This window comes from Parasutterella secunda, assembly GCF_016901835.1.
In the GTDB taxonomy this organism is placed as follows: Bacteria; Pseudomonadota; Gammaproteobacteria; order Burkholderiales; family Burkholderiaceae_F; genus Aphodousia; species Aphodousia faecavium.
In genome coordinates, this window is the sequence record NZ_JACJKX010000001.1 from 1 (window position 1) to 115,343 (window position 115,343).

The following is a 115,343-nucleotide window of genomic DNA, read 5'->3' on the forward strand; positions in this document are numbered from 1 at the left end:
CACCGAACTTGGCGGCCAATACCGTCGTAATTGCAGCCGTCAACGTCGTCTTACCATGGTCGACGTGACCGATCGTGCCCACGTTCACGTGGGGCTTGGTGCGTTCAAACTTGCCTTTTGCCATGGCGAACTCCTGAACTTTTTATGAATGTTAAGATCTCGCACAATTCGAGACGATTAAGAAAACTGGTGCCCATGACGCGGATCGAACGCGTGACCTCTCCCTTACCAAGGGAGTGCTCTACCACTGAGCCACATGGGCTGAACTTTGGGACTGTCCACGATACGTGGAGCGGGTGAAGGGAATCGAACCCTCGTCGTAAGCTTGGAAGGCTTCTGCTCTACCATTGAGCTACACCCGCCTGCGTCGAGAGAGTATTACCTCCCGCTAGCAATCCTGGTTTCGCTACAGTATAAGCGAGCGATCGCTTGGTGGAGGGGGATGGATTCGAACCATCGTAGGCGTAAGCCAACAGATTTACAGTCTGCCCCCTTTAGCCACTCGGGCACCCCTCCGTAGCGAGAGTGGCATTATGTAGTGTTTTGAAATAAATGTCAAGCAGTTTTAAAAAAAATCTTCACTTTTTTCATTTTCCGACGATTAACAACGCCACCAACCCACCCAACATCATGTATGTTCCCAAATCGGATAACCATCCCAATAGCGGTTTTTCATTTTCTAACTCATCCTGAATTTTTTCCATCTTTTCTCGAAATTCTTCGAATCCACCGGCAAACCGATCCCAATCAAACATTTCTTTAGGCGTTCTGAAGTAAGCAACCACAAGCTTAAGTGATGCGCCGAGCAAAGCTAAAGCACCGCCCACCGATCCGTTTAAAAGCATTGCCATCCCGATGCCTGCCATGGGCGCCGAAATCACGATCAGCAACATTTCAAAAGTTGTTCTTTTCATAGATTTTTACCGTCTTCACGCGCTACACTTCGTTTGGTTCTTGGTGTTGTTATGTTTTTGTCTTTTTCTGAACCCGTCACTCTAATCGGTTTAGGCGCTGTTATTTTACAGGTCAGCCTGACCATTGGCGTTGTTCTTCGCGTCATGCTGACTCGGCACCCTCCGGGTAGCTCCTTTGCGTGGATTTTACTCACAGCCGTACTTCCCTACGCAGGTTTTGTACTTTATTTACTGTTCGGAGAAAGAACACTTGGCCGTTGGCACGCCCGCAAACTCAGAAAAGAGATGCGCAAACGTCGTCAGATCTTTCGACACATCATGCACACCGAAGCCATGGCTCCTGATAATTATCGGGATATTTCAAAACTTGCCACACGACTCGGCAAATATCCGCTCACTAAACGCTCCTCACTGCGCCTTCTTGATGACTCCGACGAAACTCTCACGCTATTAGTGCGTGATATTGACAACGCAAAAGAGCTGATTGCAATGGAGTTCTACATCTGGGATGTCGGCGGAAAGGCAGATGATGTTTCCGCCGCACTGATCCGTGCCGCACGACGAGGAGTCGAGTGTTATGTATTAGTCGATGCGATCGGTTCCTCCAAATTTCTCTCTAGCGATTGGGCTCGACTTTTCCGGTATGAAAAATGCATTCACCTGGAAAGCGCCCTTCCCGTCTCACTATTCAGTGCTTTGCTATCACGCGCCGACATTCGCCTTCACAGGAAAATCGCTGTCATTGATTATCGCATTGCATATAGCGGCAGTCTCAACATGGTTGACCCCCATTACTTCAAAAAAAATAGCAACGTCGGGCAATGGGTAGATGCCATGGTCAGGGCCAAAGGTGAGATTGTTGCCAGCCTCTTTCACCTCATCAATTTTGATTGGAAGGTACTTACCGAAAGCGAAACAACTTTTCCAGAATTCAAAGATCACTTCATCGGTGAATTCGACAGCCCCGATCAGGCAACGGTCATGATTGTTCCATCCGGCCCGGGCACAACCAACGACGCCAATCAACGACTGATTCTTGAGGCCATACACCGGGCCAAAAAAGAAATTGAAATTGTCACTCCGTATTTCATTCCGGGTGAAGCTCTGGCCCTTGCATTACAAAATGCGGCGATAAAAGGAGTGAAAGTTACCCTGCTTTTGTCAGAAAAAAGTGATGCGCCGATGGTCAATTACGCGTCACATCGTTACTTTGATGACTTACTGAAGTCCGGCGTGCGGATTCTCTTATACAAAAAAGGTATTCTGCACACGAAAAGTATTACCGTTGACGGGGAGCTGTCCCTTTTCGGTACGGTCAATATGGATATGCGAAGCATGCATTTAAACTACGAACTCATGCTTTTGGTTTTTGACGAGGAATTCAGCCGAAAAGTCTCCGCCCTCAATTCGACTTATGCTGCGTTTTGCTCCGAAATCAATCTTTTTTACTGGTACAAACGTTCAATATTCGAACGCATGAAAGAAGGGGCGAGTTATCTGCTCTCGCCCCTGCTGTGATGTTTAATCGGAATCTTTTTTTCGTTCCTCAACAATAACGGCATCTTCGATGTCCTGCGAGCGGGAACGAAATCTCGATCTGACTCTTGTTCTTTTTTCCGATGCTTCACGAACAGGCTCGGTATCAGGACGAGAGTCCGGATTAACACGCATGCCGCCCTGTCGCTGATACAACGCATCGAGGGGATTTCCATAAATCCAACGGTAGATGACACCCCCTATCACTAAAAAGGCAATAATCCCCAGGATTACCAAGGCGATCACACCGATCACCGGCAACAATAAAACCCCCAGACCGATGATCGCGGCCAAAATCCCCACGCTCACCAATAAACGTAGAAAAGGATTTTGCGGCTGAGGGTTAGGAGAGCCTCCCCTGTAGATGTAGATAGGCATTACTTTTTATCCTTAAGCATAAATGTTTTTGTTATTCTCACAATTTAACGGTATTAGAAAAAGTTTGCGAACCAAAAGGTGTCTATTTTTTGCACCCGCACCATCCGATACGACTCGAAATCCTTAAAAAACCTTACCATTTCGATCATTAAGAACTGATTACTTTCGTATTAGTAAAAACACTTAGTCACAATTTTCACGCAGCATTTTTCTTTTTTTTCAATTTTCCTTTGAAAACGTTCGCAAAATTTCCCGTTTTTAGCGAAAATTACGCCAATCATGAATACGAATACTCTATCTAACAACAACTTGCCCGACGTTCAGTCCAGCGCCGACCCAAGAAACATCGCCATCGAGTATGTCGGTGTGAGGGGGGTGGAGCTGCCGATTACGGTTGCAAGTGAGAGCGGCATTCAACCGACGGTCGCTCAAATCGGCATGTATGTTGCTCTGCCTGCAGAGCACAAAGGCACTCATATGTCGCGTTTTCTCGGGTTGCTCAAGGAACACAATCGTGCTCTGTGTAGGGAAACGCTTGTCGAACTGATGCAGGATATGCTTGAGGCTTTAGAATCCAATGCCGGCTGCATCGATTTTGACTTTCCGTTTTTCGTTAAAAAACATGCGCCCGTCTCCAAGCTCGAATGTTTGATGAATTACCGAGTGCACTATCGGGTAGAACACAAAAACGGAAAAACGTTCGTCACTCAGACGGTGACTGTGCCAGTAACAAGCTTGTGCCCATGCAGTAAAGAGATTTCTCTTTACGGTGCACATAACCAACGATCACACGTGACCATTGCCGCCCGACTCAAGGGAGATCTGTCGCTTGAGCGTCAAATCCGATACGCAGAAGAAAGTGCTTCTTGCGAACTGTGGAGCCGATTAAAGCGTGTCGACGAAAAATATGTCACTGAAAAAGCGTATGAAAATCCGAAATTTGTTGAGGATTTAGTGCGTGATGTTGCCGTTGCGTTAAATAGCGACAAGAATATTGAAGCCTACCGTGTGCAGGCAGAAAATTTTGAATCCATCCATAACCATTCGGCTTACGCTCAAATTACCAATGGTTTGGAATAGTGTTGACTTTTTCTTTCCCTCTTTTCTGTAGGGATGGGAAGGTTTGCTCTGAATAATTTAGCTGACAATCCATTATGTTAAACGATCAAAAAACCGCGATTGCCTCACTTTTCAATGATGCACTTCGTTCCATGGGTGTTGAGGAAGCAACCGTTTTACTGGAACGTCCCAAAGTGGCTGCTCACGGTGACCTCGCCTGTAATGTCGCCATGCAATTGGCCAGACAATTGAAGAAAAATCCGCGAGCCATTGCCACGGATATCATCGAACACATTGAGGCTCTGCCGCAAGCAAAAGCCCTGATAGAAAAGTTTGAAATCGCCGGTCCCGGCTTCATCAATATGCGTTTGAGCCAGGACGCTAAGACCTTTGCTGTCCGCGAAGTTTTACGACTGGGCAGTGAATTCGGTAAAAATAAGGATCATGACGGAGAGAGCATTTTAATCGAGTACGTCTCTGCCAACCCTACCGGTCCGTTGCACTTAGGCCACGCCCGCCAGGGAGCTTTAGGTGATGTGCTTTCCAACCTGATGAAGACTCAGGGTTGGAATGTTTGCCGCGAGTTCTACTACAACGATGCCGGTGTTCAGATTCAAACGCTTACTGAATCAGTCCGTCTGAGAATCAAGGAACTTCAGGGTGAAACCATCACTTTCCCTGAAAACGGTTATCAAGGGCTTTATATCAAAGATATTGCGCGTGATTTTCTCGATAAAAAAACGATTCGCACGCGTGATGGTCAGGAAATCACAGCCAGCGGCGATGTAGAAGATGTGGCCAATATTCGCGCCTTCTCCGTGGGTTATCTGAAAAACGAGCAAGACAGCGACCTCAATGCTTTGGGGGTCTCGTTTGATAATTTCTATCTTGAGAGTTCCCTTTATTCCCGTGGTCTCGTGGAGCGCGCCGTTAATGCGTTGATTGCCTCAGGTCACACGTACGAACAAGACGGAGCCCTTTGGCTTCGCACGACAGATTTCGAAGAGTTCGGCGATGATAAAGACCGTGTTATGCGCAAAAAAGACGGTACTTTCACGTACTTTGTCCCTGATGTCGCCTATCACTTAAGCAAATTTGAACGTGGCTTTATCAAAGCCGTCGACATTCAAGGATCTGATCACCACGGAACCACCGCACGAGTACGCATCGGTGTGCAGGTTGCCGGTAAACAGCTCGGCCTTGATATCCCGAAGGTCTTCCCGGTGTACGTGCTGCACAAGATGCTCAAAGTGATCAAGGACGGACAGGAAGTCAAGATGAGCAAACGCTCCGGCACTTATGTCACCTTAAGAGATCTGGTCAATTGGGTGGGACGCGATGCTGCGCGCTTTTTCTTGGTAAGCCGCAAAGCTGACAGCGAATTTGTGTTTGACATCGATCTCGCTCTGTCTCAATCCGACGAAAACCCTGTGTATTACCTACAGTATGCACATGCCCGCATCTGCTCGGTTTTTGCACAAGCCAAGGATAAAGGGTTCGAGTTACCGAGCCCGGCTGATATTGAGCAAATGGATCTTAGCGCATTGTCTGATCAATATGCCCAAGCCCTCATTGCCCGCATCAGTGAATTCCCCGAAACACTCACGGTTGCTGCCAAAGAATGTGCCCCGCACACGCTCTGTTTTTACCTGAAAGATTTGGCAGGAGACTTTCACGCCTTCTACAACGCCGAACGGGTTCTCGTTGATGACGAAAAGATCCGCAATGCCCGACTGGCACTGTTGATGGCAGCACGCCAGGTTTTGCGAAACGGTTTGGATCTTCTGGGCGTGAGCGCTCCCGAAAAGATGTAAGGATTACATATGCCAGGAACTCAAAAAAAAGGTTCATTCTTTCTCGGCACCATGGTCGGTATTCTGATCGGATGCGTAGCCTGCGCTGCCGTTGCCCTCTTTATCACCAATGCGCCGATTCCGTTTGTTGAGAAAGTGCAGAAACAATCCACTCCTGTGGATGCTGCAGCTCTGGACGGTAAGGATCCCAACTCTGCGCTTTACGATGCCGGCACCCGGGGCACACCGGCGGATGATGCACTGTCGGCCATCAAGACTGTTCAGGCACCTACTGCTCATGAGCGAGCTGAGGAGCCCACCAATGCTGCCGATCAGGCAACGGGAGAAAGCTACAGCATCCAGGCCGGTGCTTTCCGCAACGCCAAGGATGCTGAAAAAATTCGCACGGAATTGGCTTTTATTGCATTGGAAGCGGATGTGGTTAAATCCACCGATGCAGGCGTTACGCTCTATCGAGTGTTTTTGGGACCTTTTGATACGGCTCGTGAAGCCAATGAATTGCAACAACGCCTGACCTCTAACGGCTTTGATGCCATGGTCATTAAAAACAAATGAAATTCTTCGCTAAAGCAGCACTTGTCTGCGCGCTGAGCTTTATCGGTTTACAGGCAAGTGCATTCGAAGCAACAGAAGGGAAAGATTACCGGATAGTCAGTCCTACGGTTGATTCGCCTCGCGACACTATCGAGGTCGTGGACTTTTTTGCCTACACGTGTGCTCATTGCCAGCGATTGGCCCCTATGTTGCAAGACTGGGCCAAAACTTTGCCTCCTGACGTAACCATAAAGCGCGTCCCGGTGGCTTGGGAACCAGCCACTCAGTTTTTGTCTCAGATTTACTATACATTTGAGGCTCTCGACCGCTTAGATGATTTACACCCTGCATTCTGGCAAGATATCCTCGACGGCCAAATTACCAGTCAGGCCGATCTGCAGAATTGGCTTGAAAAACACAAGGTGGATTTAACCCAGTGGAACAATGCCTACAACTCCTTTGCAGTCACCATGCACACGCAGCAAGCGTTGCAGACGTGGCAAAATTATCGTCTTGATGCTACCCCTTATGTGGCTGTTGCCGGTAAATACCTGACGGCTCCGCATATGGCAGGATCCAGACAAAAAACCATTGAAGTCCTCAATTGGCTCATTGAACAAGAACGTCAACAACGTCAAAAACATTGATTAGGCAAACAATTATGCAAATCGATTCTTCCATTTTTAAAGCTTACGATATTCGCGGTGTCGTTGATAAAACGTTAACCGTTGAAGCCACTCGAGCAATCGGACAGGCTCTCGGAGCTCTTGCCAAACAAAATAATGTCGACACTCTATGTGTCGGACGTGATGGTCGTCTGTCCGGTCCGAAATTGTCACAAGCCTTGATGGATGGCATTACCGACATGGGGATCAACGTCAAATCGATCGGCATGACCCCTACTCCTGTTCTTTATTTCGCCACCTTTTTGACCGGCACGGGTTCAGGTATTGCGGTGACCGGCAGTCATAATCCGCCCGAATACAACGGATTAAAAATGATGATGGCTAAAGACACGCTCTACGGCGAAGGGATTCAAGCCTTACGTACCCAAATTGGAAAAGGGCTTGAAGCGAGCCCCGTCAAGGGAAAAATTGAAGAAATCGATGTCATCACTCCCTATCTCGATAAGATTACCAGTGATGTCAAATTGGCCCGTCGGATCAAGGTCGCCATTGACTGTGGCAATGGTGTGACCGGCCCCATAGCCATGGAACTTTTCAAACGCTTGGGTTGCGACATTACTCCTTTGTTTACAGAGATTGACGGTCATTTCCCTAACCACCATCCCGATCCCTCCAAACCGGCTAATTTAGCTACTTTAATTGAAACGGTGAAGTCCACCGATGTGGAATTGGGTTTGGCATTTGACGGTGACGGCGACCGTCTGGGTGTGGTTACCAAATCCGGTCAAATCATTTACCCGGATCGTCAGATCATGCTCTTTGCCGCCGATATTCTTCAACACAACCCTGGTGCCCCCATCATTTATGACGTCAAATGCACACGTCGCCTCGTTCCTTGGATTAAAGAGCACGGCGGTGTTCCTACCATTTGCCGAACCGGTCACTCATTGGTCAAGGCAAAATTGAAAGAAACTCAAGCACCCTTTGCGGGAGAAATGAGCGGTCACTTGTTCTTTAACGATCAACGTTGGCCGGGATTTGATGATGGGTTGTACGCCGGAGCCAGAATTTTGGAAATTCTCTCCCGCACGGATAATCCCTCGGCCGTTTTGGAAGCCTTGCCCACTGCGGTCAACACTCCTGAGCTTCACATTGAAATGGCCGAAGGCGAAAACAAGCGCTTCGTTGAAAAACTGCAAAAAGAACTTCGTTTCGATGATGCCACGGACGTGATTACCATCGACGGTATTCGTGTGGAATGGGAAGACGGTTTTGCTTTGGCTCGTTCATCCAATACGACCCCGGTTGTCGTTCTTCGTCTGGAAGGCGATACCGAAGAAGCTCTTGAACGCATCAAAAAGCGTTTCGGTGATGCGATCAAAGCAGTCGATCCGTCCGTCGTCTTGCCCTTTTAAGGCTTGAGTCATGTCAATGAATGTTTTTATTACCGGTGCTTCAAGCGGTATCGGCGCAGCCTTGGCCCGCGAGTTTGCCTCCCGAGGAGCAACTCTGGGCTTGATGGCACGCCGTCAAGAACCGCTCGATGATTTGATTAAATCTCTGCCTAACAGCAACCTTCACCACAGTTATGCCTGTGATGTTACGGACCGTTTAAAACTTATCAAAATGGCCCGTGAGTTTGACACGGCTGTCGGTGGAGCCGATATCGTCATTGCCAATGCCGGCATCAGCGTAGGGGTCAAAACCCAATATTTTGAAGATTTGGAAGTGATGGAAAAAGTCTACGCCACCAACGTCTTTGCAATGGCGAGCACCTTCCACGCCTTTATCGAACCCATGATGCAAAGAAAGCACGGCACTCTCGTCGGTATCGGAAGTGTCGGCGGCATTCGAGGTATGCCCGGTACCGAAGCTTATTGTTCCAGTAAGTCGGCTGTCATCACGTATTGTGAAAGCTTGCGTGTAGAGATGAAAAAGCACGGCATTCAAGTGACCACCATCAGTCCCGGTTTTGTCAAAACTCCGCTCACTGACGTCAATCCCTACCCGATGCCCTTTATTCTCACACCGGATGAGTTTGCTAAACGCGCTGCTAATGCCATTTTGGCCGGCAGAAGCTACGCAACCATTCCTTGGCAAATGGGGGTTGTGGCTAAACTTTTGCGGATTCTTCCGAATCCCCTTTTTGATAAGATTTTCGGCAATCGAAAACAAAAGCCGAGAAATTCGGAAATTCACCGTGCATAGCACTGTCGCCCGGCTTAGGTCGGGCGATTTTCTATGCAGATTCTTTCAAGTGTTCCTGTTGATACCATTGACCGACTATTTCACAAACGGCCTCGCCGTAGCGCTCGATTCGTTTTTCACCAATTCCACTGATGCCGGCCAATTGCAGAGGTTTTCTGGGTTTTCGTTTAACAATCTGAATCAGTGTTGAATCCGGAAAAACGTTATAAGCAGCCAAAGCATTCTGATTGGAATATTCCCTTCTCCACTGTCTCAGTTGACTGAAAAGACGCTGTTCGGCATCGTCCAGATCATCGTGATCGATAACCTTTCGGCTGGAAAGTTGCTTAGCACCCTCTACTCTGACAAGAAAGTGTTCCTGCCCCTGCAACAAATTTTTAGCCCTTGCGTTCACTGTCAGAACGTTATAAACACGGTAATTGACATTAACATAGTGTTTGGCAATCAACTGTCTGAGAATTCTCCGCCAATATTTCATCGTATGGTCACGACCGATACCGAATGTACTGAGTTCATCGTGACGCTTTTCAAAAATTTTGTCACTTACCTCACCTCGCAATACTTTAATCACATGCGAAGCACCGAAACCTATGCCATTGGTTTTTGAACACCGATAAATACACGACAATAGCTTCTGAGCATCTTGGGTCGCATCACGGGCAACCGGGGGATTCTCACAATTATCACAATTACCGCAAGGTTCGCTGAGTTTTTCACCGAAGTAAGCCAATAGCTGTATGCGTCTGCAGCTCACCGACTCAGCCAAGCCGAGCATACTGTCTAATTTGTGCAGTGACACTTGTTTGTAAATCTCATCTCCATCGCTTTGATCGATAAAAAACCGCTGCTGCATCAAATCTTCCAAACCATAGTACAAAACTGACTCAGCAGGTTTTCCATCGCGGCCGGCTCGTCCGGTTTCCTGAAAGAAATTTTCAATCGACTTGGGCATGTCGACATGAATAATGAAACGTACATCCGGTTTATCGATCCCCATACCGAACGCAATGGTTGCCACCATTACGCATGGTCGGTCAAAAAAAGCGACTTGGTTGGCCTCCCGCTCTTCATTGTCCATCCCTGCATGATAAATCAGCGCATCAATACCGTTTTTTTTCAGATAAGCAGCTACAGACTCGGCCTTATTGCGCGTCGCACAATACACAATCCCCGATTCATTGAAGTGTTCCCCAACGATAAACTGCACGATGCTATCCATATAACCCTTGCCTTTTTCATACATGCGATAGCGAATATTGGGACGATCAAAACTGGCAATAAATGAACGAGGATTGTTTAAAAGACGAGCAACAATTTCCTCTCGAGTTTGTTCATCGGCGGTCGCTGTCAAAGCCATTCTGGGAACATGAGGAAAGAGTTCCTTTAAACAATCCAAAGCCTGGTATTCAGGTCTGAAGTCATGTCCCCAAACAGATATGCAGTGCGCTTCGTCCACCGCAAAAAGGCTGACCGGAATACTCTGAAGCAGTTCCAAGGTATTGGGTTTGACCAACCGCTCAGGGGCAACATACAAAAGTTTCAGCTGGCCGTTATGCAGATCTCGATAAACATCGCGTATCTCTTCGACTGAAAGTGTGGAATTAAGAGCCGCCGCAGCGATACCGATATCCCGCAACATATCCACCTGATCTTTCATCAATGCAATAAGAGGAGACACAACAACAGCAACCCCTTCTTTCATTAAGGAGGGAATCTGATAGCAGAGACTCTTGCCGCCTCCAGTCGGCATCAACACCAAAGCATCCTGTCCTTGCATCACGGTGTCAATGACCTCTTTTTGAAAGCCGCGAAAAGCGTCGTAGCCAAAATATCGTTTGAGTATTTCCTCTGCCGTCATATCATTCTCTATTGGTTCAGGCGACAGTATACAGGCGAAGTATGGTTCTGAATTGATATACTGACGCTAACGGGCGCGCAGTTTTTTCGCATCCGGTGGGTGCGGTTGCGTGCAGATTTCTTGAAAGGAACGTAAGTATGTTTACGATTATCAAAAACGCCAATGTCTACACACCGGCTCCTGTCGGCAAAAAAGATATTTTGATTTGCGGTGAAATGATTGCCGCCATTGAAGATAGCTTGGACGGCATCCGTTTGCCGGGCGAAGTCAAAGTCATTGATGTTGAAGGCGCCACTGTTACCCCGGGCTTTTTTGATCAACATGTCCACTTAACCGGCGGTGGTGGCGAAGGCGGTTTTGCTACCCGCGTTCCTCCCGTTATGCCGTCCCAGTTGTTGCACGGCGGTGTTACAACCGTTTGCGGTGTCATGGGGACCGAAGGCACAACGAAATTCCCTGAGGAGCTGTATGCCAAAGTCATGGGGCTGCGCCAAGAGGGCTTGACTGCTTACATGCATACCGGTTCTTATCAATTCCCCTCTCCCACGATTACCGGTAACCCCAGAAAAGACATCATCTGCATTGAACCGGTTTTGGGTGTGAAGTTAGCCTTGGCTGACCATCGTTGCTCTTTCCCCAACGATGATGAAATGCTTAAGCTTGTGGCCGATGTTCGCATGGGCGGCATGTTGTCCGGTAAGAAAGGCATTTTGCATGTTCACTTAGGTGATTTCGGCGGAGCTTACGAACAATTCGAACGAATCATTGCTCGCGGATTGCCGCGCCACCATTTCTCGCCGACTCATACCGGCCGTGAACCGAAGCTTTTCGAACAAGCCATTGAATTTGCCAAGAAGGGCGGTGTGATTGATATCACCTCCGGCGGCGGCAACTATTACCCGTTCGTTGAATGTGTCGAGCGCGTTTTAAAGGCCGGCGTTGATCGCTCGCGCATCACGATGAGCTCAGACGGCAACGGCTCCATGCCCAAATTTGAAAATGGCATCATGGTGGCCATCGTGGCAGCTCCCGTTAACGCCAACCATCAAATGCTCAAAGAAATGGTTCAAGCTGGCATTGATTTCGAAACCGCGTTGATGATGACGACTTCCAATGTCGCTGACTCTCTAGGTGTGAAAGAAGCTCGTCTGGCTGTCGGCATGAAAGCAAATATCTGCGTACTCACCAATACACTGGATATCGACACGGTGATCGCCCGCGGTGTAACCTGGATTGAAGGCGGCAAGAGCGTGAAGTTGGCAAACTTCGAAGCTTAATTTCCGTTTGGCCCTATCAATGAGAGGATGATCATTTTCCGACCATCCCCTCATTTTTTAGGTTTATTTTCTACCAAAACGATCATTAATTTCCTGAGCCCTGCGCTCATGCTCGAGCTCTATTCTCTCGGCTCTCAAACACGCAGCAGCCGTAAAGAGCACATCAGAAGAAGAGTTAAGTGCAGTTTCTGCAGAATCCTGCAAAACCCCGATGATAAAACCTACTGCCACCACCTGCATGGCCATGGAATTATCAATCCCAAATAATCCGCACGCCAACGGAATCAACATGAGTGAACCGCCCGGCACGCCTGAGGCACCGCAGGCACAAACCGATGCCACAACACTTAATAAGATTGCGGTTGCAAAGTCGGTTTGAATGTTCAGACTATTGGCCGCCGCTAAAGTCAGAACAGTAATGGTAATCGCCGCACCGGCCATATTGATGGTCGCTCCCAATGGGATCGTGATCGAGTACGTGCCGCTATCGAGATTGAGGCGTTTACACATCCCCAGATTCACAGGAATATTGGCTGCAGAAGAACGGGTAAAAAACGCTGTCACGCCACTTTCTTTCAAAGTAGCAATGGTTAACGGATAGGGGTTGCGGCGAATGTAGAGCCAGACAAGAAAAGGATTAAAAACCAACGCCACAAAAAGCATACTGCCGATCAAAACCAAAAGAACCTGCACGTAACCGGCCAGGGTCGCAATACCGGTAGAGGCCACAGTGTTGGCAACCAAACCGAAAATACCCAACGGGGCAAACCGAATCACAACCCGTACCACCAGCTCCACGCCATGGGACAAGTCCGCCATAAATTCGCGTGAAGATTCGGAGGCGTGACGCATTGCTGTTCCCAACCCGGCAGCCCAAGCCAGAATCGCCATATAGTTGCCGGTACTTAAGGCGTGTACAGGATTGTCCACCACACTGAGCAGTAAATTGTGCAGTACATCCACAATGCCGCCTGGCGTTGCCGCTTGAGCTTGAGTCCCGGTCAGATGAATGCTTGTCGGGAAGAGAAAACTTGCCGTGACGGCAACCAAAGCTGCTCCAAATGTTCCTAAAAGATAAAGCGTTAGAACGGGTTTAATATGTGCCCGTGTTTCAATGTCCTGATTGGCAATGGCCGCCATGACCAGTACAAATACAAGCAAAGGAGCCACGGCCTTTAAGGCGGAAATAAAAAGCGAGCCCAAAAAAGCGCAGGTTTTGGCAACCTCCGGAGCGATGTAGGCCAAAGCGATACCTAAAATCAAACCAATCAAAATCTGCTTAACCAGCGACGCTTGCAAAAAAGGCAATGCAACACGTCTGAATGCATGACGAGCCATTCGAAAATTGCCTCAATATCTACGAAAACATTCTCACCATAACATTTTTTCGCTCTCTCTTCGATTGACTTTTTCTATTTTCCCCGAATGATTAGGCCCTTTTACCTATACCGCCTCGATCATTGGATGTATTTAATCGGAGTTCAGTGCAAAGATATTTAAAATTTCTTTGAAATTCAGACTCACTATTTTCTGTACACTTTCAACTGTGTTGCCTATCTGTTTAGCGGTGAAAATCATGCGTTTTTTTTCTCGTCTGACCATTTGTCTCTTACCGGCTCTTTTAACAGCCTGTGCGACATTTCAGGAGCCGTCAGTTAATCCCCCAGAAAATTCCAAGCTCGCCCTTCGACTTGATGCCTCGGGCGAACAGGTGTTTCGCTGCATCCATGACATGAAAGGGTGGTTCTGGCACTTTGAAACCCCGAACGCCTACCTTTTTAATCCTGAAACCGGTCAGGCCGTCGCCAAACACGGTTACCGCTTCTCATTTGTTCATAACGACGGCTCTAAAATCGCTTCCTCACGTATTACGGGTATCGCTCAAGGGGATGGGAAAAATCTACCCAATGCACTTTTTTCCGTCACCTCGCCTGCGAGCCACGGAACTTTTTTAGGCGTTCGCTATATCCAACGCCTCAACGCCAAGGGCGGCATACCTCAAACCAAATGCACGCCTGCCCGTCAAGGTCAGCTCAACAAAATTCCCTTTGAAGCTCAGTTCATTTTCTGGCGTTGATGCAAGTGTTGAAAATACAAAGAAAAATTCCTTATAAACTGGAGGAAAGATAAAAATCCGTGTAAAATTACTCTTTCGTTTTTCCCAGGTTTTTAGGGGATTTTTTCATGTCAACTGTTGGTGATTACCTGCAAAGCCTGCCGCCGGATCGTCGTGTGGCGATGGCCAAGATCTGCAGCCTCATTCGTCGTTCGGCTCGCGGAGTGCGCGAAAGCATGCGTCATGCTTTAGCTTTTTATGAGCTGCAAGGACCGCTTTTTGCGTTGGAATCCGGTGAAAAATCCATGACTTTATACGTTGCAGAAGAATCCGTCCTTGAAGCATTCAAAGATAAGCTCCAAGTCAATATGCAGCGTCGCAGCATCCTTTTCAGCGATTTAAATCGCATCCCGTTGGACAACATTGAAAGGATTGTGCGAGACTCTGTGACGGCCCGCCGCTCCCGCGTCGCCAAGGGTGAAGTTCCCACACAAGCTCAAATGCTTGAGATTTGGGGAGTAACCGAAGAAGACGCCAAAGCGCCGCCGCCCGTTGTTCGTATCTCCATGAAAAGCCGAGACGAAGAAATGATCGAGCTTATTGATGACACGAAAAAAACAACCAAAAAATAAGTTTTGATTTATTTTCAGGCACTAATCCAAGCGAGTCGAATTTGCGGCTCGCTTTTCTTTTTTTATGACTGCGATAGTTTTTATTCATTTTGATCTATCTAATTTTCATTTCAGTCAGTATCCTTACGTTTGATCATGTCAGATTCAAAAAAGACCCCTTCAAACAACGATCGTCAATTGACCGTCAGAGTTGTAATAACCCTGGCGTGCAAAATTGCAGTTATCGCCTGTTTAGGATTTCTGTTTTTCGGATCCGACACGCGGGTGGAGACGAACGCACAAACAGTTGGCCAGGCACTGTTGGCCGATACAACTTCGAACTCCATGACAGCGCCTAATCCCTAAGGTTGCTGCACCGTACTCAATCTCTTCGAAAGGTTTCTTATGATCTCGACCGAATTAGTTGATCTCTCTCGATGGCAGTTTGCGCTGACATCTATGTATCACTTCATCTTCGTGCCGTTGACATTGGGGCTTTCATTCATGCTTGTCGTGATGGAAGCCTGTTATGTCGTGACCGGAAAAGAAGTCTATAAAGACATGACCAAATTCTGGGGCAAACTCTTTGGCGTCAATTTTGCCTTAGGTGTGGCCACCGGTATTACCATGGAATTTCAGTTCGGAACGAACTGGGCCTACTACTCACACTATGTAGGCGATATTTTCGGAGCCCCTCTGGCCATTGAAGGATTGATGGCCTTCTTCCTGGAATCCACTTTCATCGGATTGTTCTTTTTCGGTTGGAAGCGCCTAAAGAAGTCCACTCACCTGATTGTGACGATCTTTATGGCTTTGGGCTCAAATCTTTCTGCTTTGTGGATTTTGATTGCCAACGCATGGATGCAGTACCCGATCGGTTCTGAATTCAATTTCGAAACCATGCGTATGGAAATGACTAATTTCTTCGATGTCATTCTGAGTCCGTGGGCTCAGGCGAAGTTCGGCCACACTATCTCTGCCGGTTACATGACGGGAGCTTTATTTGTCTTGGCAATCTCTGCCTGGTACATGCTCAAGGGGCGTGACCTTGAATTTGCCAAACGCTCCTTCCGCGTTGCGGCAGCATTCGGCTTGGTTGTTTCCGTTTTCACCATTCACCTCGGTGATGAATCGGGCTACCTGGTTGCCAAAGATCAACCGGCCAAGATGGCTGCAATGGAAGCAGCTTGGGAAACGGCTCCGGCGCCCGCTCCGATGACTGTTTTCGGTTTCCCTGATGAAGAAAATCAAATCACTCGAGCCAACGTCGAAATTCCTTGGTTATTCGGCATCATTGCCACCCGATCACTGGATACGCCGATTCCCGGTATCAAGGATCTGATTGAGCAAAACACTAAGAGAATTGAAAACGGGATCGTAGCCATGCAGACGCTCAGCAGTCTCAGAAAAGATCCGACCAACACCGAATTACGAAATCGATTCGAACAGGTAAAGGACGACCTCGGCTACGGCATGCTCCTTCGTAAATACACGGACGATCCCTCCCGTGCCACGCCTGAAATGATCAGCCAGGCTGCGCAAGACACTATTCCGGGTGTCAATATCATGTTCTGGAGTTTCCGGGCCATGGTCGGTTGCGGCATCGCCCTTTTACTGATTTTTGCGTTCAGTCTTTACTACTCGGCCAAAGATCTTATTGTTTCTCGCCGTTGGCTACTCAAGGCCAGTTTCTTTGCTCTGCCCTTACCTTGGATTGCCTGCGAGCTCGGATGGATGGTCGCCGAATACGGCCGCCAACCCTGGAGTATCTATGAAATCTTGCCGGTTCACCTCTCCACTTCCACCCTCTCGGTGGCCAGTGTGACGGGTTCTTTAATCGGCTTTGTGCTCCTATACTCCGCGCTTTTGGTGGTGGAAATGTGGCTCATGGTCAAACTCGTAAAAACCGGCCCGAGTTTTTTAGGCACCGGCCGTTATTTCTTTGAACAAAACCGCATGAGCGATAAGGAGTAATGCATCATGATCGATTATGAAATCCTGAAACTCATCTGGTGGCTTTTTGTCGGCGTCCTTCTTGTAGGCTTCGCTGTTATGGACGGTCAAGACATGGGCGTAGGTTCGCTTTTACCCTTCCTGGGGAAAAACGATACGGAACGCCGCGTCATGATCAACACGGTTGCCCCGCACTGGGACGGTAACCAAGTGTGGCTTTTAACAGGAGGCGGAGCAATCTTTGCGGCGTGGCCTCTTGTTTATGCCACTGCTTTCTCCGGTCTTTATTGGGCCTTGTTCATTGTGCTGGCTGCTTTGATTCTCAGACCCGTGGCCTTTGACTACAGAAGCCGCGTACCGGTTCAAAAGTGGCGCTCCTCCTGGGACTGGGCCTTATTTATCGGAAGTGCCGTACCGCCCATTATCTTTGGTGTTGCTTTCGGCAATATGCTCCAAGGGGTACCGTTCCATTTTGACGAAACACTTCGCTCGACCTACACGGGTTCGTTCTGGGCACTGCTGAATCCTTTCGCTTTGCTCTGCGGCCTCGTTTCCATTGCGATGACTGTCTTTCATGGAGCCAACTACCTCTTGCTTCGCACAACAGGACTTTTGCAGGCACGAGCCCGCCAGGTCGGTTTAGTTGCCGGTGCTGTCACAGCCCTGCTCTTTATTGTGGGCGGGATTTGGGTTTACTTCGGTATCCAAGGTTATGTGGCCACTGACATTGATCCGGCCGGTGTTGCCAATCCGCTCTTAAAGAACGTTCAAGTCAGTGAGGGTGCATGGTTTACCAATTTCTTTGCCTATCCTGTGCTTTTCGCGGTGCCGCTCTTAGCTATAGTAGCAGCCGTTGTGGGTGTTCTCTGTGAATATGTCTGGAGACCGCTTTCGGCTGTTCTCGCCAGCGCTGTCAGCATCCTTTGCATCGTGCTCACTCCCTTGATTGCCATGTTCCCCTTCGTGCTGCCGTCTTCGAGCCACCCGGTCTCTTCTCTGACAATGTGGGATTGCACGAGCTCTCAACTGACGTTACAGGTGATGTTTATCGTCACATTGATTTTCCTGCCCATCGTTCTTGTCTATACCGGTTGGGCATATAAGGTCATGAGCGGGAAACTCACGGCACAATACATCAAAGAAAACGATAAATCGCTGTACTAAGGAGCTACTCACTATGTTTTATATTTACTGGGCTGTCGGGTTACTACTGGCGATCGTTTTTGCAGTGCTGATGGCTGCTATGTATGAAATCAAAAGTGCCGAAGCTGCTAAAGATAACTGATGTCTAAGGCTGTTTCGCTCTTTTCGCGTTGTCTATCCATCGTGGCGGCCCTGGCCGTCACGGTGGTGGTTGTTTGCTTTCCACGATTAGTAGCAATCGATATGCATGCCGTGCCTCACGGATGGTTGGTTTGCCTCCTATTGGGAATGAGCTTTTGCTACGTGCATGGTTTCGGATTTATTCCTGAAAACAAAACCCTTCGGATTGTTTTCTCTCCTTTGGTCGCATGGCCCCTTTTAGCGCTTGGGGTCGTCATGATTTTCGTTTAATCTCTGCGCAAAAGCCAATGCAATTGCACTTGAGCTGTATTGACACTATCGGATAACCATACCACCCCATCCTGAACCGTTACGGTCAAGTGCATGGTACGAGACATTAGCGGAATCATTTGAGCCACTTCATTGTCTTTAAGCATGGCAACTGAAAGTTTTTCAACCTTTCTCATGTCCGAGCCATTCTGTTTCCACCACGGCTCGATTCTATCCTCTCCGTAAGCGATCACAATTTCTTCATTACTACGGCCGGCTGCTTTTCTGATCTGTTTGATATCGGGCACCCCGACATCTATCCACCTGGCAATAGCCCCTGTATCGTCGATTTCCCAAAGAGCGGGTTCCCCTTCGGTTGAAAGGCCTCGGCCAAACTCCAGCCTCATGTCCGTTTCCCCGACATAAAGACAAAAGGCCAACATACGAATCGCAAGGCGCTCTTCCGTTTCTGACGGGTGTCGGGCAAGCGTACACAAATGCGATCCGTAGTACCCACGGTCTACATCAGAAATATCAATGCTTGCCTTATAAATCGTCGCACCCAATGCCATATTCGTCACCTTTTCAATCAATCGCGGCTTATGTTATTACGCCACCAAAGGAAAAGCCAGCCCTCAGCAAGTGAGAAGCCGGCTTTCTAGGTGTTTTGCTCTAAATCAGATTAGAAGCGATATTGCATTTGGACGCCAAGTAAATAGGCATCCAAGGTGTCGTATTCACCAACCTTTTCACCGCCAACGCGATCATAAAGATCCTTGTCACCCACCCCCATCAGATAGGTTGCACCCATATCGAATTGCAGATCCTTCGTGGCATACCAGGAGGCACCCAAGGACAACCAGAGGCGATCAGTATCCGGAATCACAGCCATACGGGTGTCTTGTTTGTCAATCGGGCTCGTTTCATAAGCGATACCGCCACGAACCGTAAAGTCGCTGTTGATCTTATAGTCTGCGCCAATGGAGAAGAGCCAGGTATCCTGCCAAGCATTTTCAATCTTGGTTTCAGATAATTGTCCTAACTTATCGATAGCATTTGGATCACGAATGAAGCCTTGCGGCAACTTTCCAACCAAACTCCCCATATCAACAGGACTGCTATTGTGAATCTTTAAAGTATCGAAGTTCGACCAATTTGCCCAACGAATCAAACCGGACAAACGCAATTGATCCGTAGCTTCCCAAGTACCTGTCAACATAACCGTATCCGGTGTTTTCAAGCTTGCTGAAGAATTAACCGTCAAAGAATTCATAGGCATACCAACACCAGTCGTGATAGTCTCTAACAGTTGACTATTCGTTAAATTGGTATGACCGTCGGCATCATGAGTAATGGCTGAACGGTAAGCCAAACCAAAACGTAATTTGTCTGTCGGACTGATCATAACACCTAAATTGAAACCCCAATCCCAACTATCGGCTTCCAATTTAGCGTGACCAATACTTAAATCTCTTGTATTTTTGCCGTCAGGGGAAACAGTCAAACTACCCATGCCCATACCGAGTTTAGCTTTTGCATATTGGACAGAAACACCGGCACCCAAGCTAATAAAGTCACTCACCTTATAAGCAATGTTCGGATTCATATCGAAGGTATAAATCTTAGAGGACGTACCACGTTGGTTTTGAGACCAATTGCGATCGTATTCCGTACCCATGCCGAAAGGAACGGTCATGGCAAAACCCAACCAGATCTTATCGTTAACTTGGTGAGTCACGTAACCGGCAGGAATCATTTGTCCTTTCAAACGGCCGTTTTCAGAGTCACCATCAATGCCATCGTAATCAGCATTGATACTAATCCAGGTCGTACCGGCTTGGAATCGCGTGCCTTCCAACAAAGTCATACCGGCGGGGTTGTAGTGAACAGCAGACAAATCGTCACCGACGATACCGGCACCGGCGTAAGCGCGGCCCAGGCCCAAAGAGGATTGTTCCGTTAATTGGAAACCGGCGGCAAAAGCCGTAGACACTGCTACAGAAACGCCAGTCAACACTAACGCAGCAGCACTCTTTTTCATGAAAGACATTGTTTTCTCCGAATGGGAAAAGTTACAAAACAAAAACGCAAAGGTTTTGGAACAAGCAAGAATTCAGAACCTTTGCGCTTTCCGAAACGGAGAAATTTTGCGGATTTTTTGTAGCGATTTTTTACGCTTTTTATTAGTACAAACCCTAATATTACCCTAAACGGTTTAATCTGCTGATTAAGTTTCTCAATTAGAAAATATGGGACGATATTGACGCAGGCGTAACCAACCGACAATGATCCGATAAGCCACCCAGATTCCTAAAATCACAAAACCGGTCAACCAAATAAAAGGACCGATCACCAAAGGCGTCAACACAATCCCCACGATCGCGACCAAAATAGTCCAAACCATGCCGTACCAAAATGTTCGGATTTGCCAAGAAAAATGCGACTGCAGGAAAGTTCCTCTGGCATCGGGCGCCATAATGTAATTTAAAATCACCGCCGCAATAGAAGGCCAACCGAATAAAAACGCTGAAATAATGGTCGCCCCGGTCATTAAGCCGATGACAATGCTTAATCCATGCAGGATATAAACCAACTGTGTCACAAATAAGAGACTCTTTTTCGGGCCCCCATCGTTGTAATTGGTCAAGTCCGACATTTTTATATTTCCTTCAATTTATAATTTCCCATGCACAAAACTTAGCACACTTGCACTAAAGCCTGCGTAAGTTTTTAGTCTTTCATACATTTTTTCACTGAAACCAACATCTGAAGCAAGGAGAAAGCCGTGAGACTGTTATTGGTAGAAGACGACCCGATGATCGGTGAAAGCGTCGTTGACGGTCTTACCGACGAAGGGTATGCAGTTGATTGGGTTCAGGACGGTCATTCGGCTCTGCTGGCACTCAGAACCACTGAATTCTCACTGGTTATTTTGGATTTAGGGTTGCCCGGCAAGGACGGCATTAAGGTACTCGAAGAAATGCGAGCCGAGAGAAATCTGACACCGGTTTTAGTGACTACCGCTCGGGACACGGTGGAAGACCGTATTAAAGGATTGGATGCCGGGGCAGATGATTACCTTATCAAACCTTTCGATTTGGATGAGCTTTTTGCCCGTATCCGTGCCCTGCTTCGCCGCTCGGCCGGTCGAGCAGAACCTATGATTGAACGCGGGCGCCTTCAAATTAAACCCGCAACCCATGAAGTCATCTATAACGGTGAATCCATTCTCCTCTCAAGTAAAGAGTTTGCTTTGCTTTTAGCCTTGGCCGAGCGACCGGGACTGGTACTGTCTCGACCTCAGTTGGAAGAAAAACTCTACAACTGGGACTCTTCCATCGGCAGTAACGCCATTGAGGTTCACATTCATCACCTGAGAAAAAAACTCAGTGAAGATGCCATTAAAACCGTTCGTGGTGTGGGCTATATCCTTGAGACCTAATCAGTATGTATTCCATTCGTGATCGGCTCTTATGGACTTTCTGCATCGCCTTGCTGGTTGCAGGCGTAGCGGCGACCTACATGACCTTTATTTCGGCTCGTGGTGAAGTCGACCGTTTTCTGGATACCGAACTGCAACAAATCGCTTTATCGCTCAGTGCCCACACTGACGGAGACCTGCCGGAGATGAAATCCACGGGCACGGACGAACAGCATATTGTTATCCAGTTAAGAGACACGGTCACCGGACGAACACACCTGTCAAGCAAGCTCTCAACTCCTTTTCCAGAGCCTACCATCAAAGGCTTTACCAACATTCGACACGAAGGACAAACCTGGCGCATCTTTTCACTCACCGATCGCAATCTGTCCATCATTACTGCTCAACCGGTTGATGTTCGTGTGCGTTTAGCTTTTTCTTCAGCCCTACACATTCTTCAGCCCCTTGTTTTGTTGCTGCCTTTCCTTGTAGTAGCCGTCTGGCTTTTGGTAGGCCAAGGGCTGGCAAGCTTAAACCGTACAGCCAAAATCGTATCCACCCGCTCATCGACCTCTCTTGAACCCCTACCGGTCAACAGTCTGCCTGTTGAAGTCAAGCAGCTTGTTTTGGCCTTAAATGACCTTTTAGCCAAACTCGAACAGAGTCTTGAAACCCAAAAGCGTTTTGCTTCCGACGCGGCTCATGAATTACGTACTCCTCTCACTGCTTTAAAGCTTCAGGTGCAATTGGCCGAACGGGCAAAAACCGACGAGAGCCGTCAAAAAGCCTTCTCCCGTTTACACGCCGGCATCGATCGTGCCACAGGCTTAGTCCAGCAACTGCTGGTCATCGCTCGGTTGGATCCCGATGCTCATAAAAAACCCTTTGTGACCGTCAACCTTGAAGAAGTTCTCAAAAGCGTTGTCGATGAACTCACCGTCTTAGCTCAACAGAAAAATATTGCCCTTGAGAGTATCTCAAGCCCCCTTTGTGTTGACGGAATGGAAAATGCTCTGAAGCTTCTGATCACCAACCTCACGGATAACGCCATTCGCTACACCCAAGAGGGCGGCCGTATTCGGCTGACGGTTCGTTCAGAAGATGAATGGGCAGTTATTGAAGTCTGTGATAACGGGCCCGGCATTGCACCGCAGGAGCGAGAACGAGTATTTGACCGTTTTTACCGGGCATTGGGAACCAAAGCACAGGGGCATGGCTTGGGTCTTGCCATCGTCAAGCGTATTGTGGAAATTCATCACGGATCAATCGCAGTTGACGACGGTTTAGACAACACGGGCACGACTATGCGCATTAAATTACCCATGCATACGCCGTCTCGCTAGCCTTTGTTACAAATAAGGCCTGATCGAAACAACCCGACAAACACAACAAAGCGGTTTTTTATTATCGTTTCACTATTCGGCAAGTATGAGATCGTCTGTTGCCTAAAGAATTTATTGGGAGAAAAATTCATGATTCAACGTAATACATTAAAAGTGGCCGCGCTGACGGTTGCGTTAGCGGCTGCATTTTCCTTTATGCCCGCAGCCCAAGCGGAAGGTTCGTTTTTCTCTTCGGACAGTAGTGCCACTCAAGCGGCTTTGCCGGACTTTACGAAATTAGTGGAAGAAAATGGTAAAGGTGTTGTCAATATCTCAACCATTCGCAATGCCCGCACGCAAACCGTTCAATCTCCGTTCCCCGGGCTTGACGACCGCACTGCTGAACTTTTCCGCCGTTTTGGTTTTCCGATTGTGCCCTTCGGACCGCAAGAGCAACGGGTACCGGAGCAACGCGGCACAGGTTCCGGTTTCATCATCTCCTCTGACGGCGTCATTCTTACCAATGCTCACGTGGTTGAAGGAGCCGATGAAATTCGTGTCCGTCTGACGGATAACCGTGAATTCTCAGGTAAAGTTTTAGGACTGGACAAAAAGACCGATATTGCTGTCATTAAGATTGACGCCAAAAATCTGCCCGTTCTTAAGATCGGCTCTTCAGAGCAACTTAAGGTCGGCGAATGGGTTGCCGCTATCGGCTCTCCGTTCGGCTTAGATAATACGGTTACGGCAGGCATTGTCTCGGCTAAAAGTCGTGCCCTTCCTTCCGAAGAATACGTCCCGTTTATCCAAACCGACGTAGCCGTTAACCCCGGGAACTCCGGCGGTCCGCTCTTTAATATGAAGGGAGAAGTCGTTGGGATTAACTCTCAAATTTTCTCTACTTCCGGCGGCTTCATGGGACTGTCTTTCTCCATCCCGATTGATCTAGCCATTCAGATTAAGGATCAACTCATTGAAAACGGTCGGGTCATTCGGGGACGAATCGGCGTCGGTATCCAAGCGGTCACGCAGGATTTGGCTGAAGCGTTCGGTATGAAGACACCACGCGGAGCTGTGATTACCCAACTTGAAAAAGATCAGCCCGGTGAAAAGGCTGGCTTAAAAGTCGGTGATATTGTTGTGGCTTTGAACGGACAGGCAATCAACAGTGCCAATGACCTTCCGGTGAAGATCTCTGCGATGAAACCGGGAACCAAGGCTAAGCTCACCGTTTTACGCAATGGCAAAGAACAAGACATTACAGTAACCGTAGCAGAGAACCCCGAAGACAGTGTCAGTCCGAACGAATCCAAGCAAACTCAAGGCAAGCTTGGTGTTTCCGTTCGTGCCTTAAGTGAGCAGGAATTGAAAGACCTGGATCTGACTAACGGACTGTTGGTGACTGAAGTTCGGGCTGCTGCCGCACGGGCCGGCCTGATGCCTCGGGATATTATCTTAAGTGCCAATGGTAAGAGCGTGAAAACTGTCGGTGATTTACGCCGTGCCGTATCGGGCGCTGAGAAAGTGGCCCTTTTGGTGCAACGTCAAAATTCCCGCATTTTCATTGCGGTTGATCTGAAGTAACGTAGAGAAAAAAGCCGGAGTCTTTTTACGGATTCCGGCTTTATCTTTAACCCTTAAGCGATTGCAGTTCTCTGATTTGTTGCTTGAGCTTTTCTCTGGGCGTGTAAATTCGATCCGCCACTTGCTCACACACCGCATCAAAATCAAGACTGGGGTTACGCAGGAATCTCAGTCCTAATCCTTCAATCGTAGCCATTCCCAACTCGACCCTTATCCAATCCATCGGATCTTCGCTATCGGGGTAGCAAATATCCTTTAGGTGGGTACGGGCCTTGACGTCAGCCACTTGCAAAACTTTCTCAAGCTCGGGATCGTGACTGGCTTCGGCCAGCAATTCAAGAGATAAAATGATTCTTTCTTTTTTGAGCGCTTGTCCCAAGATTCGCTTCACTTGGTCTAACGTTTCCTGATAACTGCCCTGACTTTCCTGAAGCGCACAGGAATTTTTATAAAAATCCTCCATGCCTCTGGAAATAACTTCCTCAATGATGGCTGTCTTACTCGGGAAATAGTTATAAATATGCCCCGCACTCATCCCGAATTCCCGAGCGATGTCGGCCATACCCGTAGCATGAAAGCCCTTCGTCACAAAACACTTGTGCGCCGCGTTGATAATTTCCTCGCGGCGCTGTTGTGCCAGATTTTTTGCCATACGTTAAGCCTCGCTTTTCGTCTCAACTGTGGCGGGGGCTTGTTCGGTCTTTTGTTCGATATCCACGGCTCCGCCACCCAAGGTCTTGTAGAGCGTCACCAAACTCATGGCTCGGGCCTGTTGGGCCACTGCCAATTGCGTTTGAGCACTGACATATTGACGTTGAGAATCCAAAACGGTGAGGAAGCTTTCCGATCCGTGACGATAACGAGCCTGAGCTAATTCGTAAGCCTGTTTGGTCGCATCGGCATACTCTTGCGTAGCCTTAAGTTCGCGCTCAATCGTACCTTCGGTGGCTAAAGCATCCGCTACCTCACGGAAGGCTGTTTGAATGGCCTTTTCATAATCGGCCACAGCGATATCGCGCTCGGTTTCAGACACACGCAACGTTGCCCAGTTGGCTCCGCCCGTGAAAATCGGTAACGAAATGGAGGGAGTAAAACTCCATATACGCGTACCGCCCGAGAAAAGATCGTTGAGTTCCGTAGCCCCTGTACCACCTGAGGCCACTAAGGTAATTCTCGGGAAGAAATTGGCCCGTGCCGCACCGATGTCAGCATTGGCTGCCATCAACGTGTACTCGGCCTGAGCAATATCCGGACGATTTAAGAGCACCTCAGAAGGAACACCCTTCGGAAGCATACCGGCGAGCGTCACCACCTCAACCTTAGTGGGCAGTAATTCCTCAGGAACATCCGTTCCCACCAACAGCGCCAAAGCATTTAAGTCTTGAGCCACCGCGCGTTGAGAGGAGGCATAAGAGGCTTGTGCACTTGCGTACATTTGCTTGGCCTGATTGAGTTCGAGCAAATTAATGGCGCCCGCCTTGTAGCTTGCCTCAGAGAGCTTATAGGACTGTTCCTGACTGTCGAGTGTTTCCTTGGCAAAAGCCAACAGCGAGCGATCAGCGCCCAATTGCAGCCACAGGTTCGCTGTTTCAGCAATCAACGTTACTCGAGAGCTCTTTCTGGCCTCTTCAGTAGCAAAATATTGGTTAAGAGCCTCATCACTCAAACTGCGAATACGTCCGAAGAGATCAAGCTCGTAAGAAGCCATGGCAAGATTGGCCGAATAGACATGATTGACCGTATCCTGCCCTGTTGCACTCAACGTTCTGGGGGTTCCGGTGTGATCACCGGAACCGGTTGCTGAAATGCTAGGTAAAAATTCTGAACGCTGAATGTTATAAGCGTAACGCATCCTTTGAACATTTAACATCGCCACTCGATAGTCACGATTGTTATCCAGTGTCATTTGGATGACTTTGCGTAAACGCTCATCGGTAAAGAATTCCCGCCAGTCAGGAAGCGCCTGTTGGTTAAGTTTGGCGTCCGCATAGGCTTCCCCCGACGGCCAAGCCGTCAGAATCGGAGCTTGAGGACGCTCATAGCTGGGAGCCATAGACATGCAACCTGTCAAGGCCAAAGCGGCCACCAGCGGCATGAATTTAAAAGTCTTACGCATGTTTATTCTCCCTTCTTTGTACTGGCACCAGACTCTTGTTGATCTTGTGTCTCATTTTGTGCAGATATCGATGCATCCGTCTTTTGCTTGTTCTCATCATCGTAGAAGGTCAGTTCACCTTCTTTGAGAGCCTTGGCTTCAAAAGCGGTTTCTCGAGCTACAGCTTGCAAATCAACGTGACGTTCATTGGCACTGCCGGAAATACGCATAATCATGACGTAGAAAAGCGGCACAAAGAGCACACACAACAGCGTACCGGTAATCATACCGCCCAACACGCCCCATCCAATAGCGTTCTGAGCACCAGAGCCGGCACCGTTGGCTAAGGCCAAAGGCAAAACACCCAGACCGAAAGCCAAAGACGTCATCACAATCGGGCGCAAGCGCAAACGAACCGCATCAATAGCCGCGTGCACAATATCCTCGCCGCTATCGTGCAAATCTTTTGCAAATTCCACAATCAAAATAGCGTTCTTACTGACCAAACCAATCGTCGTAATCAAACCGACCTGGAAGTAAATATCGTTATTGAGACCGCGCAAACCGGTCAAACCTAAAGCACCGATCACCCCCATCGGAATCACAAGGATCACGGCAATAGGAATCGACCAACTTTCATACAAAGCTGCCAAGCACAGGAACACCACCAAAATTGATAAAGCGTACAGCGGAGCAGCCTGACCACCGGCTTCACGTTCCTGATAGGACACACCCGTGTAAGCCACGCTGTAGCCCACCGGAAGCTTTTGAGCAATTTCTTCGACAGCGGCCAAAGCATCACCGGAGCTGAAGCCCGTACGAGGATTACCCTGAATGTTCACAGCTGACAAGCCGTTGAATCGTTCCAGACGAGGCGAACCGTACTTCCAAGAAGTGGTGGAGAAGGCAGAAAACGGCACCATCTCACCGGCACTGTTTTTCACGTACCACTTACCGAGATCTTCCGGCTCTTGTCTGAATTGGCTGTCGCCTTGAACATAGACCTTCTTGACACGACCGCGATCCAGGAAGTCATTGACATAAGTACTACCCCAAGCCGTCGCCAAGGTGGAATTGATGGAATTGATGGACACACCCAATGCGCGAGCCTTTTCCACATCAATATCCAAGTGCAACTGAGGCGTATCTTCCATACCGTTCGGACGCACAGCCGTCAAATGAGGATGGGCATTACCCAAGCCGAGGAATTGATTACGAACAGCCATCAATTCGTCATGAGTTTGTCCGGCGCTCGCCTGTAAGTACACATCGAAACCGTCAGCAATACCCAATTCAGGCACGGCAGGCGGCGGGAAAGCGTACGCGTTGGCGTCTTTATATTGAGAAAACTCAACCATAGCGCGACCCACGATGGAGTTGACATCCTGACCGTCGCCTTCACGTTCGCCCCAATCTTTCAAACGAACGAACATCAAGCCGGTATTTTGTCCCGTACCACCAAAAGAGAAGCCGGAGACAGAGAAGACCGACTCAACGTTTTCTGTTTCTTTTTCCTGGAAGTACTTGCTCATACGAGCGAGCACTTCTTCGGTTCTCTGTTGAGACGTTCCCGCAGGCGTAATGACCTGAGCCAAAATAACACCTTGGTCTTCACCGGGCATAAAGCTTGACGGCAGTTTCATAAAGCCGAAAACCACACCACCCAAGATGATGGCATAAACCAACAAAGTACGAAGGGTATGAGGAATCGCTTGTCCCACCACGGTTCGGATCCAAAGTGAAAACTTTTCGAATCCGCGGTTAAAACGACCGAAAAAGCCCTGTTTGCTTTCGTGATGATCTTTATCGATGGGCTTGAGCAGTGATGCACAAAGCACCGGCGTTAAAATCAATGCCACCAAAACAGACAAGATCATGGCCGAAACAATCGTCACGGAGAATTGACGGTAAATAATACCGGTCGAACCTCCGAAGAAAGCCATCGGAACGAACACTGCGGCCAACACCATTGCAATACCGACCAAGGCACCTTGGATTTGTCCCATGGATTTTTCTGTAGCCTCTCGAGGTGACAGACCTTCGGTTCTCATCACACGTTCAACGTTTTCCACTACCACAATAGCGTCGTCAACCAACAGACCGATGGCGAGCACCATGGCAAACATGGTCAACACGTTTATGGAGTATCCCATTGCCTGCAACACGCCGAAAGTACCCAACAGCACCACCGGCACGGCAATCGTCGGAATCAACGTGGCACGCCAGTTCTGCAGGAAGAGGAACATCACGCAGACCACGAGCACAATGGCTTCAAACAATGTACGGACCACTTCCTGAATAGAGATACGGACAAACGGCGTCGTATCAAACGGCACCACCCATTCCATACCGTCAGGGAAGTTCACCTGCATTTCGTTTAAACGTGCCTTAACGCGGTCACTGGTGGCCATGGCGTTGGCACCGGAAGCCAAGCTGATAGCCATACCGGTTGACTGTCTGCCATTGTAAAGAGCAATCACGTTGTAGCTTTCTTCACCCATTTCCACTCGTGCCACGTCTTTCATCAGCACGCGGGAACCATCCATGGAAGTCTTCACCATGATATTTTCGAAGTCCGCCACGGTTTCCAGCAACGACATGGAATTGATCGTCGCATTCAACTCATAGCGAGTCTTGGAGGGTAAGTTACCGATTGCACCGGAAGAAACCTGCACGTTTTGCTCTTCAATAGCAGCGACAATTTCATCGGTCGAGAGTGAGTACTTGTGAAGTTTTTCAGGATCGAGCCAAATACGCATCGAGTAGGAGCTACCGAACACTTCGACTTCACCCACACCCGTAATACGAGAGAGCGGTTCCTGAACGTTGTTGACAAGGTAGTCAGACAAGTCTGCACTGGTCATCTTGCCGTACTTGTCCACAAAACCCACCACCATCAAGAAGTTGGCGGCCGATTTATCTACGTTCACACCGAGCTGCTGAACAACCTGCGGCAAACTGTTTTCCACCGTCTTCAAACGGTTTTGAACCTGCACCTGAGCGATATCCGGATCGGTTCCCGCTTCAAATGTAATATCAATCGAAACACGACCGGACGAATCGGAGTTGGAAGCCATATACAGATAGCCGTCCAAACCGGTCATTGCCTGTTCAATCTGTTGAGTAATCGTGTTTTCAATAGTTTCAGCCGAAGCACCCGGATACGTTGCTGTAATCGTTACCTGTGGGGGCGCAATTTGCGGATACTGAGACACCGGCAACCTAGTAATAGACAGGATGCCGGCGAGCATGATCACGATAGCGATCACCCATGCGAAAATCGGCCGTCCTAGAAAAAATCGAGACATAAATTATTTCCTTTGCCTAGTCTAATTACTTCGCAGAAGCCTGTTCGGCAGCATCGGGTTGAGCAATCTTTACGGCCGCACCGGCACGAACCTTACCGATACCGTCAAGCACGACCCGTTCACCGGCTTTTAAGCCTGATTCAATCAACCAATTTGTACCCACGACACGATCGGCTACGACGTTACGTTGCTCAATGGTATTTTCCGGAGTGACAACCCAAACATAAGCTTGTCCCTTCGGATCACGCATCACACAACGTTGAGAAAGCACAATGGAATTCGGTCGGGCACCTTCTTCAAGGCGAGTACGAACAAACATACCGGGCAATAAATCACCGTTAGGATTGGGGACTACGGCACGCAGATTCACCATGCCGGTTCCTTCATCAACCTCTTCCCCCGTAAAGGTCAACGTCCCTTTGAGGGGATAAACCGAGCCGTCTTCCATCAGCACCGTCACTTCGACAGCACCGTCTTTAGCCTTGATTTTGCCCGAGGCAATTTCGTGCTTAAGACGCAACATATCCGAACTTGTCTGGCGAACGTCCACATAAATGGGATCGAGCTGCTGCACGGTTGTCATAAACGTTTGATATGCAGTAGCTAACGCACCGGGGGTCACTTCAGAACGACCGACGCGCCCTGAAATCGGGCTTTGCACCTTGGTGTAATCCAAGTTCGTTTTAGCTGTTTTCATAGCTGCTCGAGCCGTTTTCATCTGAGCCTGAGCCGCATCGTTATCTTGTTTACTGACGGCATTGACTTTAACCAATTGAGCCGAACGGCGAGCATTAGCTCGAGCCAATTCGTAATTGGCTACCGCCTCTTCATAAGCGGCTTCATATAAAGCAGGATCGATTTGATAGAGTTGGTCACCCTCTTTAACCATTTGGCCTTCAACAAAGGTGCGCTTTTGGATGATGCCGTTAATTTGCGGGCGAACTTCAGCGACTTGGTAAGCACTGGTTCGACCGGACAATTCTGTAGTCATCACCGGCGAAGATTCTGTCACCGTTACCACGGTTACCTCTTGCGGACCTCTTTGAGCAGGGGCACTCTGCTGCTTGCAGCCGACCATAGACATAGCCGCAATCACTGACAAAGCCACCGCTGCATACTTAGGGGCAAACTTTGAAAACATGTTTTACCTTTCTCCAAACATCGTTGCCGGTTCTAGCCGACTAATAGAAACCATAGTGACTGAACGTTCATTCAGTCAAAAACTGAAAGCTCGTTCATTGTCTCAAAAATTCATAAATAAGTGCATTTATTTACAAAAACTTTCTGGTAAATTTTATTTCAAAATGTAACTGTTCTTAGGGTTTACACCTAATGACGTTTTTTAAACATTGAGGAAAAATTGCTGAAATTTTTTCAATAAGCAACGATCATGTCTTTTGAGATTTTCCACTTCCAATACTTTCTGGCCGGGCTGGTCAGTCTGTTGGTTATTACCAATCCGCCTTCCAAAATTCCCCTTTTCATCAGTCTGACTCAGGGAATGGATGAGCACGCTCGAAAGTCACAAGCAAAATGGGCTGCTATCTATGCTGCCATTATTATGTTTATCAGCTTATTGGCAGGTAATCTTCTTTTAGCTTTTTTCGGGATTTCTTATGGAGCACTTCGTATTGCGGGCGGTTTCATGGTCGCAGTGATCGGCTATCAAATGCTCTTTGGTCAACAAACTCCCTCTCCCAACAAGGCGCCGTTAGTCAGACGAGATCGTGAAGATTACGCCTTCTTTCCCATCGCTATGCCGATGATTGCCGGCCCCGGCACGATGGCTGTCATTATCGGTTTTTCAACCGAAATTGCCGAATACCCGCACTGGCAGGATCAGGTAGCCACCTTTTTTATGATGACTTTGGCCATTGTTTTTTGCTCTGTGGTTTGTTGGGCTGTTATGCGTTCTGCTGACTTCTGCGGTCGAAAACTCGGCCCCTCCGGCACCATTATCATCAGTAAGTTAATGGGCTTTTTGCTGGTATGTATCGGTGTTCAGTTCATTGGTTCGGGTATTCGCGCCTTTGCAATCGGCGGTTAATCACAACGCTTTCTAAAGTAAGCCCCCGAAAGATTGTCTCTACGGGGGCTTTTTCATGAACCGATCGGTGCCAACTTATTCTGTCGTCACGCTCTTCGCTAAGTTTCTCGGTTTATCCACATCATTGCCACGAATAAAGGCCGTGTGATAAGCCAATAGCTGCAAGGGCACCACGTGAAGAATCGGCGACAGCGGTCCGTAGTTTTCCGGCATACGGATCACATGGATATGTTCCGTGGACTCCAGCCCCGTATCCGCATCCGCAAATACATAGAGCTCTCCCTTTCGGGCTTCCACTTCTTTCATATTGCTCTTGAGTTTTTCGAGCAATTCATCATTAGGCGCCACCGTCACCACCGGAATGGATTCATCCACCAAGGCTAACGGTCCGTGCTTGAGTTCGCCGGCCGGATAGGCTTCTGCGTGTATATAGGAAATTTCCTTTAATTTCAGTGCCCCTTCCAAGGCAATCGGATAGTGAATGCCGCGACCTAAGAAAAGTGCATCCTCTTTGCTGGCAAAGCGTTCGGCCCATGCCATCACCTGAGGTTCCAGCGCCAAGACGGCACTCACCGCCTTCGGAACATGGCGCAGCAGTCGCATATACTCGGCCTCATCCTTGGGATCCAAACGACCCTTCACCTTTGCCAGACAAAGCGTCAGCAAAAAGAGCGCCGTCAACTGCGTCGTAAAGGCTTTGGTCGAAGCCACACCGATTTCAACCCCTGCACGCGTGATGTAGCGCAACAGACTTTCGCGCACCATGGCACTTGTGGCCACATTGCAGATCGTAAGAGTCTTTGTCATCCCTAAATCTCTGGCATGCTTTAATGCTGCCAACGTATCGGCCGTTTCACCGGACTGTGAAATGGTCACCACCAACGTTTTGGGATTCGGCACGCTCTTGCGATAGCGGTATTCGCTGGCGATTTCCACATCACACGGAATACCGGCAATCCCTTCCAACCAATACTTGGAAGTGAGAGCTGCGTAGTAACTCGTACCGCACGCAATCATGAGAATACGATCCACATCATTGAAGACTTCGGCGGCCTTTTCACCGAAAAGACCCGGTGTCACGTCGCCCACGGCTTCGAGCGTATCGGCAATAGCACGCGGTTGCTCGAAAATTTCCTTTTGCATGTAATGGCGGTACGGTCCAAGCTCCACGGCGTTACTGAAGGCCTCAACCTTGCAAACTTCACGCGTAACCGGCACAAACTCACGCCCCTGATGGGAATACACTTGATAAGAGTCTGTTGTCAGATCAGCCACATCACCATCTTCCATGTAGATGAAACGATCGGTTTCACCGGCTAACGCCATGGTGTCGGACGCTGCGAACATTTCTCCGTCGCCCAACCCCAAGACCAAGGGGGAGCCTTGGCGCGCCACAATCACGCGGTGCGGATCTTCTTTGCAGAAAACCGCAATGGCGTAGGCGCCTCTCACACGATTGAGCGCCGCCTCAACAGCCTTGAGCAAATCACCTTCGTAGTAATCTCTGACCAAATGGGCCAACACTTCGGAGTCGGTCTGACTGGCAAACTGCACACCTTTGGCCCTGAGCTCTTCTCGAATTTCTTCGTAGTTTTCGATAATGCCGTTGTGAATCAAGGCAATTTGATCACCGGCAAAGTGCGGGTGGGCATTACAAACCAAGGGAGCACCGTGCGTGGCCCAACGGGTGTGGGCAATCCCTAAATAACCCTCGATATGGTCTTTTTCAATTTGCTCGGACAGTTCAGAGACACGCGAAACGCTTCTGACACGCTTTAAGCCCTCATTCCAAACCGCCACACCGCAACTGTCATAGCCGCGATATTCCAAACGCTTGAGGCCCTGCACCAAAAGCGGCACAACATTTCTACGGGTAGACGTGGCTGCTACAATTCCGCACATAATCTCATCCTTATTGAATTATTGTTTCTTAGTCGGACGCTTCCAACCTTTGATAGTCGTTTGACGAGCTCTGGCCAAAGTCAGCTCTCCGTCCGGTGCATCCTTTGTTAACGTGGTTCCGGCGCCAAGCGTAGCCCCTTTACCGACCGTCACCGGAGCAACCAGTTGTGTATCGGAACCGATAAAGGCATCATCCATAATCGTTGTACGGAACTTATTGACTCCATCGTAGTTACAGGTAATAGTTCCCGCTCCGATATTCACCCGAGCCCCCATATCCGTATCACCGATATAGGACAGGTGATTGACTTTACTGCCTAAGCCGACAACTGACTTTTTGATCTCCACAAAGTTTCCGATGTGTGTCTGATCGGCCAATGACGTTCCCGGGCGCAAACGACTGTAAGGTCCCAATCGGGCATCTTGACCGACTTGTGCACCGTCGAAATGACAAAACGGCAACACTTGCGTTCCCGCTCCGATCTCAACATCTTTGAGCACACAATAGGCACCGATTTTGACGCCATCGCCCAAAACAACTCGGCCGCTAAAAACACATCCGACATCAATAGTGACATCTTTGCCGCAAACCAATTCCCCGCGAATATCAATTCTGGCCGGGTCAATCACGGTCACTCCATCATTCATCAGTCTGAGCGCATTTTCTTTTTGAAAAGCTCTTTCCAGCGCTGCTAACTGAACTTTGTTGTTAACGCCTTCCACTTCGGTGGCACTGGTTGATCTGGCTGTTTTCACGGGCACACCTTCACTGACGGCGCGAGCAATCACATCCGTGAGGTAATACTCGCCCTGAGCATTTTGGTTACCCAACTCATTGAGCCAACGTTCGAGGTGCCGGGTAGGCAAAACCATAATGCCGGTATTGACTTCACTGATCAATCGCTCTTGCGGGGTCGCATCCTTTTCCTCGACAATGGCGCATACCTCACCGTCACGGCGAACGATACGACCATAGCCCTTCGGATTGTCCAGACAAACTGTTAACAGGCCGACATGATCACCGGCGGCATTCACCAGATCCTGTAATGTCTGAGGCCTGATCAACGGCACATCGCCCAAGAGAACAAGAGTCGGTTTTTCAGGGTCGCAATACGGCAGAGCCTGCAAAAGGGCATGACCAGTTCCCAACTGTTCGGCCTGCAGAGCAAAAATCAGATCGCTAGCCTGCGCAAAATACGACTTCACCGCCTCAGCACCATGACCAACAACCACAATTAAACGATTATCAGATCCTAAAAGACGGGCTTTTTCAATGACATGCTCAAGCATGGGTTTGTCGGCAAGAGGCTGCAGAACTTTCGGCAGACGCGAACGCATCCGCTTGCCCATACCGGCAGCAAGAATGACGATATTCATAACTGAAATGTCTTTAAGTACAAACAACTATCCGTATTGTACTCGATTCGCTTGACAGTCTTTGCAGGAAAAAGGAAGAAAACAAAAAAGGGCCACGCCCGGTAAAGCATGACCCATTTGGCTGCAGGCAACCTAATTTATTGAGCCGATTCTTGGTGAATACCGGCCAATAACCAACCGGAATTGCCTTCAACAGGTTTAGACAAAATCCAGGTTTCGTCCACCCGTTCGGCTTCTCCGCTCACATTAATCGTTCCGTCAAAATGAACGCCCGCCAAGTACTCGTCACCATCGCGAACAATTCCTCTGAAGTCAGACTTCAAAGTCACAATTTCAGTTTCGTAGTCTTGAGAACCACGCTCTCTTAACTGATGAGTAACCGTACGGAACACTTCATCGGTTGTAAAGTCCGAAATGGAGGTGACATTACCGGTATCCCAAGCTTTTTGCATCTTGACGAAATTAGCCTCTGCCACTTTCAAGAAAGTGTCGACATCAAAATCGGCCGGCAACTCCACTTTCTGAGCTGAATTCGGGTTATTGAGTTCATCAAGAACACTACCGGCCATCGGAGAGGCGGCGCCAAATGCAGTCTGTGAAGGTTGAGATTGTTGAGGCATCGAGTAGTCATAACTGCTGCGCATGTTATTTTCTTGACTAGCCGACGATTGAGCTCCTCCGGGCATGCCTGCCGGTCTACGTTTCACGAGGAACAATCCCAAAACTAAACGAATAATGTAGAAGGCTGCCAAAGCCATCAAGGCAATCATTAAGAACTGAGCAAACCCTTCGCCAAATCCCAAGGCATGAGCCAAAGCCGTAATACCTAAAGCAGCGGCCAACCCCATGAGCATACCGCGCATCGGGCTGGGAGCTGCCTGTTGAGGACGAGCTTGATTGGGAGCAGCCTGTTGTTGGCGTTGCTGCTGAGCAGGATTGACACGTTGCTGCTGATTTACTCCGGCCGCAGGGGCAGGTGTAGATTTTTGCAGTGTGGGAGCTGAACGGCCGAAGCTCATTCCGCCGCCAAAACGTCTGGCATCATCGGCGTAAGCCGCAGACATAGACACCATACTGAGGGCAATTGCTAAAATTGCAATCCATTTTTTCATTGAAAAAACTCCAAATTACCTGATCAAACAGCCTCTTCAGGTTATGAGGGCAACGGTGTTGCAGAAAATTATTTAAGCGGCTTGCGCCCAATATGCAAAGCGCACACCCCGAAAGTTAAATTATGCCAATGAACATCTTCGAGTCCTGCCGTTCGCATCATTTCTGCCAGCACCGGCTGACTCGGATGCATGCGAATAGACTCAGGCAGGTAACGGTAACTGTCGCTATCGCCTGAAATCTTTCCTCCCAACCAGGGCATCAAACGGAAAGAATAAAAATCATAAAAAGGTGCAAGCAAGGGAGTAATTTTTGAAAACTCCAAAACCATGACCTTTCCGCCGGGTTTACAAACCCGCTGCATCTCACTTAAGGCCCGGTCCTTGTGCGTCATATTGCGCAATCCGAAACTGACCATCACCACGTGAAATGTATCATCCGGGAAAGGTAACTTTTCGCAGTCGCACTGCACGACAGGCATATCAAAGCCGGCTTCACGCATGCGCCTTGCACCGATAGACAACATTGACCGATTGATATCGGTTGGCCAAACTTCTCCGTCCCGACCGACCTTCTTGGCAAATTGCAAAGACAAATCCGCCGTACCTGCCGCCAAATCCAAAACTTTCATTCCTCTGGCAACATCAGCTTTGTAGATGGCGTAGCGTTTCCATAAACGATGCATTCCAAAGGACAAAACATCATTCATCAAATCGTATTTAGGGGCGACGGAATCAAAAACTTCACGAACTTGCCTAGCTTTATCGTCTTCGGCTACGCGCTTAAAACCGAAATCTGTTTCGTGTTTGTTGCTATCCTGCGACATATCAATGATGACAAGATTTTTTTAACTGAGGTTTAAACGGCTCGTTTTTCGGATCATCCGGATCGCGACTGGCTCCCAATTGGGTTAACTTATCCAAGTACTGTTGCCATAACTTTTCTTTTTCAATGGCTAACTTATATAAATAGTCCCAATCGTAATAGCCGGAATCGTGGCCGTCAGAAAAAACTATCTTCAGCGCATAAAGTCCCACCGGTTCAATTCCGACAATACTGACATCGCGCTTTCCGACGGGCAGTTGAGCTTGATCGGGGCTGTGCCCTTGCACCTCTGCAGAGGGGCTCAACACACGCAACAATTCTGCGGGCAGTAAAAACCTTTCTTCATTTTCATAAGTAAGTTCCAACTGCCTGGACTGACGGTGATAAGCGATATCTACTGGGACCAACATGGTCTTTGCGCCAAATACGTTAGATGGTACCTCCGACAGGAATCGAACCTGTGACGCGACCTTCGGAGGGTCGCATGATATCCACTTCACCACGGAGGCAAGGATTCATGATTATAAAGAAGTTTTCTGAAAACTATAGACCCTATGGGTTAAGAAGTGTTTCAAAACCGATAGTTAGCCGAGCAGGAAATGTTGGTACTGCTCCGGTACTCCTGACCGAAGTTTTTTTCCGCTTGCAAGGAAGCACTGACACGTTCATCGAGTTGATAATCGGCCCCTAACTTTGCTCGCCCCCATGTATCAAAAAGCGTATCGGAAAAACGTTGCTGCTTACCCAATGTGCGATACTTTCCGGACACTTGCCCGGAAAAATCCCGATAATAACCCAAGACAAAATAGGCTTGAGTGTCTCGGTTAAAACTCTTTTCTCCTCTCAATTTAAGAGCCAAAACTAAATTTTCTATTGGTTGGTAACGAATATCGCTTCGATCTGCCCGCAAAGTCTCTGAACTCAATCGGCTGTATGTCAACCGAATTTGGGGATCAACAATAGTGGACTGGCTGGGTTTCCATCGATGTCCATATTCAGCACCGAGGTAGATACCGGATAGATTTTCATTTTCTTTTTGACCTTCAAGCAAGGCCCTAAGTCGCATCATTCCCACTTTAATCAGTGCACCGAAATACGAACCATCAGAGTAACCGTATGTTCCGTATACGCTTGCTCCCATTGTTTCGCTCTCTGAGGATCCTTGACTGTAGTAGGACGAGCCTTTTCCGAAGTCTATTGTTGAGCCGACGGTCAACTGACTATTTAGCGCCAAATCAGATCCCAACAAAATGAACTGATGATCACAACTGGCTTGTCCAATATTCCAACTCTGATACTGACCGACAGACCATCGGCCGGTTGTTTGCTTTCCTTCCCGAACGTTGTCCATTCGCTCATACAAATGGCGCATGCCGCTTCTGCGCCATGTCACCGAATTGGAAAGAGCAAGTTGTTTGGCGCTTGTCAGATCATTGGCATTTTCCGTCACTGACGTACTCGATAAAGCTTGAGTGCACAGCAACGACAAAACCACAGAAAAAAGCGCCCGCACCACATTTCTCATCGTTACACATCCATCGGATCAACGTCCATTGTCCAGTGAACAGACGTGCCAATCTCACAAAGCTGCCGGTACCAATGGCGCAAAAATCGTCCCATAGCGACTCTCGATGAAGCCTCAACCAAGAGTTGGGCCCGTTCTTTGTCTGCCAACTTCATTAGTGCCATCGGAATCGGATCGTAGATTACAACCGATTCATTTTGCTGTTGCTCTAAAAGATCTGTACCGACTTTTAATGCCTGCTTTAAGAATTCGAGAGCCTTTCCGATATTGGCATCATCTGCCATTAACAATGCCTGACACACAAAAGGTACGCTGTTTTCTTCTTTTCTTACCTTCAGTAAGTGGTCTGCGTAACGGTTGTAATCTTGTTGGGCAAGCGCCGCAAAAATTTCTCTGTCACCAAAACGACTTTGCACAACCATTTTAGCCGGCAGACCGAATCGCCCGGCGCGTCCGGCGACTTGCATTAAATTGGCAAAAGCCCGCTCCTCACTCCTGGGGTTACTGCTGACTAATTGAGCATCAATATTGAGGACAACAACAAGGGAGACTTTTTGAAAATCGTGCCCTTTGGCAACCATCTGGGTTCCGACAAGGATATCCACTTCCCCTGCATGCACGGCATCAAAAGCTTCTTTGGCTGCATTTTTTCTTTGGGTTGTGTCTCGATCAATTCGTAAAATTCTGGCCTGAGGCCAAAGTTGCTCCAATGTTTCTTCAATACGTTGAGTCCCCGCTCCCATCGGCAATAAATCTACATTGCCGCAATCGGGGCAACGACTGTACACCGGAATGGACCACCCGCAATGATGACAAACAAGTTTCCCGTGAAACTTATGGTAAACCGCATAAGTAGAACAATGCGGGCATTTGGATAACCAACCGCAACTCGGGCAAGTCAAAACCGGTGCATAACCACGACGGTTTAAGAAAATAATGACTTGCTCTTTTTTTTGAAGCGTTTCACTAATGGCATCAATCACCTCAGGAGTTAATCCTTTTATCAATTTTTTATTTTTAGGATTAACCACCGATAACGTCGGTAACGACGCTCCGGGTACTGCCCGTTTCGTTAAACTCAGTAAGTTGTAATGTCCGTTTTTAACTCGACTCCATGTCTCAAGTGACGGTGTAGCCGAACCTAAAATCACCGGAATCTGCCTCAATTGAGCAAGTTTGATTGCAAGATCCCTAGCCGAGTAGCGAATCCCGTCTCCGGCCTTGTATGACAAATCATGCTCTTCGTCTACCACGATGAGTCCAAGATTCGGCATATCGGAGAAAATAGCCATCCGGGTTCCGACCAAAATTTGAATTCTCTTTTCCTTGGCCGCTAGCCAAGCCTTGGCTCGCTCCCCATTGGCTAAACCGGAATGTAAAGAGGCCATCGGCTTATCCGGAAAGTGATTTCTGATACGAGCTTCCAACTGGGGCGTTAAATTGATTTCGGGCACTAAAAAAAGAACTTGCGCGTCAGGCTTTTTAATAAACAGGCTCTCCATCATTCGGAGATACACTTCTGTCTTACCGCTTCCGGTTACCCCATGCAAAACATAGGGTGCGAAACCTTTAGCGTGGTCAACAGCCTCTACAGCCAACTGTTGTTCATCATTGAGTGTAAGAACACCAGAGGGTTTATCAATTTTTTTTTCTTTATACGGTTTACGCAGCCTTTCCAAAGACTGTTCATACTTAGGACCGGGTTTTGTTTTAAAAAAGGTCGGCAGTGCCGCAATACTCACTTCGCCCCATGAGTGTTGATAATAATCGGCAGCAAAACGGGTCAGTTTAAGCCATATTTCAGAGACCGGTTCCGTCTCATTGAGTAATCGTATGATGGTTTTCTGTTTTTTCGGGTCAATGGTCGTCTGATCCGATAACGCAACAATTAACCCTACCTCCTGTCTGCGCCCTAACGGTACGACACAACGATCCCCCACACAAGGACTCATCGTCTCGGCAATTCGGTAAGTTAATGGCGGCAATAAAGGTACATTTAATGCCACAGTTGCAAAACGTGAGGTTGCCATTAAAAAATCCTAAAAAAGTACGCGTCTCATTGTATCTGATCAAACACGTCTGCATTGTATTTCAAACGCAAATATCCTCTTCGGATCGAGTGGATAAGTGATTGGGTTTGAAACTCCATTATTTTCAAACGATTAGCCTAAAAATGTGAATCATTGTGGATAACTTTGTGGATAATCCTCGTTCTGTCTACTTTTTAAGCAAAACCCTCTGATTCATAAATAACTTGCTGAAATCAGAGGGTTTTTAAGCTTTTCTTTATAAATCAATAGGTTACAAAGTTCACATTCATGTAACCTTTTAATTTTCAACGATTTTTAGTTGTTCACCATTTATGTGGATAACTTTGGGGATAACGTTAGGCCTTATGGAAGGCCGGGCTGTATCGGTGAACCTCATCGACCAATATTTCAACCGCTTCAGGCGGAGTAAATTGGTTAATTCCATGTCCGAGGTTAAACACATGACCTCCACCGTGCACAACTCCAAAATCCTCAATGACACGTCGTACCTCTTGGCGGATCCTGTCTTCACTTCCGAAAAGAACCATGGGATCCAGGTTCCCCTGTAATGCCACACTGTCCTTGACGCGACGTCGGGCTTGCGACAAATTGCTAGTCCAATCAAGCCCTACAGCATCGGTTCCGCATGTTGCGATGGACTCCAGCCACTGACCACCGCCTTTCGTGAAAACGATCACCGGAATGCGCTCACCATCATACGTTTTATGCAAACCATCAATGATCTTTTGCATATAAGCCAGAGAGAACTCCTTAAAAGACGATTCGGATAAAGTTCCTCCCCAAGTATCAAAAATCTGTACTGCTTGGGCTCCGGCTTCAATTTGTGCGTTAAGATAGGCTGTGACACTTTTTGCATTCACATCCAAAATCCTGTGCAACAAGTCAGGCCGTGTGTACATCATCGTCTTAATCGTACGATAATCTTTACTGGATCCCCCTTCGACCATATAGCAGGCAAGAGTAAAAGGGCTGCCGGAAAATCCAATTAAGGGGACTTTATTATGTAGCGCCTGTCGAATACAGCAAACTGCATCGGTCACATAACGCAGACTCGTTTCAATATTCGGTACTTTCAGAGCATTCACATCATCTTCATTTTTAACAGGTCGGGCAAATTTGGGGCCTTCGCCTGCAACAAAAGATAATTCTAGACCCATCGCATCAGGCACCGTCAATATATCCGAAAACAAAATGGCCGCGTCCAATCCGAAACGTTCCACCGGCTGCAAGGTGACTTCACAGGCCAATGCCGGTGATTGGGCGAGCTTCATAAAACTGCCCGCTTTGGATCTTGTTGCGTTATATTCAGCCAGATAACGTCCGGCTTGTCTCATCAACCAAACTGGCGTGTATTCACACTTCTGGCGCAAAAGCGCTTTCAAAAACGTATCATTATCTGGTCTCATCATCTACAGGAACCGAAAATGGCCCCACCCTCTTGGTTAATTGTCAAAAATCAAGATGTTATCGTTGAGGTTCATGCTCAACCCGGAGCAAAACGATCAGCAATCGTCGGCGAACACGGTGGTCGTTTAAAAATAGCTGTTGCTTCTCCCCCAGTTGACGGAAAAGCCAATCAAGCATTGATTGCATTTCTGGCAAAAACGTTGTCCGTTTCAAAGTCTTCCGTCTCATTAATAAACGGAGAAAGCAACAGATTAAAACGCTTTCTTATTCATGGAGTAGATCCGGAACTTTGTCTGGAGAAACTTCAGAAAGCCCCTTAGGTTTTCGTTTTACAACGAGAGGCCGAGTCTCCACGAACGCCCCGTGGCGGCAATTATACCGACAACCCACGACATCACCCTGGAGAGAAGCAAGACAAAGACAGACCGCCGGCGATCAGAAACTCTACCGGCGGTTGTTTCGAAGAATTTTCAATTATCGGACAACAAGAACGGGGCGATCAATTTGAGCCAACGTTTTTTGCGTTTCACTGCCGATAAATAAACTGCCGATACTACCCATACCTCGGCTAGCCATCACAACGTAATCAACGTCTTCTTTTTTAGCCAACTGAATGATGCATTGCCAGGGGGCTTCGCCATGAACAGCCATCACTCGGCAAGGTAATTGAACTGCTTTGGCTGCATCGTAAATAACGCTTAAGCGTTTTTGAACTCCAGCACTTTCACCGGCCAAACCGTCTTGAGGTTCTTCTCCTTTAACGGCCGTCATTCCGATCAGCTCAGCTTTCAAGGGTTGAGCGACACCAATCGCAGCCTCAATGGCCTTTTCGCTCAATTCAGAGCCATCCGTACAGACTAAAACCTTCATACATCCTCGCTCAAAAAAGATTCATTAAAAACACCCTCGGTGTTCATTCACAACCATCCTACCTCACTTACCCGCATAACGTTATGACTCAAAACAAAAAAGGACAGATGTTTGACAACACCTGTCCCTTTCATCGCTTGTGCGCTTAGTGATGGCGTTTGAGCTTTTCGATAGCAGACAACTGAGCTGCCAAGAAAGCCAATTGCGCGTCGAGCTTGGCCAAATCGGCTTCGCTCGTGGCCTTGCTGCGCGCTTCGCGAGCGGCTGCCATGGCCTTTTCAGTCTTGGCACGATCCATTTCTTCAGAACGGATAGCTGTATCGGCCAAAACCGTGACGTGCTGCGGCTGCACTTCAATCACACCACCGGCAACAAACACCTGCTTGATCTCTTTGCTACCAGGCAACGTGATACGCACAAAGCCAGGTTTAATCAAAGAAATCAACGGGGCATGCTGCGGCAGGATCCCCAATTCGCCGGATTCACCCGGAAGGGCAACGAACTCAGCGTCACCGGAGAAGATCTGCTCTTCGGCGCTAACGACGTCAACTTTAATCGTAGACATAAGTTGCTCCGTGGTCGTGTTTCGGCCATCAGGCGAGGATGTTCCTCACCTGAGAGACCGAACCCGATTAGTGCATCGTCTTAGCCTTTTCGAAGGCTTCGTCGATCGTACCAACCATGTAGAAGGCTTGTTCAGGCAAAGCGTCGCATTCGCCGTCAACAATCATGCGGAAACCGCGGATCGTTTCTTTGAGCGGAACATACTTGCCGGGAGCGCCCGTAAAGACTTCGGCCACATGGAACGGTTGAGACAGGAAGCGTTGAATCTTACGGGCACGCATAACCGTAAGCTTATCTTCCGGAGCCAATTCATCCATACCCAAAATGGCGATGATGTCACGCAATTCTTTGTAGCGTTGCAAAGTTTCTTGAACGCGACGGCAAATCGTGTAATGTTCTTCACCGATGATCAACGGATCGACTTGGCGACTGGTGGAGTCAAGCGGGTCCACAGCCGGGTAAATACCCAAGGCTGCGATATCACGAGACAACACAACCGTAGCGTCCAAGTGACCGAAGGTCGTAGCCGGAGACGGGTCAGTCAAGTCGTCAGCAGGCACGTACACAGCTTGGATGGAGGTAATGGAACCCACCTTCGTAGAAGCAATACGTTCTTGCAACTTACCCATTTCTTCAGCCAACGTCGGTTGATAACCCACAGCAGACGGCATACGACCGAGCAAAGCGGACACTTCCGTACCGGCCAAGGTGTAACGATAAATATTGTCAATGAACAACAGAATATCGCGACCTTCGTCACGGAAAGCTTCAGCCATTGTCAAACCGGTCAAAGCCACACGCAAGCGGTTACCCGGCGGTTCGTTCATCTGACCGAATACCATAGCCACCTTGTCGAGCACATGGGATTCTTCCATTTCATGGTAGAAGTCGTTACCTTCACGGGTACGTTCACCCACACCAGCGAACACGGAATAACCACCATATGCCTTAGCAATGTTGTTGATCAATTCCATCATGTTCACGGTCTTACCCACACCGGCACCACCGAAGAGACCGACCTTACCGCCCTTAGCGAACGGGCAAATCAAGTCAATCACTTTAATACCGGTTTCGAGCAAGTCCACAGACGGGCTCAATTCGTCGAACTTCGGAGCTTCTTGGTGAATCGTACGACGTTCATCTTCACCGATCGGGCCGCAGTTATCAATCGGGCGACCCAACACATCCATAATACGACCCAAGGTCTTCGGGCCAACAGGCACCGAAATACCGGCGCCGGTACTACGAACCTTCATACCGCGTTGCAAACCTTCAGAAGCGCCCATAGCAATGGTACGGACAACGCCGTCACCCAATTGTTGTTGCACTTCAAAGGTCAACCCTTGTTCGGCAAGAGTGTTCTTTTCATCCTTTTCTAAGATAAGGGCATCGTATACTTTGGGCATTTGATCGCGCGGGAACTCAATGTCCACCACAGCGCCAATGACCTGAACGATCTGTCCGATACTCATGGGATATCCTCTTTAAGACACGGCAGCAGCACCACCAACGATTTCAGTAATTTCCTTCGTGATGGCCGCTTGACGGGTCTTGTTATAAACCAATTGCAGATCTCCGATAAGCTTCTTAGCGTTATCGCTTGCGGCTTTCATAGCCACCATACGAGCGCTTTGCTCAGAAGCCATGTTTTCTGCAACGGCTTGGTAAATTAAAGCTTCGATGTAGCGCTTCAACAGCACATCGAGAACCGTGGCGTCACTGGGTTCGTAGAGATAATCCCACGAAAATTCCCGACGTTTTTCGCCAATCTTCTCAAGTCGATCACTCGACAAGGGCAAAAGTTGTTCAATGACAGGTTCTTGCTTCATAGCATTCACAAAACGTGAATAGGCAAGATAAACCTTGTCCAACTTCCCGGCGCTATACTCTTCCAGTTGAGCGTTGATCGCACCAATCAATTTCTCCAATTGCGGGCGATCACCCAACTGAACAGCGTGCGAGAGTAAATCCACTCCGGCATGCTGCATAAAACCAAGACCTTTATTACCGATAGCGGTACCTCTTACGGTCACGCCTTCAGCATTCAATTCCTTGATCTTATTGAGCACCATACGTTGAATATTGGTGTTCAAAGCACCGGCCAAACCTTTGTCCGTCGTCACCATGATCAGACCAACTTTCGCAGCACTCGTGTTATGCGGGCGCAAGAAAGGATGCTTGTAACTCGTCGTTGCCGTAGCCAAATGAGCTACGATATTACGGAGACTTTCTCCGTAAGGACGAGCCGCATGCATACGGTCCTGCGCTTTGCGCATTTTCGATGCCGCTACCATTTCCATCGCCTTAGTGATCTTGCGCGTATTTTGTACGCTCTTGATCTTGGCGCGAATCTCCTTGGTACTAGGCATGTGGTCCCCTTAGGTGTTTACCGACTTCCAATTAGTAGGTGCCGTTTTGCTTAAATTCTTTCACCGCAGCCAAGAGAAGTTCTTTGTCTTCAGCGACCAATTCCTTCTTTTCTTCGATGCGTTGAACCAGATCAGCGTGGTTATTGGCCACGAATTCGCGGCAAGCCTTTTCAAAGCGCAAGGCGTCCTTTGCGTCGACATCGTCATAAATACCTTGTTCGACACAGAACAACACCAAAGCTTCTTCCCACACTTGCAGCGGTTGGTATTGCGGTTGCTTCATCAATTCAGTCACAACCTTACCGCGTTCCAACTGTTTGCGAGTTGCTTCGTCCAAATCGGAAGCAAACTGTGCGAAAGCGGCCAATTCACGGTACTGGGCCAAAGCCAAGCGGACACCACCACCCAACTTCTTAATGATCTTCGTTTGAGCAGCGCCACCCACACGGGACACAGAAATACCCGGGTTAATAGCGGGACGGATACCGGCATTGAAAAGGTCGGTTTCCAAGAAGATCTGACCGTCAGTAATAGAAATCACGTTCGTCGGCACGAAGGCGGTCACGTCACCGGCTTGCGTTTCAATAATCGGCAAAGCGGTCATAGAACCGGTCTTGCCCTTCACAGCGCCCTTGGTGAAACGTTCAACATAATCCGCGTTCACACGTGCAGCACGTTCGAGCAAACGGCTGTGCAAGTAGAACACGTCACCAGGGTAAGCTTCACGTCCAGGCGGACGGCGCAACAGCAAGGAAATCTGACGATAAGCCCAAGCTTGCTTGGTCAAGTCGTCATAGACGATCAAAGAGTCTTGACCGCGGTCACGGAAGTATTCGCCCATCGTCGCACCGGCATACGGAGCGATGTATTGCAACGCAGCAGATTCAGAAGCCGAAGCAGCCACCACGATCGTGTAATCCATGGCGCCATGTTCTTCCAACTTACGAACAACGTTAGCAATAGTAGAGGCCTTCTGACCAATAGCGACATAAACGCAGATCAGGTCCTTACCCTTTTGGTTAATGATCGTGTCCAAGGCCACAGCCGTCTTACCCGTTTGACGGTCACCAATGATCAATTCACGTTGACCACGGCCGATCGGCACCATGGCGTCGATGGACTTCAAACCGGTTTGAACCGGTTGAGAAACAGATTGACGATCGATCACGCCAGGAGCCACTTTTTCGACCACGTCGTATTCATCCGTGTCGATCGGACCCTTACCATCGATCGGTTGACCCAAAGCGTTGACCACACGGCCAATCAACTTCGGACCAACGGGCACAGAAAGAATGCGACCCGTCGTCTTCACTGTGTCGCCTTCACTAATGTGCTCGTAACTACCAAGAATAACTGCACCCACAGAATCACGTTCAAGGTTCAAAGCCAAACCGTACGTGCTGTTGGGGAATTCCAACATTTCGCCTTGCATCACGTCAGAAAGACCGTGAACACGGCAAATACCGTCAGTCACAGAGACCACGGTACCTTGGGTGCGAAGATCAGCGGAGACCCCAAGGCCTTCGATACGCTTTTTCAGCAGATCGCTGATTTCACTAGGATTGAGTTGCATGTCTTACAGCTCCGAAATTTATGCGGTGAGTGCCTCTTGCATTTGAGCAAGTCGCGTCTGAATCGATCCGTCCAAAACTCTGTCGCCCACTCGTACACGCACACCACCGATCAATTCTTCATTGACAGTGACGATCGGCGTGAGTTTCAGGCCAGGGAAACGCTTCCCAAGGCCGGCGATCAGATCATCAACTTCCGCCTGCGACATCGGCATGGCGGTTTCGATGTAGGCGTCAGCGACGCCTTCGGATTGATTTTTAAGTTCGCGGAATTGACGTGCGATTTCCGGCACGGCTTCCAAGCGACCATTCTCAACGACCACCTTCAATAAGTTGGCGGCTTCTTCGGGCAATTTTGTTTGACCGAGACCGGCAACGATGAGATCGTAGATTTGTTCCGAACTCAGTTTCGGATCCCCGATCACAGAAACCAATTCGTCGGTGGTCACCACTTGGGCAATACCATCCAGAACAGCAGCCAAATCGGCAGCTTCTTCGGGTCCCTTCTTAGCATCGTGCAAAGCCAGAAGCAGTGCGTGTGCATAGGGACGGGCAATCGTCGAAAGTTCAGCCATAATTAAAGCTTAGCCTTCAATTGTTCAAGCATTTGAGCGTGAACTTTAGTGTCAACTTCGCGACGAAGAATTTGCTCGGCACCGGCGACAGCCAATCGAGCGACCTCTTCACGCAATTGTTCGCGCAAACGTTCGGCTTCTTGAGCCACTTCAGCCTTAGCAGCTTCAATGATACGATCGGCTTCAACTTGAGCCTGGGCTTTTGCCTCTTCGACAATAGCCTGACCGCGCTTTTCGCCGTCGTTCATGATTGCCAAAGCTTGAGCACGGGCTTCAGCCTTGATCGCTTGACCTTCCTTTTGGGCTTCCGCTAAGGCCATTTCACCTTTGTCGGCAGCTGCCAAACCTTCGTCAATCTTCTTTTGCCGTTCTTCGATTGCTCGAATAAGCGGCGGCCAAATGTACTTCATGGTGACCCATGCACCGAAGAAGAACACGGCCATCTGTACAAACAGAGAAGCGTTGATGTTCATTATTTGAACCCCGTTATGCCAGTTCGCAAGCTCACATAGTGCGAGTGCTCACTGACGTCGTTAATAAAAGAAACTAAAAAGCTTTTATTAGCCGACGAACGGATTGGCAAAAGCGAACATCATGGCGATACCAACACCGATCAAGAAGGCGGCGTCGATAAGACCAGCTAACAAGAACATCTTGGTTTGCAAGGCATTCATCAATTCAGGTTGACGGGCGGCGGCTTCGAGGTACTTGGAACCCATGATACCGATACCGATACAAGCACCGATAGCACCGAGACCGATGATGAGGCCAGCAGCCAAGGCAACAAAAGCGACGTTGGTCATTGCAAAACTCCTTAATCCTTAAAAATGGAGTAAAAGTTAATAAAAAAGTAAAGAAATCAAAACGCTAGTGTTAGTGACCTTCATGAGCTTGACCGATGTAGACCAAGGTCAACATCATCATAATGAAGGCTTGTAAGATAACAATCAACACGTGGAAGAGCCACCAGCAGATCCCTGCCACAGCGTGTCCGAACACACCGAAGATGCTCAGGCCGTCAAAACCGACCCAAAGACTACCCAACAGTGCAATCAGGAAGAACAACAATTCCCCTGCGTACATATTACCGAACAACCGCATGCCCAAAGAGACACACTTGGCCAAATATTCAATAATATTCAACGCGAAGTTAAACGGCCAAAGCAAGGGATAGTTACCGAACGGGGCCACGAATAATTCGCGACCAAAACCACCCAGACCCTTGATTTTGATACCGTAATAAATCATGAGGAACAGCACGCCCACAGAAATACCCATTGTACCGTTCAAGTCGGCCGTGGGAAGCGGACGCAAATAATGAATACCAAACCAAGCAGCGATCGTCGGCAACAAATCAACCGGGATCAAGTCGATGGCATTCATTAAAACCACCCAAACAAAAACCGTCAACGCCAACGGAGCAATAAACGTACGATCTCCGTGAACGATGGACTTTGCTTGTTCATTCACAAATTCGACGAGCATTTCAACGGCACATTGCCATTTACCAGGCACGCCAGATGTAGCCTTCTTTGCTCCCTTATACATAAGGTAAAGCGCACAAGCCATCATCAGTATGGAAAAAACAATCGTATCCATGTTGATGACTGAGAAGTCAATGATAGATGACTGCCCAGCAGCACCAGCGGTCGACAAGTGATGAAGGTGGTGAGTAATATACTCGGTAGCGGTGAGAGCTTCAGCTGCCATGTTTATTCTCGGGTTAGAAGTCCCAAAAAGGAACAATTTAAGACCACAATAACCGAAGCGATCATTGCGGGCCAAACCAAGTCCTCATACAACATCACAATCAAGCATATCAACAGCGCAATTGCGATGATCTTAACGAACTCGCCAATAAAGAAGAAAAGCGGTGAATAAGTAGGACTCAGCTTAACTAAGACACTCAAATTCAACGCAAATAACGCATTCGGGATCCAACAGGCAGAACCCGCCAGAAACGCCGAAAGGGCCGCACCCTCCCCTCCGAACAGAGCGGAAAATACAGCAACTCCAATAGTGGCAACGATTTGCAGAAGTACTATTTTCTTCATAAAAGTCAGTAGTCGCCCCTACAAACCATTATTCTGCGCGAATTATACGATACGTTACCTATAGAAACAAGGGTTTACACCGATGTTTTAGTCGTGTAAACCCTTAATCCTATCGGACATATTTAATTGACTATTTATTCAAAATTTTCAAAGTGGGCAATAATGCCATCAAATTGATCTAAATCTGAAAATTCAATAATCAATTTTCCCTTTCCTTTCTGATTGGTATCTATTTTTACGGTAGTACCAAAAAAGTTCGAAAGGTTTTCTTCCAGACGTAAGGTATCGGAATCTTTTCTATTCTTCTTAGCTTCCTTACCCTTTTTCTGCTTTTTCATCAACATTGAGGCCACAAGTGTTTCTACTTGTCTAACTGAGAGCCCCTTTTTGACAATTTCATTGGCTACTGCCACTTGCATGCCCGGTTCCAAACTCAATAAAGCACGGGCATGCCCCATCGAAATTTCGTTAGCCATTAAACGTTCTTGGACAGGTTTGGCCAAATTGAGCAAACGTAACAGATTAGTGGTAGCCGTTCGACTTCTTCCGATAGCCTGAGAAGCCGATTCATGAGTCATATGAAATTCATCCAGTAAACGCTGAATACCGGCAGCTTCTTCCAAGGGATTTAAATCTTCGCGCTGAATATTCTCAATTAAAGCCCAAGCCAAAGCTTTTTCATTTGAGATTTTACGAATAAGAACAGGTACTTTTTTCAAACCGGCGAGCTTCGAAGCCTGATAACGGCGCTCACCAGCAATGATTTCGTATTTATTTTTAGCAATCGGACGGACCAAAATGGGAGAAATCAACCCTTGTTCGCGAATCGACTGGGCCAACTCTTCCAGGGACTCCTTATCCATTCTAGTACGAGGTTGATATTCACCCGGTTGAATCTTGTCTAATTCCAATTCCGAACTATCATCACCTTTGGCATCTGCCAAAGTAATAACAACATCATCTTTTTTCCCGAGCAAAGCATCCAATCCCTTGCCCAAACCGCTTCTTCTCTTCACTACCATTCTATTTCTCCTTGCTTTGCTTCTTGTACTTTTTCATACGTTTCAAGAATTCTGCACCGAACTCCTGATAGGCTTTGGCACCTTTACTGGACTTATCGTACAAGACACCGGGCAAGCCATAACTCGGTGCCTCTGCCAGGCGTACGTTTCTAGGAATAACCGTCTTAAAGACTTTATCTCCAAAGTACTCTTTTAATTGCTCACTCACTTGTTGTTGCAACGTGACTCGCGGGTCAAACATCACTCGGAGCAAACCGATTAACGTCAGATCCGGATTCTTAGCAGCCTGAATTCGCTTAACTGATCCGATTAAATCGGTCAAACCTTCCATTGCAAAGTACTCACATTGCATCGGGACAATAACCCCACGAGCAGAACACAAAGCGTTGATGGTCAACATGGAAAGAGAGGGCGGACAGTCAATAATTACAAAATCGTAATTATCATTTTGTTCTTTCAGAATATTTTTAAGTCGTTCGTCTCTATCTTCAAGCTGTACTAACTCAACCTCAGCACCGGCTAATTCTCGATTTGCAGGAAGAATATCGTAACCGGCATCTTCCGAATGAATAACCACTTTCTCAAACGACGCTTGTCCGAACAGCAAAGGGTAAACCGTCTCGGTTATCGAATCTTTGCTGACACCGCTACCGGTTGTAGCATTGCCCTGAGGATCAAGGTCAATCAGCAAGACACGTTGTTTTAAACCGGACAACGCAGACGACAAATTCACAGCGGTCGTTGTTTTGCCCACTCCGCCTTTTTGATTTGCCACACAAAATGTTAAAGCCATTTTCTAACCCTTACATCTTAGGCATTGAAAGCCATAATTCTGAAAAACCTTGCCAAAAAATTGAAATACCGATACACAATAAAATAAATGCGAAAACCCTAGACAAGGCATCAGCACCCGTTGCGCCAACTGCTTGACTCACACGATCGCAGTATCGATAACAAACATAAACAGTCAATAAAGTAGCAACTGTTGCCAAAAGACATCCAATAAGATTGGCCGTTCCGTGACCAATCATACCCGTACCGATAGCAGTCGAAACAGCAATCATTCCCGGTCCCATTGTCAACGGCAGCGTAATGGGATAGAAGGCCATCGATAATAATTTTTTCCTAGATTTTGGCGGTTCAATAGTCGAATTCTCGGTATCGTCATGTGTAGCTTCGTTTAAAGCCTTCCATCCTGCAGAAATCAGTACCAAACCACCACCAACTCTGAGAACTCCCATAGATATCCCAAAGAAACTCAAAATCAGATGACCAGCAAACAAGCTGACCAACATAATAATCATCGAGTAGAAGACTATTCGATTAACCATCATCTTTCTGGTCTCTTGGTCAATATTCGGCGTTAAAGCCAGAAAAAACATTGCCCCACCAAAAGGATTCAAGACCGGTATAAAAGACGCGAAAGCAAATAAAAATGTACTTACTACTTGATCAAGCACATTAACCTCGCAAGAAAATAAGACCAAGACAAGCAAAATGCATTTTTACATAACTAAATAAAAAAATCTTTAAAACCAAAAACACTTTACAAAATATTGTTCCATGTGAAACATATTATATGTGTTATATTTTAAATAAATAATTTATTTGCTTAATTTTTAGGCATATAATATAAATATAAATGATTTTTTTATAACGATATCTAATTGATATATATGCGTTTTGTCAATTTTTTGCTTATTTTTTATGCATTTTAATTTTAGGCGATAAGGTGCATATGTGTAATTATTGATTGAAAATCACAACAATATTCCTATCTTCATTTAAAAATGGTACAGAAATCTGCACAATCTCGGTTCTGAATGAATCTCTAATAGAATTGATTTCATCAACTGGCACCTGTCCTTTTAAAGCAACCCAACAGCCTTCTGGTTTTATTAGATGCGATGATAAATTAATAAAATTTTCAAGTGAAGAAAAGGCTCTGGAAGAAATAACATCAAAACTCAAATTCTTAAGATTTTCGACACGTGAGTTGAATACTTTAACATTTTTCAACTTTAAGGAAAGAGCAACCTGCGTTAAAAATGCAGTTTTCTTTCCAACCGTTTCAACAAGAGAAACTGAGACATCAGGGCATGCTATAGCTAAAGGTATAGCAGGAAGCCCACCACCCGAACCAACATCCAGGACTTTTGCTCCTTCAAAAACATAGCGTTTAAAAATTGGGACAGCTGCCAAAGAATCGAGTATATGATGAGTTAAAACGTCATCGTTATTTGTAATTGAGGTTAAATTGTAGGTTTTATTCCATTTATAAAGCAATGCTGAATAAGCATCAATCATTTGAATTTGTTCATTACTTAAAACAATATCCAAACATTTGATACCTTCTAATAAGCGAACTTTATTTAAAAAACCTTGCATTTTATTTACTGTACTTTCGAGATTTTATAAAAATTAATAAAAGACTAATTGCCGCAGGTGTAACCCCACTAATTCTTCCGGCTTGACCTAACGTTTCAGGTCTATGAGCTTTTAACTTTTGACGCACTTCAAACGAAAGACCTTTAACCTTGTCATAATCAAAATCAGAAGGAATACGTGTAGTTTCATGTTCAATGAGTTTAGAAACTTCTTCCTTCTGACGATTTATATAGCCAGAGTATTTGGCTGTAATTTCAAGCTGTTCAATCTCGGATGAAGTTAAATTAACGTTCTCTGATACCAATTTTTCATCTTTATTCTTTAATGTCATCAATGTTTCATGTGAAACATTAGGTCTGGACAAAAGATTAAAAAGTGAATACTCACGTTCAATGTTACTACCCAAGACTCTCTGTGCTTCTTGATCAGAAATCAACCCAGGATAAATCCAAGTTGTCTTAAGCCTATTCAATTCTTTAGCAATCGCATCACGTTTTCTAATAAAGAAATCCCAACGTTCATCATTAACCAAACCTAACTTTCTACCAATTTCAGTCAGGCGATCATCAGCATTATCTTCTCTGAGACTCAACCTGTATTCAGCTCGAGAAGTAAACATACGATAAGGCTCAGTTACACCCTTCGTTATTAAATCATCAACCATGACACCTAAATAAGCTTGGTCTCTTCGTGGAGTCCAAGGTTCCTTACCTTTTACTTTCAATGCCGCATTCAAACCAGCTAATAGACCTTGAGCCGCAGCTTCTTCATACCCAGTAGTACCATTTATTTGGCCAGCAAAAAACAATCCCTCAATTTGCTTTGTTTCCAAACTTGTTTTCAGTTCTCTTGGATCATAATAATCGTACTCGATAGCATATGCCGGTCTAATAAAATGAGCATTTTCAAGTCCGGGAATGGTATGCATAAATGCAATCTGAACATCAAACGGCAAACTCGAAGAAATCCCGTTAGGATAATAAACGTGTGTATTTAACCCTTCAGGCTCTAAAAATACATGATGTGAATTTTTATCAGCAAACCTGACAACTTTATCTTCAATTGAAGGACAGTATCGAGGACCAATACCTTCAATAATTCCAGAGAACATCGGAGAGCGATCTAAATTAGCTCTAATAATATCGTGAGTTTGCGTATTGGTATTTGTAATCCAACAAGGAACTTGTTCTGGATGTTGGATTTGCGGTTCTAACAAAGAAAAACTCGGAATCGGATCAAAATCACCTAATTGTTTTTCACATTTTTCAAAATCAATCGTTCGACCATCGATTCTTGCAGGAGTGCCAGTCTTTAATCTACCCTTCGGGAGTCCCAAATCAATCAATCTCTGCGCTAACTTAATACTAGCCGGATCCCCTACTCGACCAGCCGGATAATGTTCTAACCCTACATGGATTAACCCGTGTAAAAAGGTCCCCGCTGTAATAATCACGGTTTGTGAATAGATTTTTACATTGGTTTGAGTGATAACACCAGCAACCCTTCCACCTTCTACAATTAAATCATCCACCCCTTGTTGGAATACCCATAAATTTTCTTGTTCCTCAATTCTCTTTCTCATTGCCACTCGATACAATTCTCTGTCAATCTGAGCGCGAGTTGCACGAACGGCTGGTCCTTTAGATCCATTAAGCACCCTAAACTGAATTCCGGACTCGTCGGTTACTTGGGCCATAGCCCCACCCATAGCATCCAACTCTTTCACTAAGTGACTTTTACCAATTCCACCAATTGACGGATTACAAGATAGTTGGCCGATAGTCTCTATATTATGCGTAATCAATAAAGTTTTACATCCCATCCTTGCAGCAGCTAGACAAGCCTCTGCCCCAGCATGACCACAACCAACTACGATTACATCATAACGAACCGGATAATCCATTTTTTCCTCGTTCCACGTGAAACAATAGTCTATTTTTATATTTTATTCTTTAAAATCAATTACTTACCAATACAAAAACGACTAAAAATCATTCCTAAAATATCATCAGGGGTCGTTTCTCCAACAATTTGCCCCAACTCTTCATTGCAGAGCCTTAATTCTTCAGCTAACAGATCCAAAGGAGGCTCTGGATAATTGACAAAGTTTTCAGCCAACTTTAAATGTTCATAAGCCTTTGACAACGCCTCTAAATGTCTTTGTCTAGCTAGGAATGTTGACTCAGGTTTATTCTCCCACCCTACTAGTTCTAACAGTTTCTTTTCCAGAGCTTCTATACCCATCCCCGTTTTAGCTGAAATAGTTATCCAGTTAGGGTTGGGTATTGATGTACTCCCTAAGTCACATTTATTTAGAACATGCAGAACCGGAACACCGGCTGAAACTCGTTGCATCACTTTTTCTAAGATTTTTTGGCCTTCTTCATCTGAACTCTGATGCGTAGAATCAATCAAATGCAGCACAATATCGGCATTTTCGACTGCCTGCAGAGTTCTTTCAATACCAATACTCTCAACCTTGTCCTGAGTTTCACGGACACCGGCTGTATCGACCAAACGCAACGCCACACCACCGATACTGATTTCATTTTCAATTTTGTCGCGAGTGGTTCCTGCTACATCAGTAACAATAGCGACTTCCGTTCCACTTAACCGATTCATTAGGGACGATTTTCCAACATTAGGGCTTCCTACTAAGACAACAGTTACCCCCTCCCTTAAAATAGATCCTTGCTGGGATTGATGTTTCAGTCGTTCAAAATCGTCCACAATTTTGTGCATTCTTTCTCGCGCCTGAGTACTCTGAATGAAGTCAATTTCTTCCTCAGGAAAATCTAAAATCGCTTCTATTAATGCACGTAACTCTATGACTTGATCACCTATTTCATGAACGCTGTCGGAGAATTCTCCGTTCAGAGAACGTGAAGCAGCCCTGACTGCCCCTTCTGTCGTAGCATCAATTAAATCCGCCACAGCTTCGGCTTGTGACAAATCAAGCCTGCCGTTCAAAAAGGCCCTTTTAGTGAATTCGCCGGGCTCGGCTAATCTCAATCCACTCGATCTCCCTACTTCCAAAACACGGCGCAAAAGCATCTGCAATACAACCGGCCCGCCGTGGGCTTGTAATTCAAGCACTGACTCCCCGGTATAGGATCTGGGGGTAGGAAAATAAAGGGCCAATCCTTCATCTATCAAACTGCCGCATTCGTCTTTGAAAGGGCGATAGTGAGCATATCTTGGCTTCAGACATTCTGTCGGGCCAAAAAATTTTTCTATAAAAGTCTTTATAAAGCTATCTTCGCCCGATAAGCGAATGATCCCCACCCCTCCCCTACCGGAGGCTGTAGCAATCGCCACAATTGGATCTCTATCAGAATTAATGGCCATAGTTTCCCCATAAAAATATGGCTAATTATCGCACTCTCAACGATTTGTTTTAAAACCAAAAAACAAAATATTTGCTACATTGAGCACAAATTTAACGAAGGAGCTGTCCGACATATGTCTCTGGGAAATAATGAACCCTCTTTTTTTGGTAACGCACTAATAGGAGCCTGCTGCGCGATCGGTACGTCTGTCCCCATTTCTGCCTACCTGGCTGCATTCATCGGTGATACGTACTTTGTGCGTGTAATGGTTTATGGACTGATCTTACTTTGGGTTATATCAGGCGCTATTACAATATTTTTTAAAACCTATCGCTCTGAAACGAAAAAATTGTCTCTTCGTTTCATGATCTTATGGTTTTTATCTGTTTGGTTATGGCCCCTTCTTTTGATCTTCGGCCAGAAACGGCAATGAATAAAGGGGAGTGTTACCTCCCCCCTCTATTTCAAACAAAGATCAGACTCTTAAGAAATCGTTCTCTTTCTTCTTTCTTCCTCAATTTGCTTATTGACATACCATTGTTGCCAAATAGACAACACGTTGTTGGTCAACCAATACAAAACCAAGCCCGAAGCAAAGAAGAAGAACATGACACCGAACACAATAGGCATGAACATCATAACCTTAGCCTGTGTCGGATCGGTAGGTCTCGGACTGATCTTCATCTGAATGATCATCGTTGCGACCATCAGCAGAGGCAGGATCAAATACGGATCGGGGCTAGCCAAATCATTAACCCAAAGTAACCAGTTGGCACCACGCAATTCAACAGTTGCAAGCAACACCCAATACAGGGCCAGGAATACCGGAATTTGGAACAGGATCGGCAAGCAACCACCGGCAGGATTGATCTTTTCACGACGATACAACTCCATCATCGCTTGGTTCAGTGCCTGCTTATCATCACCGTATTTTTCTTGGATGGCCTTCATTCTCGGTGCGACATCGCGCATACGAGCCATAGATTTATAACCCGCAGCCGAAATCGGATAAAGAATTGCCTTGACTAAAACAGTCAGCAATACGATAGCCCAACCCCAATTACCAACCAATCCTTGAAGGAATGCCAAAAGCCAATAAATGGGTTTGGCCAAGAACGTCAGCCAACCATAGTCAACAACCAGATCCAAATTAGGAGCAATATACTCTAAGCGACGTTGATCTTGAGGACCGACGTAGAGCACACTGTCAACGGTCTTTTGGGTACCAGGAGCCACTTCACCCATCGCAACGATAGAACCGATGGCAAAGAGGTGTTTATCGAGCTGACGAGTATAAAGTTCTCGATTATTTTCCTGAGGCGGAACCCAAGCAGTCAAGAAGTAATGTTGCAACATAGCAATCCAACCTTCTTTGGACTGACTAGGAAGACCGGTGTCATCATCAGCAATTGAATCAAAACTGATCTTTTGGAATTTCTCATCTTCGGTATAGGCAGCAGGACCGGTGAAAGTATTGTAGAAAGCACTATCACTGGCAACCTTGCCATCGTCACGCGTCAACTGCATGTACACCGACGGAGAAATAGCTACATTGCCCTGATTGCGAATGGTATGTTTAACATCAATACCATAATGTCCGCGATGGAAGACGTATGTCTTAACCAACTCCACATTGCCCTGATTGGCAGCAAAGCTCACTTCCAATGTTTCTTGACCATCTTTCATGGTCAAGTTATCACTGATTAAGCGGAAAGATGTGCGATGATTAGGATAATTTCCTCCAACCAGCCCCGTCTCGGCTTTGTAAACGTGTTGGGCGGAAGTATCAAATAAGACGACATTACCGACTTCTTGTTCTTCTTCGGAGGAACCTAAGACCAATCCGGGTAAACCGCGGGTTTTCCAATCAGGTGTTTGACGTTCTTTGAGTAATTCAGCTCTAGCTACAGAGGCCCCGTTCGCATCAAATGTGATTTTAAATAAATCAGTAGTCACCACTACAGGTTTAGTAATCGTCACATTAACTTCAGAAGCTACTGCTTTGCTATCAGCAACAGGAGCCGCTGGCGTTTGCGTTCCGGCATCATTTGCAGCAACCTGCTCTTCCACAGGTGCCGGCGTTCCAAAGAAGGATGGATTTCCATTGCGCACTTGCCATGCATCCCAGAGCATGAACAAACCCAACAAGAAAATCATCCACAAAAAAGCACGTTGTAATTCGCGTCCCATATGGACTCTCTTATCTATCGTTGAAATTATGAAAAATCAGTTGTTGTGTTTCCAAGGAAACCATTTGAACTGATCCGGAACCGGATCATAGCCCTGACCTCCCCAAGGGTTGCAGCGAATAATTCGCGCCACCATCAACCAACTTCCCTTAAATGCTCCGAAGCGCTTGATTGCCTCCACTGAGTACTGAGAACATGTAGGATAAAACCTACATTCCCTTCCCATCCAAGGTGACAATATCAACTGATAACACTTAATTGCTGTTATCAGAATTGACGAAAGACCTTTCACAGCCGCACCTTTGAGAAGATACCTTCTTGATAAAGTACTCGAAGAGTTTATCGATGTCACTTCGAATCAATTTTTTTCTTGCCTTTTTGCTCAGGGTATCTGAGGTACATACAGGCAATTTACACTTCAGTCGCAAATTTATGTCTAAACCAAATTGGCGATCATTCAGTGCATTGAGCAATATCAACCGAGAATTACGAGCTTTTTCCCGCAATAAACGTTTGATCAACGCTCGTTCAACCGACAAATGTGCATTCTGTTTACCTACCGTAAAACCAAAACGCACACAACCGACCCGGTCGGTTTTCAGGGCAGAAACTGTAAAAAAATCCGAATAGCTTCGGATCAGTTTCTCTTTATTTGCAGACAAAACCGCCCCGAACTCCGCTGATTTTATCAAACGGATACTTCGAGGCAGCCCATTCGGTTTCTTAACCGTTGCATTCACGGCTAACGTCCGCCGTGATTCTCTCTTTATTAGAGAGCGAGAACGTGACGACCCTTGGCGCGACGAGCAGCCAGGACACGACGACCGCCCTTGGTGCGACTGCGAACCAAGAAGCCATGCGTACGGGCACGCTTGACTTTAGACGGTTGATAAGTACGTTTGGTAGCCATGACGACAAATCCTTAAAAAGTTTTAGATATTTGAAGATCTAACAGAGATCGTTACTCGATCCCGCAACACAGACCCCTATTCTCTCCGATCAGGATTAAGAACCTTTTAGATCTGTGAAAAACACGGTATTACACATCAAAAGCCTATGTTTTGTCAAGTTTTTTTATCATAATCCCCTCTTTTTGCCTAGATCACGTTTTCAAAATTTTGTAACTAGGAAAAATACTAGGTTTAGAGAAATTTTTTTTTTATCCCATATCTAGTGTTTTTAGACGAATGCTAAAAAATATTTTGAGTTATCCACATTTTTATGCCTATTTTTTAAGCAGCACTCAAAAAACGATGATCCTTTTTATAAGTAAAATGAGCTCAAGCTTCCGTTTGTTTTTGGAGGCTTTTTCATTTCAGAAAGTTCAAATTTAATTTCTAAAAAACATATAACAACCTGTTTTTTAATGAAAAAGCTGATTATCCAAACCAACAAACGGCGATTAAGGTCAAGGGATGAATACGGTAGTAGAAAAGAGACAATCTACCTCTCGTCACTGACCTTTCTGTTTCGGATTATTTAGGACCAGTACACTTCTTATGACTGAGTCCATTGAGTTCTATGAAAAAAGAATTCAGTTGAAGTTGCTTGGAGAATTTTTATGGATTTCTGGGAACAATGCCTAGCAAAGTTAACCAGCATTATGAAACCTCAAGATTTTGAACGTTGGATCAAAACTCTTGTGTGCATCAATTGGGATGAAAAAAATCATACGTTAATTTTGGGTCATAGAACCTTACAGGCTATTGAAACCATTGAGACGCACTTTGACACAACGATTACGACCGTAGCATCCTCTATCGCCAATCATGTTGTCACCGTGACCTATCATCAAACGGAGGGGCAAATTGAACCCTTACAGGGGCAACTGGGCTTAGTCCCGCAAATCAACCCTGAAACGTCCATCACGGAGCAAGCCAGTGCTTGCGGCTTACGTGCCCAACAGACATTTGAGAATTTTGTAGCTGGCTCTTCCAACCAGCTCGCTTACGTGGCTGCTCAAAGTGTGGGAGACAATCCCGGGAAAAACTACAATCCCCTGTTTATCTATGGTGGTGTCGGGTTGGGAAAAACCCATCTGATGCACGCAGTCGGCAATCAGATGTTGAAGAATAATCCGGACGTTCGGATCTTATGCGTGGGAACGCAGACCTTTATTAATGATTTCACGACTGCTGTGCGTGAAAATAACTACGCCCCGTTTGATCACAAGTACCAGAATCTTGATGCGTTGTTCATTGATGACATTCAATATTTAGGGGGAAAGCGTCAAATTCAACAAAAATTATTCGAAATTTTTGAAAAATTGGTTCCCCATGGCAAACAAATTATTTTTACCAGCGACACCTATGCCCGAAGCTTAAAGGACATGGATGAACGTTTAATTTCGCGTTTCACATCCGGCCTGTCTGTGGAAGTGGAACCCCCAGAGCTTGAGACTCGTGTCGCTATTTTGCAAAAAAAATCACTTGCCCAACATTTTGATTTACCGGACGATGTGGCCTATTTCATCGCAAGACATCTGAAGAGTAATGTCCGTGAGTTAGAAGGTGCTTTGAACTGTGTCATTGCTTACACACGATTTAGCAATGAGGAAAAATTAACCCTTGAAAAAGCGAGAGAAGCTCTGCAAGGGATGCTAGTTGCCTCCACTGCACAATTGACAGTTGAACGGATTCAAGGTGTCGTGGCAGAATATTTCAAAGTATCTTTGGCAGAGATGTACTCTAAAACACGGGTGAAAAAAATTGCTATACCGCGTCAGATCGCCATGTACCTGTGTAAAGAACTCACTCAAAGCAGCTTAGCTGAAATCGGTGAACGTTTCGGTAAGAGGGATCACACGACGGTTTTACACGGGGTGAAAAAAATTACGGACGCTAGAACAAAAGATAAAGATCTGAATTATCAAATTCACGTTCTAGAACAAATGCTTAAGAACTAAGCCAAAATGACTTGAAGGAACTTCCCAATTCAAGGAAAAATTCACTAAAATTGGGAGGTTAAACAATGGATAATGCGTCCGATTTTCGGACAAATTTATAAAGGATAAGGGAATGCTAATCATCAAGAGCCCGCGGGAAGCTTTCGCAACTCCGGTCCAGGTTGTCAGCGGTATTGTCGGTAAGCAACGTCAAACATTGCCTATTTTGTCCAATATTTTGATTTCCAAGGTCGGCTCGCGTGTTGATTTCACCGCCACTGATTTGGACATCGAAATTAAGACTTTTGCCGATATTGGTGCAGAGGGCCCGGATGTGAGCGTAACGGTTGATGCCGCTAAGTTGCAAAGTTTAATCAGCGCTCTCAATCACGGCTCGGAAGTAACGCTTTCGCAACCCAATCAATCTGATCCTACGGTAGAGTTGAAACAGGGAAAAAGTACCTTCAGATTGAATACGTTACCCGCCGATGAGTTTCCTAATCGTCCTGAAGCTCAATTTACGCAAACATTTACGATTCCTGCCAATAAGATTCGTCACTTGTTGCAGCTCGTTCACTTCTCGATGGCGCAACAAGATATTCGCTATTTCCTTAATGGAATGCTTCTTTCCATTGAAGGGGATGTCATTCGTGTTGTGACTACCGACGGACATCGTTTGGCTTACTGTGAAGGTAAATTAGAAGCTCCCTTATCTGAAAATATCCAGTGCATCGTCCCCCGTCGGACCGTGATGGAAATGCTTCGACTCATTCCGGATAATGAGGAAAATATTACTATCTCGGTATCAGCTGCTGAAATCAGAATTAACTGGAGCAACATTACTTTGTCTTCAAAATTAGTCGAAGGCAAGTTCCCTGATTACAACCGAGTCATTCCTTTAAATAACAACAACATATTTGTTGTTAAGCGTGAGGTGTTGTTGGCTGCACTGAAGCGTACGGCAATTCTTGCAAACGCAAAATTGCGTGGTGTTAAATGGGAAATTAAGAACAATTCTTTAACGATTCAAAGCACAAACTCCGATCAGGAAGAGGCTAAGGACGTTTTAGATATTGATTACAACGGTATCGATATTGAGATTGGTTTCAACCTCATGTATTTGCAAGATGTTTTGAACAATCTTCGTAGCGAAGAAGTTCAATTTGCACTGCATAGCAATACCGGTGCGATGCTAATTACTATGCCTGAAAATAATTCCTTTAAATATGTTGTGATGCCAATGCGCACCTAATGGTGGGACTTTGGTTTTCGCAACGTGCACACACCCGCTCTGAATACCTTTAGAGCGGGTGTGCTGACAATTAAGAGTCTGATCTTTTGTAGTTTTATTCCGTTTTTTAGCGATTTTAGAGAAATAACTTATGAGCGAAACTGAAAAAAATATCAATTCGAATGACTATGGCGCATCTGCTATCGTGGTGCTAGAGGGCTTGGAGGCTGTTCGAAAACGTCCGGGCATGTATATCGGTGATACAGCTGATGGTTCCGGTTTACACCACCTTATCTATGAAGTCGTAGATAATTCAATTGACGAAGCTCTGGCCGGTTTCGCAAATGAGATTATCGTCACACTACATACCGATGGTTCTGTATCCATTGAAGATAATGGTCGCGGCATCCCGACAGATGTCAAAATGGATGATAAGCACGAACCTAAACGCAGTGCGGCTGAGATTGCTTTGACGGAATTGCATGCCGGTGGAAAATTCTCGGAAAACAGCTACAAAATTTCCGGAGGCTTGCACGGTGTTGGTGTTTCCTGTGTCAACGCCTTGTCAACATGGTTAAAACTGACCGTGTACCGTGATCATCGTGCACATTTTCTAGAATTTGAACGAGGCAAACTCATTAACCGTCAAACAGCCATGATCCAAACGGTTAATGGCCCTGTGGAAGTGTCTCCTATGATTGACTTAGGGGAGACTGATAAGCAAGGGACATTAGTTCACTTTTACCCGGATAAGGAAATTTTCACGGATATTACCTTTAGCTTTGAGAGATTATCCGAAAGATTGCGTGAGCTCTCGTTTTTGAATTCTGGTGTCAATATTCTGCTTCTGGATCAAAGAACGGGGAAAGAAGAACGTTTCCATGCTCAAGGCGGTGTCAGAGGTTTTGTTGAATTTATTAACCAAAATCGAGTCGTTTTACATAAGACACCGTTCTATGCATTAAAGACAGTGGAATCTCAAGGAGTTCCCGTTACCGTTGAAGTGTCAATGCAGTGGAATGATACCTACAATGAGCGCTTAACGGCCTATACCAACAATATTCCACAAAAGGATGGTGGCACACACGTCACCGGCCTGAGAAGTGCGATGACTCGCGTCATTAAAAACTATATATCCAAGGAAGGATTGGATAAAAAGTTGAAAAATGACATCGATGGCGAGGACATGCGTGAAGGTTTAACCTGCATTCTCTCGGTAAAGGTGCCTCAGCCTAAGTTCAGCTCACAAACTAAAGATAAACTTGTCTCAAGCGAAGTTCGCCCTGCTGTTGAAGACGTTATTAATACTGAACTGGCAACGTATTTGGATGAAAATCCCAACGAAGCACATGCCATTTGTGAAAAGATTGTAGCGGCTTCGAGAGCCAGAGAAGCGGCTAGAAAAGCACGCGACATGAGCAGAAAATCTGTCTTAATGTCCGGATCGTTACCTGGAAAGCTTGCGGACTGTCAAGAAAAGAACCCCGCTTTAAGTGAACTCTTTTTGGTGGAAGGGGACTCTGCCGGTGGTTCAGCTAAAACTGGGAGAAATCGTAAAAATCAAGCAATTTTGCCATTAAGAGGCAAAATTCTGAATGTCGAAAAAGCCTCACATGAAAAGCTTCTTGACAGTGAACAAGTCAGAACTTTGGCTTTGGCTTTAGGTTGCAGCATTGGAAAAGACTTTGATATCGATAAACTCCGCTATCACAGAATTATCATCATGACCGATGCGGACGTGGACGGTGCACACATTTCGACCTTGCTGTTAACTTTCTTCTACCGACAAATGACGCCTTTAATCGAAAGAGGTTATGTGTACATTGCTCAGCCGCCGCTCTATAAGATCACGGTCAATAAAAAAGACATTTACGTTAAGGACGATCACGAATACAACAAAGTCATCTTAGAGATTGCTCTAAAGGATGCTGAGCTTTATCGAAACCAAGAAGCTTTTGAGAAGGGTGAAAAGATCTGGGGAACAGAACTTGAAAAGCTGGCTGATAGCTATATTCAAAGTTCCGAAGTTCTGCAACGATTGAGTTTGGTCATCGATCGGGCTGTTTTGTTAGCGATCACCTCCGGTGCACAAATTAATCTCGAGTCGTTGTCTCAGGCACAAGCCAGTGCTGAAGCTTTAATGAATCAAATTCGTGATAAAAATCTAAAGATCAGCGCTAAGCAAGACGAAGAAAATCATCGTATCTATCTTGCGATTGAGAGAACTGTTTACGGTAATATCCGTCACTCCAGATTGGACGCCCATTTCCTGAATACAGCAGATTATGCTTTGTTGGTTCAGACTGCTCAAACCTTACAAGGTATTGTCGGGGATGGGGCTCGGGTCGTGAAGGGGAGTAAGTCGCAACCTGTTAAGAATTTTGAAGAGGCGATTCAATGGCTTATGAATGAGGCCAGCTCCGGTTTGACACGTCAACGCTACAAAGGTTTGGGGGAAATGAACGCCGAGCAGCTGGCTGAAACCACCATGCAACCCGAAAATCGCAGATTGTTACGTGTCCGATTAGAGGATGCTGCCAGTTCCGATAATGTCTTTTCCATGCTAATGGGAGACAATGTTGAACCTAGAAGACGGTTCATTGAAGATAATGCCCTTTTTGTCAATAACATTGACATCTGATAACTGATTGACGGGAGAGAGAAATCTCTCCCGTTTTTTAAAGGACAAGACAATGCCTGACAGTTCACATGAAAAATTAGTGGTAGCAGTCTCTAGCCGAGCTTTATTTGATCTTGAAGCCGAACATAAAATTTTTGAAGATCAAGGGATCGAAGCTTACCGAGAGTATCAGGTTAAGCACGCTCGGACACCGCTCAATCCTGGTGTAGCCTTTCCGTTTGTCCGTCGCCTCTTGAGTTTGAATGAATACTTTCCGAAAGATAAAGAACCTTTTCGAGTAATTGTCTTATCTAGAAACAGTCCTGAATCAGGCCAGCGTTTTTTTAATTCCTGCAAGTACTACAAACTGCCCATTCGTGGTGGAGCCTTTACTTCAGGCCAACCGACTTTTCCGTACATGAAAGCATACGGGGCCTCACTCTTCTTAAGTGCAAACAGTAAAAGCGTCATCGAAGCCACACAAAAGGGGTATCCGGCCGGCCTGGTGCTTCCCTCGAAAGCACTTGATGACCAAAAAGATAAGGGGTTGAGAATCGCCTTTGACTTTGACGGAGTGGTGATTGATGATGACAGTGAAAAACAATACAAAGAGTCCGGGCTGGAAGGTTTTCAAGATTATGAAAACAAGCATGTCGATTCTCCGCACAATGCTGGTCCTTTAACAGAATTATTTAAAAAACTGGCTTATTTCCAACAGTTGGATATGCAAAGACGAGGGAAAGAGGATCCGTATTATCAACCGGTTATTCGAATTTCCATTGTTACCTCCAGAGGGGCTCCGAGTGAAGAAAGATTGATTACTACGTTAAAGAGTTGGGGGATGAATGCCGCCGAACTCTTTTTAATGGATGGGATGCCAAAGCAGTTTGTTCTTGAACAACTCAAACCGCATATTTTCTTTGATGATCAAATTCAACACTTGCAATCTGCAGCTCACGCTGTTCCAAGTGTTTTGATTCCCTTCGGCGTTACTCGAGAGAATTCCGTTAAAACTCTGATGCAGACAACTGATATTCAGAGGTAGACTTTATCCACAAAGTTATCCACCGATTTAAACCGCTTGAAACCCCTGTAAATTCAGGGGTTTCATATTTAATAATCAGTATTTTGAGTTTTATTTGTCCATTTAAAAAAACTTTATAAATCAATAAGTTAAAAACAACTATCAGAATTATGAGGGTTATTGTTTTTATATTGGAATAACAAATACTTACAGAACTTATTCCGATTAATTCACAAAGTTATCCACAATTTAATTGACAATAGATTCGATGAAATGAGGTAGTAGTTTAGTGTGTTTATGTTATGAGGCGTTAAAAAGAGATTATTGAATTATTCTTTTTATATTAAATTAATAATCGTAATAATAAGAAAGGGATTTTTTGTTGATAAATACCATTTCTATTTATATTTCATATAGTTAGCTTGTTAATATTTATCTTGATTTTTATGTTAAAAGAGATAGGATTGTCTGTTGAATGTTGTGGATAACTTTTTAGAAAATTTTCCTTTCTCTCACTTATCCACAATTTCAATACACTATTCACATTTTTATTCTCAACTTATGCACATGGGTTTGACACACTACACATACTTTTAATGGGCTATACTGAAAACAAACCAATTTTGGGGCTAATCATTATGCGTATTCGATCTTTAGTTTTATCCTTTTCAGCGCTTGCATTAGGCGTTACCGCCTTAAGCGGATGTGTGCCGGTATTAATAGGCGGGGCCGTCGGAACTACGGCTTTTGTTACCACAGACCGCCGGACAACCGGTGCGCAAATGGCCGATGAAGTAATGGAAAAAAGAATTCACTACGAAATCAGCCAGGCTATTCCGAATAATTTGCATTTGACGGTCACGTCCTATAATCGCCGAATTTTGTTAACAGGTGAAGTCGGTACGGAAAGTGATAAGTTAACAGCTCAAAGAGTGGCACAAAATAGTCTTGAAGTAAGTGCTGTTGTTAATGAATTGATGGTGGGACCGGTGAGTTCTGTGGGGCAGCGAATGTCAGATTCAACATTAGCTGGAAAAGTAAGAACTCAGTTGGTGGCGACCTCCGGTGTCTCCTTAAATCAAATGAAGGTTACGGTTGACCGTGGAATTGTCTATTTGATGGGATTGGTCACTCAGGAAGAGGCACAGAAAGCGGCCGATATTGCCTCCCGCGTCTCGGGGGTTAAGTCGGTTGTCACTGTGTTTGATATTTTGACCGATCGTGAGGTTAAGGAGCGCCTGAAGTTAATTTCTCAGCAAAAAGAACCAACTCCGAGCTACACCACTTCCAATAATATTGTTGACGAGTCTTCAACCTCCTCGACTGAAGTTCGGTTACAGTAATTTTTTATTCGGAAGAGCTCGTGCGTTCAATTGTTTTAAGTATTTGGATGCCTGTGGCACTTTTCGTGCTTTGGGGATTAGCTTCGGCCTTTTCCTGGGTTAATCCCTATTTATTGCCTAGTCCAGGCAGTGTCTATTCGGCATTTATTGAGCTCGTCAAGGATGGAACATTATTTGATCATGTAGGGGCTAGTCTAGGAAGAGCTTTCGGTGGATATTTAGCGGCTGCCTGTTTTGCTCTGCCGATGGGTTATTTTTTTGCAAAATATGAATCTCTTCATGTTCAATCGCGTTTAGTTTTAGAAAGTTTGCGGATGATTCCCCCCTTGTCATTAATTCCTTTGTTGATTTTATGGCTCGGAATAGGGGAGTTGGCTAAGTTGACGATTGTGCTGTTGGCCAGTTTTTTTCCGATTTACCTCAATGCTTACAGTGGTTTCAAGCAATTGGACTACCGCTACGGTGAATTGGCTAAAACACTCAATCTGAATACTTTTGAAAAAATTCGTCACATAGAATTTCCAGGTGCTTTACCGGCTGTATTTACCGGCTTACGCCTGGGCTTCGGTTATAGCTGGCGTGCCTTGGTCAGTGCAGAGTTAATTGCCGCGTCTTCCGGTCTCGGATATTTGATTTCGGATGCTTCTGAGATGGCTCGAACGGACCAGGTTTTTGTGGGTATTTTAATGATTGCTGTTTTAGGGATAATCGGTGATACGCTTTTTCAAAGAGCAATTCGAAAAGTTGCGCCGTGGAGTGTGAAATGAGCGCGGTGAGTTTACGCAATGTCAGTTTTCGTTATCCCGGACATGACAATTGGATATTGAATAATTTCTCCCTTGAGATTAAAGAGCAAAAAGTACTGGCGATCATAGGCAAAAGCGGTTGCGGTAAAAGCACTTTGATACGTCTGATTGCTGGTTTGCTTCAACCCAATGAGGGGATCATCACAACGCAGTCCTCGCATCAACTTGGGATGGTTTTTCAAGATCCGAGATTGCTGCCTTGGAAAACCGTTTTTGAAAATGTTGCTCTTCCTATTCGCAATGAATCGATTGAATATCAAAAGCGTATTGTCAGAGAAGTGTTGGAACTGGTGGGGTTAAGCCATACAGAATCCTATTATCCATCTGAACTTTCCGGCGGTATGGCCCAAAGGGCAGCTTTAGCCCGTGCTTTGGTTCAATCTCCCGATATATTATTAATGGATGAACCTTTTGGGGCTCTCGATGCGATTACTCGAGCTCAAATTCAAATGGATTTTGAGAAGATACAGCAAACAAAAAAGATGACCGTTGTTTTAATTACTCACGAAGTGAACGAGGCTGTTCGTTTGGCTGATCAAGTATTGGTCTTGGGTAATACAAAAATTTTGGATGCATTGTCTGTAGATTTGCCTCATCCCAGAGCTGTCACGGATTTGCATGTTATCCAATATGCTGCGAACGTATTGAATTTATTAACAAACTCTTGATAAGAGGTTCAAGATGAAATTGAAAAAATTACTCATGGTTAGCGCTATGGTCTTAACAGGATCGCTCATGAGTGCAGTAGAGGCTGCACCGGACCAGATCAATATTGCCTATGTGAAAGATCCTTTCAACCTTCAAAACATTGTGATGAAACAGCATCAGTCTTTGGAGAAGGAATTTCAAAAAGACGGTATTAAGATCAATTGGGTATCGATTAATTCCGGCGCTCAACAAGCTCAGGCCATGGCTGCAGGGTCATTGGATGTCAGCGCAGTGATGAATACGGCTTCTTTGTTAATGGCCAACGGAGCCGGAAATAAAGTTTTGGTGGCTACCGGGGTGGCCCGTCCGACTCAAGTATTTGCGGTTGTCGGGAAAGCCGGACAGCAGATGAAGATTGAGGACTTAAAGGGCAAAAAGGTTGCCGGTCCTAAAGGCACGGTCTTGCACCAAGTCTTAGTGGCAGCTTTAAAGTCAAAAGGCATGAGCATCAATGATGTCGAATTTATTCAGATGGATCCCAGCAAAGCCTATGCTGCTTTAATGGGTAAACATGTTGATGCTGCACTGCTGGCTGCTTCTTTAATTATTAAGTCCAATCAAGCTGGTGCTAAAACAGTGGTTACGGCTGACGGTTTAGTTAATCCGTTATTGGTCATGGCTGTCAGTGAAAAATTTGCCAAAGAAAATTCAGCTTTATTGGAAAGAATCGTTAAGGTCCATCGTCAAACAACCAAATGGATTTACGAAAACTATGATCAAGCCATCGCAATGGGTGCAAAAGAAGCGGGTGTGAGCTTGCAGGATGCAGACAAGTTGGCTAAGTGGAGTCATTATTTCGATGTCATCACCGATGAAGATTTGCAAAGCTTAAAGTCCGATCAGGCTTTCTTGCTTGAAAACGATATGATGCAAAATAAGGTCAATACTGATCAATTGGTATTGCCGATTGCTCGTCAATAGTTTGTGTTATGTACATCGAAGCTTATGCTTCGATGTATATTTATTTGCTGAACCAAATCATATAAGCATGAATTAGAGCGCCTATTGTCAGTGTCAGCGCAAAGAGAACCTCTAGTTTTACGGTTGCAAACAGAGTGGAATTCAGTTCGTAACCACTTTTTGTCGTTAAATCCAACGGCAATTTCCAGGCTTTTATTAGGGTAATAAAGACCAGTAAATAGGGGTATCGTGTCCAATCCATGACCACAATACAAAGAATAAGGGCGTAGGGCGTAAAGAGCATAAGCCGATACGCAGCGATTGTCAGAGACCTTCCCAATACAACAGCCATGGTATAGCGCTTTATTGATTCATCGTGTTCACGGTCCCTGAAATTATTGACGCATAAAACAGCCGCAGCAATTAGACCTAGAGCACAACCGACAATCAAAATATTGACTGAAATATCCTGCACCTGAAGATAATATGTACCGGATGTAGCAACTAATCCGAAGAAAATAAAGACCACTATTTCGCCATAGGGGGAGTAGGCAATAGGTCTAGGTCCTCCCATGTAGAGATAAGCGGCTGCAATAGAAGCTAAGGTAATGAATAGAAAAAACCAGTGTGTGAGATAGATGAAGTAAAGAGTTATGGCTATTCCGATAACCGCAGCAACACGAATGCCTAGCTCAACTTCTTTTATGCTCAGTAAACCTAAGGATGTTGCACGAGGCAACCCCTTTCGGTTAGATCGCTCGGCTTTTCTTTTAGTGTAACCGGCATCATTTTCCATATTGGTAATGGCTTGCATAACAATCGCTAACAAGCCGGTCAAAATGGCAGTGACGGGGGCAATAAAGCCGGTATCGGACAAACAAACCGCCAACGAAGCAAGAACAGGGGCAACAGCGACCCCAAAAGTCTTTGGACGAATAGCCAGCAACCAGGCACCGACAGAATGCGCAGCTACATTTTCCGGATTCATTACAGTACAACCTTGACCATCGGATGATGCGTTAAAGCCATATAAATCGAGTCCAGTTGCTCCCGACTGGTAGCGTGTACAACAACGTGTAATGCTTCGTATCGACCTTGCTTACTCGGTCGCCTGGCAATGGTTTCAGGATTAAAAAGCGGGTCGAACTCTTTAACGAGTTCACCGACGGTTTTAGCAAACTCCGGGTCTGAAAATCCCATTACTTTGATGGGGAAATCACAAGGAAACTGCAGTAATTCTTTTTCTTGATTTGTCATATCGTTATTGTATTCCGAAGATAGCTTTGAGACGTTGAAATTGACGGCGCCAGAAGTTGGATTTCTGAACATCATGCAATGCAACCAATTCACTCTTGGCAACGACTTTTTCATTAAAAGAAATGGTTATCTCACCAATTTTTTCCCCCTCTTTAATGGGGGCAACCAAAGGATCCAATCGAGTCACCTTGGCTGAAAATCCCTTAATACCCTTTTGCAAAATAGCATCTCGCGGTAAAGTGACATAGACATTTTCTCTGACGCCTACTCGAACTTTTCCGTCATCGGTCAGTTCTACAGGGATTCGGTCAATCGTCTCCCAGGCCGGATAAAGTAATAAAGTTTTGTAATTATCTGCTCCCCAATTCACTAATTTCATGGTGTCATCAGTATTTTGCCGGGATGTTTCAGCATTCATGACAACAGCTAACAGTTCTCTGGAAAAACGAGTGTCGGCTTCGAGATAGTCACGGGAATAATAAATGACACTATTCCAATTTTTCATTTGAAAATTGGAACGGTGTAATCCTCTTATAGAATCTGTACGCCACAAAAATATATTGCTGTTATTGTGATCCAGCACGCCATTGTTGATGGTTTGAATGGTCCACATCTCATTTAATTGAGGACAATCGTTTAATAACGCATTAGCCAAAATCAGTGTGTCACGAGCGGTTGTGTACTGATTTTTGTCTTGAGTGCCGATCAAAGAGACGTAATGAGTATTGTTCATGCCAAGATTTTTGGCATTTTCATTCATTTTTGCGACAAATTGATCAATAGTTTTATAGGTACCTTCTGCAAGCGCAACTGCAGCGTCATTAGCTCCCATCACGGCGATAGCTTTTTGCAAATCTTCTACTCGAACTTTTTGATTAGGTTCAAGATAAAATCTTGCTGCGTTAAGTGGAGGGATAGATAAAGCATCATTGTTGACAGTGACGGATGTTCCTCTGTCAATCACTTTGTCTGCAATAGCTTTTTCGGCTGTGTAGAGCACCATCAACAAAACGCTGTTGCCGGGATTAAGGCGAGTGTCCGCATTTTTGTTGGCAAGTGTCGTGTTGGTTAACCGATCAACAAGAATCCATGATTGGGATTGAAGTTGTGGAGATGAAGCTGCGGAGGCAGTGTTTATAAAACCAAACGCAATACAAAGTAAAATCAGCAGCTGTTTTATCATTCTGTGCAATATCATAAGGGCTTATCAGAAAAAGCAGACTTCATTCTAGAGTAAGCGAATAATTTTAAAGGCTTTTTTAAAAAAAGTTACGACTCTTTGTAGAATTTTTCAGAAAATTTGAGAGAGCAGGAAAAATATGACTATTTCAGATCCCATTTCATACGAGTGTGTCAGTGAAACCGGGTCCACCAATTCTGATCTTTTAGAGAGAATCAGAAAAGAAGGGCTTTCTCACACAGTGGTTCTGAGAGCCCTCCGACAAACTCAAGGCAGAGGGACGAGAGGACGAACCTGGAGCGGGAATGTAGATTGCCTGATGTTTTCCGTGGCGATTCCGATCGGAAATAATCTTCAAATAATGTCAGGTATTACCTTGGCTATTGGCGCTCATGTCGTGCTGGCTTTAAGAAAAAGAGGAATCAACGCTGAAGTTAAATGGCCCAATGACATTTTGCTAAACGGGAAAAAATTAGCCGGTATTCTGGTCGAAAGTGCTAAGGGACCGAATCATCAGTACTCATTAGTGATCGGGATAGGTTTTAACTTAAAAACACAAAATTGTTCCTCTGACTATGGTCATGCAAGTTTGTCAGACGTTGGGTTGCCTACAATGGATTTTGATGCCCAATACTGGTTATCTATTTTGGTCGATGGCATATTGGAATCTGTCCGTGAAGTGAACAATTGCGGCTTAGGACCGACAGTGGCACTCTGGGATAAAATTATGGCTTATAAAAATCAAGTGGTTTTGATTTTTGAGGAAGAAGAAGCCCCCTATGAGGCTACTTTGGTGGGAATTGATTCAAAGGGACATCTTTTAGTCCGCAGCGATAACGGGATAAAGACATTGATTTCCGGAACCATCAGTCTTCGATTAAAGAAATGAATTTATTAATTGATTTAGGAAATACTGCGCTGAAATGGGCAACTTCGGATGATCCCGAATCCCCTCATACCATTGTGCATGGGGGGTCTCATCACTTTTTTGAAAAATTACGCAATGCGTTGAAAGAAAAACCCTTTGCACACGTTTACGGCTGTTACGTGACTTCCAGAGATTTAACGCTGTCGGTAACCAGACTGATCGAGTCTTTCGGAATAAAAGTGACTTGGTTAAAAGCCCAAGATTGTTTTAACGGTCCATTTTCCCTAGTGAATTCTTATAAAACGCCTGTGCAATTGGGGTCTGACCGTTGGCATGCCGCTATTGGAGCCATCAGTTTTTTACCTTCTCAACCTCTGTTAGTTGTTCATGTAGGGACCGCAACGACTGTTGATTGCGTTTTTCCGAAAGACGGGAAGATGATTTTTGCAGGCGGACGCATTGCGCCCGGTGTAGTCTTGATGCGGGACAGTTTGGTGACGGGGACGGCGACATTGCCTAAAGCCGATGGTGATTATGAAGATTTTCCAACCGATACCATGACTGCAATCGTGACCGGAATTGTTGATTCACAATTAGGTTTGATAGAAAGAGGGATGCGGGTGATGCAGTCACATGGTTTTGAACCCACTCTGGTACTGGCCGGTGGAGCGGCAAGCCGTTTTGCCCCTTATTTAAAAAAAGAATTTCCTAAAAGTATCGTCAAACACAATTTGGTTTTGAGGGGTTTGGCTTTGCGGGCGGAAAGCGAGATGCTGGCATGAGAAATTTTGCAATTATTTTGTGTTTAATTTGTGCCGGCATTTATGGCTGGGATGCATTTGAAAAATGGTTGGACATGTCCGATGAAGCGTCTTTAAGCTCAGGGGGTGTTTCTCATAAACAGCCGGAAGTTTTTCCTTCGGCTATGAAAAATATTGTCCCGATTCACGATGTGAATCAATATATTGCTCGTGAAAAAGCCTTATCGGAGCAAAAATTTCAAAGGCAAGAACAACTTCGACAGGCTTTGTTGGAACAACAGCAAAAGCAACAGGAGCAAGAAAAAGCTGCTCGCTCATCTGTACCGCCCATTCCGATTCCTAATCAGGAGAACGTCGACTTAAGAACTGAACCGCAATCATTTTGCTTTAAGGTCGGACCTGTTTCTACAGCAAAATTACCATCGATAAATCGTTCGATAGAGCGGGCCGGGTTATTAGAAGCTGTTCGGGTGGAGTCTATTTTGTCGGCGGATTCTTTTGTCGTATTTATTATTCCGACTTCGACACAAAAAGGTGCTCAGGCTTTGGCCCAACAGATGAAAAAAAAGGGTTTCCAGAATGCTTCGGTAATTACCAAGGGACCTTTGCTCAACGCCGTGCAACTGGGAGAGTTTTCTAATGAAGAGCAGGCTCAGTTTTTTTTTGAGCAAGCTAAAGCCCGCCTGAATATGAGTGACTTACGTGTCACACGAATGATCGGACAACCGACTGAACAAGTAAACCTGATTTTTTCCTCATTAACCGATTCGCAGGTTCAAGCTTTAAGAAGGGTTTGCAGTGAAAACCGACAAACCCTTCAATCCTGCGAGTTTTAGGATAGTCCTTGCAACACTACAGCCAATTGCTCCGCGGTGTGCTGTGCCAGTGTGTGCAGTTGTTGCAATCTGCTATCGGAGACCTCACGCTGTTTAGGCCCCCAAATTGATTCGGGAAAATGGGAATCATCCTGATATCGAGCAATGAGATGCCAGTGTAAGTGGGGAACCATGTTGCCGAACTGTGCCCAGTTCATTTTGTCGGGTTTCATTTGTTCACGAACGACCTTTTCAACTATCAATAAGACCCACAGAAGTAATTGCTGATCTTTTTCAGACAGATCGGACATCTCAGCCACATGTTCATTCCATATCACACGGAAATAACCCGGAAAGTTATGATCATGAACTTGAATGACCCGCAGTTTTTCATTTTTCCAAATAACGTTCTCGTTTTCAGGATGACATAAAACGCAGTTCACGATAATCTCCTTAGTGGATAGGCCGATAGTAAGAGCCGGATTGAATAGTGTCTCCCTCAATCAGTTCCACACCGCCAGCTCCATCATCGACCAGACGGTAATCCCATTTTTTTCGTCCGCTCGAATCTTCAAGCCAAACCGCCACAGGCCAATCCAGTTCATCTAAATTACTGTTGATATAGTCTTTTGCCTCTAAAACGGTTGCGAAGTTTTCAACAAAATCTCCGTAATCCACGATCACCTCAGTGACCACATCCCGTCTCATAACTATTCTCCACAACTGCGATGAATGGCATCGGCCATCACGGCGGTCAACTTCTTCGTATATTCAATATCGAGAGACTCGTTGGGAGCGTGAGCGTTTGATTGAGGACCTAATACGCCGGTTAAAACAAAGGCTCCTTCAGGGAACAGCTCTTCAAAAGTATTGATAATGGGAATGGAGCCGCCCTGTCCCAGGAATACGGCTTCCTTGCCGAAAATAGCTCGGGCCGATTCATTAAATTGGTTTTCGACTTCCTTGGCGTTATCTTTTGCTGTCCATCCAGGGTGATTTTCCGGATATTGCCAGGTGACTTGGCAACCATAAGGAATATTGCGGGTCAGCGCATGAGCAATATCTTTTTCAGCTGCCGAGAAGTCAATGTCCGGGGGTAATCTCATGGAAACTCGGAGGGCGACAGAGCTTTGAATGACGTTACCGGCATCTTCAATTCTGGGTAATCCGTCCATGCCCGTGATGGTAAGAGCCGGTTTCCAGGTTTCCTGAACTAAAATTTCATGGTTTGTAGTGCATTTTGTATGGACACCTGGCAACAAAGGTGCATGATTCCAAACTAAATCCCCTAAGACATCGGCTGCTCTTTTGAGCTGGTCAATACGTCGTTGGGGAATATCGGCATAACAGGACGAAATTTTCACAAACCCTGAGATCGGATCATGCAAGCGGGCAACAAGAGCCTGAGCAATCGCAAAGGGATCAGGAACCATACCTGAGTACGTTCCCGAATGTACGCCGTAATGCATACTTTGTACCCGTAATGTGCCTGAAATGACGCCGCGTACAGACGTACTCAACCAAACATGTTCGTAATCACCGCAATGATTATCGAGAATGATAAAAAATTTAGGTTTACCGAAACGGTCTTTCAGTTTCTTTAGGAAATAAGGCAAGTCATTGGAGCCGGACTCTTCCTGAGTTTCAAAAATACCCACTATGCGAGGATGAGAAAGATTGAGCGCTTTCAAACCATACACGCAAGTAATCATTGAAAATAGGCTATAACCGTCATCGGCTGCGCCTCGACCATACAATTTTCCGTTTTCCACAACCGGGGTCCAAGGTCCCAAGCCTTCTCTCCAACCGCCGGCTTCCGGTTGCTTATCCAAATGACCGTAAAAAACTACGGTTTCGGATTGATTCTGAACAGTTCCAGGGATATCCACTAACAGACAAGGAGTTTTTCCCTCTTCTCGAATGATTTCTGTTTGAGCCTGAGGTAAAACCTTCTTGATCCATTCTTGTCCGAGCTCACAACACTCATCTAAAAAACCGTGTTCTTTCCAGAGTCGGTCATAGGCTGTAGATTTTGCAGGGATACGGATATAGCGCATGAGAGCCGGTTGAGCTTCGGACTCCCAAAATTGATTGATGACTTCTTGTAATTGCATTTTCAACTTCCTAAGGAATTTGAACAGGGACTAGTTTTTTACCGAGTCTATTACCCAAAGCAGAGGCCTGTTGTAAAGCTTCGTCTTTAGAAGCATACTGACCTACCGTCACCCTGTAGAGGTTACCATCCGGGTAGATAACAGTCGGCAGATTAAGTTGCGTCTGAACCGTTTGGGCGTAATTTCGAGCATTGGCTTCCGAGCCAAATGCTCCGAGTTGAATACACCATTGAGTGGCCGAAGAAGAGGAGGCAACATCAGTATTGATCAGATCGACTTCGGTGCTGACCATTTCGTTTTTGGCAGCTTCGGTTAAGTTTACGGCTCCTGCCAGATCATCGGGAACATCATCCAGTCTGAAAGAGGTAGCCGGGGAAGACTCGACCACAATTGTGTTGGGCTGAATCGATTTTTGAGTGTTTTGAGGCAGTTGCGACGGGTTTTGACTTTGGTTTTGGTTTATTGTCTTGGCAACATTGGCTGCAACACCGATCACACTGGCGATAGCGGCAATGTCAGCACTGTTATCACTGACTTTGCTGTCATCAATAAGTTTGATCAATCCGCCGGAAGAGGCAGGAATGCGCCCGTTTTTAATATCAGCCATTCGAATACGCTCGACCTTCACGGGAGCGGTTCCGTTTTTTACGTAACCTAATTTGCTGGCTGCTGCGTAGGAAAGATCGATGATACGATCGTCCACAAACGGGCCTCGGTCATTGACTCTGACAATGACGCTCTTACCGTTTTTAAGATTGGTCACCTTGGCGTAACTTGGCAACTCCATGGTTTTATGAGCGGCTGTCATGGCGTACATATTGTAGATTTCACCGGTTGAAGTTTTTCGACCATGAAATTTTTTCCCGTACCAGGAGGCCGTTCCTCTTTCAGTCATAGGTTTGTCGCCGGTTACCGGAACGTAACGCCTTCCACCGATTACATAAGGTTTGTTGGCTCCGCTGTGCGGTTTTTCATATTTTGGAACAGCGTCAGGCAAATGACTGTAATTTGAATCAGCAAAAAATCCGGACGGAGGCCCATCGTCTTGATAATAACCCCCGCTTGAACAGGATGATAAGGCGAGAACAGAGGCAATAACTGCCAGTCCTGTAAACAGTGGAAACTTAGCCATAACTTTGGAAAATCAGGATAGTGGATTGATTATTGCCCAAGTTTTTCTTAAAAGCAAAGCCGGAAACACGGTGATACCTTAATTTTTTGAAGGTTGATTCGGATGAAAAATGAAACTCAAAGTCATTTAAAAAGGTTGGAAAATCATTAAAATTGACCAGTTAGCCATCTATTCGGTCTACTGAGAACTGAGGGTGGTTTGTTTTATGACAAGAGCGGGACCGTTCCCGTTCATACTGGAATTATCTATGACTTTGGCTCTTGAAGACATTCGTCGAATTGCCAACCTCGGTCACCTTGAACTCAATGACCAAGAGGCAGAGCGCATGCAAGGCGAATTGAACAATATTTTCAAAATGATTGAACGCATTCAGGCTGTGGATACCGAAGGGGTAGAACCGATGCCTCATCCTCACGATGGCTCTCAACGTCTGCGTGACGATATTGTGCGAGAAGTCAACGATCGTGAAAACAACATGAAAAATGCCCCTGAACAAGCAGAGGGTCATTTCTTGGTTCCGCAGGTGATTGAATAATGGCAAACGAACTTTTTCACGCTTCTGTCGTCGAGCTCAGCGACAAGCTTGCCCGTAAGGAAGTCTCGGCAGTTGAATTGGCCCAAGTCTATCTGGACCGTATTGAGCAAAACAAAGATCTGAATGCTTTTCTGGATGTTCGTCCTGAAGTGACATTGGAGCAGGCCCGTCAGGCCGATAAGCGCATTGCAAACGCAACCGCAGGCCGTTTGACCGGTATTCCAATTGCACATAAGGACCTTTTTGTGACCAAGCAATGGGCAACAACAGCAGCCAGTAAGATGCTTGAGGGCTACATGAGTCCCTTTGATGCTACTGTTGTCGAAAATTTAGATCGTGCCGGTATGGTTTGCCTGGGTAAGCTCAATTGTGATGAGTTTGCAATGGGGAGCGGAAACGAAAATTCCGCCTTCGGTAATGTGTTGAATCCTTGGAACAAAGATTGTGTACCGGGTGGTTCTTCCGGTGGCTCCTCAAGTTGTGTGGCAGCCAGCCTGGCGCCGGTAGCAACGGGTACCGATACCGGCGGCTCTATTCGTGAACCGGCAGTCTTTACCGGTGTAACGGGGTTAAAGCCGACTTATGGTCGCCCCAGCCGTTATGGTGTTATTGCCTTTGCTTCCAGTCTTGATACTCCGGGGCTTCTGGCTCGCTCTGCTGAGGATTGCGCTTGGGTTCTCAATGAAATGATTGAGTTTGACCCGAAAGATTCAACTTGCGTTGATTTACCCAAGGAAGATTTCACGCGTTGCCTTGGCATGAGTATGGACGGCGTGAAAATCGGCGTGCCCCGTAAGTGGTTTGCCGAAGGGTTGGACGAGGAGCTTGCTGCCAGTATCGAAGAGGCCATTCAGACTTACGAGAAAATGGGAGCCAAAATCGTTGACATTGAGTTGCCGACGGTTGATTTAGGCGTGCCCGTTTACTACGTTGTGGCCTGTGCCGAAGCTTCCTCCAACCTGAGCCGCTATGACGGAGTGCGATACGGTTACCGTGCCAAACACTACAGCGACATTCAGGACATGATCAAACGCAGTCGTTCGGAGGCTTTAGGTCCGGAACCTCAGCGTCGTATTATGATCGGTACCTATGTGCTTTCTCACGGCTACTACGATGCCTATTACATCAAGGCGCAACGTGTTCGTCGCTTGATTGCCAACGAGCTCAATGGTGTTTGCAAGGAAGTTGACGCCATCATCAGTCCGGCAGCAACCGGTCCTGCCTATCATTTCGGAGAAAAGAGTAATCCGGTTCAGGCCTATTTAAGTGACCTTTATACCATCCCGGTTTCGTTGGCGGGTCTGCCCGGTATCGGCATGCCCTGTGGTATTCACTCCAGTGGTCTGCCTCTCGGTTTTCAGTTGGTGAGTGCTCGTTTTAATGAAGCTAAGCTTTTAGGTATCGCTCATCGTTATCAGTGTGAAACGGATTGGCATAAGCGTATTCCGGCCGGTTACTGATAGGGGAAGAATTATGCAATGGGAAGTAGTGATCGGTCTTGAGACGCACGTACAGCTTTCTACCAAGACCAAAATTTTTTCAGCGGCTTCAACTGATTTTGGTGCCGAACCCAACACTCACGCATGTGTGGTGGACTTGGCTTTACCCGGTACGTTGCCGGTGTTGAATAAAGGGGCTGTGGAAAAGGCCATGAAGTTCGGCTTGGCCATTGGTGCTAAGGTTGCCCCTCGCTCTATTTTTGACCGTAAAAATTATTTCTATCCTGATTTACCGAAAGGGTATCAAATCAGTCAGTTTGAGTGGCCTATCGTGATCGGCGGTCAGGTTTCTTTTATGGTGACGCCCAAAAAGGGTGAGCCGTACATGAAAACACTGAATCTGACGCGTGCACACTTGGAAGAAGATGCCGGCAAGAGTGTTCACGGTTTGGAAGTGGGACAAAGCGGGATTGACTTAAACCGTGCAGGTACGCCGTTACTTGAAATTGTGACCGAACCGGAGTTGCGCTCTGCAGAAGAAGCCGTCGCTTACGCACGTACTTTACATGCTCTGGTCGTATGGCTTGGTATCAGTCATGGGGATATGCAAAACGGTAATTTCCGCTGTGATGCCAACGTCAGTGTTCGCCCTGTCGGGCAGAAGGAATTCGGAACACGCTGTGAAATTAAAAATTTAAACTCTTTCCGTTTCCTGCAAGAGGCCATCGAGTATGAAGTTCGTCGTCAGATTGAATTGATTGAAGACGGCGGAAAAGTTGTTCAGGCAACGCGTTTATATGATCCTGATACAGGAGAAACGCGTCAGATGCGATCTAAGGAAGATTCGATGGATTACCGTTACTTCCCGGATCCCGATCTTTTGCCGTTGGATATTTCCGAGCAGTGGCTTGAAGAAGTTCGTTCGAGCATGCCTGAGTTGCCCGATCAGATGCGAGCTCGTCTGATAAAAGACTTCGGTTTATCGGAATACGATGCTTCAATTCTGACAGCTTCTAAGGAAGTGGCAGATTACTACTTGGCTGTTGCCGATAAGGTCAGCGATAAGAAGATTGCTGCCAACTGGGTGATGGGTGAAGTTTCGGCTGCTTTGAACCAAAAAGACATGAGCATTGAAACTTTGCCGGTGACAGCAGAAAAATTAGCTGCTTTGATTAATCGTGTTTTGGATAACACGATTAACAACAGAGGGGCAAAGAAGATTTTTGCTGCCATTTTGGAAGGCAATGCCGCCAGTGTGGATGACTTGATTGATCAGTTAGGTTTGAAACAAATCTCGGATACCGGAGCGATTGAGAAAATTGTCGATGAAGTGATCGCCAATAATCCCAAGAATGTTGAAGAGTTCCGTGCCGGCAAAGAAAAAGCTCTGAATGGTCTGGTCGGACAAGTGATGAAGGCCAGTAAAGGAAAAGCTAATCCGGCTCAAGTCAATCAGCTGCTCAGAAAGAAGTTGGCTTAAAAAAATTCCCCGACTTTTTGAGGGTAGGGGAACATTAAGCCTGAAAACCCAGGCCGTCAGGCGCCGTAACGATTACGATATGCTTGGACGGCCTCTTTGTATGCACGAGCCTCTCTTGCCTTGGGGGTATCTTCATCCATAAAGGCAAGCAAATCTTTGAGGTTGATAATCGAAATGACCGGCATATGGAAAGTGTTGATGACGTCCTGAACGGCAGAAACTTCGGTCATTTGTTCCGCATTGCCGCCTTTTTCCATACGATCTAAAGCAATTAAAACCCCGCTGGCTTGCGCGCCTGCGGCTTGAATTAATTTGACGGATTCACGCACGGAGGTGCCGGCAGAAATCACATCGTCAATCACGATAACCTTACCTTTGAGCGGAGAGCCGATGATCATGCCGCCTTCACCATGATCCTTAGCTTCTTTTCGGTTAAAGGCATAAGGGATGTCGCATCCCATTTCCGCCAATTTGACTGCAACGGCAGCGGCCAAAGGAATGCCTTTATAAGCCGGTCCGAAGATCATATCAAATTCAATTTTTCCCTCTTGGCGGGCGCTCAGAAGTGTTTGGGCGTAAAACTCCGCCAATTTGCCGAGAGTTTTACCGGTATTAAAAAGACCCAGATTAAAGAAGTAGGGCGATAAACGGCCTGCTTTGGTTTTAAATTCTCCGAAACGCAATACGTTAGTATTCAGAGCAAATTCGATAAATTCGTGTTGTAAAGACATAATATGAGTCCGACAAAATTCGTAATGATTCAGGATAATTACCCAAAGAACAAATTTTAACGAGAAAACAAATGTTGCGCATTATTACCTTCAACGCCAATGGGTTGCGCTCGGCAGCCAAAAAGAATTTTTGGTCTTGGTTCGATCAACAACAGGCAGACATTTTATGTGTGCAGGAACTCAAAGGACAGGAGTCTGATTTTACTGACGAGGTTTTGCACCGAGATGGCTATCACCTTTATATGCACACGGCCCAAAAGCGCGGTTACTCGGGCGTAGCACTTTACAGCCGTGTTCAACCGAAATCGGTTCAAATCGGATTCGGTAATGAAGAGTTTGATGCAGAGGGGCGTTACGTCCGGGCAGAATTTGAAGATTACGTGGTTATTTCCGTGTATTTCCCATCAGGAACCAGTTCAGACGATCGACAGGAAGCAAAATTTCGCTTTTTAGATGTATTTAAAACGCATCTCAAAGAAATCAAGGCGTTGAATAAGGATATTGTTTTTTGTGGTGATATCAATATTGCCCATAAAGAAATAGACCTGAAAAATTGGAAAGGTAATCTGACACACTCTGGCTTTTTGCCTGAAGAAAGACAATGGCTGACGGATCTGTTTTCTGATGATTGGGTTGATGTTTTCCGTTATCTTGAACCGACCAAAGAGCAATATACTTGGTGGAGTCAAAGAGGACAGGCGCGAGCTAAAAATGTCGGATGGCGTATTGACTATCAGATCGCAACGCCCGGATTGGCAAGCAAGGCCTGTCGGACATCTGTATACAGTGAAGAAAAATTCTCCGATCATGCTCCGTTAACAGTGGACTATGAGGTTTAAACCGTGAAGTTGGAACAAGTGTTATTCAGCCAGGGGTTCGGAACACGTCACGAGTGTTACGGCTTAATCGTTCAGGGAAGGGTCGCTATTGAGGGACAGACTTTAACGGATCCTTGGATGGATGTTGACACAAATGCTCTGGAATTTAGCGTTGATGGGGTTAGTTGGCCTTACTTTGAAAAGGCTGTGATTGCATTGAATAAACCGACCGGTTATGAATGTTCCCGAAAGCCGATCCATCATCCGTCAGTCATGTCATTATTGCCTGCACCTTTACGAAATCGTGGAGTGCAACCCGTCGGTCGACTCGATGAAGACACGACGGGGTTGTTGATTCTGACCGATGACGGAGCACTGCTGCACAGGCTCACCCATCCTAAAAAACATGTCGCCAAAATTTATAGAGTGACAGCAAAACACCCGATGGATGAAACAATGTTTCATCAGCTTCTTACCGGAGTTGTGTTGGACGGAGAAAAGGAAAAAGTTGCAGCCGATGCTATCGAACAAAAGAGTGATAGGGTATTTGAGATGAAAATTACCCAGGGTAAATATCACCAGGTTAAACGCATGGTTGCGGCGGTTGGGAATCGGGTGCAAGCATTGCACCGTATCAGTGTCGGTCACTATACACTTTCAGAAGAATTGTCTGAAAAACAATGGTGTTTTATCCGTAAAGAGGATTTGATTTAACCATGTCGACAGAATCTGGCCGCTCATCCTGGTTGTCAGCTTGGCGAATTTATACCCGGGCTCAAACCCTCAGAATGTTTTTTCTCGGGTTTGCCTCCGGATTGCCGCTTCTGCTCGTGTTGGGGACATTGTCGTTTTGGCTTCGAGAGGCGGGGGTTGAACTCAGTACTATCGGAATGGTGACATGGGTAGGGTTGGCTTACGGATTTAAATGGGCCTGGGCACCTCTTGTTGATCGATTGAAACTACCGATCCTGACAGCTTATTTCGGGCGCAGACGAGCGTGGTTACTATTTTCTCAACTGTCGGTAACGATATGTCTGGTCGCCATGGGTTTGACAGACCCGCAGCAAAATCTGATGTTGATGATTGTGTTTACGACATTGACCGCTTTCTTTTCTGCGACTCAAGACATTGCGTTGGATGCTTATCGAATTGAAAGTGCTCAATTGTCTGAACAGGCGGCTTTAGCGGCTATGTATCAAACCGGTTACCGTTTGGCGATGATATGGGCCGGTGCCGGGGCATTGGCATTGGCGGCCTTTTTTACCTCAACCGACTCACAGTATGACCCCTTAGCGTGGCAGTGGGCTTACATGGTGATGGCTTCGAGTATGGTTGTCGGTCTGGTAACTGTCTTGCTTTCACCCGAACCCACCCGAGAGGTCAGCCGCCATACAACAGATTTGACAGTCACTCGTCTGCAGCACTGCAAACAAGCGCATCCGGACTGGCCAGAGCGTAAAACTCGTCTGGCTGTTTGGTTTTATGAAGCCGCCTGTTTGCCATTCATTGATTTTTTCACTCGCTATCATTGGCATGCGGCCGTGATTTTGGCATTGGTGGCGACTTATCGAATTTCTGATGTTGTGATGGGAGTAATGGCCAATCCGTTTTATCAGGATCTGGGTTTCAGTAAAGAAGAAGTGGCCGCAGTTTCTAAAGTTTTCGGTGTTGTGATGACATTGTTGGGGGCGTTTATCGGAGGCATGATCAGCACTCGACTTGGCGTTATGAAAACACTGTTTTTAGGCGGATTGCTGTCTGCGATCACGAATCTGTTGTTTTCTTGGTTGGCAACTCAGGGACATCACCTGCCTTACCTGATGATAACGGTCAGTGCTGATAATTTAGCGGCAGGCATCGCCTCGGTGGCTTTTTTAGCCTACCTTGCAGGCTTGACCAACACGGCTTACACGGCCACTCAATATGCCCTTTTCAGTTCCGTGATGTTGCTGTTGCCGAAATTTTTAGCCGGATTTTCCGGTTTTGTCGTTGAAAGCATCGGCTACAGTCTGTTTTTCGTTTCCACAGCACTGATCGGGGTACCGGTCTTAGTCCTGGTAGCCTGGGCAGCCTACCTGGAACACCGACGAAATATTAATGGCGTCGACGACTCGAGCGATTAATACCTTGTCCTTGCTTTTTATCGTCCGAAAATCCTCGAGTAACCGAAGCAATCTGTTTGATGCAGATTGCAATATCTTCAATAGCATCATCAAGATTTTCAAGAGGCGACTCTGACAGCAGCTCATCTCTGACCGAGGCAAAGTCTCCGATTTCTTCTTCAGGAAGATGGCGCCATACGCCAACCAGTGCGGAAGTTACTTCCGGGTTGTCGGAATCAAGCAAACCGCTCCACTTCTGAGCTGCAGTTAAGAAGCCGGAAGCAAACGGTTGTAACGCAACAATCTCATCTTCGCCGGTTAAAGGCTCTCCGTTATCATCTTCCGGGTCGAACACAATGGGATCGATGGGTTGTCGTTGTGCTAAGCGATGATTAATTTCGCGATAGCGTCTGTAGAGCAATTCCTCCAGTCTGGTTTGAAGAGGTTCTTTCAAAACAGAAGGTTTGGCAGTAGGGGCACAGAAAATCAACGGCATCCACTCTGTGGGGGGTACCTCTTGAGGAAGTAAGCACAAAGCTGTCAGAAAGCCATCGGCTTGAGAAGCGTCCATGGCCAGACTGTCTTCATCTAATTGAGCCAGTAATTCGTCGAGTTCGACGAATTCGTCATCTTTCAGAGCACGATTTAAAGAGTGAGACGCCATCATTGAAAATCTCATAGCAGTTTTCCTACTGCCGATTATAAAATGACGGATGAATCAAAAAAGAAAGTGAGGGTATTTAGAAATGGCAGTTGTTGTTTTTCGCTCTAAAGTTACCGGCGAAGTCATCATGATGAGAAACCATGTTGAACCGATTTTTAAGCAAGCCGGAATTGTTTTTCATGATAAAGGAGCATTTCTGGCGGAAGATTTGCCGGCAGTCATTCAGTCACTGGAAAAGGTAATTGACGCAGTGGCTCAAAACGAGGTACCGGAAGATGAGGACGAAGCAAAAGAAAAACCCGCCATGCTTGCTGCAGTCGGTATTCGTACGCGGTTCTACTCCCTATTAAAACTTTTGCGAAAAGCAGCCGATAAGGGAGTGAATGTCCACTGGGAACCTTTGTCCTAATTTCTCCAGAATGCTCGGGTAAAGATTACGAAGACCGTAAATAACTCAAGACGGCCGACAAACATACAGAAAGAACCCACCCACAGATGCAAAGGACTGCAGGCAGCGTAGTTACCGGCCGGCCCCACATCCCCTAAGCCGGGACCGGCGTTGGCTATGCAAGCGATGACTGTTGAAAAAGCTTCGGTTAAATCTACACCCGAGAACATAATCAGCATTGTGCACGTGCACACCACTATGATGTGCAAAGCAAAAAATGCCGAAACATTGCCGATAATATTTTCAGGGATAGTGAGTTTGCCTAATCTCAGCGGTAAATAATCTCGAGGTCTTAACAGGGTATGCAGGCACAAAACCGCCTGTTTGATAAAAATTAACAGTCGAAGCATCTTTACACCGCCTCCGGTTGAACCGGAGCAGGATGCAAAAAGGCTGCCGATCAGCAGTAAAAAGCCTATTGATGAAGGCCAAAGCTCGTAATTTTCAGTGGTGTATCCGGTCGTTGAAAATAGAGACGCAACGTTAAACAATGCGTGACGCAGCGTGGTTTCCCAGGAGGGATAGACGTGGTTGACGCTTAAAATACCAAAAACAATGAGAACCCCGGCCAATAGAACCAGGCACCATGCACGTGCTTCAATATCCGTGAAATAGGTTGAAATGGAACGTTGCCGCCAGGCCGTGAAGTGAAGCGAGAAATTAAAGCCTGAAAAAATCATAAAACCGACAGCAACCATTTCAATCGCCGGCGAGTTAAAGTAGCCGATACTTTGATCATAGGGCGTAATTCCGCTCAGGCTCATTGTTGTGAACATAAACATAACGGAATCATCCCAATTCATGCCGGCCCAGTGGTATGCGGCAACGCAAGCGATAGAAGCGAGAATATAAATGACGTAAAGAGCTTTGGCTGTATCGGCAATACGAGGAGTCAATCGGTCATCTTTGAACAGATTGGAATTTTCAACCTTAAAAAGTTGAGCACCCCCGACCCCCAACAGAGGCAGGATGGCTACGGCCAAAACAATGATACCCATACCACCGAGCCAGGATAAGAGACAGCGCCAGTAGTTCAGAGACAGCGGCAGATCGGATAAATTGGTCAGGGCGGTTGCTCCGGTTGTTGTTAAACAGGAAACCGCTTCAAAAAAGATCCGATAGTAGGCAATATCCGGCAGCAATAAGGTCAGTGGAAGAGAGCCGACCAGTGCAGCGGACAGCCATGACAACGTGACAAGAAGAAAGCCGTCTCGAGGTTCTAATTCTCTTTTAAAACGTTTGGTTGAAAAAAGAAGAAATAAACCGATAGTTAGCGTCACAGCAGCAGAAAGTCCGAACTCGGACAAAACGTCCTCTCCGTCCCGATAAGCAATAGCAAGAGGAAGAAGCTGAGCCCCGGCCAAAATGATCAGCAAAGGGCCCAAAGCGTTCAAAACGGGCAGAATCAGTCGTTTTTGAGTTCGGAACATGGTGAGCTCGCTTAGAAGAAGCCGACATCAACCTCGAACAAACGTTCGATACGTTGAATCACTTTCTTGTTCGGAACAAACAATATCAGATGATCATCGTCCATAACCGTGAGGTCGGGTTCGGCCATTAATACATTGGCCTCATCGCCTTGGCCACGAACAATGGCCCCGACGGATACTCCTTTGGGAAAAGCAATTTCGCGCAGCGCTTTTCCGACCACTTTTGAACTTTTTTTCGTACCGTGGGCGATGATTTCCAAAGCTTCGGCTTTATCCTGATAGAGTTCCTGGGCATTGACGACATCACCGTAGCGGATATGTCTGAGTAGTTCACCTAAAGAAGCTTGTGTCGGGGAGACTGTGACATCAACCTCTGTACCTCGGACAAGATCGGAGTAAACCTGATTTTCCAGTAAAACAATGCTTCGCTTAGCGCCGAGCTTTTTAGCCAAGAGCGCAGTCATAACGTTAATTTCATCGTTATTGGATAAGGCTACCACCACATCGGCCTGATCAATGCCTTCTTGCATCAGCGCCAGTGTGTCGTCATGTTTGACCAAAGATACGGAGACTTTGTTACTGCTGAATCGTTTGGAGAGGTCAATTGCGACCTCTTCCTTGCCCTCAAAAATTTTGATTCTGCGTTTGGATCGTGCAGGTTCCAGTTCATCGGTCAGCAACCCGGATAACTCTCCACCGTTAATGAGAACAATGGTTTCGGCTTTTTCAAAAGGATGCAGGTCTTCGATGACCATTTCCGCGCATTCGCTGGAAACGAGGACGGTAATTTCATCATCGGCTTCAATGACGGTGTCGTTTCGGCACTCTAATCTTCTATTGCGCCGATAAATAGAGATAAATCTCATCTTTGCCTCAGGCATCATTCTGAAAGCATCTTCCAAAGTTTTGCCCGTGAGAGGAGCAGAGTCGGTGGAATTGACTGTAAAAAGAGAGAGTTTATTTTCGGCGAAATTCAATACCTGTTGAGCAGCAGGGAAAGTAATTAACTTGGCAAATTGTGTGGCCATTGCCTGCTCAGGCCAGATGACGCTTGTTGCACGAAAGCCTTCATCACCTAAAATGCGGGGATAGTGTCTCAATTCACTGTCACGGACACGGGCAATGCGCATAGGGACATTAAAGATTTGCGCAGCCAATGTGCAGGCAACAAGATTCGTTTCGTCGTTGGCAGTTACGGCAATGAGCAGGTCACTGTCCATAGCCCCAGCACTACTCAGTACAGAGGGAGAGCTGGCATCACCGACGATGCCTCGAAGATCAAAACGCTCCTGCATTTGCTCGATACGATCTGCCGACTCGTCCACGATAGTGATGTCGTTTGCATCACTGACCAGACTCTGCGCTACGGATTGGCCGACCCGGCCTGCTCCCAAAATCAAAATTTTCATAACTCAAGCGTGACTAAGATTCGTCCTTGGACCACTCAATACCGAGTTGGCGTAATTTTCGATACAGATGGGTACGTTCCAATTGAGCTTTGGCAGCCACTCGGGTCATGCTGTAATTTTCCTGCTCGAGAAGATGGGAAAAATAAGCTCGTTCGAATTGGTCCCGCGCTTCGCGCAAGGGTAGGGAGAAATCGATCAATTCGCTCAAGGAGCGGGAAGTGGATTGTTCTTTTTTACTTTTTTCAGCATTATCGGCGCTGCGCTGAACAGCTGCGGCCGTACGCTCCATGGTTTGTTTGGCAGCCAACGCAGCACGTAAAGCTTCTGTCAGTGTCTTGATAGAAGTGGGTTTTTCAAGGAAAGAATAGGCACCGAACTTTGTTGCTTCAACGGCCATATCGATGTTGGCGTGGCCGGACATCATAATAACCGGACAAGGCAGCGGTCCTTGTGAAGCCCATTCTTTGAGCAAAGACATCCCGTCGGTATCGGGCATCCAGATATCAAGCAAAATTACATCGGGAGAGCAAGAATGCAAGGCGCGACGAGCTTCCACGCTATTGGCCGCCACCGTGACGGTATAGCCCTCATCGGAAAGAATCTCACTGAAGAGCTCTCGAATTCCAACTTCGTCATCAACAACAAGAACGTTTGCCATTTAAATCCACAAGTCTGATAAAAAAGTCAGGCAAGATTGACAAAACCAATGGTAACTATAGCACCATTTGGTTTTGGGTCATTCGGGTCTGAACGGTTAGCTAATTTTATCCAACCGCCATGTTCTTCAACAATTTTTTTCACCATAGGTAACCCTAATCCTGTGCCGGTTTCTTTTGTGGTGATATAGGGCTCAAAAGCATGGTTAAGAATCTGTTCACTAAATCCTGGGCCATTGTCCGCCACCGTTAAAATGACGGTTTTCTCTTTTCCTTCACGCTCCAGAGACGTCGACATTTCAATCTGACAATCAGAATCGTTTTTACAAGCCTCTTTTGCATTTGAGAGCAGATTGTGAAGAACTTGCAGCAGCTGGGCTCTATCGGCAGCAAGCAAAGGAAGGTTTTTCTCTAATTTTAAGGAAACAGAGCCACCGGCTTGTCTGTACAGTAACGCAACATCATCGAGCACTTCGTTTAAGTTCAGAGGCTTTAGGGTCGGTTTGGGTAATTTAGCGTAATCACGAAAATCATTGACCATCTGTTTGATAGCAGAGACTTGCTCGACAATCGTATTCGTATAACGATTCAGAAGTACGATGTCATCGTCAGGCAGATGCTTGGACAACTTAATTTGCATACGCTCTGCCGCCAATTGAATCGGAGTGAGCGGATTTTTGATTTCATGAGCCATGCGGCGGGCAACTTCCCCCCAGGCGATAACTCTTTGAGCGGCAACGGCCTGCGTCATATCGTCAATGACCACTAAAAATCCGGGACCGTCATTAAGAGGAACGGAAGAGGTACGGATTAATAGGGTGAGCGGCTCTTTTTTCCCATCAATTGATAAAGAAGCGTCCTCCTGCTTGACTGAACGAGAGCTGTCCGAGAGCATCGGTAAAACGAGTTTTGCAAGCGCTGGGTTGGCTTCTTGGAGCAGGACGCCGATTTGCAAGACACTGTTGCCGATAATTCTGACGGCACCCATATTGGCCGAACGCAGGCGTTTCATATGATCCAGAATGATGATGCCGGTGGAGAGATTTTCCAGAATTCGTTCTCGGAAAATGTTGGATTGTTCCAAACGCTCGCGTCTGCTCTCCAGAGTGTCCATGGCGTCATTGACTTTTCTTACCATGACATTAAATGCGCGGGTTAACTCATTGATTTCGTCAGCGCCGGAGAACTCTTTAATCGGTTGAAAATGTCCGCTGGTCACACGGCGAGTCCCTTCGGCCAACTGTCTGATCGGAGCGGTCATTCGACTGGCAAAGGAAAATGCAGCTAAAACAGCGCAAAGTACGGCCAATAAAAGACTCAGAATCAATGACCAGTGGTAAATGGTTTGTAAACCGCTTCGATTGAAAATGATTTGTTGGTAATCAAGCAGACCGTTTGTTACGGCATTGATGTTGTGAGCAACGCTTTCCGGAATTTCCAGACTGACTTGTAAAAACCATTCGTCTGAGGATGAATGATTATTAATCGGGACAATCGTTCGGATTTTTAGTCTGTTGGATTGCGGAGTGTTGTCTAAGGCACTTTCTTCCAAAGCAGAAAAGTAGCCTTGCTGTCTGACGGTTTGGATATCTCGAGTTGAGACTGTTAGGTCGACCGAGGCCAGAGGAGAGCTTTGCGTGATGATTTGTCCGTTGCCGTCAATTAAAGATAAGACTGCGGAATTGGTCAGATCGCTCATGCGCATGAGTTCATTGCTCATGTCGGAAAAGGCAACGGAGCTGAGTCTGTCTGCAATCGTTCTTGTGGTCACCAACTGATCGTTTTGAATTCGCAGCAGTGAATTCTGAGCCAGAGTAACACCGGCATCCAATGCACGCTCTACTCTTGAGTCGACGCCGGAGTCAAATGCCTGAGAAATTAAGTGTGTTGAAATTGTGTAAATCAGTAACGACGGCAGCAATGCCACAAAAGAGATTGCACAGACCAGCGTTGCCAACGTACGTGATCCGAACTGATGTTGTTTGAATCGCTTAACTAATTTAGAAATTAACGAAATGACAGCAACCAATAACCCCAATGCCACCAATGCATTGATGATGAGCAAGATAGGAAAATAGGGTTCCAGTTTTTGGGAAGTTGTTCCGGCTGAAGTCAGTAAGAACAGCAAAACAACGATGATCGCAAAACCGATACTGGCACCGTATCTCAGACGATATCTCATTGCTTACCGTCCTCTAACGGATGAGTGATGGAACGATCAAAGTCGACAACGTACCAGTCCGATGTCAGATCCCAATCATTTTCACCGATAGTAACCTGCATGGGGAGGGGAAGTTGATTGGTGTCCAAACGTACTCTAACCTCCGCTACGCAGTCTTCAGGATTCTCAATATGAGTGTCTTCAGAGATCCGCCAACCGTGAAGCGACTTCAAAATCGCCAGTGTTTCGGATAAGGAATCAAAAGATTGGGACAGCCCGCCTCTGGAAAGACGGTATTGTCTTGTCAGCGGACTGTAAGAAAGTCGGGTCATTAAAGAGGCCTCAATTAAGGGCTTATTGACCCAATACCAACGTTGTTGTTGGATAGAAAATTCCGTAACAAAGTAAAGCGGAATGCCTCTGTTGAGCGCATCTTGAACACTGCGCGGCAAATCAAACTCTACATTGACATCAAGATACAGGCCTTGAGGAGAGCTGGTACGGACAGATAAGGTACCTGACATGACGGTAATGTCATTTGCCCAGGCAAACGAAACACTTCCTAAGCCTAAGCAAAGGGTGAGCAATAAGTTAAGGAAGTGTTTAACCATACGCATTACTGTTTGTTTCCTTTTACAAGCAGGGCGTAGAAAAATCCGTCATGATTAATCGGTAATCCTTGTACATGTTCGTTTTCCGTGGGAACCAGACGAAGCATCCCGTCGGAACTCAAGGTATTAGTCTTGAGAGACGCTTCCGGATGACGGTCAAGAAAACGCTGAATCTGCATCGGTCCTTCTTCCGGGAAGATGGAACAGACAACGTACAGTAACTGCTTTCCTTGCGGTACTTTTTTCCAAAGTGTCTCTAATAAATGAGCCTGTCGTGATGCTAACACGTCGATATCTTCGGAACGCCGGGACCAAACAATATCCGGGTGGCGACGAACAATGCCCGAGGCCGTACACGGAGCATCCAGAAGAATGGCATCAAATTCGCCCAACTTATCCAATACGGATTCATCACTGGCATCTCCGACCACTATTTTAGCGGTCAACCCTAAGCGTGAGAGAGTTTCATTGATACGTACGGCCCGATCGGGATCAATCTCCATTGCGGTTACATCAAGGCGATGCGTTTCGAGCAGTTGAGCAGTTTTCCCTCCAGGAGCAGCACATGCGTCCAGCACTCGATCACCGTCTTTAAGCTCTAACAGTTCAGTGACTAATTGGCTGCCGGCATCCTGCACCGAACATAGTCCTTCGGAAAATCCAGGAATTTTGTTGACAGGGCAAGGGGGCTCGATCATAACCGCCCAGGTGCCGATCGGTTTGGCTTGAAAACCGTGCTCAGTGAGCGTTTTTAAAAATTCGTCAACCGTTGTTTTAGCCCGATTGATTCTCAAGGTAAGCGGAGGACGCTTATTCTGAGTACTCAGGATACTCTGCCAACTTTTTGGGTAGGAGCGCTTGATTTTAGAAATCCACCAGCCTGGTGCGTTGTACCGGGTTGATAAATTGGTTTTGAATGCAGCAGTCAGTTGCGAACGATTACGCAAAAAATTTCTGAGAACGGCATTGAAAAAACCACTAGACCAAGACAATTCAGGATCAGTCTTAGCGGCTTCAACAGTCTGATTGACAACCGTAAAAGGTTTTTCTTTATCCTCAAGCAGCAGAGCAAGTGCAACACAAAGCAGTGACCGAACTTTTTCCTGAGGTTCTTTTTTGACTAATTTTCTGACGAGATAATCAACCTGAGCTCGATGACGTACCGTCGTATACAGCAAGCTTTGAACGACGGAACGCGCTTCCGGTTGCTCATCAGACGTGCAAAAAGTTAGAGCCTTTTCCAACGAACAGGACTCTGAAACGATTTTCTGCCATCCCGAAGCACTGATGAGCATGGCTTGATTAAGCGGAATACTCATTTGAAAAATTCTCCGGCAGTGACGTTGTAGCCTTGCAAGAAGCTTTGCGCCGGCATTTTAGGTTTGCCCGGTCGTTGAAGAACGGTGGCGCGAATGGCCCCCTGATTGCAGGCAATCACTATTCCGTTTTTGTCAACACTAAGAACTTCTCCGGGTTTGCCGTGACGTTCAGAACATACCTGTGCCTGCCAAATCTTGATGATTGTGCCGTTATGCTCGGCAAAGGAAGAGGGGAATGGGACAAATGCCCGAATTTTTCTTTCTACTTCTGAACAGGATAGGCAGAAGTTAAGATGGCCCTCTTCTTTTGTGACTTTATGGGCATAGGTTACGGCGTCCTCAGGCTGGGGCGTTATTGTAATTTTTTCAGGCTCGGCCAAAAGCTTCACAAGCATTTGTGCCCCGAGTTCGGCGACGCGTTCGGTTAAGGACGTCGTAGTTTCTTCTCCAGTCAGAGGGAAAGATTCCTGCAAAAGCATCGGCCCGGTATCTAGTCCGGCATCCATTTTCATCAGAGTGACCCCGAAATGAGAGTCTCCTGCCTCAATAGCCCGGGTTATCGGAGCTGCCCCTCTCCATCGAGGCAAAAGGCTGGCATGGATATTGATGCATTTGACGGAATTGTCAGGGCCGATACCAAGGGGAATACTCAATACAGATTCAGGCAACAACATCCCGTAGGCTGCAACCACCATAATGTCGGCGTTCATTGACTTTAAAAGCTCAATGGTAGCAAGGGCCTCTTGTGGATTTTTCTTAACCGATAGAGTACGCGGTGTCTCCACACGAAGACTCTTTTGAAGAGCCAACGCTTTCACTGCCGACGGGGTCAACTTCATCCCGCGGCCGCTTGGACGGTCGGGTTGCGACAATACTAAACAGACATCGTGTCCGGCCGCAATAAGCGCCTCAAGGGCGGTGGCGGCAAAAGGGGGTGTTCCAGCAAATATGATTTTCATGTTTTAATTTTAGTGTTTTCACTTTCAGCTGAGATTGATTTGTTAGCTTTTTTAACCGTCCATTTAAAAGTTGTTGGCAAAGCGATACACTTTTTGAAAACGTGGGGAATTTTATGCAGACGCTTCAAACAATTGACAATATCCGCATTGCCTACGACGTTTATGGCGATGATAGTGCTCCTGTGATTTTACTGATAATGGGGTTGGGTATGCCTTCAAAGGCTTGGCCTGATCGCTTGATCGAACAACTGGTTCGTCATGGATTAAGAGTAGTGGTTTTTGATAATCGGGACAGCGGGGAATCGACAAAAATTGACCGTTATGTCAGCCCCTTTGCGACTTTCGGTGCCATTGTCCGTACATTGATGCGGCGTCCTGTCACCGGTTGTTATTCATTGGAAGATATGGCTGCCGATGCGGTGGCTGTCCTAGATGAACTGCAAATCAAACGGGCCCACGTGATGGGTATTTCAATGGGGGCCATGATTGGGCAGGTTATGGCCAATATGTATCCGCAAAGGGTTTCATCACTGATATCTGTGATGGGCGCATCAGGCAATCCCAGAACCGGTTTAGGAAAATTAAGAGCAATCAGCGGAATTTTGAGTAAGCCTCCTCGTCATAGGGACCTGGAAGCCATGAAAAAATACCTCAGGAAAATGTTTAAAGCGATTGGGTCGCCCGGAGAAAGTTACTCAGATCAACAGGTTACGATTGTGGCAGAAGCGATGCTCGAGAGCGGCTATGAGCAAACGTGGAGCAGCCGACAATTGTTGGCAATCTTAGCTTCCGGGGATCGTTCTAAATATTTGAAGCGCATTATGACGCCGACCTTAGTTATTCACGGACGCGATGACCCGCTTTTGCCGTTACGTGCCGGAGAGGAGGTGGCACGTCTAATCCCGAATTCCAGAATGATGGTTATTAATGGTATGGGGCACGATCTGCCGGATCGGGTCATTGATCAGATCGTTCCGGCAGTTGGTAAGCATTGCCATCGTTACAAGGATTAACAGCGATTAGCGATCCTTTTCCTGTTTGCGGCGCTTTTTCAATTTGGCACAGGCCCGATCGTACTTCAATCGGCTGAGGTGGTCGATGAAAACAGTGCCGTCAAGATGATCGAGTTCGTGTTGAATGCAAATGGCTAAAAGCCCTTCAGCATGAAGTTCCTGCTCATTGCCTTGAAGATCAGTGAACTTAACGACAATAGAAGTACTTCTTGCTACTTTTTCCCAAATACCCGGCAGGGACAGGCAGCCTTCTTCTCCGATGACTTCTTCGTCACTTTTTTCCGTGATAACGGGGTTAATCAAGGTCAATAAGTTATTTTTTTCCTCACTGACATCAACGACTACCATCCGAACGGGCTCGCCGACTTGGGGAGCGGCCAGACCGACTCCCGGAGCTTTGTACATCGTTTCACCCATGTCGGCAGCCAATGAACGAATACTGTCGGTCACTTCAGTGATCGGTTGACACTTCATTGCCAGAACGGGATTGGGAAATTGCACAATCGGTAAAATAGCCACGGGAGCTCTCCAAAAAAGGCCTTAATAAGGAGACAGATTCTAGCGCAAAAGAAAAATCTTTCGATTTGAGAATGAATATGTTATTGGAAAAACAGAAGAATTGGCTACGTTTGGCACTCACTCCGGGAATGCAATTTGAAAGCTTTTATGGGTTATTGAAAGCATTCGGATTACCAGAGGCTATTTTCTCGCAGAGTCTTTCTTCGCTGATGACCGTTTTACCGCAATCCGTTGCTTTGAGTTTACGTCGCCCACCATCGCTGCAGACCGATGAGCAAATCGAGAGGATTCTTCATTTTTTGTCGTCAGTTCCGAATGCCCGATTATTGGTGCCGAGTGATGAAGATTTTCCAAAAAAGTTTTTAATGGTACCTCAACCGCCTTTGGTAACTTTGGCGGTTGGCAAAGTTGCTCTTTTAAATAAGACAACCGTTAGTTTAGTAGGCAGTTCTCATCCAAGTGCTCAAGGAGAGGAGATTGCGAAGTCATGGGCCGGCTCTTTGGTCAGAAAGAATGTGGCATTGGTTGAAGGCGATGGTGAGGGAATTGAAAAGACGACCTTAAAAGCTGCTATTAAAAGTAATGCTCAATCTTTAATAATTGTTTCCAAAAATATCGCAACTGACTCTAATTTCTTCGAAAAATCACTATTTATGTCCGAAAGAGGGCTGTTGCTGTCTCCGATTGAGATGCAAAACGATCCATGGCCATCGCGTCAAAGGTTACTTCTTGCCGGTGTTGAACATTTTGTTGTCATTGAAGCGAGCGCTCGCTCAAAAGTGTTGTCTTTGATGAGAGAGGCTGCTGATATAAACAGAAATATCCTGGCCGTTCCGGGTTCTATTTACTCACCGCTGTCAAAGGGAACCAATAGGCTAATTCGAGAAGGAGCAAAGTTGGTTGAGTCCGTCGACGATATCCTGTCTGAAATCGCAAATTAAAAAAAATTAACAAATAGTCGTCATTTTTTATTTGTAACTGCTACTCTAAAAAAAGACAAATTGAGCAAGGACCTCGATGTTAGGTTAAAAATCAAATGAGTGAAAAAGTATTAGTTATTGCTGAAAAACCATCCGTTGCCTCAGATATTGCAAAGGCTTTAGGCGGGATGAAGCGTGAAAAAGATTATTTTGAAGGTGATCACTACGTAGTCAGCTCCGCAGTCGGTCATTTGTTGGAATTAGCGGTGCCTGAAAAATACGACGTTAAACGAGGAAAATGGACTTTTGCCAACTTACCGGTGCTTCCACCGGTTTTTGATCTTAAGCCGATTAAAAAGACAGAAGACCGTTTGAAGTTGTTAAAACGCCTGCTCAAGCGTGCAGATATCACCACAGTTATCAACGCCTGCGATGCCGGAAGAGAAGGTGAGTTGATTTTCCGATACATTATCCAGGCAAGTAAGTGTAAGAAGACAATTAAACGTTTGTGGCTGCAATCCATGACGCCGGCTTCCATACGGGAAGCCTTCGATCATTTGAGAACGGATGAGGAAATGCGTCATTTATCTGATGCGGCCCGATCTCGCTCAGAGGCTGACTGGTTGGTCGGCATAAACGGCACGCGTGCGATGACCGCTTTTAATAGTAAAGACGGTGGATTTTTCTTAACAACAGTCGGTCGTGTTCAAACGCCGACTTTGGCCATTGTGGTTGAACGGGAAGAGAAAATCAACGCTTTCGTCAGTCAGAAATATTGGGAAGTTCATGCCCGGGTACAAGCTCAAAGCGGTGACTACGAAGCTGTTTGGTTTAATCCGAATTTCAAAAAGCAGGACGATCGTCCAAACGACAAAGCCGAGAGAATTTGGAGTGAGGATGATGCCCGAGCATTGTGTGAGAAAATTAACCGTCAAAGCGGACAGGTACACGATTCGGCCAAACGAACGACTCAGCTTTCGCCGCTTCTTTTTGACTTAACGAGTTTGCAGCGCGAAGCAAATAATCGCTTCGGTTTTTCGGCTAAAACAACATTGTCTTTGGCGCAGTCTTTGTACGAAAAACACAAGGTTTTGACCTACCCGAGAACGGATGCCCGGGCTTTGCCGGAGGACTATGTTCCCACGGTTTATCAAACGCTCGAGATGTTGGAAGGGTTACCGCAATATGCTGACAATGTTCAGGATATTGTTACTCACAAGTGGGTCAAGCCGAGTAAGCGGGTTTTTGATAACGCAAAGATATCGGATCACTTTGCCATTATTCCAACCTTACAGGCTCCCAAAAAACTGTCGGAAGCAGAGGAAAAAATTTACGATTTGGTCGTCAAACGTTTCATGGCAGTCTTTTTCCCGGCCGCCGAGTATGACGTGACGACTCGTATCACAACGGTTGCCGATGAAAAATTAAGAACCGAAGGGAAAGTGTTGGTCAAAGCCGGTTGGTTGGCGGTTTACGGACGTGAAGCGCAGGATGCTCAAACGCTTCCTGCAGTCGCAGAAAACGAATCGGTTTTAGTCGAGCAAGCTAGCGTAGAAGAAAAGGCCACCAAAGCTCCGCCGCGTTATACCGAAGCAACGTTATTGTCCGCTATGGAGGGCGCCGGAAAGTTGGTTGAGGAAGATGAGTTGCGCGAGGCTATGGCAGGCAAAGGATTGGGGACGCCAGCCACTCGAGCAGCCATTATCGAAGGGTTACTGCTTCAGAACTATTTGCGTCGCGACGGTCGCGAATTGGCCCCGACCTATAAGGCCAGACAGTTATTTGCACTTTTGAAAGGGTTAGGCGTATCAGAACTTTCAGAGCCTGAGTTAACGGGGGAATGGGAGTACAAACTGGCTCAGATCGAACAGGGCAAACTGTCTCGGGAAGTTTTCATGGAAGAAATTCGTAACATGACTGTCGAAATTGTGGATTCGGCCAAACGTTATGAAGGTAACACGGTTCCCATTGAAAATCCGGCTCATTTACAAAATCCCTGTCCGAAGTGCGGTGGGGAAATCGTTGAAAATTACCGACGTTTTGCTTGTACGAAATGTGATTTCAGTTTGCCTAAACATCCCGGCGGTCGCACCTTTGAGGTCTCAGAGGTGGAGGTGTTACTCAAGGATGGAGAAATCGGACCGCTTGACGGCTTTATCAGCAAGATGGGGCGGCCGTTTTCCTCAAAACTTCGTTTGAATGAGGAATTCAAACTTGAATTTGATTTCGGCAACGAAACAAAGGAAAAGGATGAGCCGATTGATGTCTCTGTACTGACCGTCATTGGAAAGTGTCCGAAGTGTGGCTCCAATGTTTACGATAGCCCCAAGGGTTATGTTTGCGAAAAAACACTGGAAAAGGCATGCGACTTCAGAATCGGTAAAACCATTTTGCAACAACCGATCTCTGCTGAAGAAGCTGCCAAAATTCTCGCAGAGGGAAAAAGCAGCGAACTTCATGATTTCGTTTCGAATCGAACCAAACGTAAATTCTCTGCCTTCTTGGTCTTAGGTAAAGACGGGGCTGTAGGATTTGAATTCTCTCAAAAGAAAGCACGGGTTGTACGTAAGAAAACAAGTGCTAAAAAATAATTTGAGGACTTAATGCAGAGACTGCCGCTTTATGCGGCAGTCTCAGTCTGGATTATTTGGATTCGGTCACAGGAGCTTTTCCTGACTCGGGCTTGATGACAGAAACAAGAACCTGATCAACTTTATTGTTATCCGTATCAATGACTTCAAAACGGTAGCCGCCATAAACAACTTTATCGGTCCGTTTAGGAATCTTGCGCAACATATACATCATAAAGCCGGCAACGGTTTCGTATGTGGAATCCTCCGGCAGGCTGTCAACATTTAAAAGTCGCTCTAAGTCATCTACCGGAGTAGAGCCGTCTACCAGCCAGGATCCGTCTTCGCGCTCTAAAATCTGAGATTCTTCTTCTGTTGTGACCAAATCGCCCATCACGGTACTCATGACATCGTTGAGAGTGATGATGCCAACGACTAATGCATATTCGTTAATAATGACGGCAATATCGCTATTGGTGCGTTTGAAGGTATCAAGAATTTCTGACAGAGTCAGAGAGTCGGGTACCAGTTGGACAGGGTGCACGAGTCCGTCGTCTTTAAGCGAGAGCGGGTGTTCACTCATGATTCGGCCCAACAAGGCTTTGGAATCAATAACCCCCACAACATTGTCTAAAGTATCATTGCAGACTATGTATTGGTTGTGCGGAGAGTTAATCACTTTGCGACAGATTTCTTCTTCGGTGTCATCGAGCAGGAAGTAAACAATACTTTCCCGAGGTGTCATCGAGCTCGGAACCGTACGGCTTTCCAATTCGAAAATGTTTTCGATGGCGTTTTTTTCCTCACTGGCAATTACGCCGGCAGCCGTACCGGCATCGACCGTTGCAATAATATCTTCAGAAGTAATCTTGTCTTTGGTGCGTTCCGGCAAACCGAATCGGCGAATAATGACGTTAGCCAGGCCGTTGAAAAACCAAACGAAAGGCCGTAACACCTTAATGAGAAAACTCATCGGCCCGATAATCGCCATCGCAATGGACTCAGGAGCAACCAAAGCCAGACGCTTAGGGATCAGATCGGCAAACAAGATGAATAAAGTTGTGGAGGTGATGAAGCCGAGCCAGAAGCCGACGTTGTGGGCGAGAGCGACATCATGAATAAAAAACGAGACCAGGGAGGTGAAATTCGGTGTAAATAAACGCTCACCTAAAATACCGCCGGCCAGGGACAAAGCATTGACACAGATTTGAATAACCGTAAAAAAATGCCCCGGGTGTTCTTGTAGTGCTAAAACGCGGGATGCTTTTTTATGGCCTTCATCTGCGAGGGAGTGTAAGCGAATTTTTTTGGCCGCCGCCAAGGAAATTTCAGAAATGGAAAAAAAGCTGCTGGTGAAAATCAGAGCGATTAAACAAAGGAGTAATACAGTAAAAGACATAGAAAACCAGATTAGTGAACGGATCGTAAGTATAGCAAAAATAAAGACTTTTCCCCAAAATGAATAAAACTAGTTACTCTTTCATATTGTTGTTTTTTTCAAATTAAGTAACAATATGAGCAGTGCTGAGACGATGACGGTCTTGGTTTGCAGATATGGTTTGGTCGGAGCCTTTCCTTGCGATGGGGGAGGGCGCGCCTGTAAAAAGAGGAAAAATTATGAATAAGACGTTTATAGCCTTATCCGTGGCTTGCATGGGTTTGGGTGTTGCAGCTCAATCTTTTGCAGCTTCGAGCACGCTCGAAACCGTTAAGGCAAGAGGACAATTGATTTGTGGAGTTAACACGGCCGCCCCCGGATTTGCTTCTGTTGACAGTAAGGGTAATTGGAGTGGATTGGATGTGGATGTATGTCGAGCAGTCGCCGCAGCGACCTTGGGTGATGCCTCGAAGGTGAAGTATGTCCCGTTGAGTTCGCCGCAACGCTTTACAGCCCTGCAGGCCGGAGAAATCGACATATTGGCGCGTAACACTTCGTGGACGATGAATCGTGATACGACGACCGGCGCTCTTTTTACTGCCGTGACCTACTATGACGGTCAGGGTTTTATGGTTCCGAAGCGTTTGAATGTGAAAAGTGCCAAGCAACTCAACGGCGCTACGATTTGCGTTCAATCCGGCACGTCCAGTGAAAAGAGTTTGGCGGATTTCTTCACGATCAACAACATGAAATTCAAGACTGTTGTTTTCGATACGACGGAAGCTACTCAGTCGGCTTTCTTTTCCGGTCGCTGCCAAGCCTATACGACGGATATGAGTGACTTAGCCGGAGCCAGAACGAATTCAGCCAATCCGGCCGATTACGATATTTTGCCCGATGTGATTTCTAAGGAACCGTTGGCACCTGCTGTTCGCCGTGGTGATGATGAGTGGTATTCGATTGTTCGTTGGACGATTTTTGCCATGATCAATGCCGAAGAGTTGGGATTGACTAAGGCCAATGTAGATGAGAAGAAAGCAACGGATATGCGTCCGGATGTTCAACGATTGGTCGGTGCCTCCGAAGATATGGGTAAAATGCTAGGGTTGGATAAGGATTGGAGTTACCGTATCATCAAGCAAGTCGGTAACTATGGTGAAAGCTTTGAGGCGAATTTGGGACCGAATTCCAAGTTAGGTTTGCCCAGAGGAAATAACAATCTTTGGACTCAAGGCGGTTTGTTGTACGCTCCGCCGATCCGCTGATAATTAAGTAAAGAGAAAAATGGCGGTTTGTAATAACCGCCATTTTGATGTGAGATGGAACAAAAAGAAAAAGGCAATCATTTAAAGTCTTCCGGTGACACTGCCTGGCAGCGTCGGGAGGCGTATCGTCGCCGCAAAGAGTGGTTATGGCAAATTATTGTCTTTTCGCTTGTCGTGGGTGTTGTTTACCTTTTTGCCCAAAATATTTTCGATAATCTGCAGGCCCGCGATATTCGATCCGGCTTTGCTTTTTTAAGTGATCGGGCCAGTTTTGAAATCGGTGAGTCGCTTATCCCGATTTCTTCCAATGACAGTTTCGGACGGATGTTTCTGGCCGGTATGCTCAACACAATACGGGTATCGGTTTTGGCCATCATAACAGCCACGGTTTTGGGAGTAATTGTCGGGTTGATGCGTCTTTCCAGACATCCTTTGGTGCGTTTTCTGGGAATGGCTCATGTGGAAGTTTATCGAAACATCCCGCTCTTAATTCAGCTGTTTGCCATTTATCTGGTTATTACAGAATTCCTACCCGATAGTTTTGACCCGATACATTTCGGCTCCTGGGCCATGCTTTCGAAGGCCGGATTGCAATTTAGTGTTCCGCAAAATTTGTGGCTCGCCAATCTCCTCGCTTTAGGCTTGGGACTGACAGTTTTTGTGTTGCTCAGACGTTATTTGCTCAGGCGTTTGACCGGTATGATGGCTGCTTGCAATGCTTTTATTGTTGCTGCCATTATGGCTGTGATGCTTTGGGTTGTCTGCGGAATAATTTTCGGTTGGAGTCAACCGCATCAGGAAGGATTTTTGGTTACAGGCGGGGCGAGTGCTACTCCTGAATTTATTGCATTATGGGTGGGGCTCACAACGTTTACTTCCGCCTCCATTGCTGAAATTGTCAGAGCCGGTGTTTTGGCTGTTCCTGCGAATCAGTGGAACGCTGCAGCGGCATTAGGTTTAACGCGCTTGCAGACGATCAGCTATGTGATCCTGCCTCAATCCTTGCGCTTGGTCGTGCCTCCGATGGCCAGCCAATATATGAATTTGACGAAAAATTCTTCTTTGGCGGTGATTATCGGTTATCCGGATATTGTCAGTGTGGGAAATACGTCCATTGTGATTATGGGACAGGCTCTTGAAGCCATTGTGATCATCATGATGGTTTACCTATTGCTTAACCTTGTTATCGCTGTGATCATGAATCGCGTCAATGCGAAAGTGATTGCGGCTCCACGTTAGGGAGGCAAAATGAACACGCTGAATGCTTCCCTAAATCGAACACTGTGGAAAGACTATTTCGGCTCCCCGTTACGGTCTCTTTTGACTCTTTTAATTGCCGGCATATTACTATGGTTTGCCGTGCGATTTGTTGATTGGGGAGTAGTTAATGCTGTCACTGAGCCCGATCTTGCTCTTTGTAGAGCTTCTGACGGGGCATGCTGGGGGTTTGTTTCGGAAAAATGGAGACTGATTCTTTTTGGTCGATACCCCTATGAACAGCAGTGGCGCGCAGCCATTGCAACGGCTCTTATAGTTTTCATGTTGATCGCGACAGCTCTTCCATACTTGTGGACGAAAAAGGGCTTTAAATTATTATCAGTCGGTTGGGTACTGGCCTTCATACTCTTTTTTGTTTTTATGTTGGGAGGAGTTTTCGGTTTACAACCCGTGGACTCGGATGCCTGGGGCGGGTTACCTTTGACGGTTATCCTGACACTGATCGGAATGACTTTTTCAGCTCCGATTGGTATTTTGCTTGCTATTGCCAGAAGATCGTCGTTGCCGGTCGTTCGGGTTTTATCGACAAGCTATATCGAGTTGGTACGAGGGGTACCGCTGATTACAGTATTGTTTGTGGCAACCTATATATTCCCGCTTTTACTTCCGGCCGGTTGGGGCATTGACGGTTTTTGGCGAATCGCTTTAGGCATTGTTTTATTTCAAGCGGCTTACATGGCAGAAACGGTTCGAGGCGGCTTGCAGACCATTAGTAAGGGTCAATTCAATGCAGCGGCTTCCTTAGGCTTTAGGCCGTGGCAGGTTTATCTTTATATCATTTTGCCCCAAGCTCTGGTTGCTGTTATTCCGGCTTTGGTTAACAGTCTTTTGTCAACGTTCATGGATACGTCATTAGTGACGGTGGTATCGATGTACGATCTGACCGGAGCGTTACGCCTAGCTCTCGGTGATCCTCAGTGGCGTCAATTCTTTGTAGAGGGTTATTTGTTTGTTGCGGCAATTTATTTCTTTTCAAGCCTGATTATGTCCAGGTACAGTATTTGGCTTGAACGGCGCATTAAAGAAGGTGCTAAACATGATTAAGATACATGAGCATTGTGTTGAAGTGACCAATCAAAAAGACAGTCTGAGCAGTCTGTTGACTGCTTCGAAACTGTTGCGTCATTTGGAACATTATGCGAAGCACCCCCATGAGTATTTTGATCCTTTAGAGAGCTCAGAAGTCCGTGAGGTGTTTGATGACGGAGTGCATACTTTGCACAGAGTACTGCATTTCGGCACGATGAACGTGACAGATAAGGTGACCTTTGTCGACGCTTTGACAATGGTGACCGATGTTGATCGGACGGATGACTATCCTGCGAGTCGTTTAACCGTCAGAATAGAGCCTTCCGACAATGAACAAAATATTTCACTGCGGTTTATTTACGAAGAGGACAGAAAGGATCAACCCGCAGAAGATATCTTTTTATCTCTCAGAAGAAAAGCTTACGAACAAAAAGACAGAGATTTGGTTGAACGTATCAGACAGCAAGCGAATTCTTTGTCCGAATTGTCTTAATTAATCCTTTTTTGAAAGACCAGATAATGACATTGACTCAAGAAGCCAATAATCGGGTGATTTTGACCCTGTCAAATGATATACATGCCGGTACCGATCAAGTGCAGGCGGCAGTCAATCTACTCGATCAAGGAGCGACGGTTCCTTTCATTGCGCGATACCGCAAGGAAGTGACCGGAGGTTTGGATGACTCACAGTTGCGACTTCTGCAGGAGCGTTTAATTTATCTTCGCGATATGGAAGAAAGGCGAGCGGTGGTGATGGACTCCATTGAAGCTCAAGGGAAACTCACTGATGAATTGCGACAGGCTTTATTGAGCGCCGACACTAAGCAAAGAATTGAGGATCTGTATTTACCGTTTAAACCCAAGCGCAGAACCCGTGCTCAAATTGCTAAGGAAGCCGGGCTGGAAGCTTTGGCGGATCGATTATTTGAAAATCCGACGTTAGTGCCCGAGACAGAAGCCGAAGCTTTTCTCAATCCCGAAAAGGGCTTTTCAACAGTCAAAGATACTTTAAATGGTGCTCGGGATATTTTGGCTGAACGCTTCAGCGAAGATGCCGAATTATTGGCCACTTTGCGAGCATTTTTAACCAAACGAGCTTTTATTGTGTCCGAACTCGTTGAAGGTAAGGAGACGGAAGGCGCAAAATTCAAAGATTATTTTGATTTTGATGAAGAATTGACAGCCATTCCTTCGCACCGTGCCTTAGCCCTTTTCCGCGGTCGACAAGAAGGAATTCTGACTCTAAAAATTGCGCTAACAGAGGAAGAAGAAGCGCAGCCGATACACCCTTGTCAGGAGATTATTGCAGAACATTTCGCAATCAAAGATTTAGGGCGTGCAGCCGATCAATGGCTACAGAGTGTTTGTCGCTGGACTTGGCGGGTCAAGGTGTGTTTGAACCTTGAAACAGAGCTTTTTGAAGCCATTCGGGAGCGGGCAGAGGAAGAAGCGATTCGCGTTTTCGGTATCAATCTGAAAGATTTGCTTTTGGCAGCTCCGGCCGGTCAGAAAGGTGTGATCGGTTTGGATCCCGGCCTGAGAACGGGTGTGAAGGTCGCCGTGATTTCTGCAACGGGCAGTGTTTTGGAAACCGGAGTGATCTATCCTCATGAACCGAAACGCCAATGGGATCAGTCCATTGAAATTTTGGCGGCACTCGCAAAGCGTCACGGTTCTAAACTGATCAGTATCGGTAACGGTACGGCAAGTCGTGAAACGGATCGCTTGGCAGCAGATTTGATTGCCCGCTACCCGTCATTAGGATTGACGAAAATAGTCGTAAGTGAGGCCGGAGCAAGCGTTTATTCGGCAAGCGAACTGGCAGCGAAAGAATTTCCCGATATGGATGTCAGCTACCGAGGGGCGGTTTCCATCGCTAGAAGACTTCAGGATCCTTTAGCTGAATTGGTCAAAATTGATCCCAAGGCAATCGGAGTCGGCCAATACCAACACGATGTCAATCAAATCCATTTAGCTCAAAAACTCGATGCCGTGGTAGAGGATTGCGTCAACGCGGTCGGCGTGGATTTAAATACGGCAAGTGTTCCGCTTTTAGCCCGCGTATCCGGTCTGACGAAATCGGTTGCTCAGTCGATCGTGACTTACCGAGATGGACACGGAGCTTTTAAAAATCGTCGGGAACTCTTAAATGTTCCCCGCTTGGGTGAAAAAACATTTGAGCAGGCCGCGGGTTTCTTGCGAATTAATAATGGGGATAATCCTTTGGATGCATCGGCAGTTCACCCGGAAGCTTATCCCGTTGTGAAGAAAATTTTGGATAAAACCGGATGTGATATTCGTACGTTGATCGGAAATCAGCAAATATTGCGCTCGTTAAAGGCTTCGGAATTTACAGATGAACGTTTCGGTATTCCTACCGTCAAAGATATTTTGTCTGAATTGGAAAAACCCGGAAGGGATCCGAGACCGGAATTTAAAACAGCGATATTTCGTGAAGGTGTTGAGACCATAGCCGATTTGAAAACAGACATGGAACTTGAAGGCGTTGTATCCAATGTGGCCGCTTTCGGAGCCTTTGTCGATATCGGTGTGCATCAGGACGGATTGGTTCATGTTTCTGAACTAGCAGATCATTTTGTAAAAGATCCGCGTGAGGTGGTAAAGGTTGGCCAGATTGTGAAGGTTCGAGTAATTGATGTGGATGTGGCTCGGAATCGGATTTCTTTGTCTATGAAGAAAGAAACGAGTCGAAATGCCCACTCCAAGCTCGGCAAACCTCAAAAGGCTAAGAGTCAGCCGATGGGAGCCATGGCAAATGCATTTGCCAAGCTTAAACGTTGATTCCGATTTAAAAAAATAGGCTATTTTACTTATTGGGAACTGCTACAATTTTCTGGGTATGAAAACAAGAGTTTTCAATTATCGTAAATAAAATTGAGGAGTCAAAAATGGACAATCCTAAAGATGCAAAGCCTCTGGAAATGCCGCCGGTGTTGGCACATGTCCAAGCTGCCGTTGATAAGTTGACGGCTTGCGAAACCATCAAGGCTGCGATAGAAGCCGTCAAGCGTGATGATGAAAAAACGCTTGCCGACCAAATCGCCATTACCGAAGTGGAAGCTCCTCCGTTCCACGAAGAAGTTCGTGCCAAGGACTTTGTCCGTCGCTTGGAAGAACTCGGTCTGAAGGCTTCAATTGATGAAGAAGGCAATGTGACGGCTCGCCGCGCCGGTAAGGGTAATGGTCCGACGCTTGTTTTGGCTGCTCACTTGGATACGGTTTTCCCGGCCGGTACCGATGTGAAGGTACGTCGTGAAGGTAATCGTTACTTGGCTCCCGGCATTAGTGATGATGCTCGTGGTTTGGCTGCGATTTTGCAAGTTCTGCGTACATTGCAAGAGTTCAAGATCGAAACGGTGGGCGACATTCTCTTCGTTGGCAGTGTTGGTGAAGAAGGTAACGGCGACTTGCGCGGTTCCAAGTACCTCTTCAATAAGAGCGGTATTCATATCGACGGCTTCATTTCTGTTGACGGTGTGAATGTCAATCGTGTTCTGTGCGGTGCTACGGGATCCAAGCGCTATCGTGTGCACTTTGACGGTCCCGGCGGACATTCTTGGAATGCTTTCGGTACGCCGAGCGCCATCCATGCCATCGGCCGTGCAATTGCCAAGATTGCCGATTTGCAAACTGTCAGCGATCCGAAGACCACTTTCACTTGCGGTACGATTAAGGGCGGTACGACCGTTAACTCCATCGCTGCGCACGTGGAAATGGAATTGGATATGCGCAGTGCCGGCGCCAATGAGCTCGACGAATTGGAAGCACGTATTCTGCCGATCTTTGAACAAGCCGCTAAGGATGAAAATGCTCGCTGGGGCTACAAGGATGAAGACGGCGTGAAGTTGACGCTTGAACCGATCGGTCATCGTCCCGGTGGCGGCCAAAAAGATGAAGTAAGTGTCTTGCAGGCTGCTCGTGGCGCTATGGCTGCTTTGGGTATTCCTCTTTATTCTTACTCCTTTGCTTCGACCGACCACAACGTGGCTGTCAACAAGGGTGTGCCCGCAACGACTTTGGGCGGCGGCGGAAAAGAAGGTTTCAACCATAACGTCAAAGAATGGTACGAACCGGTTGATGCATACCAAGGCCCGCAATTGGCTATGTTGACGAGCTTGGTGTTGGTTGGCGTTGATGGCGTCACCGAACCTGTGCTTGAAAAGCGTGCCTAATATCACGAAAAAAGCGCAGTCCCTTACGGTTCTGCGCTCTTGAGAAGTCCCGACTGAAACTCTTGTCAGATCAGTCGGGATTTTTAATGTTCTTTAACGTTCAATGAGTGGTTCTCCGTCACGACTGCTACCTTGATTCATTAAGGCATTAAGTAAAATCGCTCCGAACGTAGCTGTGCCGATTCCGCCTAATGTGAAGCCGGCAATATTGATTGTGAAGTCGCCTGCACCGAGAATCAAAGTGACCGCGGCCACGATCAGATTACGGTTATTGCCGAAATCGACTTGGTTAACGACCCAAATTCTTGCACCGGCCACTGCAATTAAGCCAAACACAACGATGGAAACGCCACCTAAAAGTGGTTGAGGAATTGTTTGAATGATGGCGCCGAACTTGGGAGAGAATCCCAATACAATGGCAAAGCAGGCTGCAACCACAAAAATGAGAGTGGAATAGACGCGCGTAGCAGCCATCACACCGATATTTTCACCGTATGTCGTCACACCCGTACCACCGAAACTGGCGGCAAACATCGTTGCCAAACCGTCACCTAAGAAGGCTCGGCCCATGTAGGGATCGAGGTTTCTGCCGGTCATGGCGGTTACCGCTTTGACGTGACCCAAGTTTTCACCGATCAAAATAATGACAACCGGTGTGATCAATAAAATAGCATTGAAGTCAAAGGTCGGGCTTGAGAACTTAGGAAGTCCGAACCAGGCTGCGTTGGCAATAATGGAGAAGTCAATGGCCGGGCCCATGTGCAGCACATTAGCTAAGACAAAGTAGATAACGTAGCTCAGTGCAATACCGACCAGAATAAGAAGTTTCTGGATCAAGCCTCTTGTGTAAACTGCGACAGCTCCGACGCATACCATTGTGATGATCGCTATGCAGGCATTGAAGGTTCCTGTGCCGACACTTTTGCAGGCAGTGGGAGCGAGGTTCAAACCGATCACCGCCACAACTGCACCGGTAACAACGGGAGGCATTAATTTTTCAATCCATCTGACGCCCGTTGACATGACAATAAGACCGACAAGTGCATAAATCAGGCCGCAGACAATAATCCCGCCTAAAGCGACGCCGATATTGGCGTTAAGGCCGGAACCGGCTGTATAACCGGTCGCAGCGATGACTACACCGATAAAGGCAAAGCTCGAACCCAAATAGCTGGGAACGTGACCACCCACAATCAAAAAGAAGATCAGGGTGCCGATACCACTCATCAAAATGGCGACATTGGGATCAAAGCCCATTAATAACGGTGCCAGGATGGTAGAGCCGAACATGGCAACAACGTGCTGAACGCCTAAGGCCAGAGTCTGTCCGGTCGGTAACCGTTCATCCGGCGCAATGATTCCGTCCTTTTTTAGTTTCCACTGGGGAAAGTAACTCATTTTTATTCTCCGAAATGTATCCTGAGCATTTTAACCCGCCCGCATTTTAAGCAGGGGATTTTGATGAAATAGGGTACAATAAGCGCCTTAATTGTTGACTTTACGCTTTGAATTGTCGAAAGAAATTTGAAAAATGGCCACTTTGGATACGTTATTGGCAAAGGATGTGAAAAAGCGCAGAACTTTTGCCATCATCGCTCACCCTGATGCGGGTAAAACAACATTGACAGAAAAGTTGCTTCTTTTCGGTGGAGCCATTCAGATGGCCGGAGCTGTCAAGGGAAGAAAGGCAGCACGACATGCGACCAGTGACTGGATGGAAGTGGAGCAGCAACGTGGTATTTCTGTGACCAGTTCCGTGATGCAGTTTGAATACGACGGTCACGTGATCAACTTATTGGATACGCCGGGGCACGAGGACTTCTCAGAAGATACCTATCGCGTATTGACGGCTGTAGATGCTGCTGTGATGGTTATTGACGCAGCCAAAGGTGTAGAAGCCCAGACGATAAAACTCTTGGAAGTTTGCAGACTGCGCAATACGCCTATTATTACTTTCATCAACAAGATGGACCGCGAGGTTCGTGACCCGATTGATCTGTTAAGTGAAATTGAAGACATTCTCAAATTGGAATGTGTCCCCATTACTTGGCCCATTGGAATGGGAAAAACTTTCCGAGGCGTCTTTTCATTGACTAAAGATCACTTAGTGCGATTTGCTCCGGGTGAAGATCGATTGTCCTCTAATCAGGAACTCATCGAAGGGTTGGATAATCCGAGATTGGATGAACTGTTCCCGATGGAAATGGGCTACGTACGCGAAAGTATTGAATTGATTAAGGGTGTCAGCAATCCTTTTGATATCAAGAAATTCTTAGCCGGAGAACAAAGTCCTGTGTTCTTCGGTTCCGGTGTCAATAACTTCGGCGTTAAGGATGTGTTGGAAGCATTGGTGCAATGGGCTCCTGAACCTCAGCCCCGTGATGCCGGCGCGCGTATGGTAGAGCCGACGGAAAAGCCGTTTACGGGCTTCGTGTTTAAGATTCAGGCCAACATGGATCCGAAGCATCGCGATAGGATTGCATTTTTTAGAGTCTGCTCAGGTCGCTATACACCCGGTATGAAGGTAAGACATTTGCGTGAGGATCGTGAAATGAAGATTCCTAATGCGCTTACCTTTATGGCTAACGATCGTGTCACGATGATGGATGCTGTTGCCGGTGACATTATCGGTATTTATAACCATGGGCAGCTTCATATTGGCGATACCTTGACAGAAGGTGAAAAACTGGGCTTTACGGGGATTCCTTATTTTGCCCCCGAACTTTTCCGTTCCGCCCGCCCGAAGGATCCTTTCAAGGCCAAGCAGCTTCACAAGGGGCTCAAAGAGTTGGGTGAAGAAGGGGCTATTCAGGTTTTTGAAAACGATTTGGGGCACCTTTTCCTCGGTGCTGTGGGATTCCTGCAATTTGAAATTGTGGCTCAACGTCTGGCAACCGAATATAAGGTGGATGCATTGTATGAAAATACGGATGTCTCGACAGCGCGTTGGTTATCTTTCCCGGATGAGCTGACGCAAAAGCAGTTTATGGACGAACAGGCTTCTCGTTTAGCCCGCGATGCCGATGGCAATTTAGTTTATCTTGCCACCTCAATTTATAACCTGCAGACCACGCAAAAACACTGGCCTCAGGTGCAGTTCCATACAACACGCGAGAAAAATCAACATTTCTCTTAAAAAAAATCGATATCGGCCGCTATTAGCGGCCGATAAACTAAGAATTAATGTCCGGTGCGGTTTTTCCAGTGCTTAGAGCTTCCTAAAACATTCAAAGCAACCTCTCGACCTGTTGACTGAATACTGTGCTGCAGGTAGTGGTTGGTGTCGCTGGGTTCTTGCTCTATGAAAGGTTTGTTGGCATAAAGCTGATAGTTTTTGCGGACAAGCCTTGGCGTGATATTCGGCATGATGACATTGCAGCCGTGCAAAATCCCCTTTTCACGACCATTTTCTTCAAGTGCATGTAAGGCAGTTGCGGCCGCAATATTGATATCCGGAATAACCAAACGGGTTGTTGCAATCATGTTAAGAGACAGGCGCATGAGTGCTTTTTCTTCCATCATGCCTTCCCCCAACATGTCTGCACCGTCACTGGTGATGTAGGGGCCCATGCCGATCATATCCAGGTCCAATTTTTGGAATGTACGAATATCCTGACACAGATCTTCGAGCGTTTGACCGGGAATGCCGATCATTACACCGGACCCAACTTGGTAGCCGGCTTGGCGTAAATCGGCTAATGCCTGATAGCGACGCTCCAAACCTTTTTCTCGTCCAGGGGCGTTGTGCAGGTGATCAAACAGTTTGGGATTGGAGGTTTCAAAACGCAAGAGATAACGTAAACCGATCGGGTTGCCGCTGGCTTGAGCCCATTGTTGATAGACCTCTAATGTCTGCTCGCCCAAGGACAGCGTTATACCGAGTCCATGGGGAAGCTCGGGGCTGACGGTTTTTTCGTGAATGGTGCGCAATACATCGGTGACAAAATTGATAAATTTGGGGTCCCGTCGCTCTCCCGATTGCAGGCAAATCGAACCGTAGTGGTTCTGGGCGGCCCAAATTGCCGCTTCTACAATGGTATTTTTATCCAATTCGTATCGGGGAACATTATGGTTGGATTTACGAATGCCGCAATAACGGCAATCCAACGTACAAATATTCGAAAATTCGATTAACCCTCTGTAGTAGACATTATTTCCAACGGTTTGAGTTGCACGATCATAAGCAGCCTTCTGAAGGATAGCTGCTTCTTCGGGATCTGTGACTGAGAGCAAGCGGATGATATCTTCGTTGCTGAATTCAGTTTGTTTGACGATCTCGGCAATGGTTTTCATGAAAATTCCTTAGAGCGTTTCCAAAGCTTTATCAAAAGCGGCCTTCGCATCCGGATGACAGGCCAGCACTCGAGGCAAAACTCCCTGCAGATAGGAAATCGTTACGCCATAATTGGTCATCGGTACACCTTGGGCTTTTGCCTGACGTAAGCGAGCAAGCATATGGCGTCGGGTAACGATGCAGCCGCCGCATTGAATAACAACCTTGTAGGGTGTTAAATCCAATGGAAAATCCTTTCCGACAGCAATTTCAATATCAAGATCGCCTACTGTCTTTTTAAGCCAATTAGGAATTTTTACGCGACCGATATCATCTTTTAGCGGATGATGAGAGCAAGTTTCAGCAATCAAAACTTTATCCCCGGGTTTTAACTTTGTCAGAGCCGCTGCACCGATGGCCATTTCCAGAAGATCGCTTTTGGAATAAGCCATCTGAATAGAAAATGTCGTAATCGGGATGGGTTCGGGCACTTCTTTAACAACTCGTAAAACCACTTGGCTGTCAGTTACGACAAGCTGCGGAGGTTGACGCAGTTCATTGAGAGTTTCCGTAATGCGGTCTTCTTTGATCACCAAGCACTTGGCCCCGGCATCCAGGAGTTCGCGAATCGCCTGCACCTGCGGGAGAATGAGACGTCCCTTTGGAGCTCCGGTATCAATTGGCGTGACAAGAATAACGGTATCGCCGGCTTTAGCTAAGTCGCCCATCAGCGGACGATCCGGTTCTGTCTTTTCAAGCACTGTTTCAATGAGAGCATCACGCAACAGCCCGATTCCTTCTCGGTTGACGGCGCTCACTTCAATGACTCGATAGCCGCGCTGCCGCAGTGAAGAAATCTGTTGAGCCTCAGGTTTTCTCAAATCGATCTTATTGAAAACGATGATGGTCGGAGTACCGTTAAGTTTGGTCTTTTTCAGAATATTTTCTTCGTGCTCGCCCCAAAAGCCTGACTCGCACACCACAATGGCGATATCCATCCATTCCAATACGGATAAACTTTTTTGTACTCGTGCCTGACCTAAGTCACCCACATCATCAATCCCTGCCGTGTCCATAAAAACAACTGGGCCGATAGGGGAGAGTTCGAAGGCTTTTTCAACCGGGTCGGTGGTCGTACCCGCAACACTGCTGACGATGGAGATGTTTTGATTGGCAAGTGCATTGATCAGTGAGGATTTACCGGCATTGCGCTTACCGAAAAGGCCGAAGTGAAGGCG

The 115,343-nt window shown here is 46.4% G+C and carries 109 protein-coding genes and 4 tRNA genes (1 of these 113 running past the window's edge); 48 read left to right on the forward strand and 65 right to left on the reverse strand.

The window, feature by feature from the left end; translation table 11 throughout:
- The 5 genes from H5985_RS00005 to H5985_RS00025 all read right to left on the reverse strand — a co-directional run.
- On the reverse strand, positions 1–124 hold a 124-nt coding region (locus tag H5985_RS00005), incomplete at its 3' end, for a GTP-binding protein (RefSeq protein ID WP_239481500.1).
- A 63-nt stretch (positions 125–187) separates the two neighbouring features.
- A tRNA-Thr gene (locus H5985_RS00010) sits at positions 188–262 on the reverse strand.
- Between the two features lie 26 nt (positions 263–288).
- Positions 289–362 (reverse strand) — tRNA-Gly (locus tag H5985_RS00015).
- A 68-nt stretch (positions 363–430) separates the two neighbouring features.
- Positions 431–516, reverse strand: a tRNA-Tyr gene (locus H5985_RS00020).
- Between the two features lie 71 nt (positions 517–587).
- Positions 588–914: a hypothetical protein gene (locus tag H5985_RS00025; RefSeq protein ID WP_205049271.1), complete on the reverse strand. Its 327-nt coding sequence runs from the start codon at positions 912–914 to the stop codon at positions 588–590.
- 51 nt (positions 915–965) lie between these two features.
- Here H5985_RS00025 and cls point away from each other — a divergent pair, with 51 nt between their 5' ends.
- Positions 966–2,432, forward strand: coding sequence for a cardiolipin synthase (gene cls / locus H5985_RS00030; RefSeq protein WP_205049272.1), 1,467 nt, complete (start codon positions 966–968; stop codon positions 2,430–2,432).
- Positions 2,433–2,435: 3 nt separating this feature from the next.
- Here cls and H5985_RS00035 read toward each other — a convergent pair whose 3' ends face one another.
- A complete protein-coding gene (locus tag H5985_RS00035) occupies positions 2,436–2,828 on the reverse strand; it encodes a hypothetical protein (RefSeq protein WP_205049273.1) in 393 nt (130 codons plus the stop codon).
- A gap of 279 nt (positions 2,829–3,107) precedes the next feature.
- Between H5985_RS00035 and folE2 the strand changes: the two genes are divergently transcribed.
- The 6 genes from folE2 (at position 3,108) to H5985_RS00065 (ending at position 9,069) form a co-directional block, all read left to right on the forward strand.
- On the forward strand, positions 3,108–3,908 hold the full coding sequence (gene folE2, locus H5985_RS00040; RefSeq protein WP_205049274.1) for a GTP cyclohydrolase FolE2: 801 nt from the start codon (positions 3,108–3,110) through the stop codon (positions 3,906–3,908).
- Between the two features lie 74 nt (positions 3,909–3,982).
- A complete protein-coding gene (gene argS, locus H5985_RS00045) occupies positions 3,983–5,701 on the forward strand; it encodes an arginine--tRNA ligase (RefSeq protein WP_205049275.1) in 1,719 nt (572 codons plus the stop codon).
- 9 nt (positions 5,702–5,710) lie between these two features.
- On the forward strand, positions 5,711–6,256 hold the full coding sequence (locus H5985_RS00050; protein WP_205049276.1) for an SPOR domain-containing protein: 546 nt from the start codon (positions 5,711–5,713) through the stop codon (positions 6,254–6,256).
- Positions 6,253–6,882, forward strand: a complete 630-nt coding sequence (locus tag H5985_RS00055; protein WP_205049277.1) for a thiol:disulfide interchange protein DsbA/DsbL — start codon at positions 6,253–6,255, stop codon at positions 6,880–6,882. The genes H5985_RS00050 and H5985_RS00055 overlap by 4 nt, the downstream gene beginning before the upstream one ends.
- 14 nt (positions 6,883–6,896) lie before the next feature.
- A complete protein-coding gene (locus H5985_RS00060; protein ID WP_205049278.1) occupies positions 6,897–8,276 on the forward strand; it encodes a phosphomannomutase/phosphoglucomutase in 1,380 nt (459 codons plus the stop codon).
- A gap of 16 nt (positions 8,277–8,292) precedes the next feature.
- The gene (locus tag H5985_RS00065) at positions 8,293–9,069 is read left to right on the forward strand and encodes an SDR family oxidoreductase (protein ID WP_205049511.1); all 777 of its coding nucleotides are present in this window, start codon (positions 8,293–8,295) and stop codon (positions 9,067–9,069) included.
- A gap of 31 nt (positions 9,070–9,100) precedes the next feature.
- Here the strand turns inward: H5985_RS00065 and recQ are convergent, their stop codons facing one another.
- Positions 9,101–10,927, reverse strand: a complete 1,827-nt coding sequence (recQ, locus tag H5985_RS00070) for a DNA helicase RecQ (RefSeq protein ID WP_205049279.1) — start codon at positions 10,925–10,927, stop codon at positions 9,101–9,103.
- Positions 10,928–11,064: 137 nt separating this feature from the next.
- Between recQ and iadA the strand changes: the two genes are divergently transcribed.
- Positions 11,065–12,204, forward strand: a complete 1,140-nt coding sequence (gene iadA, locus H5985_RS00075) for a beta-aspartyl-peptidase (protein ID WP_205049280.1) — start codon at positions 11,065–11,067, stop codon at positions 12,202–12,204.
- Between the two features lie 63 nt (positions 12,205–12,267).
- Here the strand turns inward: iadA and sstT are convergent, their stop codons facing one another.
- Entirely contained in the window at positions 12,268–13,542 is a 1,275-nt protein-coding gene (gene sstT / locus H5985_RS00080; RefSeq protein WP_205049281.1) for a serine/threonine transporter SstT, read from the reverse strand.
- Between the two features lie 238 nt (positions 13,543–13,780).
- On the opposite strand from sstT, the gene H5985_RS00085 reads away from it, so the two are divergent.
- The 6 genes from H5985_RS00085 (at position 13,781) to H5985_RS00110 (ending at position 18,378) form a co-directional block, all read left to right on the forward strand.
- Positions 13,781–14,281, forward strand: coding sequence for a DUF3455 domain-containing protein (locus tag H5985_RS00085; protein WP_205049282.1), 501 nt, complete (start codon positions 13,781–13,783; stop codon positions 14,279–14,281).
- Positions 14,282–14,388: 107 nt separating this feature from the next.
- Positions 14,389–14,892 carry a DUF1801 domain-containing protein gene (locus H5985_RS00090; protein ID WP_205049283.1) on the forward strand — a complete coding sequence of 168 codons (504 nt, stop codon included), beginning with the start codon at positions 14,389–14,391 and terminating at the stop codon, positions 14,890–14,892.
- Between the two features lie 384 nt (positions 14,893–15,276).
- Positions 15,277–16,845, forward strand: a complete 1,569-nt coding sequence (locus H5985_RS00095) for a cytochrome ubiquinol oxidase subunit I (protein ID WP_205049284.1) — start codon at positions 15,277–15,279, stop codon at positions 16,843–16,845.
- Positions 16,846–16,851: 6 nt separating this feature from the next.
- Complete coding sequence (gene cydB, locus H5985_RS00100) at positions 16,852–17,988, forward strand: cytochrome d ubiquinol oxidase subunit II (RefSeq protein ID WP_205049285.1); 1,137 nt, start codon at positions 16,852–16,854, stop codon at positions 17,986–17,988.
- Positions 17,989–18,001: 13 nt separating this feature from the next.
- Positions 18,002–18,109, forward strand: a complete 108-nt coding sequence (locus H5985_RS00105) for a cytochrome bd oxidase small subunit, CydX/CbdX family (RefSeq protein ID WP_205049286.1) — start codon at positions 18,002–18,004, stop codon at positions 18,107–18,109.
- On the forward strand, positions 18,109–18,378 hold the full coding sequence (locus tag H5985_RS00110) for a cyd operon YbgE family protein (RefSeq protein WP_205049287.1): 270 nt from the start codon (positions 18,109–18,111) through the stop codon (positions 18,376–18,378). Before H5985_RS00105 ends, H5985_RS00110 begins: the two co-directional genes overlap by 1 nt.
- On the opposite strand, the gene H5985_RS00115 is transcribed toward H5985_RS00110, so the two are convergent.
- The 3 genes from H5985_RS00115 to H5985_RS00125 all read right to left on the reverse strand — a co-directional run bounded on the left by H5985_RS00115 (position 18,375) and on the right by H5985_RS00125 (position 21,013).
- The gene (locus tag H5985_RS00115; RefSeq protein ID WP_205049288.1) at positions 18,375–18,929 is read right to left on the reverse strand and encodes a YaeQ family protein; all 555 of its coding nucleotides are present in this window, start codon (positions 18,927–18,929) and stop codon (positions 18,375–18,377) included. The two genes, H5985_RS00110 and H5985_RS00115, sit on opposite strands and share 4 nt — an antisense overlap.
- A gap of 110 nt (positions 18,930–19,039) precedes the next feature.
- Complete coding sequence (locus H5985_RS00120; RefSeq protein ID WP_205049289.1) at positions 19,040–20,407, reverse strand: OmpP1/FadL family transporter; 1,368 nt, start codon at positions 20,405–20,407, stop codon at positions 19,040–19,042.
- A gap of 186 nt (positions 20,408–20,593) precedes the next feature.
- Positions 20,594–21,013, reverse strand: a complete 420-nt coding sequence (locus H5985_RS00125; RefSeq protein ID WP_239481475.1) for a DUF4870 family protein — start codon at positions 21,011–21,013, stop codon at positions 20,594–20,596.
- A gap of 129 nt (positions 21,014–21,142) precedes the next feature.
- Here H5985_RS00125 and H5985_RS00130 point away from each other — a divergent pair, with 129 nt between their 5' ends.
- From H5985_RS00130 to H5985_RS00140, 3 genes are all read left to right on the forward strand, one after another.
- On the forward strand, positions 21,143–21,799 hold the full coding sequence (locus tag H5985_RS00130; protein WP_205049290.1) for a response regulator: 657 nt from the start codon (positions 21,143–21,145) through the stop codon (positions 21,797–21,799).
- Between the two features lie 5 nt (positions 21,800–21,804).
- Entirely contained in the window at positions 21,805–23,121 is a 1,317-nt protein-coding gene (locus H5985_RS00135; protein ID WP_205049291.1) for a sensor histidine kinase, read from the forward strand.
- A gap of 129 nt (positions 23,122–23,250) precedes the next feature.
- Positions 23,251–24,684 carry a DegQ family serine endoprotease gene (locus H5985_RS00140; RefSeq protein ID WP_205049292.1) on the forward strand — a complete coding sequence of 478 codons (1,434 nt, stop codon included), beginning with the start codon at positions 23,251–23,253 and terminating at the stop codon, positions 24,682–24,684.
- 46 nt (positions 24,685–24,730) lie between these two features.
- Here the strand turns inward: H5985_RS00140 and H5985_RS00145 are convergent, their stop codons facing one another.
- Genes H5985_RS00145 through H5985_RS00160 form a run of 4 tightly spaced genes read right to left on the reverse strand, consistent with a single transcriptional unit; the run spans position 24,731 to position 31,228 of the window.
- Positions 24,731–25,336, reverse strand: a complete 606-nt coding sequence (locus tag H5985_RS00145; RefSeq protein WP_205049293.1) for a TetR/AcrR family transcriptional regulator — start codon at positions 25,334–25,336, stop codon at positions 24,731–24,733.
- A 3-nt stretch (positions 25,337–25,339) separates the two neighbouring features.
- The gene (locus H5985_RS00150) at positions 25,340–26,800 is read right to left on the reverse strand and encodes an efflux transporter outer membrane subunit (protein ID WP_205049294.1); all 1,461 of its coding nucleotides are present in this window, start codon (positions 26,798–26,800) and stop codon (positions 25,340–25,342) included.
- 2 nt (positions 26,801–26,802) lie between these two features.
- Positions 26,803–30,087, reverse strand: a complete 3,285-nt coding sequence (locus tag H5985_RS00155) for an efflux RND transporter permease subunit (protein WP_205049295.1) — start codon at positions 30,085–30,087, stop codon at positions 26,803–26,805.
- A gap of 25 nt (positions 30,088–30,112) precedes the next feature.
- Positions 30,113–31,228 (reverse strand): efflux RND transporter periplasmic adaptor subunit, encoded by a 1,116-nt coding sequence (locus tag H5985_RS00160; protein WP_205049296.1) that lies wholly within the window; start codon positions 31,226–31,228, stop codon positions 30,113–30,115.
- Between the two features lie 249 nt (positions 31,229–31,477).
- On the opposite strand from H5985_RS00160, the gene H5985_RS00165 reads away from it, so the two are divergent.
- Complete coding sequence (locus H5985_RS00165; protein ID WP_205049297.1) at positions 31,478–32,134, forward strand: MarC family NAAT transporter; 657 nt, start codon at positions 31,478–31,480, stop codon at positions 32,132–32,134.
- A gap of 75 nt (positions 32,135–32,209) precedes the next feature.
- On the opposite strand, the gene glmS is transcribed toward H5985_RS00165, so the two are convergent.
- The 9 genes from glmS to hemE all read right to left on the reverse strand — a co-directional run bounded on the left by glmS (position 32,210) and on the right by hemE (position 42,330).
- Positions 32,210–34,036, reverse strand: a complete 1,827-nt coding sequence (glmS, locus tag H5985_RS00170) for a glutamine--fructose-6-phosphate transaminase (isomerizing) (protein WP_205049298.1) — start codon at positions 34,034–34,036, stop codon at positions 32,210–32,212.
- Positions 34,037–34,054: 18 nt separating this feature from the next.
- On the reverse strand, positions 34,055–35,413 hold the full coding sequence (gene glmU, locus H5985_RS00175) for a bifunctional UDP-N-acetylglucosamine diphosphorylase/glucosamine-1-phosphate N-acetyltransferase GlmU (protein WP_205049299.1): 1,359 nt from the start codon (positions 35,411–35,413) through the stop codon (positions 34,055–34,057).
- Positions 35,414–35,550: 137 nt separating this feature from the next.
- On the reverse strand, positions 35,551–36,525 hold the full coding sequence (locus H5985_RS00180; RefSeq protein ID WP_239481476.1) for a Tim44 domain-containing protein: 975 nt from the start codon (positions 36,523–36,525) through the stop codon (positions 35,551–35,553).
- Positions 36,526–36,593: 68 nt separating this feature from the next.
- Positions 36,594–37,349 carry a bifunctional demethylmenaquinone methyltransferase/2-methoxy-6-polyprenyl-1,4-benzoquinol methylase UbiE gene (gene ubiE, locus H5985_RS00185; RefSeq protein WP_205049300.1) on the reverse strand — a complete coding sequence of 252 codons (756 nt, stop codon included), beginning with the start codon at positions 37,347–37,349 and terminating at the stop codon, positions 36,594–36,596.
- A 1-nt stretch (position 37,350) separates the two neighbouring features.
- Positions 37,351–37,758, reverse strand: a complete 408-nt coding sequence (locus H5985_RS00190) for a gamma-butyrobetaine hydroxylase family protein (protein ID WP_205049301.1) — start codon at positions 37,756–37,758, stop codon at positions 37,351–37,353.
- A 24-nt stretch (positions 37,759–37,782) separates the two neighbouring features.
- A tRNA-Arg gene (locus H5985_RS00195) sits at positions 37,783–37,857 on the reverse strand.
- Positions 37,858–37,919: 62 nt separating this feature from the next.
- Positions 37,920–38,873 (reverse strand): autotransporter outer membrane beta-barrel domain-containing protein, encoded by a 954-nt coding sequence (locus H5985_RS00200; protein ID WP_205049302.1) that lies wholly within the window; start codon positions 38,871–38,873, stop codon positions 37,920–37,922.
- A gap of 2 nt (positions 38,874–38,875) precedes the next feature.
- Positions 38,876–40,903 carry a replication restart helicase PriA gene (priA, locus tag H5985_RS00205; RefSeq protein WP_205049303.1) on the reverse strand — a complete coding sequence of 676 codons (2,028 nt, stop codon included), beginning with the start codon at positions 40,901–40,903 and terminating at the stop codon, positions 38,876–38,878.
- Between the two features lie 356 nt (positions 40,904–41,259).
- Positions 41,260–42,330, reverse strand: a complete 1,071-nt coding sequence (hemE, locus tag H5985_RS00210; protein WP_205049514.1) for a uroporphyrinogen decarboxylase — start codon at positions 42,328–42,330, stop codon at positions 41,260–41,262.
- Between the two features lie 18 nt (positions 42,331–42,348).
- Here hemE and H5985_RS00215 point away from each other — a divergent pair, with 18 nt between their 5' ends.
- On the forward strand, positions 42,349–42,651 hold the full coding sequence (locus H5985_RS00215; RefSeq protein WP_205049304.1) for a DUF167 domain-containing protein: 303 nt from the start codon (positions 42,349–42,351) through the stop codon (positions 42,649–42,651).
- 154 nt (positions 42,652–42,805) lie between these two features.
- Here the strand turns inward: H5985_RS00215 and H5985_RS00220 are convergent, their stop codons facing one another.
- The 16 genes from H5985_RS00220 to mnmE form a co-directional block, all read right to left on the reverse strand.
- Positions 42,806–43,201, reverse strand: a complete 396-nt coding sequence (locus H5985_RS00220; RefSeq protein WP_205049305.1) for a universal stress protein — start codon at positions 43,199–43,201, stop codon at positions 42,806–42,808.
- A 145-nt stretch (positions 43,202–43,346) separates the two neighbouring features.
- Complete coding sequence (locus H5985_RS00225) at positions 43,347–43,766, reverse strand: F0F1 ATP synthase subunit epsilon (protein WP_205049306.1); 420 nt, start codon at positions 43,764–43,766, stop codon at positions 43,347–43,349.
- A 67-nt stretch (positions 43,767–43,833) separates the two neighbouring features.
- On the reverse strand, positions 43,834–45,237 hold the full coding sequence (atpD, locus tag H5985_RS00230) for a F0F1 ATP synthase subunit beta (protein WP_205049307.1): 1,404 nt from the start codon (positions 45,235–45,237) through the stop codon (positions 43,834–43,836).
- A gap of 12 nt (positions 45,238–45,249) precedes the next feature.
- Positions 45,250–46,134 (reverse strand): F0F1 ATP synthase subunit gamma, encoded by an 885-nt coding sequence (gene atpG / locus H5985_RS00235; RefSeq protein ID WP_205049308.1) that lies wholly within the window; start codon positions 46,132–46,134, stop codon positions 45,250–45,252.
- Between the two features lie 31 nt (positions 46,135–46,165).
- Positions 46,166–47,707 carry a F0F1 ATP synthase subunit alpha gene (atpA, locus tag H5985_RS00240; protein ID WP_205049309.1) on the reverse strand — a complete coding sequence of 514 codons (1,542 nt, stop codon included), beginning with the start codon at positions 47,705–47,707 and terminating at the stop codon, positions 46,166–46,168.
- An 18-nt stretch (positions 47,708–47,725) separates the two neighbouring features.
- Positions 47,726–48,280: a F0F1 ATP synthase subunit delta gene (locus H5985_RS00245; RefSeq protein WP_205049310.1), complete on the reverse strand. Its 555-nt coding sequence runs from the start codon at positions 48,278–48,280 to the stop codon at positions 47,726–47,728.
- Between the two features lie 2 nt (positions 48,281–48,282).
- Positions 48,283–48,753: a F0F1 ATP synthase subunit B gene (locus tag H5985_RS00250; protein ID WP_022473112.1), complete on the reverse strand. Its 471-nt coding sequence runs from the start codon at positions 48,751–48,753 to the stop codon at positions 48,283–48,285.
- An 87-nt stretch (positions 48,754–48,840) separates the two neighbouring features.
- Positions 48,841–49,083, reverse strand: coding sequence for a F0F1 ATP synthase subunit C (gene atpE, locus H5985_RS00255; protein WP_022473111.1), 243 nt, complete (start codon positions 49,081–49,083; stop codon positions 48,841–48,843).
- Between the two features lie 70 nt (positions 49,084–49,153).
- Positions 49,154–49,990, reverse strand: a complete 837-nt coding sequence (gene atpB / locus H5985_RS00260) for a F0F1 ATP synthase subunit A (RefSeq protein ID WP_205049311.1) — start codon at positions 49,988–49,990, stop codon at positions 49,154–49,156.
- A 2-nt stretch (positions 49,991–49,992) separates the two neighbouring features.
- On the reverse strand, positions 49,993–50,334 hold the full coding sequence (locus tag H5985_RS09625; protein ID WP_205049312.1) for an ATP synthase subunit I: 342 nt from the start codon (positions 50,332–50,334) through the stop codon (positions 49,993–49,995).
- A 134-nt stretch (positions 50,335–50,468) separates the two neighbouring features.
- Positions 50,469–51,356 carry a ParB/RepB/Spo0J family partition protein gene (locus tag H5985_RS00270; RefSeq protein ID WP_205049313.1) on the reverse strand — a complete coding sequence of 296 codons (888 nt, stop codon included), beginning with the start codon at positions 51,354–51,356 and terminating at the stop codon, positions 50,469–50,471.
- Position 51,357: 1 nt separating this feature from the next.
- Entirely contained in the window at positions 51,358–52,149 is a 792-nt protein-coding gene (locus H5985_RS00275) for a ParA family protein (protein ID WP_205049314.1), read from the reverse strand.
- A gap of 10 nt (positions 52,150–52,159) precedes the next feature.
- The gene (locus H5985_RS00280; protein WP_205049315.1) at positions 52,160–52,816 is read right to left on the reverse strand and encodes a MarC family protein; all 657 of its coding nucleotides are present in this window, start codon (positions 52,814–52,816) and stop codon (positions 52,160–52,162) included.
- Positions 52,817–53,102: 286 nt separating this feature from the next.
- Complete coding sequence (gene rsmG / locus H5985_RS00285) at positions 53,103–53,744, reverse strand: 16S rRNA (guanine(527)-N(7))-methyltransferase RsmG (RefSeq protein WP_205049316.1); 642 nt, start codon at positions 53,742–53,744, stop codon at positions 53,103–53,105.
- 1 nt (position 53,745) lies between these two features.
- Positions 53,746–55,647, reverse strand: a complete 1,902-nt coding sequence (gene mnmG / locus H5985_RS00290; RefSeq protein ID WP_205049317.1) for a tRNA uridine-5-carboxymethylaminomethyl(34) synthesis enzyme MnmG — start codon at positions 55,645–55,647, stop codon at positions 53,746–53,748.
- Positions 55,648–55,706: 59 nt separating this feature from the next.
- Positions 55,707–57,086, reverse strand: a complete 1,380-nt coding sequence (mnmE, locus tag H5985_RS00295) for a tRNA uridine-5-carboxymethylaminomethyl(34) synthesis GTPase MnmE (protein ID WP_420892567.1) — start codon at positions 57,084–57,086, stop codon at positions 55,707–55,709.
- Between the two features lie 120 nt (positions 57,087–57,206).
- Here mnmE and H5985_RS00300 point away from each other — a divergent pair, with 120 nt between their 5' ends.
- Positions 57,207–57,506 (forward strand): hypothetical protein, encoded by a 300-nt coding sequence (locus H5985_RS00300; RefSeq protein WP_205049319.1) that lies wholly within the window; start codon positions 57,207–57,209, stop codon positions 57,504–57,506.
- Positions 57,507–57,556: 50 nt separating this feature from the next.
- Here the strand turns inward: H5985_RS00300 and yidC are convergent, their stop codons facing one another.
- The 4 genes from yidC to rpmH are packed head-to-tail and all read right to left on the reverse strand — an operon-like array spanning position 57,557 to position 60,172.
- On the reverse strand, positions 57,557–59,263 hold the full coding sequence (gene yidC / locus H5985_RS00305; protein WP_205049320.1) for a membrane protein insertase YidC: 1,707 nt from the start codon (positions 59,261–59,263) through the stop codon (positions 57,557–57,559).
- A 36-nt stretch (positions 59,264–59,299) separates the two neighbouring features.
- Positions 59,300–59,488 (reverse strand): membrane protein insertion efficiency factor YidD, encoded by a 189-nt coding sequence (gene yidD / locus H5985_RS00310; protein ID WP_239481477.1) that lies wholly within the window; start codon positions 59,486–59,488, stop codon positions 59,300–59,302.
- A 28-nt stretch (positions 59,489–59,516) separates the two neighbouring features.
- Positions 59,517–60,002 carry a ribonuclease P protein component gene (locus H5985_RS00315; RefSeq protein WP_205049322.1) on the reverse strand — a complete coding sequence of 162 codons (486 nt, stop codon included), beginning with the start codon at positions 60,000–60,002 and terminating at the stop codon, positions 59,517–59,519.
- A gap of 29 nt (positions 60,003–60,031) precedes the next feature.
- Positions 60,032–60,172, reverse strand: a complete 141-nt coding sequence (gene rpmH, locus H5985_RS00320; protein WP_205049323.1) for a 50S ribosomal protein L34 — start codon at positions 60,170–60,172, stop codon at positions 60,032–60,034.
- Positions 60,173–60,823: 651 nt separating this feature from the next.
- On the opposite strand from rpmH, the gene dnaA reads away from it, so the two are divergent.
- The 8 genes from dnaA to H5985_RS00360 all read left to right on the forward strand — a co-directional run bounded on the left by dnaA (position 60,824) and on the right by H5985_RS00360 (position 70,799).
- Positions 60,824–62,167 (forward strand): chromosomal replication initiator protein DnaA, encoded by a 1,344-nt coding sequence (gene dnaA / locus H5985_RS00325; RefSeq protein WP_205049324.1) that lies wholly within the window; start codon positions 60,824–60,826, stop codon positions 62,165–62,167.
- Positions 62,168–62,279: 112 nt separating this feature from the next.
- Positions 62,280–63,398, forward strand: a complete 1,119-nt coding sequence (dnaN, locus tag H5985_RS00330) for a DNA polymerase III subunit beta (protein WP_205049325.1) — start codon at positions 62,280–62,282, stop codon at positions 63,396–63,398.
- Between the two features lie 130 nt (positions 63,399–63,528).
- Positions 63,529–66,018: a DNA topoisomerase (ATP-hydrolyzing) subunit B gene (gyrB, locus tag H5985_RS00335; protein ID WP_205049326.1), complete on the forward strand. Its 2,490-nt coding sequence runs from the start codon at positions 63,529–63,531 to the stop codon at positions 66,016–66,018.
- A 52-nt stretch (positions 66,019–66,070) separates the two neighbouring features.
- Entirely contained in the window at positions 66,071–67,042 is a 972-nt protein-coding gene (locus H5985_RS00340) for a 5'-nucleotidase (RefSeq protein WP_205049327.1), read from the forward strand.
- A gap of 617 nt (positions 67,043–67,659) precedes the next feature.
- Positions 67,660–68,364 carry a BON domain-containing protein gene (locus H5985_RS00345; protein ID WP_205049328.1) on the forward strand — a complete coding sequence of 235 codons (705 nt, stop codon included), beginning with the start codon at positions 67,660–67,662 and terminating at the stop codon, positions 68,362–68,364.
- A 20-nt stretch (positions 68,365–68,384) separates the two neighbouring features.
- Complete coding sequence (locus H5985_RS00350; protein ID WP_338124935.1) at positions 68,385–69,131, forward strand: ABC transporter permease; 747 nt, start codon at positions 68,385–68,387, stop codon at positions 69,129–69,131.
- Positions 69,128–69,838 (forward strand): ABC transporter ATP-binding protein, encoded by a 711-nt coding sequence (locus tag H5985_RS00355; protein WP_205049329.1) that lies wholly within the window; start codon positions 69,128–69,130, stop codon positions 69,836–69,838. Before H5985_RS00350 ends, H5985_RS00355 begins: the two co-directional genes overlap by 4 nt.
- Before the next feature lie 13 nt (positions 69,839–69,851).
- Positions 69,852–70,799 carry an ABC transporter substrate-binding protein gene (locus H5985_RS00360; protein ID WP_205049330.1) on the forward strand — a complete coding sequence of 316 codons (948 nt, stop codon included), beginning with the start codon at positions 69,852–69,854 and terminating at the stop codon, positions 70,797–70,799.
- Between the two features lie 40 nt (positions 70,800–70,839).
- Here the strand turns inward: H5985_RS00360 and menA are convergent, their stop codons facing one another.
- Genes menA through H5985_RS00375 form a run of 3 tightly spaced genes read right to left on the reverse strand, consistent with a single transcriptional unit; the run spans position 70,840 to position 73,218 of the window.
- The gene (gene menA, locus H5985_RS00365; protein ID WP_205049331.1) at positions 70,840–71,766 is read right to left on the reverse strand and encodes a 1,4-dihydroxy-2-naphthoate octaprenyltransferase; all 927 of its coding nucleotides are present in this window, start codon (positions 71,764–71,766) and stop codon (positions 70,840–70,842) included.
- Positions 71,766–72,035, reverse strand: a complete 270-nt coding sequence (locus tag H5985_RS00370) for a YbeD family protein (protein WP_205049332.1) — start codon at positions 72,033–72,035, stop codon at positions 71,766–71,768. Before H5985_RS00370 ends, menA begins: the two co-directional genes overlap by 1 nt.
- Before the next feature lie 4 nt (positions 72,036–72,039).
- Positions 72,040–73,218 carry a D-alanyl-D-alanine carboxypeptidase family protein gene (locus H5985_RS00375; RefSeq protein ID WP_205049333.1) on the reverse strand — a complete coding sequence of 393 codons (1,179 nt, stop codon included), beginning with the start codon at positions 73,216–73,218 and terminating at the stop codon, positions 72,040–72,042.
- 136 nt (positions 73,219–73,354) lie between these two features.
- On the opposite strand from H5985_RS00375, the gene H5985_RS00380 reads away from it, so the two are divergent.
- From H5985_RS00380 to H5985_RS00390, 3 genes are all read left to right on the forward strand, one after another.
- Positions 73,355–74,104: a biotin--[acetyl-CoA-carboxylase] ligase gene (locus H5985_RS00380; RefSeq protein ID WP_205049334.1), complete on the forward strand. Its 750-nt coding sequence runs from the start codon at positions 73,355–73,357 to the stop codon at positions 74,102–74,104.
- Positions 74,101–74,865, forward strand: coding sequence for a type III pantothenate kinase (locus H5985_RS00385; protein WP_205049335.1), 765 nt, complete (start codon positions 74,101–74,103; stop codon positions 74,863–74,865). The genes H5985_RS00380 and H5985_RS00385 overlap by 4 nt, the downstream gene beginning before the upstream one ends.
- 74 nt (positions 74,866–74,939) lie before the next feature.
- Positions 74,940–75,680 (forward strand): SPOR domain-containing protein, encoded by a 741-nt coding sequence (locus H5985_RS00390; RefSeq protein ID WP_205049336.1) that lies wholly within the window; start codon positions 74,940–74,942, stop codon positions 75,678–75,680.
- Here the strand turns inward: H5985_RS00390 and H5985_RS00395 are convergent.
- From H5985_RS00395 to H5985_RS09505, 4 genes are read right to left on the reverse strand one after another with little or no spacing between them, the layout of a single operon-like run.
- Complete coding sequence (locus tag H5985_RS00395) at positions 75,677–76,102, reverse strand: HIT family protein (RefSeq protein WP_338124936.1); 426 nt, start codon at positions 76,100–76,102, stop codon at positions 75,677–75,679. The genes H5985_RS00390 and H5985_RS00395 overlap by 4 nt on opposite strands.
- Before the next feature lie 10 nt (positions 76,103–76,112).
- Positions 76,113–76,367, reverse strand: a complete 255-nt coding sequence (locus H5985_RS00400) for a hypothetical protein (RefSeq protein WP_205049337.1) — start codon at positions 76,365–76,367, stop codon at positions 76,113–76,115.
- 2 nt (positions 76,368–76,369) lie between these two features.
- Positions 76,370–77,773, reverse strand: coding sequence for a M20/M25/M40 family metallo-hydrolase (locus H5985_RS00405; protein ID WP_205049338.1), 1,404 nt, complete (start codon positions 77,771–77,773; stop codon positions 76,370–76,372).
- Positions 77,774–77,783: 10 nt separating this feature from the next.
- Complete coding sequence (locus H5985_RS09505) at positions 77,784–78,905, reverse strand: septal ring lytic transglycosylase RlpA family protein (protein WP_205049339.1); 1,122 nt, start codon at positions 78,903–78,905, stop codon at positions 77,784–77,786.
- Positions 78,906–79,152: 247 nt separating this feature from the next.
- Here H5985_RS09505 and gatC point away from each other — a divergent pair, with 247 nt between their 5' ends.
- From gatC to gatB, 3 genes are read left to right on the forward strand one after another with little or no spacing between them, the layout of a single operon-like run.
- The gene (gene gatC / locus H5985_RS00415; protein ID WP_205049340.1) at positions 79,153–79,440 is read left to right on the forward strand and encodes an Asp-tRNA(Asn)/Glu-tRNA(Gln) amidotransferase subunit GatC; all 288 of its coding nucleotides are present in this window, start codon (positions 79,153–79,155) and stop codon (positions 79,438–79,440) included.
- Positions 79,440–80,900, forward strand: a complete 1,461-nt coding sequence (gene gatA, locus H5985_RS00420) for an Asp-tRNA(Asn)/Glu-tRNA(Gln) amidotransferase subunit GatA (RefSeq protein WP_205049341.1) — start codon at positions 79,440–79,442, stop codon at positions 80,898–80,900. Before gatC ends, gatA begins: the two co-directional genes overlap by 1 nt.
- 13 nt (positions 80,901–80,913) lie before the next feature.
- Positions 80,914–82,359, forward strand: a complete 1,446-nt coding sequence (gatB, locus tag H5985_RS00425; RefSeq protein WP_205049342.1) for an Asp-tRNA(Asn)/Glu-tRNA(Gln) amidotransferase subunit GatB — start codon at positions 80,914–80,916, stop codon at positions 82,357–82,359.
- Between the two features lie 56 nt (positions 82,360–82,415).
- On the opposite strand, the gene pyrE is transcribed toward gatB, so the two are convergent.
- On the reverse strand, positions 82,416–83,093 hold the full coding sequence (gene pyrE / locus H5985_RS00430) for an orotate phosphoribosyltransferase (protein ID WP_205049517.1): 678 nt from the start codon (positions 83,091–83,093) through the stop codon (positions 82,416–82,418).
- 68 nt (positions 83,094–83,161) lie between these two features.
- On the opposite strand from pyrE, the gene H5985_RS00435 reads away from it, so the two are divergent.
- From H5985_RS00435 to H5985_RS00445, 3 genes are read left to right on the forward strand one after another with little or no spacing between them, the layout of a single operon-like run.
- Complete coding sequence (locus H5985_RS00435; protein WP_205049343.1) at positions 83,162–83,929, forward strand: exodeoxyribonuclease III; 768 nt, start codon at positions 83,162–83,164, stop codon at positions 83,927–83,929.
- 3 nt (positions 83,930–83,932) lie between these two features.
- Positions 83,933–84,622 (forward strand): pseudouridine synthase, encoded by a 690-nt coding sequence (locus tag H5985_RS00440; protein ID WP_205049344.1) that lies wholly within the window; start codon positions 83,933–83,935, stop codon positions 84,620–84,622.
- 2 nt (positions 84,623–84,624) lie between these two features.
- Positions 84,625–86,031, forward strand: a complete 1,407-nt coding sequence (locus tag H5985_RS00445; protein WP_205049345.1) for an AmpG family muropeptide MFS transporter — start codon at positions 84,625–84,627, stop codon at positions 86,029–86,031.
- Here the strand turns inward: H5985_RS00445 and H5985_RS00450 are convergent.
- Positions 86,003–86,689, reverse strand: a complete 687-nt coding sequence (locus H5985_RS00450) for a YecA/YgfB family protein (RefSeq protein ID WP_205049346.1) — start codon at positions 86,687–86,689, stop codon at positions 86,003–86,005. The genes H5985_RS00445 and H5985_RS00450 overlap by 29 nt on opposite strands.
- Before the next feature lie 67 nt (positions 86,690–86,756).
- Here H5985_RS00450 and H5985_RS00455 point away from each other — a divergent pair, with 67 nt between their 5' ends.
- Positions 86,757–87,083, forward strand: coding sequence for a DUF1840 family protein (locus H5985_RS00455; protein WP_205049347.1), 327 nt, complete (start codon positions 86,757–86,759; stop codon positions 87,081–87,083).
- On the opposite strand, the gene H5985_RS00460 is transcribed toward H5985_RS00455, so the two are convergent.
- Genes H5985_RS00460 through fmt form a run of 7 tightly spaced genes read right to left on the reverse strand, consistent with a single transcriptional unit; the run spans position 87,080 to position 95,667 of the window.
- Positions 87,080–88,552, reverse strand: coding sequence for a TrkH family potassium uptake protein (locus H5985_RS00460; protein WP_205049348.1), 1,473 nt, complete (start codon positions 88,550–88,552; stop codon positions 87,080–87,082). The genes H5985_RS00455 and H5985_RS00460 overlap by 4 nt on opposite strands.
- Positions 88,553–88,563: 11 nt before the next feature.
- Positions 88,564–89,961, reverse strand: coding sequence for a Trk system potassium transporter TrkA (gene trkA, locus H5985_RS00465; protein WP_205049349.1), 1,398 nt, complete (start codon positions 89,959–89,961; stop codon positions 88,564–88,566).
- A 13-nt stretch (positions 89,962–89,974) separates the two neighbouring features.
- Complete coding sequence (locus H5985_RS00470; RefSeq protein WP_205049350.1) at positions 89,975–90,619, reverse strand: response regulator; 645 nt, start codon at positions 90,617–90,619, stop codon at positions 89,975–89,977.
- Between the two features lie 26 nt (positions 90,620–90,645).
- Positions 90,646–92,799, reverse strand: a complete 2,154-nt coding sequence (locus H5985_RS00475; RefSeq protein WP_205049351.1) for an ATP-binding protein — start codon at positions 92,797–92,799, stop codon at positions 90,646–90,648.
- Positions 92,796–93,395: a DUF4390 domain-containing protein gene (locus H5985_RS00480; protein ID WP_205049352.1), complete on the reverse strand. Its 600-nt coding sequence runs from the start codon at positions 93,393–93,395 to the stop codon at positions 92,796–92,798. The genes H5985_RS00475 and H5985_RS00480 overlap by 4 nt, the downstream gene beginning before the upstream one ends.
- Positions 93,395–94,708, reverse strand: coding sequence for a 16S rRNA (cytosine(967)-C(5))-methyltransferase RsmB (gene rsmB / locus H5985_RS00485; protein WP_205049353.1), 1,314 nt, complete (start codon positions 94,706–94,708; stop codon positions 93,395–93,397). Before rsmB ends, H5985_RS00480 begins: the two co-directional genes overlap by 1 nt.
- On the reverse strand, positions 94,705–95,667 hold the full coding sequence (gene fmt, locus H5985_RS00490) for a methionyl-tRNA formyltransferase (protein ID WP_205049354.1): 963 nt from the start codon (positions 95,665–95,667) through the stop codon (positions 94,705–94,707). The genes rsmB and fmt overlap by 4 nt, the downstream gene beginning before the upstream one ends.
- A 113-nt stretch (positions 95,668–95,780) precedes the next feature.
- On the opposite strand from fmt, the gene H5985_RS00495 reads away from it, so the two are divergent.
- Positions 95,781–96,680 carry an alpha/beta fold hydrolase gene (locus tag H5985_RS00495; protein ID WP_205049355.1) on the forward strand — a complete coding sequence of 300 codons (900 nt, stop codon included), beginning with the start codon at positions 95,781–95,783 and terminating at the stop codon, positions 96,678–96,680.
- Positions 96,681–96,686: 6 nt separating this feature from the next.
- On the opposite strand, the gene def is transcribed toward H5985_RS00495, so the two are convergent.
- Entirely contained in the window at positions 96,687–97,199 is a 513-nt protein-coding gene (def, locus tag H5985_RS00500; protein ID WP_205049356.1) for a peptide deformylase, read from the reverse strand.
- Between the two features lie 71 nt (positions 97,200–97,270).
- On the opposite strand from def, the gene H5985_RS00505 reads away from it, so the two are divergent.
- Both H5985_RS00505 and H5985_RS00510 read left to right on the forward strand, forming a co-directional pair.
- Positions 97,271–98,140, forward strand: a complete 870-nt coding sequence (locus tag H5985_RS00505) for a DNA-processing protein DprA (protein ID WP_205049357.1) — start codon at positions 97,271–97,273, stop codon at positions 98,138–98,140.
- Between the two features lie 95 nt (positions 98,141–98,235).
- Positions 98,236–100,710, forward strand: a complete 2,475-nt coding sequence (locus tag H5985_RS00510) for a DNA topoisomerase III (protein ID WP_205049358.1) — start codon at positions 98,236–98,238, stop codon at positions 100,708–100,710.
- A gap of 52 nt (positions 100,711–100,762) precedes the next feature.
- Here H5985_RS00510 and paeA read toward each other — a convergent pair whose 3' ends face one another.
- Positions 100,763–102,088, reverse strand: coding sequence for a polyamine export protein PaeA (gene paeA, locus H5985_RS00515; protein WP_205049359.1), 1,326 nt, complete (start codon positions 102,086–102,088; stop codon positions 100,763–100,765).
- Positions 102,089–102,306: 218 nt separating this feature from the next.
- Between paeA and H5985_RS00520 the strand changes: the two genes are divergently transcribed.
- The 6 genes from H5985_RS00520 (at position 102,307) to H5985_RS00545 (ending at position 109,832) form a co-directional block, all read left to right on the forward strand.
- The gene (locus H5985_RS00520) at positions 102,307–103,332 is read left to right on the forward strand and encodes an amino acid ABC transporter substrate-binding protein (RefSeq protein ID WP_205049360.1); all 1,026 of its coding nucleotides are present in this window, start codon (positions 102,307–102,309) and stop codon (positions 103,330–103,332) included.
- Between the two features lie 54 nt (positions 103,333–103,386).
- Complete coding sequence (locus H5985_RS00525; protein WP_205049361.1) at positions 103,387–104,571, forward strand: amino acid ABC transporter permease; 1,185 nt, start codon at positions 103,387–103,389, stop codon at positions 104,569–104,571.
- A gap of 9 nt (positions 104,572–104,580) precedes the next feature.
- A complete protein-coding gene (locus H5985_RS00530) occupies positions 104,581–105,654 on the forward strand; it encodes an amino acid ABC transporter permease (protein ID WP_205049362.1) in 1,074 nt (357 codons plus the stop codon).
- Positions 105,647–106,132: an AtaL-like protein gene (locus tag H5985_RS00535; RefSeq protein ID WP_205049363.1), complete on the forward strand. Its 486-nt coding sequence runs from the start codon at positions 105,647–105,649 to the stop codon at positions 106,130–106,132. Before H5985_RS00530 ends, H5985_RS00535 begins: the two co-directional genes overlap by 8 nt.
- Positions 106,133–106,164: 32 nt before the next feature.
- The gene (locus H5985_RS00540; RefSeq protein ID WP_420892568.1) at positions 106,165–108,441 is read left to right on the forward strand and encodes a Tex family protein; all 2,277 of its coding nucleotides are present in this window, start codon (positions 106,165–106,167) and stop codon (positions 108,439–108,441) included.
- A gap of 107 nt (positions 108,442–108,548) precedes the next feature.
- Positions 108,549–109,832, forward strand: coding sequence for a M20/M25/M40 family metallo-hydrolase (locus H5985_RS00545; protein WP_205049365.1), 1,284 nt, complete (start codon positions 108,549–108,551; stop codon positions 109,830–109,832).
- A 93-nt stretch (positions 109,833–109,925) separates the two neighbouring features.
- On the opposite strand, the gene H5985_RS00550 is transcribed toward H5985_RS00545, so the two are convergent.
- A complete protein-coding gene (locus H5985_RS00550; RefSeq protein WP_205049518.1) occupies positions 109,926–111,236 on the reverse strand; it encodes a solute carrier family 23 protein in 1,311 nt (436 codons plus the stop codon).
- Between the two features lie 127 nt (positions 111,237–111,363).
- On the opposite strand from H5985_RS00550, the gene H5985_RS00555 reads away from it, so the two are divergent.
- Complete coding sequence (locus tag H5985_RS00555; RefSeq protein ID WP_205049366.1) at positions 111,364–112,968, forward strand: peptide chain release factor 3; 1,605 nt, start codon at positions 111,364–111,366, stop codon at positions 112,966–112,968.
- Positions 112,969–113,012: 44 nt separating this feature from the next.
- On the opposite strand, the gene hydE is transcribed toward H5985_RS00555, so the two are convergent.
- Entirely contained in the window at positions 113,013–114,125 is a 1,113-nt protein-coding gene (gene hydE / locus H5985_RS00560) for a [FeFe] hydrogenase H-cluster radical SAM maturase HydE (protein ID WP_205049367.1), read from the reverse strand.
- 9 nt (positions 114,126–114,134) lie between these two features.
- Positions 114,135–115,343, reverse strand: the 3' portion of a protein-coding gene (gene hydF, locus H5985_RS00565; RefSeq protein WP_239481482.1) for a [FeFe] hydrogenase H-cluster maturation GTPase HydF. The gene runs 36 nt beyond the window's last position; 1,209 of the gene's 1,245 nt are visible here — the last part of the coding sequence; its start codon lies beyond the right edge, outside the window; it ends in the stop codon at positions 114,135–114,137.

Bases quoted from the DNA above. Each gene is read 5' to 3' on its own strand.
- H5985_RS00025 (WP_205049271.1), bottom strand. From the start codon at position 914: ATGAAAAGAACAACTTTTGAAATGTTGCTGATCGTGATTTCGGCGCCC.
- cls (WP_205049272.1), top strand. From the start codon at position 966: ATGTTTTTGTCTTTTTCTGAACCCGTCACTCTAATCGGTTTAGGCGCT.
- H5985_RS00035 (WP_205049273.1), bottom strand. From the start codon at position 2,828: ATGCCTATCTACATCTACAGGGGAGGCTCTCCTAACCCTCAGCCGCAA.
- folE2 (WP_205049274.1), top strand. From the start codon at position 3,108: ATGAATACGAATACTCTATCTAACAACAACTTGCCCGACGTTCAGTCC.
- argS (WP_205049275.1), top strand. From the start codon at position 3,983: ATGTTAAACGATCAAAAAACCGCGATTGCCTCACTTTTCAATGATGCA.
- H5985_RS00050 (WP_205049276.1), top strand. From the start codon at position 5,711: ATGCCAGGAACTCAAAAAAAAGGTTCATTCTTTCTCGGCACCATGGTC.
- H5985_RS00055 (WP_205049277.1), top strand. From the start codon at position 6,253: ATGAAATTCTTCGCTAAAGCAGCACTTGTCTGCGCGCTGAGCTTTATC.
- H5985_RS00060 (WP_205049278.1), top strand. From the start codon at position 6,897: ATGCAAATCGATTCTTCCATTTTTAAAGCTTACGATATTCGCGGTGTC.
- H5985_RS00065 (WP_205049511.1), top strand. From the start codon at position 8,293: ATGAATGTTTTTATTACCGGTGCTTCAAGCGGTATCGGCGCAGCCTTG.
- recQ (WP_205049279.1), bottom strand. From the start codon at position 10,927: ATGACGGCAGAGGAAATACTCAAACGATATTTTGGCTACGACGCTTTT.
- iadA (WP_205049280.1), top strand. From the start codon at position 11,065: ATGTTTACGATTATCAAAAACGCCAATGTCTACACACCGGCTCCTGTC.
- sstT (WP_205049281.1), bottom strand. From the start codon at position 13,542: ATGGCTCGTCATGCATTCAGACGTGTTGCATTGCCTTTTTTGCAAGCG.
- H5985_RS00085 (WP_205049282.1), top strand. From the start codon at position 13,781: ATGCGTTTTTTTTCTCGTCTGACCATTTGTCTCTTACCGGCTCTTTTA.
- H5985_RS00090 (WP_205049283.1), top strand. From the start codon at position 14,389: ATGTCAACTGTTGGTGATTACCTGCAAAGCCTGCCGCCGGATCGTCGT.
- H5985_RS00095 (WP_205049284.1), top strand. From the start codon at position 15,277: ATGATCTCGACCGAATTAGTTGATCTCTCTCGATGGCAGTTTGCGCTG.
- cydB (WP_205049285.1), top strand. From the start codon at position 16,852: ATGATCGATTATGAAATCCTGAAACTCATCTGGTGGCTTTTTGTCGGC.
- H5985_RS00105 (WP_205049286.1), top strand. From the start codon at position 18,002: ATGTTTTATATTTACTGGGCTGTCGGGTTACTACTGGCGATCGTTTTT.
- H5985_RS00110 (WP_205049287.1), top strand. From the start codon at position 18,109: ATGTCTAAGGCTGTTTCGCTCTTTTCGCGTTGTCTATCCATCGTGGCG.
- H5985_RS00115 (WP_205049288.1), bottom strand. From the start codon at position 18,929: ATGGCATTGGGTGCGACGATTTATAAGGCAAGCATTGATATTTCTGAT.
- H5985_RS00120 (WP_205049289.1), bottom strand. From the start codon at position 20,407: ATGTCTTTCATGAAAAAGAGTGCTGCTGCGTTAGTGTTGACTGGCGTT.
- H5985_RS00125 (WP_239481475.1), bottom strand. From the start codon at position 21,013: ATGTCGGACTTGACCAATTACAACGATGGGGGCCCGAAAAAGAGTCTC.
- H5985_RS00135 (WP_205049291.1), top strand. From the start codon at position 21,805: ATGTATTCCATTCGTGATCGGCTCTTATGGACTTTCTGCATCGCCTTG.
- H5985_RS00140 (WP_205049292.1), top strand. From the start codon at position 23,251: ATGATTCAACGTAATACATTAAAAGTGGCCGCGCTGACGGTTGCGTTA.
- H5985_RS00145 (WP_205049293.1), bottom strand. From the start codon at position 25,336: ATGGCAAAAAATCTGGCACAACAGCGCCGCGAGGAAATTATCAACGCG.
- H5985_RS00150 (WP_205049294.1), bottom strand. From the start codon at position 26,800: ATGCGTAAGACTTTTAAATTCATGCCGCTGGTGGCCGCTTTGGCCTTG.
- H5985_RS00155 (WP_205049295.1), bottom strand. From the start codon at position 30,087: ATGTCTCGATTTTTTCTAGGACGGCCGATTTTCGCATGGGTGATCGCT.
- H5985_RS00160 (WP_205049296.1), bottom strand. From the start codon at position 31,228: ATGTTTTCAAAGTTTGCCCCTAAGTATGCAGCGGTGGCTTTGTCAGTG.
- H5985_RS00165 (WP_205049297.1), top strand. From the start codon at position 31,478: ATGTCTTTTGAGATTTTCCACTTCCAATACTTTCTGGCCGGGCTGGTC.
- glmS (WP_205049298.1), bottom strand. From the start codon at position 34,036: ATGTGCGGAATTGTAGCAGCCACGTCTACCCGTAGAAATGTTGTGCCG.
- glmU (WP_205049299.1), bottom strand. From the start codon at position 35,413: ATGAATATCGTCATTCTTGCTGCCGGTATGGGCAAGCGGATGCGTTCG.
- H5985_RS00180 (WP_239481476.1), bottom strand. From the start codon at position 36,525: ATGAAAAAATGGATTGCAATTTTAGCAATTGCCCTCAGTATGGTGTCT.
- ubiE (WP_205049300.1), bottom strand. From the start codon at position 37,349: ATGTCGCAGGATAGCAACAAACACGAAACAGATTTCGGTTTTAAGCGC.
- H5985_RS00190 (WP_205049301.1), bottom strand. From the start codon at position 37,758: ATGTTGGTCCCAGTAGATATCGCTTATCACCGTCAGTCCAGGCAGTTG.
- H5985_RS00200 (WP_205049302.1), bottom strand. From the start codon at position 38,873: ATGAGAAATGTGGTGCGGGCGCTTTTTTCTGTGGTTTTGTCGTTGCTG.
- priA (WP_205049303.1), bottom strand. From the start codon at position 40,903: ATGGCAACCTCACGTTTTGCAACTGTGGCATTAAATGTACCTTTATTG.
- hemE (WP_205049514.1), bottom strand. From the start codon at position 42,330: ATGAGACCAGATAATGATACGTTTTTGAAAGCGCTTTTGCGCCAGAAG.
- H5985_RS00215 (WP_205049304.1), top strand. From the start codon at position 42,349: ATGGCCCCACCCTCTTGGTTAATTGTCAAAAATCAAGATGTTATCGTT.
- H5985_RS00220 (WP_205049305.1), bottom strand. From the start codon at position 43,201: ATGAAGGTTTTAGTCTGTACGGATGGCTCTGAATTGAGCGAAAAGGCC.
- H5985_RS00225 (WP_205049306.1), bottom strand. From the start codon at position 43,766: ATGTCTACGATTAAAGTTGACGTCGTTAGCGCCGAAGAGCAGATCTTC.
- atpD (WP_205049307.1), bottom strand. From the start codon at position 45,237: ATGAGTATCGGACAGATCGTTCAGGTCATTGGCGCTGTGGTGGACATT.
- atpG (WP_205049308.1), bottom strand. From the start codon at position 46,134: ATGCCTAGTACCAAGGAGATTCGCGCCAAGATCAAGAGCGTACAAAAT.
- atpA (WP_205049309.1), bottom strand. From the start codon at position 47,707: ATGCAACTCAATCCTAGTGAAATCAGCGATCTGCTGAAAAAGCGTATC.
- H5985_RS00245 (WP_205049310.1), bottom strand. From the start codon at position 48,280: ATGGCTGAACTTTCGACGATTGCCCGTCCCTATGCACACGCACTGCTT.
- H5985_RS00250 (WP_022473112.1), bottom strand. From the start codon at position 48,753: ATGAACATCAACGCTTCTCTGTTTGTACAGATGGCCGTGTTCTTCTTC.
- atpE (WP_022473111.1), bottom strand. From the start codon at position 49,083: ATGACCAACGTCGCTTTTGTTGCCTTGGCTGCTGGCCTCATCATCGGT.
- atpB (WP_205049311.1), bottom strand. From the start codon at position 49,990: ATGGCAGCTGAAGCTCTCACCGCTACCGAGTATATTACTCACCACCTT.
- H5985_RS09625 (WP_205049312.1), bottom strand. From the start codon at position 50,334: ATGAAGAAAATAGTACTTCTGCAAATCGTTGCCACTATTGGAGTTGCT.
- H5985_RS00270 (WP_205049313.1), bottom strand. From the start codon at position 51,356: ATGGTAGTGAAGAGAAGAAGCGGTTTGGGCAAGGGATTGGATGCTTTG.
- H5985_RS00275 (WP_205049314.1), bottom strand. From the start codon at position 52,149: ATGGCTTTAACATTTTGTGTGGCAAATCAAAAAGGCGGAGTGGGCAAA.
- rsmG (WP_205049316.1), bottom strand. From the start codon at position 53,744: ATGCAAGGTTTTTTAAATAAAGTTCGCTTATTAGAAGGTATCAAATGT.
- mnmG (WP_205049317.1), bottom strand. From the start codon at position 55,647: ATGGATTATCCGGTTCGTTATGATGTAATCGTAGTTGGTTGTGGTCAT.
- H5985_RS00300 (WP_205049319.1), top strand. From the start codon at position 57,207: ATGTCTCTGGGAAATAATGAACCCTCTTTTTTTGGTAACGCACTAATA.
- yidC (WP_205049320.1), bottom strand. From the start codon at position 59,263: ATGGGACGCGAATTACAACGTGCTTTTTTGTGGATGATTTTCTTGTTG.
- yidD (WP_239481477.1), bottom strand. From the start codon at position 59,488: ATGGGAAGGGAATGTAGGTTTTATCCTACATGTTCTCAGTACTCAGTG.
- rpmH (WP_205049323.1), bottom strand. From the start codon at position 60,172: ATGGCTACCAAACGTACTTATCAACCGTCTAAAGTCAAGCGTGCCCGT.
- dnaA (WP_205049324.1), top strand. From the start codon at position 60,824: ATGGATTTCTGGGAACAATGCCTAGCAAAGTTAACCAGCATTATGAAA.
- dnaN (WP_205049325.1), top strand. From the start codon at position 62,280: ATGCTAATCATCAAGAGCCCGCGGGAAGCTTTCGCAACTCCGGTCCAG.
- gyrB (WP_205049326.1), top strand. From the start codon at position 63,529: ATGAGCGAAACTGAAAAAAATATCAATTCGAATGACTATGGCGCATCT.
- H5985_RS00340 (WP_205049327.1), top strand. From the start codon at position 66,071: ATGCCTGACAGTTCACATGAAAAATTAGTGGTAGCAGTCTCTAGCCGA.
- H5985_RS00345 (WP_205049328.1), top strand. From the start codon at position 67,660: ATGCGTATTCGATCTTTAGTTTTATCCTTTTCAGCGCTTGCATTAGGC.
- H5985_RS00355 (WP_205049329.1), top strand. From the start codon at position 69,128: ATGAGCGCGGTGAGTTTACGCAATGTCAGTTTTCGTTATCCCGGACAT.
- H5985_RS00360 (WP_205049330.1), top strand. From the start codon at position 69,852: ATGAAATTGAAAAAATTACTCATGGTTAGCGCTATGGTCTTAACAGGA.
- menA (WP_205049331.1), bottom strand. From the start codon at position 71,766: ATGAATCCGGAAAATGTAGCTGCGCATTCTGTCGGTGCCTGGTTGCTG.
- H5985_RS00370 (WP_205049332.1), bottom strand. From the start codon at position 72,035: ATGACAAATCAAGAAAAAGAATTACTGCAGTTTCCTTGTGATTTCCCC.
- H5985_RS00375 (WP_205049333.1), bottom strand. From the start codon at position 73,218: ATGATAAAACAGCTGCTGATTTTACTTTGTATTGCGTTTGGTTTTATA.
- H5985_RS00380 (WP_205049334.1), top strand. From the start codon at position 73,355: ATGACTATTTCAGATCCCATTTCATACGAGTGTGTCAGTGAAACCGGG.
- H5985_RS00385 (WP_205049335.1), top strand. From the start codon at position 74,101: ATGAATTTATTAATTGATTTAGGAAATACTGCGCTGAAATGGGCAACT.
- H5985_RS00390 (WP_205049336.1), top strand. From the start codon at position 74,940: ATGTCCGATGAAGCGTCTTTAAGCTCAGGGGGTGTTTCTCATAAACAG.
- H5985_RS00400 (WP_205049337.1), bottom strand. From the start codon at position 76,367: ATGAGACGGGATGTGGTCACTGAGGTGATCGTGGATTACGGAGATTTT.
- H5985_RS00405 (WP_205049338.1), bottom strand. From the start codon at position 77,773: ATGCAATTACAAGAAGTCATCAATCAATTTTGGGAGTCCGAAGCTCAA.
- H5985_RS09505 (WP_205049339.1), bottom strand. From the start codon at position 78,905: ATGGCTAAGTTTCCACTGTTTACAGGACTGGCAGTTATTGCCTCTGTT.
- gatC (WP_205049340.1), top strand. From the start codon at position 79,153: ATGACTTTGGCTCTTGAAGACATTCGTCGAATTGCCAACCTCGGTCAC.
- gatA (WP_205049341.1), top strand. From the start codon at position 79,440: ATGGCAAACGAACTTTTTCACGCTTCTGTCGTCGAGCTCAGCGACAAG.
- gatB (WP_205049342.1), top strand. From the start codon at position 80,914: ATGCAATGGGAAGTAGTGATCGGTCTTGAGACGCACGTACAGCTTTCT.
- H5985_RS00435 (WP_205049343.1), top strand. From the start codon at position 83,162: ATGTTGCGCATTATTACCTTCAACGCCAATGGGTTGCGCTCGGCAGCC.
- H5985_RS00445 (WP_205049345.1), top strand. From the start codon at position 84,625: ATGTCGACAGAATCTGGCCGCTCATCCTGGTTGTCAGCTTGGCGAATT.
- H5985_RS00450 (WP_205049346.1), bottom strand. From the start codon at position 86,689: ATGAGATTTTCAATGATGGCGTCTCACTCTTTAAATCGTGCTCTGAAA.
- H5985_RS00455 (WP_205049347.1), top strand. From the start codon at position 86,757: ATGGCAGTTGTTGTTTTTCGCTCTAAAGTTACCGGCGAAGTCATCATG.
- H5985_RS00460 (WP_205049348.1), bottom strand. From the start codon at position 88,552: ATGTTCCGAACTCAAAAACGACTGATTCTGCCCGTTTTGAACGCTTTG.
- trkA (WP_205049349.1), bottom strand. From the start codon at position 89,961: ATGAAAATTTTGATTTTGGGAGCAGGCCGGGTCGGCCAATCCGTAGCG.
- H5985_RS00470 (WP_205049350.1), bottom strand. From the start codon at position 90,619: ATGGCAAACGTTCTTGTTGTTGATGACGAAGTTGGAATTCGAGAGCTC.
- H5985_RS00475 (WP_205049351.1), bottom strand. From the start codon at position 92,799: ATGAGATATCGTCTGAGATACGGTGCCAGTATCGGTTTTGCGATCATC.
- H5985_RS00480 (WP_205049352.1), bottom strand. From the start codon at position 93,395: ATGCGTATGGTTAAACACTTCCTTAACTTATTGCTCACCCTTTGCTTA.
- rsmB (WP_205049353.1), bottom strand. From the start codon at position 94,708: ATGAGTATTCCGCTTAATCAAGCCATGCTCATCAGTGCTTCGGGATGG.
- fmt (WP_205049354.1), bottom strand. From the start codon at position 95,667: ATGAAAATCATATTTGCTGGAACACCCCCTTTTGCCGCCACCGCCCTT.
- H5985_RS00495 (WP_205049355.1), top strand. From the start codon at position 95,781: ATGCAGACGCTTCAAACAATTGACAATATCCGCATTGCCTACGACGTT.
- H5985_RS00505 (WP_205049357.1), top strand. From the start codon at position 97,271: ATGAATATGTTATTGGAAAAACAGAAGAATTGGCTACGTTTGGCACTC.
- H5985_RS00510 (WP_205049358.1), top strand. From the start codon at position 98,236: ATGAGTGAAAAAGTATTAGTTATTGCTGAAAAACCATCCGTTGCCTCA.
- paeA (WP_205049359.1), bottom strand. From the start codon at position 102,088: ATGTCTTTTACTGTATTACTCCTTTGTTTAATCGCTCTGATTTTCACC.
- H5985_RS00520 (WP_205049360.1), top strand. From the start codon at position 102,307: ATGAATAAGACGTTTATAGCCTTATCCGTGGCTTGCATGGGTTTGGGT.
- H5985_RS00525 (WP_205049361.1), top strand. From the start codon at position 103,387: ATGGAACAAAAAGAAAAAGGCAATCATTTAAAGTCTTCCGGTGACACT.
- H5985_RS00530 (WP_205049362.1), top strand. From the start codon at position 104,581: ATGAACACGCTGAATGCTTCCCTAAATCGAACACTGTGGAAAGACTAT.
- H5985_RS00535 (WP_205049363.1), top strand. From the start codon at position 105,647: ATGATTAAGATACATGAGCATTGTGTTGAAGTGACCAATCAAAAAGAC.
- H5985_RS00545 (WP_205049365.1), top strand. From the start codon at position 108,549: ATGGACAATCCTAAAGATGCAAAGCCTCTGGAAATGCCGCCGGTGTTG.
- H5985_RS00555 (WP_205049366.1), top strand. From the start codon at position 111,364: ATGGCCACTTTGGATACGTTATTGGCAAAGGATGTGAAAAAGCGCAGA.
- hydE (WP_205049367.1), bottom strand. From the start codon at position 114,125: ATGAAAACCATTGCCGAGATCGTCAAACAAACTGAATTCAGCAACGAA.